This is a genomic window from Buttiauxella sp. WJP83, assembly GCF_027594725.1.
Classification (GTDB): domain Bacteria; phylum Pseudomonadota; class Gammaproteobacteria; order Enterobacterales; family Enterobacteriaceae; genus Buttiauxella; species Buttiauxella selenatireducens.
On record NZ_CP110080.1, the window covers coordinates 865,073 to 980,415 of the forward strand.

At 49.9% G+C, this 115,343-nt stretch carries 99 protein-coding genes, 8 tRNA genes and 1 pseudogene (2 of these 108 running past the window's edge); 77 read left to right on the plus strand and 31 right to left on the minus strand.

Annotation, left to right across the window (positions count from 1 at the left end; all coding sequences use genetic code 11):
- The 4 genes from OH773_RS03975 to mutH form a co-directional block, all read right to left on the minus strand.
- Positions 1 to 77, minus strand: the beginning of a protein-coding gene (locus OH773_RS03975) for an NADP(H)-dependent aldo-keto reductase (RefSeq protein WP_270143231.1). The gene continues 964 nt to the left of window position 1, outside the view; the window shows 77 of its 1,041 coding nt (coding positions 1-77); it begins with the start codon at positions 75 to 77; its stop codon lies off the left edge, out of view.
- Between the two features lie 144 nt (positions 78 to 221).
- Positions 222 to 440, minus strand: a complete 219-nt coding sequence (locus OH773_RS03980) for a YgdI/YgdR family lipoprotein (protein ID WP_064543789.1) — start codon at positions 438 to 440, stop codon at positions 222 to 224.
- A gap of 126 nt (positions 441 to 566) precedes the next feature.
- Positions 567 to 1,280, minus strand: a complete 714-nt coding sequence (locus tag OH773_RS03985) for a TerC family protein (protein WP_270143235.1) — start codon at positions 1,278 to 1,280, stop codon at positions 567 to 569.
- A 75-nt stretch (positions 1,281 to 1,355) separates the two neighbouring features.
- A complete protein-coding gene (gene mutH / locus OH773_RS03990) occupies positions 1,356 to 2,042 on the minus strand; it encodes a DNA mismatch repair endonuclease MutH (RefSeq protein ID WP_183270485.1) in 687 nt (228 codons plus the stop codon).
- Between the two features lie 687 nt (positions 2,043 to 2,729).
- Here mutH and rppH point away from each other — a divergent pair.
- From rppH to recD, 12 genes are all read left to right on the plus strand, one after another.
- Entirely contained in the window at positions 2,730 to 3,260 is a 531-nt protein-coding gene (gene rppH / locus OH773_RS04000; RefSeq protein ID WP_034498067.1) for an RNA pyrophosphohydrolase, read from the plus strand.
- 11 nt (positions 3,261 to 3,271) lie between these two features.
- A complete protein-coding gene (gene ptsP, locus OH773_RS04005; RefSeq protein WP_270143241.1) occupies positions 3,272 to 5,518 on the plus strand; it encodes a phosphoenolpyruvate--protein phosphotransferase in 2,247 nt (748 codons plus the stop codon).
- A 170-nt stretch (positions 5,519 to 5,688) separates the two neighbouring features.
- Positions 5,689 to 6,564 carry a prolipoprotein diacylglyceryl transferase gene (lgt, locus tag OH773_RS04010; RefSeq protein ID WP_270143243.1) on the plus strand — a complete coding sequence of 292 codons (876 nt, stop codon included), beginning with the start codon at positions 5,689 to 5,691 and terminating at the stop codon, positions 6,562 to 6,564.
- 6 nt (positions 6,565 to 6,570) lie between these two features.
- The gene (gene thyA / locus OH773_RS04015; RefSeq protein ID WP_183270481.1) at positions 6,571 to 7,365 is read left to right on the plus strand and encodes a thymidylate synthase; all 795 of its coding nucleotides are present in this window, start codon (positions 6,571 to 6,573) and stop codon (positions 7,363 to 7,365) included.
- Between the two features lie 184 nt (positions 7,366 to 7,549).
- Entirely contained in the window at positions 7,550 to 8,023 is a 474-nt protein-coding gene (locus OH773_RS04020) for a prepilin peptidase-dependent protein (RefSeq protein WP_270143245.1), read from the plus strand.
- Positions 8,014 to 8,574 carry a prepilin peptidase-dependent protein gene (locus OH773_RS04025; RefSeq protein WP_270143247.1) on the plus strand — a complete coding sequence of 187 codons (561 nt, stop codon included), beginning with the start codon at positions 8,014 to 8,016 and terminating at the stop codon, positions 8,572 to 8,574. Before OH773_RS04020 ends, OH773_RS04025 begins: the two co-directional genes overlap by 10 nt.
- A complete protein-coding gene (locus tag OH773_RS04030; RefSeq protein ID WP_270143249.1) occupies positions 8,571 to 9,005 on the plus strand; it encodes a DUF2509 family protein in 435 nt (144 codons plus the stop codon). Before OH773_RS04025 ends, OH773_RS04030 begins: the two co-directional genes overlap by 4 nt.
- On the plus strand, positions 8,987 to 9,328 hold the full coding sequence (locus OH773_RS04035; protein ID WP_270143251.1) for a prepilin-type N-terminal cleavage/methylation domain-containing protein: 342 nt from the start codon (positions 8,987 to 8,989) through the stop codon (positions 9,326 to 9,328). The genes OH773_RS04030 and OH773_RS04035 overlap by 19 nt, the downstream gene beginning before the upstream one ends.
- A gap of 7 nt (positions 9,329 to 9,335) precedes the next feature.
- Positions 9,336 to 12,710, plus strand: coding sequence for an exodeoxyribonuclease V subunit gamma (gene recC, locus OH773_RS04040; protein ID WP_270143254.1), 3,375 nt, complete (start codon positions 9,336 to 9,338; stop codon positions 12,708 to 12,710).
- A gap of 211 nt (positions 12,711 to 12,921) precedes the next feature.
- Positions 12,922 to 15,807: a pitrilysin gene (ptrA, locus tag OH773_RS04045; protein ID WP_270143256.1), complete on the plus strand. Its 2,886-nt coding sequence runs from the start codon at positions 12,922 to 12,924 to the stop codon at positions 15,805 to 15,807.
- Positions 15,808 to 15,919: 112 nt separating this feature from the next.
- Positions 15,920 to 19,480 carry an exodeoxyribonuclease V subunit beta gene (gene recB, locus OH773_RS04050; RefSeq protein WP_270143258.1) on the plus strand — a complete coding sequence of 1,187 codons (3,561 nt, stop codon included), beginning with the start codon at positions 15,920 to 15,922 and terminating at the stop codon, positions 19,478 to 19,480.
- Complete coding sequence (gene recD / locus OH773_RS04055) at positions 19,477 to 21,312, plus strand: exodeoxyribonuclease V subunit alpha (RefSeq protein WP_270143260.1); 1,836 nt, start codon at positions 19,477 to 19,479, stop codon at positions 21,310 to 21,312. The genes recB and recD overlap by 4 nt, the downstream gene beginning before the upstream one ends.
- A gap of 24 nt (positions 21,313 to 21,336) precedes the next feature.
- On the opposite strand, the gene argA is transcribed toward recD, so the two are convergent.
- Complete coding sequence (gene argA / locus OH773_RS04060) at positions 21,337 to 22,668, minus strand: amino-acid N-acetyltransferase (protein ID WP_270143262.1); 1,332 nt, start codon at positions 22,666 to 22,668, stop codon at positions 21,337 to 21,339.
- A gap of 235 nt (positions 22,669 to 22,903) precedes the next feature.
- Between argA and amiC the strand changes: the two genes are divergently transcribed.
- The gene (gene amiC, locus OH773_RS04065) at positions 22,904 to 24,160 is read left to right on the plus strand and encodes an N-acetylmuramoyl-L-alanine amidase AmiC (protein WP_270143264.1); all 1,257 of its coding nucleotides are present in this window, start codon (positions 22,904 to 22,906) and stop codon (positions 24,158 to 24,160) included.
- 95 nt (positions 24,161 to 24,255) lie between these two features.
- Here the strand turns inward: amiC and OH773_RS04070 are convergent.
- From OH773_RS04070 to OH773_RS04080, 3 genes are all read right to left on the minus strand, one after another.
- A tRNA-Met gene (locus OH773_RS04070) sits at positions 24,256 to 24,332 on the minus strand.
- 62 nt (positions 24,333 to 24,394) lie between these two features.
- Positions 24,395 to 24,471 (minus strand) — tRNA-Met (locus OH773_RS04075).
- A 62-nt stretch (positions 24,472 to 24,533) separates the two neighbouring features.
- Positions 24,534 to 24,610 (minus strand) — tRNA-Met (locus OH773_RS04080).
- A gap of 208 nt (positions 24,611 to 24,818) precedes the next feature.
- Between OH773_RS04080 and mltA the strand changes: the two genes are divergently transcribed.
- Together mltA and tcdA are read left to right on the plus strand one after the other, a co-directional pair.
- Entirely contained in the window at positions 24,819 to 25,919 is a 1,101-nt protein-coding gene (gene mltA / locus OH773_RS04085; protein WP_270143267.1) for a murein transglycosylase A, read from the plus strand.
- A 97-nt stretch (positions 25,920 to 26,016) separates the two neighbouring features.
- Positions 26,017 to 26,826 carry a tRNA cyclic N6-threonylcarbamoyladenosine(37) synthase TcdA gene (tcdA, locus tag OH773_RS04090; RefSeq protein ID WP_270143269.1) on the plus strand — a complete coding sequence of 270 codons (810 nt, stop codon included), beginning with the start codon at positions 26,017 to 26,019 and terminating at the stop codon, positions 26,824 to 26,826.
- Here tcdA and csdE read toward each other — a convergent pair.
- Positions 26,817 to 27,257: a cysteine desulfurase sulfur acceptor subunit CsdE gene (csdE, locus tag OH773_RS04095; RefSeq protein ID WP_270143271.1), complete on the minus strand. Its 441-nt coding sequence runs from the start codon at positions 27,255 to 27,257 to the stop codon at positions 26,817 to 26,819. The genes tcdA and csdE overlap by 10 nt on opposite strands.
- Positions 27,258 to 28,463 carry a cysteine desulfurase CsdA gene (csdA, locus tag OH773_RS04100; protein ID WP_270143272.1) on the minus strand — a complete coding sequence of 402 codons (1,206 nt, stop codon included), beginning with the start codon at positions 28,461 to 28,463 and terminating at the stop codon, positions 27,258 to 27,260.
- Between the two features lie 195 nt (positions 28,464 to 28,658).
- On the opposite strand from csdA, the gene OH773_RS04105 reads away from it, so the two are divergent.
- The 4 genes from OH773_RS04105 to rlmM all read left to right on the plus strand — a co-directional run bounded on the left by OH773_RS04105 (position 28,659) and on the right by rlmM (position 31,685).
- Positions 28,659 to 28,886 carry a YgdI/YgdR family lipoprotein gene (locus OH773_RS04105; protein ID WP_270143274.1) on the plus strand — a complete coding sequence of 76 codons (228 nt, stop codon included), beginning with the start codon at positions 28,659 to 28,661 and terminating at the stop codon, positions 28,884 to 28,886.
- 343 nt (positions 28,887 to 29,229) lie between these two features.
- Positions 29,230 to 30,147, plus strand: coding sequence for a glycine cleavage system transcriptional regulator GcvA (gcvA, locus tag OH773_RS04110; RefSeq protein WP_064543831.1), 918 nt, complete (start codon positions 29,230 to 29,232; stop codon positions 30,145 to 30,147).
- A 49-nt stretch (positions 30,148 to 30,196) separates the two neighbouring features.
- Positions 30,197 to 30,592 (plus strand): DUF423 domain-containing protein, encoded by a 396-nt coding sequence (locus OH773_RS04115; RefSeq protein WP_270143276.1) that lies wholly within the window; start codon positions 30,197 to 30,199, stop codon positions 30,590 to 30,592.
- Complete coding sequence (gene rlmM / locus OH773_RS04120; RefSeq protein ID WP_270143277.1) at positions 30,585 to 31,685, plus strand: 23S rRNA (cytidine(2498)-2'-O)-methyltransferase RlmM; 1,101 nt, start codon at positions 30,585 to 30,587, stop codon at positions 31,683 to 31,685. The genes OH773_RS04115 and rlmM overlap by 8 nt, the downstream gene beginning before the upstream one ends.
- Positions 31,686 to 31,870: 185 nt before the next feature.
- On the opposite strand, the gene xni is transcribed toward rlmM, so the two are convergent.
- Positions 31,871 to 32,626, minus strand: coding sequence for a flap endonuclease Xni (gene xni, locus OH773_RS04125; RefSeq protein ID WP_270143279.1), 756 nt, complete (start codon positions 32,624 to 32,626; stop codon positions 31,871 to 31,873).
- A 145-nt stretch (positions 32,627 to 32,771) separates the two neighbouring features.
- Here xni and OH773_RS04130 point away from each other — a divergent pair, with 145 nt between their 5' ends.
- The gene (locus tag OH773_RS04130; RefSeq protein WP_270143281.1) at positions 32,772 to 33,956 is read left to right on the plus strand and encodes an aminotransferase-like domain-containing protein; all 1,185 of its coding nucleotides are present in this window, start codon (positions 32,772 to 32,774) and stop codon (positions 33,954 to 33,956) included.
- A gap of 53 nt (positions 33,957 to 34,009) precedes the next feature.
- Here the strand turns inward: OH773_RS04130 and kdgT are convergent, their stop codons facing one another.
- Positions 34,010 to 35,005 (minus strand): 2-keto-3-deoxygluconate transporter, encoded by a 996-nt coding sequence (gene kdgT, locus OH773_RS04135; protein ID WP_270143283.1) that lies wholly within the window; start codon positions 35,003 to 35,005, stop codon positions 34,010 to 34,012.
- A 410-nt stretch (positions 35,006 to 35,415) separates the two neighbouring features.
- On the opposite strand from kdgT, the gene kduI reads away from it, so the two are divergent.
- The gene (gene kduI / locus OH773_RS04140; protein ID WP_183270461.1) at positions 35,416 to 36,252 is read left to right on the plus strand and encodes a 5-dehydro-4-deoxy-D-glucuronate isomerase; all 837 of its coding nucleotides are present in this window, start codon (positions 35,416 to 35,418) and stop codon (positions 36,250 to 36,252) included.
- Between the two features lie 56 nt (positions 36,253 to 36,308).
- On the opposite strand, the gene OH773_RS04145 is transcribed toward kduI, so the two are convergent.
- From OH773_RS04145 to queF, 4 genes are all read right to left on the minus strand, one after another.
- On the minus strand, positions 36,309 to 37,673 hold the full coding sequence (locus OH773_RS04145) for an L-serine ammonia-lyase (protein ID WP_270143286.1): 1,365 nt from the start codon (positions 37,671 to 37,673) through the stop codon (positions 36,309 to 36,311).
- Positions 37,674 to 37,742: 69 nt separating this feature from the next.
- The gene (locus OH773_RS04150) at positions 37,743 to 39,041 is read right to left on the minus strand and encodes an HAAAP family serine/threonine permease (protein ID WP_183270459.1); all 1,299 of its coding nucleotides are present in this window, start codon (positions 39,039 to 39,041) and stop codon (positions 37,743 to 37,745) included.
- A 483-nt stretch (positions 39,042 to 39,524) separates the two neighbouring features.
- Entirely contained in the window at positions 39,525 to 40,889 is a 1,365-nt protein-coding gene (ppnN, locus tag OH773_RS04155) for a nucleotide 5'-monophosphate nucleosidase PpnN (RefSeq protein WP_270143289.1), read from the minus strand.
- A 115-nt stretch (positions 40,890 to 41,004) separates the two neighbouring features.
- Positions 41,005 to 41,847, minus strand: coding sequence for an NADPH-dependent 7-cyano-7-deazaguanine reductase QueF (gene queF / locus OH773_RS04160; protein WP_270143291.1), 843 nt, complete (start codon positions 41,845 to 41,847; stop codon positions 41,005 to 41,007).
- A gap of 67 nt (positions 41,848 to 41,914) precedes the next feature.
- Between queF and syd the strand changes: the two genes are divergently transcribed.
- The 4 genes from syd to OH773_RS04180 all read left to right on the plus strand — a co-directional run bounded on the left by syd (position 41,915) and on the right by OH773_RS04180 (position 44,714).
- Entirely contained in the window at positions 41,915 to 42,463 is a 549-nt protein-coding gene (gene syd / locus OH773_RS04165) for a SecY-interacting protein (RefSeq protein WP_270143294.1), read from the plus strand.
- A 674-nt stretch (positions 42,464 to 43,137) separates the two neighbouring features.
- The gene (locus tag OH773_RS04170; protein ID WP_270143296.1) at positions 43,138 to 43,467 is read left to right on the plus strand and encodes a YqcC family protein; all 330 of its coding nucleotides are present in this window, start codon (positions 43,138 to 43,140) and stop codon (positions 43,465 to 43,467) included.
- On the plus strand, positions 43,467 to 44,237 hold the full coding sequence (truC, locus tag OH773_RS04175; RefSeq protein ID WP_270143298.1) for a tRNA pseudouridine(65) synthase TruC: 771 nt from the start codon (positions 43,467 to 43,469) through the stop codon (positions 44,235 to 44,237). Before OH773_RS04170 ends, truC begins: the two co-directional genes overlap by 1 nt.
- Positions 44,238 to 44,264: 27 nt before the next feature.
- Positions 44,265 to 44,714, plus strand: coding sequence for a flavodoxin (locus OH773_RS04180; RefSeq protein ID WP_183270453.1), 450 nt, complete (start codon positions 44,265 to 44,267; stop codon positions 44,712 to 44,714).
- 81 nt (positions 44,715 to 44,795) lie between these two features.
- Here OH773_RS04180 and msrA read toward each other — a convergent pair whose 3' ends face one another.
- The 3 genes from msrA to OH773_RS04195 form a co-directional block, all read right to left on the minus strand.
- The gene (msrA, locus tag OH773_RS04185) at positions 44,796 to 45,290 is read right to left on the minus strand and encodes a peptide-methionine (S)-S-oxide reductase MsrA (RefSeq protein WP_270143301.1); all 495 of its coding nucleotides are present in this window, start codon (positions 45,288 to 45,290) and stop codon (positions 44,796 to 44,798) included.
- On the minus strand, positions 45,280 to 45,741 hold the full coding sequence (gene msrB / locus OH773_RS04190; protein WP_270143303.1) for a peptide-methionine (R)-S-oxide reductase MsrB: 462 nt from the start codon (positions 45,739 to 45,741) through the stop codon (positions 45,280 to 45,282). Before msrB ends, msrA begins: the two co-directional genes overlap by 11 nt.
- A gap of 96 nt (positions 45,742 to 45,837) precedes the next feature.
- A complete protein-coding gene (locus OH773_RS04195) occupies positions 45,838 to 46,017 on the minus strand; it encodes a hypothetical protein (RefSeq protein WP_270143305.1) in 180 nt (59 codons plus the stop codon).
- Positions 46,018 to 46,910: 893 nt separating this feature from the next.
- Between OH773_RS04195 and OH773_RS04200 the strand changes: the two genes are divergently transcribed.
- The 4 genes from OH773_RS04200 to OH773_RS04215 all read left to right on the plus strand — a co-directional run bounded on the left by OH773_RS04200 (position 46,911) and on the right by OH773_RS04215 (position 52,360).
- Positions 46,911 to 48,266, plus strand: a complete 1,356-nt coding sequence (locus OH773_RS04200; RefSeq protein WP_270143307.1) for an MFS transporter — start codon at positions 46,911 to 46,913, stop codon at positions 48,264 to 48,266.
- 2 nt (positions 48,267 to 48,268) lie between these two features.
- Complete coding sequence (locus tag OH773_RS04205) at positions 48,269 to 49,609, plus strand: enolase C-terminal domain-like protein (RefSeq protein ID WP_270145668.1); 1,341 nt, start codon at positions 48,269 to 48,271, stop codon at positions 49,607 to 49,609.
- Between the two features lie 27 nt (positions 49,610 to 49,636).
- Positions 49,637 to 50,977: a glucarate dehydratase gene (gene gudD, locus OH773_RS04210; protein ID WP_270143309.1), complete on the plus strand. Its 1,341-nt coding sequence runs from the start codon at positions 49,637 to 49,639 to the stop codon at positions 50,975 to 50,977.
- A gap of 234 nt (positions 50,978 to 51,211) precedes the next feature.
- Positions 51,212 to 52,360, plus strand: a complete 1,149-nt coding sequence (locus tag OH773_RS04215; protein WP_270143311.1) for a glycerate kinase — start codon at positions 51,212 to 51,214, stop codon at positions 52,358 to 52,360.
- Between the two features lie 26 nt (positions 52,361 to 52,386).
- Here the strand turns inward: OH773_RS04215 and barA are convergent, their stop codons facing one another.
- Complete coding sequence (gene barA, locus OH773_RS04220) at positions 52,387 to 55,146, minus strand: two-component sensor histidine kinase BarA (RefSeq protein WP_270143313.1); 2,760 nt, start codon at positions 55,144 to 55,146, stop codon at positions 52,387 to 52,389.
- A 62-nt stretch (positions 55,147 to 55,208) separates the two neighbouring features.
- Between barA and rlmD the strand changes: the two genes are divergently transcribed.
- The 6 genes from rlmD (at position 55,209) to adhP (ending at position 64,233) form a co-directional block, all read left to right on the plus strand.
- The gene (rlmD, locus tag OH773_RS04225; RefSeq protein ID WP_270143315.1) at positions 55,209 to 56,522 is read left to right on the plus strand and encodes a 23S rRNA (uracil(1939)-C(5))-methyltransferase RlmD; all 1,314 of its coding nucleotides are present in this window, start codon (positions 55,209 to 55,211) and stop codon (positions 56,520 to 56,522) included.
- A 60-nt stretch (positions 56,523 to 56,582) separates the two neighbouring features.
- Positions 56,583 to 58,811, plus strand: a complete 2,229-nt coding sequence (gene relA / locus OH773_RS04230) for a GTP diphosphokinase (RefSeq protein ID WP_183270444.1) — start codon at positions 56,583 to 56,585, stop codon at positions 58,809 to 58,811.
- A gap of 188 nt (positions 58,812 to 58,999) precedes the next feature.
- Positions 59,000 to 59,791, plus strand: coding sequence for a nucleoside triphosphate pyrophosphohydrolase (gene mazG / locus OH773_RS04235; protein ID WP_270143316.1), 792 nt, complete (start codon positions 59,000 to 59,002; stop codon positions 59,789 to 59,791).
- A gap of 225 nt (positions 59,792 to 60,016) precedes the next feature.
- Positions 60,017 to 61,657, plus strand: coding sequence for a glutamine hydrolyzing CTP synthase (pyrG, locus tag OH773_RS04240; RefSeq protein ID WP_270143318.1), 1,641 nt, complete (start codon positions 60,017 to 60,019; stop codon positions 61,655 to 61,657).
- An 84-nt stretch (positions 61,658 to 61,741) separates the two neighbouring features.
- Positions 61,742 to 63,046 (plus strand): phosphopyruvate hydratase, encoded by a 1,305-nt coding sequence (gene eno / locus OH773_RS04245; protein ID WP_183270441.1) that lies wholly within the window; start codon positions 61,742 to 61,744, stop codon positions 63,044 to 63,046.
- A gap of 170 nt (positions 63,047 to 63,216) precedes the next feature.
- Positions 63,217 to 64,233 (plus strand): alcohol dehydrogenase AdhP, encoded by a 1,017-nt coding sequence (gene adhP / locus OH773_RS04250; RefSeq protein ID WP_270143322.1) that lies wholly within the window; start codon positions 63,217 to 63,219, stop codon positions 64,231 to 64,233.
- Between the two features lie 145 nt (positions 64,234 to 64,378).
- Here adhP and OH773_RS04255 read toward each other — a convergent pair whose 3' ends face one another.
- From OH773_RS04255 to OH773_RS04280, 6 genes and pseudogenes are all read right to left on the minus strand, one after another.
- Entirely contained in the window at positions 64,379 to 65,284 is a 906-nt protein-coding gene (locus tag OH773_RS04255) for a TPM domain-containing protein (protein ID WP_270143323.1), read from the minus strand.
- 19 nt (positions 65,285 to 65,303) lie between these two features.
- Positions 65,304 to 65,897: pseudogene (locus OH773_RS04260) on the minus strand (LemA family protein).
- A 193-nt stretch (positions 65,898 to 66,090) separates the two neighbouring features.
- Complete coding sequence (locus tag OH773_RS04265; RefSeq protein WP_270143325.1) at positions 66,091 to 67,203, minus strand: M20 family metallopeptidase; 1,113 nt, start codon at positions 67,201 to 67,203, stop codon at positions 66,091 to 66,093.
- Between the two features lie 9 nt (positions 67,204 to 67,212).
- On the minus strand, positions 67,213 to 67,674 hold the full coding sequence (locus OH773_RS04270; RefSeq protein ID WP_183270439.1) for a YjiG family protein: 462 nt from the start codon (positions 67,672 to 67,674) through the stop codon (positions 67,213 to 67,215).
- On the minus strand, positions 67,667 to 68,380 hold the full coding sequence (locus tag OH773_RS04275; protein WP_270143329.1) for a nucleoside recognition domain-containing protein: 714 nt from the start codon (positions 68,378 to 68,380) through the stop codon (positions 67,667 to 67,669). Before OH773_RS04275 ends, OH773_RS04270 begins: the two co-directional genes overlap by 8 nt.
- A 187-nt stretch (positions 68,381 to 68,567) precedes the next feature.
- Entirely contained in the window at positions 68,568 to 69,395 is an 828-nt protein-coding gene (locus tag OH773_RS04280) for a MurR/RpiR family transcriptional regulator (protein ID WP_270145670.1), read from the minus strand.
- Positions 69,396 to 69,570: 175 nt separating this feature from the next.
- Between OH773_RS04280 and OH773_RS04285 the strand changes: the two genes are divergently transcribed.
- From OH773_RS04285 to queE, 3 genes are all read left to right on the plus strand, one after another.
- Complete coding sequence (locus OH773_RS04285; RefSeq protein ID WP_270143331.1) at positions 69,571 to 71,130, plus strand: maltose/glucose-specific PTS transporter subunit IIC; 1,560 nt, start codon at positions 69,571 to 69,573, stop codon at positions 71,128 to 71,130.
- Positions 71,127 to 71,825 carry an N-acetylmannosamine-6-phosphate 2-epimerase gene (locus tag OH773_RS04290; RefSeq protein ID WP_270143333.1) on the plus strand — a complete coding sequence of 233 codons (699 nt, stop codon included), beginning with the start codon at positions 71,127 to 71,129 and terminating at the stop codon, positions 71,823 to 71,825. The genes OH773_RS04285 and OH773_RS04290 overlap by 4 nt, the downstream gene beginning before the upstream one ends.
- Positions 71,826 to 71,939: 114 nt before the next feature.
- Positions 71,940 to 72,611, plus strand: coding sequence for a 7-carboxy-7-deazaguanine synthase QueE (gene queE, locus OH773_RS04295; protein WP_270143335.1), 672 nt, complete (start codon positions 71,940 to 71,942; stop codon positions 72,609 to 72,611).
- Positions 72,612 to 72,643: 32 nt separating this feature from the next.
- Here queE and queD read toward each other — a convergent pair whose 3' ends face one another.
- Entirely contained in the window at positions 72,644 to 73,003 is a 360-nt protein-coding gene (gene queD / locus OH773_RS04300; RefSeq protein ID WP_183270434.1) for a 6-carboxytetrahydropterin synthase QueD, read from the minus strand.
- Between the two features lie 435 nt (positions 73,004 to 73,438).
- Between queD and cysJ the strand changes: the two genes are divergently transcribed.
- The 3 genes from cysJ to cysH all read left to right on the plus strand — a co-directional run bounded on the left by cysJ (position 73,439) and on the right by cysH (position 77,939).
- Complete coding sequence (cysJ, locus tag OH773_RS04305; RefSeq protein ID WP_270143337.1) at positions 73,439 to 75,244, plus strand: NADPH-dependent assimilatory sulfite reductase flavoprotein subunit; 1,806 nt, start codon at positions 73,439 to 73,441, stop codon at positions 75,242 to 75,244.
- The gene (gene cysI, locus OH773_RS04310) at positions 75,244 to 76,956 is read left to right on the plus strand and encodes an assimilatory sulfite reductase (NADPH) hemoprotein subunit (RefSeq protein ID WP_270143339.1); all 1,713 of its coding nucleotides are present in this window, start codon (positions 75,244 to 75,246) and stop codon (positions 76,954 to 76,956) included. Before cysJ ends, cysI begins: the two co-directional genes overlap by 1 nt.
- 251 nt (positions 76,957 to 77,207) lie before the next feature.
- Complete coding sequence (cysH, locus tag OH773_RS04315) at positions 77,208 to 77,939, plus strand: phosphoadenosine phosphosulfate reductase (protein ID WP_270143341.1); 732 nt, start codon at positions 77,208 to 77,210, stop codon at positions 77,937 to 77,939.
- 37 nt (positions 77,940 to 77,976) lie between these two features.
- Here the strand turns inward: cysH and OH773_RS04320 are convergent, their stop codons facing one another.
- Complete coding sequence (locus tag OH773_RS04320) at positions 77,977 to 79,017, minus strand: aminopeptidase (protein WP_270143343.1); 1,041 nt, start codon at positions 79,015 to 79,017, stop codon at positions 77,977 to 77,979.
- Positions 79,018 to 79,284: 267 nt separating this feature from the next.
- On the opposite strand from OH773_RS04320, the gene cysD reads away from it, so the two are divergent.
- The 12 genes from cysD to rpoS all read left to right on the plus strand — a co-directional run bounded on the left by cysD (position 79,285) and on the right by rpoS (position 89,270).
- Positions 79,285 to 80,193, plus strand: a complete 909-nt coding sequence (gene cysD / locus OH773_RS04325) for a sulfate adenylyltransferase subunit CysD (protein ID WP_183270429.1) — start codon at positions 79,285 to 79,287, stop codon at positions 80,191 to 80,193.
- A gap of 11 nt (positions 80,194 to 80,204) precedes the next feature.
- A complete protein-coding gene (gene cysN, locus OH773_RS04330; RefSeq protein ID WP_270143346.1) occupies positions 80,205 to 81,632 on the plus strand; it encodes a sulfate adenylyltransferase subunit CysN in 1,428 nt (475 codons plus the stop codon).
- Positions 81,632 to 82,237, plus strand: a complete 606-nt coding sequence (gene cysC, locus OH773_RS04335) for an adenylyl-sulfate kinase (protein ID WP_270143348.1) — start codon at positions 81,632 to 81,634, stop codon at positions 82,235 to 82,237. Before cysN ends, cysC begins: the two co-directional genes overlap by 1 nt.
- 51 nt (positions 82,238 to 82,288) lie before the next feature.
- Positions 82,289 to 82,612: a DUF3561 family protein gene (locus tag OH773_RS04340; protein ID WP_270143350.1), complete on the plus strand. Its 324-nt coding sequence runs from the start codon at positions 82,289 to 82,291 to the stop codon at positions 82,610 to 82,612.
- A gap of 184 nt (positions 82,613 to 82,796) precedes the next feature.
- The gene (ftsB, locus tag OH773_RS04345) at positions 82,797 to 83,114 is read left to right on the plus strand and encodes a cell division protein FtsB (protein ID WP_183270425.1); all 318 of its coding nucleotides are present in this window, start codon (positions 82,797 to 82,799) and stop codon (positions 83,112 to 83,114) included.
- Positions 83,115 to 83,131: 17 nt separating this feature from the next.
- Positions 83,132 to 83,842: a 2-C-methyl-D-erythritol 4-phosphate cytidylyltransferase gene (gene ispD / locus OH773_RS04350; RefSeq protein ID WP_270143352.1), complete on the plus strand. Its 711-nt coding sequence runs from the start codon at positions 83,132 to 83,134 to the stop codon at positions 83,840 to 83,842.
- On the plus strand, positions 83,842 to 84,321 hold the full coding sequence (ispF, locus tag OH773_RS04355) for a 2-C-methyl-D-erythritol 2,4-cyclodiphosphate synthase (RefSeq protein WP_270143353.1): 480 nt from the start codon (positions 83,842 to 83,844) through the stop codon (positions 84,319 to 84,321). The genes ispD and ispF overlap by 1 nt, the downstream gene beginning before the upstream one ends.
- Positions 84,321 to 85,367 carry a tRNA pseudouridine(13) synthase TruD gene (gene truD, locus OH773_RS04360; RefSeq protein ID WP_442865650.1) on the plus strand — a complete coding sequence of 349 codons (1,047 nt, stop codon included), beginning with the start codon at positions 84,321 to 84,323 and terminating at the stop codon, positions 85,365 to 85,367. Before ispF ends, truD begins: the two co-directional genes overlap by 1 nt.
- Positions 85,368 to 85,485: 118 nt before the next feature.
- Positions 85,486 to 86,247: a 5'/3'-nucleotidase SurE gene (gene surE, locus OH773_RS04365; protein WP_270143354.1), complete on the plus strand. Its 762-nt coding sequence runs from the start codon at positions 85,486 to 85,488 to the stop codon at positions 86,245 to 86,247.
- On the plus strand, positions 86,241 to 86,867 hold the full coding sequence (locus tag OH773_RS04370; protein ID WP_270143355.1) for a protein-L-isoaspartate(D-aspartate) O-methyltransferase: 627 nt from the start codon (positions 86,241 to 86,243) through the stop codon (positions 86,865 to 86,867). Before surE ends, OH773_RS04370 begins: the two co-directional genes overlap by 7 nt.
- A gap of 129 nt (positions 86,868 to 86,996) precedes the next feature.
- On the plus strand, positions 86,997 to 88,100 hold the full coding sequence (gene nlpD, locus OH773_RS04375) for a murein hydrolase activator NlpD (protein WP_270143357.1): 1,104 nt from the start codon (positions 86,997 to 86,999) through the stop codon (positions 88,098 to 88,100).
- A 177-nt stretch (positions 88,101 to 88,277) separates the two neighbouring features.
- On the plus strand, positions 88,278 to 89,270 hold the full coding sequence (rpoS, locus tag OH773_RS04380) for an RNA polymerase sigma factor RpoS (RefSeq protein WP_034497934.1): 993 nt from the start codon (positions 88,278 to 88,280) through the stop codon (positions 89,268 to 89,270).
- 111 nt (positions 89,271 to 89,381) lie between these two features.
- Here rpoS and mutS read toward each other — a convergent pair whose 3' ends face one another.
- Complete coding sequence (gene mutS / locus OH773_RS04385; RefSeq protein ID WP_270143360.1) at positions 89,382 to 91,943, minus strand: DNA mismatch repair protein MutS; 2,562 nt, start codon at positions 91,941 to 91,943, stop codon at positions 89,382 to 89,384.
- Positions 91,944 to 92,276: 333 nt separating this feature from the next.
- Between mutS and OH773_RS04390 the strand changes: the two genes are divergently transcribed.
- From OH773_RS04390 to luxS, 24 genes are all read left to right on the plus strand, one after another.
- Positions 92,277 to 95,003, plus strand: coding sequence for a sigma 54-interacting transcriptional regulator (locus OH773_RS04390; protein WP_270143362.1), 2,727 nt, complete (start codon positions 92,277 to 92,279; stop codon positions 95,001 to 95,003).
- 166 nt (positions 95,004 to 95,169) lie between these two features.
- Complete coding sequence (locus OH773_RS04395; RefSeq protein ID WP_183270418.1) at positions 95,170 to 95,592, plus strand: PTS sugar transporter subunit IIA; 423 nt, start codon at positions 95,170 to 95,172, stop codon at positions 95,590 to 95,592.
- 14 nt (positions 95,593 to 95,606) lie between these two features.
- Entirely contained in the window at positions 95,607 to 96,335 is a 729-nt protein-coding gene (locus OH773_RS04400; RefSeq protein ID WP_270143365.1) for a BtpA/SgcQ family protein, read from the plus strand.
- Positions 96,332 to 96,805, plus strand: coding sequence for a PTS sugar transporter subunit IIB (locus OH773_RS04405; protein WP_270143367.1), 474 nt, complete (start codon positions 96,332 to 96,334; stop codon positions 96,803 to 96,805). The genes OH773_RS04400 and OH773_RS04405 overlap by 4 nt, the downstream gene beginning before the upstream one ends.
- Positions 96,806 to 96,815: 10 nt before the next feature.
- Entirely contained in the window at positions 96,816 to 97,577 is a 762-nt protein-coding gene (locus OH773_RS04410; RefSeq protein WP_183270415.1) for a PTS mannose/fructose/sorbose/N-acetylgalactosamine transporter subunit IIC, read from the plus strand.
- Positions 97,561 to 98,379 carry a PTS system mannose/fructose/sorbose family transporter subunit IID gene (locus tag OH773_RS04415; RefSeq protein ID WP_270143373.1) on the plus strand — a complete coding sequence of 273 codons (819 nt, stop codon included), beginning with the start codon at positions 97,561 to 97,563 and terminating at the stop codon, positions 98,377 to 98,379. Before OH773_RS04410 ends, OH773_RS04415 begins: the two co-directional genes overlap by 17 nt.
- A 261-nt stretch (positions 98,380 to 98,640) precedes the next feature.
- Complete coding sequence (gene mltB / locus OH773_RS04420) at positions 98,641 to 99,714, plus strand: lytic murein transglycosylase B (RefSeq protein WP_270143375.1); 1,074 nt, start codon at positions 98,641 to 98,643, stop codon at positions 99,712 to 99,714.
- 258 nt (positions 99,715 to 99,972) lie between these two features.
- Positions 99,973 to 100,668, plus strand: coding sequence for a metal ABC transporter ATP-binding protein (locus tag OH773_RS04425; protein WP_270143377.1), 696 nt, complete (start codon positions 99,973 to 99,975; stop codon positions 100,666 to 100,668).
- Positions 100,665 to 101,549 (plus strand): metal ABC transporter permease, encoded by an 885-nt coding sequence (locus OH773_RS04430; RefSeq protein WP_183270411.1) that lies wholly within the window; start codon positions 100,665 to 100,667, stop codon positions 101,547 to 101,549. Before OH773_RS04425 ends, OH773_RS04430 begins: the two co-directional genes overlap by 4 nt.
- On the plus strand, positions 101,546 to 102,424 hold the full coding sequence (locus OH773_RS04435; RefSeq protein ID WP_270143380.1) for a metal ABC transporter substrate-binding protein: 879 nt from the start codon (positions 101,546 to 101,548) through the stop codon (positions 102,422 to 102,424). The genes OH773_RS04430 and OH773_RS04435 overlap by 4 nt, the downstream gene beginning before the upstream one ends.
- A 128-nt stretch (positions 102,425 to 102,552) precedes the next feature.
- Positions 102,553 to 103,062, plus strand: coding sequence for a nicotinamide-nucleotide amidase (gene pncC, locus OH773_RS04440; protein ID WP_270143382.1), 510 nt, complete (start codon positions 102,553 to 102,555; stop codon positions 103,060 to 103,062).
- An 83-nt stretch (positions 103,063 to 103,145) separates the two neighbouring features.
- Positions 103,146 to 104,210, plus strand: coding sequence for a recombinase RecA (recA, locus tag OH773_RS04445; RefSeq protein ID WP_183270408.1), 1,065 nt, complete (start codon positions 103,146 to 103,148; stop codon positions 104,208 to 104,210).
- Between the two features lie 92 nt (positions 104,211 to 104,302).
- On the plus strand, positions 104,303 to 104,806 hold the full coding sequence (locus OH773_RS04450) for a regulatory protein RecX (RefSeq protein ID WP_270143385.1): 504 nt from the start codon (positions 104,303 to 104,305) through the stop codon (positions 104,804 to 104,806).
- A gap of 257 nt (positions 104,807 to 105,063) precedes the next feature.
- Complete coding sequence (alaS, locus tag OH773_RS04455; protein WP_270143387.1) at positions 105,064 to 107,691, plus strand: alanine--tRNA ligase; 2,628 nt, start codon at positions 105,064 to 105,066, stop codon at positions 107,689 to 107,691.
- 249 nt (positions 107,692 to 107,940) lie between these two features.
- Complete coding sequence (gene csrA / locus OH773_RS04460) at positions 107,941 to 108,126, plus strand: carbon storage regulator CsrA (RefSeq protein ID WP_013574027.1); 186 nt, start codon at positions 107,941 to 107,943, stop codon at positions 108,124 to 108,126.
- Between the two features lie 346 nt (positions 108,127 to 108,472).
- Positions 108,473 to 108,565 (plus strand) — tRNA-Ser (locus tag OH773_RS04465).
- A gap of 4 nt (positions 108,566 to 108,569) precedes the next feature.
- Positions 108,570 to 108,646: transfer RNA gene (locus OH773_RS04470), tRNA-Arg, on the plus strand.
- Between the two features lie 64 nt (positions 108,647 to 108,710).
- Positions 108,711 to 108,787: transfer RNA gene (locus OH773_RS04475), tRNA-Arg, on the plus strand.
- 59 nt (positions 108,788 to 108,846) lie between these two features.
- Positions 108,847 to 108,923, plus strand: a tRNA-Arg gene (locus OH773_RS04480).
- A 59-nt stretch (positions 108,924 to 108,982) separates the two neighbouring features.
- Positions 108,983 to 109,059: transfer RNA gene (locus OH773_RS04485), tRNA-Arg, on the plus strand.
- Between the two features lie 162 nt (positions 109,060 to 109,221).
- Positions 109,222 to 109,788, plus strand: coding sequence for a fructose-1-phosphate/6-phosphogluconate phosphatase (yqaB, locus tag OH773_RS04490; protein WP_270143399.1), 567 nt, complete (start codon positions 109,222 to 109,224; stop codon positions 109,786 to 109,788).
- Complete coding sequence (locus OH773_RS04495) at positions 109,785 to 110,213, plus strand: YqaA family protein (RefSeq protein WP_270143401.1); 429 nt, start codon at positions 109,785 to 109,787, stop codon at positions 110,211 to 110,213. Before yqaB ends, OH773_RS04495 begins: the two co-directional genes overlap by 4 nt.
- Positions 110,214 to 110,292: 79 nt before the next feature.
- Positions 110,293 to 111,849 (plus strand): glutamate--cysteine ligase, encoded by a 1,557-nt coding sequence (gene gshA / locus OH773_RS04500; protein WP_270143403.1) that lies wholly within the window; start codon positions 110,293 to 110,295, stop codon positions 111,847 to 111,849.
- Between the two features lie 154 nt (positions 111,850 to 112,003).
- On the plus strand, positions 112,004 to 112,519 hold the full coding sequence (luxS, locus tag OH773_RS04505) for an S-ribosylhomocysteine lyase (protein ID WP_270143405.1): 516 nt from the start codon (positions 112,004 to 112,006) through the stop codon (positions 112,517 to 112,519).
- A gap of 120 nt (positions 112,520 to 112,639) precedes the next feature.
- On the opposite strand, the gene emrB is transcribed toward luxS, so the two are convergent.
- Positions 112,640 to 114,187: a multidrug efflux MFS transporter permease subunit EmrB gene (gene emrB / locus OH773_RS04510; protein WP_270143407.1), complete on the minus strand. Its 1,548-nt coding sequence runs from the start codon at positions 114,185 to 114,187 to the stop codon at positions 112,640 to 112,642.
- 15 nt (positions 114,188 to 114,202) lie between these two features.
- On the minus strand, positions 114,203 to 115,343 hold the 3' portion of the coding sequence (gene emrA, locus OH773_RS04515) for a multidrug efflux MFS transporter periplasmic adaptor subunit EmrA (protein WP_270143409.1). 32 nt of this gene lie beyond the right edge of the window; 1,141 of the gene's 1,173 nt are visible here — the last part of the coding sequence; the start codon falls outside the window, past its right edge — the gene reads right to left on this strand; the stop codon is at positions 114,203 to 114,205.

Genomic DNA, 115,343 nt, shown 5'->3' on the forward strand with positions numbered 1-115,343 from the left:
TGCTCACCAAACGTCATGGTTCCCAGCCCTAGCGTACTTATTTCAAGAGAGCTGTGGGGGATACGGTGATAGTGCATAGCCGCTTTCCTTATTATTCAGTCTGACGGTCAGGCATGCGCCCAACAAAAAATGGACTATAAACATGGCAGAGGGGAGGCAAAAGCGGAAGAGGGGAAGTGAAGAAAAGTGTTACAGGCCAGCCAGGTGCTGACCTTTATATTTTAGCGTTCAATGATTTGTGAAACATCGTCGCGATTGATCTGCATCTCGTTGCCTTGCTGATCACGGTAGCTGACTAAGCCAGTGTCGTCATCGACTTTGGGTTTACCGTCAGTCAGGATCATACGACCATCTTTGGTTGCCATCACGTAATCGCTACTACAACCAGAAACCGCAAATGCCAGACCGACAGCGGAAATAAGAACAGCCCATTTTTTCATCGTTATTCGCCTCGAGTGGTATGGAGTGACATATACAGTCTAGTAATAACTAGATTTGATGATGATGATAAGCAGCAAATTCTTAAAAGAAACAGAGGGGAAGCGTGAATGCTTCCCCTGCGTGGGTTACAGCGGGTTCTTTTTGTTACGGATAAGGTTCAGTGTTTCTACGGCGATTGAGAAGAACATCGCAAAGTAGATGTAACCTTTCGGCACGTGAATATCGAAGCCTTCAAGAATCAAGGTAAAGCCGACCAGTAACAGGAATGACAACGCCAACATTTTCACCGACGGGTGACGCTCCACAAAATCACCAATCGATTTTGCCGCGAACATCATCACCAACACGGCAATAACCACGGCTGCCATCATGATGAAAAGATGGTCGGACAGGCCGACGGCGGTAATGACTGAATCGAGGCTGAAAATAATATCCAGTAGCATGATTTGCACGATCGCGCCAAAGAAAGAGTGAACGTTGGTTTTTATGCTCTCTTCTTCCCCTTCAATGGATTCGTGGATCTCTTTGCTGGCCTTCCAGATTAAGAACAGGCCACCCAATGACAAAATAAGGTCTCGCGCAGAGAAATCATGGCCCATGATGCTAAACAGTGGATGAACCAAATGTGTCATCCAGGCGATAGACGCCAACAACGCCAGACGCATAATCATCGCGGCACCCAGACCCAAACGGCGCGCTTTGGCCTGTTGAGCTTTTGGCAGTTTCGCCACGACTAACGAGAGAAAAATGATATTGTCGATACCCAGAACGATTTCCAGAATCGTCAGAGTGCCCAGCGCCATCCACGCATTAGGATCGGTAATCCATGCAAACAACATTAAAAAATCCTGCCTGAAATTAATAAAACGCCAATTATAAACGCCAGCACTGATCCGGGTGCAAGTTAAATGAATCTACAACGAGAAATGATTAGCCAGCAGAGCGGCCGTAAAATTCTTTTTCAGATAGAAACCGCGTGGCAACGTCAGAATGGGAGCGCCATCGGCACCAATCGCATCGGTTAACGCTTTGCTGTTGGCGGCTTTTGGACGCAACTGCAACACTTCCCCATGACGAGCAGTGATACGTTCGACCTGCCCAAGCACAATTAAATCCATCAATTCTTCCCAGTCCAAACGCAACTGCCGTTCTTCTTCTGCGGAAGGTGCCCACAATAATGGCGAGCCAATATGCCTTTCAGCCAACGGAATTTGCCGCTCTCCTTCAACAGGGATCCACAGCACGCGTTTTAACTTGTGGCGCACATGGCTGGTTTCCCAAACCACACCTGTATTGCCAGTGAGCGGGGCGACACAAACAAAGGTGGTTTCCAGTGGACGTCCCATTCGATCAACCGGGATTGTTTTTAACTCGATGCCAAGCGCTGCGAAATCTTGCTCGGGTTTGCTTCCGGCACTGGCTCCTAACCACAATTCGAGTAAAACACCGATCCAACCTTTGTCGCGTTTAAGATCTTTGGGGATGGGTAAACTGGCAAGCGCCGCCAATTCGCCCAGCGTGTAGCCTGCCAGTTTCTGGGCTTGAGCCAGTAAAATCTGTTCATTTTCTGGAGGGGTAAGTAAAGGACGAAGTGCTTCCATTGTGCCTGACTGCTAAGTGGTTAAAAAATGAACGTGGTTTACCCACAACATGGAAATAGTTTAGCGTGTCGGGGATAAGAATGGCAATGCACTGATTTTGAATCATTTTTATCGCTAAAAATTATCAATTTTGAATTGTACAAAAACCTTTTCCCATTCTGGTCACTGGCAATGAACAGGATCTTACACCGGGTTATCCACAGAAAAATGGGATAACTGGTAAAAAAGCTCACTACTGGTTCGATTTACAGCCTTGACGAGGGGGTAAAACCCATTTTTTCACCAGTTTGTGACTAACTTGTTGGCACAATCTGTGGATAAAAACGTCATTGGTCGATCTTTCATCAGTGAAAGATCCTGGTATGTGATGATCATCACACTACTGAGCTGTGAACTAATTTTTAACTCACTATTACTTTGAAAGTATTGTGTATTTTTTTTATGAGCCGCGAGCCGATTTTGAAGTTATCCTAAGTTGTCCCGAGAGTATTAGGTAGTTCTTCACAGTTATATCCACAGAAAAAGTGAATAAACTCACCGCTCCAAACGGACTAATGTTTATAACTCGGTCATATTTTGTGAGTTATTCAATTGTTATTCCTTTCTGGCAACCGTTACACAGTGGTTTACCGTCTAGCGCTTGTATGAAACAATCGCCCTAATCTAAGTTTGTTTTGAGGTAGTCCGGTGATCGATGATGATGGCTACCGCCCGAATGTTGGTATCGTAATCTGTAATCGGCAGGGTCAAGTGATGTGGGCCAGGCGTTTTGGTCAACATTCCTGGCAGTTTCCGCAAGGTGGCATCAATCCTGGCGAATCCCCGGAACAGGCAATGTACCGGGAGCTTTTCGAGGAAGTGGGTTTACAGCGAAAAGATGTCCGAATACTCGCCTCGACCCGAAACTGGTTACGTTACAAGTTACCTAAACGTTTGGTGCGTTGGGACACAAAGCCGGTTTGTATCGGCCAGAAACAAAAATGGTTTCTCTTGCAGTTGATCAGTAGCGATAACGATATCAATATGCAAACCAGCAGTACCCCAGAGTTTGATGGCTGGCGCTGGGTTAGCTATTGGTATCCGGTTCGTCAGGTTGTCTCCTTTAAACGCGATGTCTATCGTCGGGTGATGAAAGAGTTTGCAAGCGTCGTAATGCCGCTGCAGGAAGTTACGCCACCACGTAATAACGCGCCTGCCTGGCGTCGTAAAAGAGGTTAAGTCACGCAAAAATGCTCACCCGTTTGCGAGAAATAGTCGAGAAGGTTGCCAGTGCTCCGCGCCTCAATGAGGCGCTGGATATTTTGGTTACAGATATCTGCCTTGCGATGGACACCGAGGTATGCTCGGTTTATCTCGCAGATCATGACCGGCGTTGCTTTTACCTGATGGCGACACGCGGCCTTAAAAAGCCGCGTGGTCGCACAATTACACTCGCATTTGATGAAGGCATTGTCGGGCTGGTCGGTCGTCTTGCAGAACCGATAAACCTTGCTGATGCGCAAAAACATCCCAGCTTTAAATATGTCCCCGCAGTAAAAGAAGAACGTTTTCGAGCCTTCCTTGGCGTACCCATCATCCAGCGACGTCAATTGCTGGGGGTGCTGGTGGTACAACAGCGCGAGCACCGTCAATATGATGAAAGCGAGGAGTCCTTCCTCGTTACGCTCGCCACACAAATGGCCGCTATCCTCTCTCAATCACAGTTAGCCGCCTTATTTGGCCAATATCGCCAGACGCGTATCCGGGCATTGCCTGCATCGCCAGGCGTTGCGATTGCTGAAGGCTGGATGGACTCAACGCTCCCGTTAATGGAGCAAGTGTCTGAAGCGTCGACACTGGATACCACGCTTGAGCGTGAGCGTCTAACCGCAGCACTTGAAGAAGCGTCTAACGAATTTCGACGTTACAGCAAACGTTTTGCGGCGGGGGCCCAGAAAGAAACTGCGGCTATCTTTGACCTCTATTCGCACCTGTTAACTGATGCCCGACTTCGTCGAGAATTATTCGAAGAAGTCGATAAAGGCTCGGTTGCAGAATGGGCGGTTAAAAAAGTTATCGAAAAGTTTGCGGAGCAATTCGCAAGTCTGACTGACGGCTACTTAAAAGAACGCGCAGGCGATCTTCGTACCTTGGGTCAACGCCTGTTATTCCATCTCGATGACACCATCCAGAGCCCAAACACCTGGCCTGAACGCTTTGTGTTGGTGGCTGATGAGTTATCCGCAACGACGCTTGCTGAGCTACCGCAAAACCGCCTGGTTGGTGTCGTTGTGCGTGATGGTGCGGCGAACTCGCACGCGGCGATCATGGTGCGTGCGTTGGGCATCCCAACCGTTATGGGGGCGGATATCCAGCCTTCGGTGCTGCATCGCCGCACTTTAGTTGTGGATGGTTATCGCGGTGAGTTGCTGGTTGACCCTGAAACGGTGCTGTTGCAGGAATATCAGCGACTCATTACCGAAGAGAACGAACTTAGCCGATTGGTTGAGGACGACGTTGATAGCCCTGCTGCGCTAAAAAGCGGTGAGCGTGTGCAGGTGATGCTGAATGCGGGTCTGAGCCCGGAGCATGAACAATTGCTTGGCAGCCGCATTGATGGCATTGGTTTGTATCGCACCGAAATCCCATTCATGCTGCAAAGTGGTTTCCCGTCGGAAGAAGAGCAGGTCGCCCAGTACCAGGGCATGTTGCAGATGTTTAACGATAAGCCCGTTACACTGCGAACACTGGATGTGGGCGCGGATAAACAACTGCCCTATATGCCAATCAGCGAAGAAAACCCATGCCTGGGTTGGCGCGGGATCCGTATCACGCTTGACCAACCTGAGATTTTCCTTGTTCAGGTGCGCGCCATGCTGCGTGCCAATGCTGCCACTGGCAACCTGAGCATTCTGCTGCCGATGATAACCAGCATCGACGAGATTGACGAAGCTCGTAGACTGATAGACCGCGCCGGGCGCGAAGTAGAAGAAGTGCTCGGCTACGAGTTACCCAAACTACGTATTGGCATCATGGTTGAAGTCCCGTCGATGGTGTTCATGCTTGGGCATCTTGCCAGCCGTGTTGATTTCATCTCTGTTGGCACTAATGACCTGACGCAGTACTTACTGGCTGTTGATCGTAACAACACTCGCGTGGCGAGCCTTTATGACAGCTTGCACCCGGCGATGCTGAGTGCGTTAAATCATATTGCGAAGGAAGCTGAACGTAACGGTATCGATCTATGTCTTTGCGGTGAAATGGCTGGCGATCCAATGTGCGTTGCACTGCTGGTTGGTATGGGCTATCGCCATTTGTCGATGAACGGCCGTTCAGTGGCGCGAGTAAAATATTTACTGCGTCACATTAGCCTGGAAGAAGTGCAATCACTGGCGCAGCGCAGCCTTGAGGCTCAGCTTGCGACAGAAGTACGTCATCAAGTTGCATCCTTCATGGAACGACGTGGCATGGGTGGTTTGATTCGCGGCGGGCGCTAGGGCGCTCGTTGTTTCCACTCCGTGCCCGGCATTACAGAACTTTTCAACTTCGCATCTAACCCTGGAACCCTTTGTGCTATGATCCGCTCCTTTCGGAGCGCGTCTGCACAGATGCGTATTTGCAACCCATCGCCGACTTTCGGTGGGGTAACAACGGCTTGTGGTGACAGATGAATAGTGGCTATCTGCATTTCCCTGAATTTGACCCGGTGATTTTTTCCATCGGGCCGGTCTCTTTGCACTGGTACGGAGTGATGTACCTGGTCGGCTTCGTGTTTGCCATGTGGCTTGCGGGCCGTCGTGCTAATAAACCAGGCAGCGGTTGGACGAAAGACGAAGTCGAAAACCTGCTGTACGCAGGCTTCCTCGGGGTGTTCCTTGGCGGGCGTTTGGGTTATGTATTCTTCTACAATCTGCCTTCTTTCCTGGCCGATCCACTGTACCTGTTTAAAGTCTGGGATGGCGGGATGTCCTTCCATGGCGGGTTGGTCGGCGTTATCTGCGTGATGATCTGGTTCGCACGTCGAACTCGTCGCTCCTTCTTCCAGGTATCGGATTTCATTGCGCCACTGATTCCATTTGGCTTGGGTGCCGGTCGTCTTGGTAATTTTATCAACGGCGAGTTGTGGGGGCGCGTTGATCCTGGCTTCCATTGGGCAATGCTGTTCCCTGGTTCGCGCAGCGAAGATATCGGCCTGTTGGCGACGCACCCTGAATGGCAGTCGTTGTTTAACACCTACGGTGTTCTGCCGCGCCATCCTTCTCAGCTTTACGAAATGGTTCTGGAAGGCATCGTCCTGTTCATTATCCTGAATCTCTATATTCGTAAGCCACGTCCGATGGGGGCTGTTTCCGGCCTGTTCCTGATTGGCTACGGTGCTTTCCGTATCATTGTTGAATTCTTCCGCCAGCCAGATGCTCAGTTTACCGGTGAGTGGGTACAGTACATCAGCATGGGACAAATCCTCTCGATTCCGATGATTGTGGCCGGTGTGATTATGATGGTTTGGGCGTATCGTCGTCGTCCGCAGCAACAGCTTTCGTGAGGAAACATGCAACAATATCTTGATTTGATGAAACATGTGCTGGAAAACGGCACACCAAAAGATGACCGTACGGGTACGGGTACGCTGTCGATTTTCGGTCATCAAATGCGCTTTAATTTGCAAGATGGTTTCCCTCTGGTTACCACTAAACGCTGCCATTTACGCTCCATCATTCATGAACTGCTGTGGTTCCTGAAAGGGGATACCAACGTCGCCTATCTGCATGAAAACAACGTCTCAATTTGGGACGAATGGGCAGATGAAAATGGCGATCTTGGTCCCGTTTATGGCAAACAGTGGCGCTCCTGGGCGACCCCTGATGGCCGCTATATTGACCAGTTAACCACTGTGATTAACCAGTTAAAAAACGACCCAGATTCTCGCCGCATCATTGTTTCGGCGTGGAATGTGGGTGAGCTGGATAAAATGGCGTTGGCTCCATGCCATGCGTTTTTCCAGTTCTACGTGGCTGACGGCAAGCTTTCTTGCCAGCTTTACCAGCGTTCATGCGACATCTTCCTTGGCCTGCCATTTAATATCGCCAGCTACGCATTGCTGGTACATATGATGGCGCAGCAATGCGATTTGGAAGTGGGTGATTTTGTCTGGACAGGTGGCGATACCCATTTGTACAGCAACCACCTTGAGCAAACGCGTTTGCAGTTAACGCGTGAACCCCGTGCTCTGCCAAAACTGGTCATCAAGCGTAAACCTGAGTCCCTGTTTGACTATCGTTTCGACGATTTCGAAATTGAAGGCTACGATCCTCATCCTGCGATCAAAGCCCCTGTCGCTATCTAACGGGTGACAGCCTGCCATAACCGGTGCCACTTGTGCGCCGGTTTTTTTTGCCCCAATTATGGTATTGCGAGCCTCCTTCCAGCACTTCTGAAACGTACAGCAACAGCAAAACTTTCCTTCGAGACATCCTCAGAATCCAATCATCTTCAGTAGCGAAGAATTGAGTGGCTGGCACACTGCTGCCATGAAAACAAAACAGCATGGCTTTAGCCTGATAGAAATGATGGTGGTGATGGTTATTGTCGGAATGCTTAGCACAGGCGGGGTGTACGGCTGGCAACAATGGCAGCAACAGCAGCGAATGTGGATAACCACCCAGCAAATTCGTCATTTGCTCGAACAACTGCGCAGCGATGCCAATTGGCATAATCGCGACCATTTGCTGACGGTGAATCGCCAGGGGGAGAGCTGGTGTCTATCCAGCAAGCTAATTGAAACAACCCAATGTTTATCTGACGGGCGCTGGAGGTTGATTAAACCTTTTACAGATGTCGATATTCTCGAGATAACGGCGGGTGTTGGATTTTATGGCCTGAGAAATACCGCCTGGCCCGGTCACATCACGTTGCAAAGCGCGGCAGGCAAATGGCGAGTGGTGCTCTCGGCCCAGGGGCGCATTCGAGTTTGTGAGGTTGTCGGGAGTAACAAATGCAGCTAAACCAGCAGGGGTTTACTTTACTTGAAACGCTCATCGCGATGGCATTAAGTAGCATTGTCCTGCTAGGTGCTGGCCGATTATTTCCGGTACTTCAACGCGCTGTATTGCAGCAGTACCAGAAAGAAACCGTGCAAGAGTCGCTATGGCAATTAGCATTTAGCTTGGGAAAGCAGCTGCAGCGGGCAGGCTATTGCCACGGAAACTGCTCAGGGCAGGGGCTGGTATTGAGCAAAGGGGGGCAATGTGTGTTGTCGCAATGGGATAGCAATAGCAACGGACGCTGGGAACCCGGTAGTCACGTGGAAGCAGAGCAGACTGGCTTTCGACTGAACGGTACTGATCTGGAAACGCTACGTGGGGCGACCCATTGTGAAGGCGGCGGTTGGGACAAGTTATCCGATCCTGCGACGCTGGCCATTCAGCGATTCACCGTCACCCGTTTGGCTCGTCGCGCCATGTCACCCTTGCTAATTATCGAGCTGGCAGGCGTCTCGAAAAGCGGTCAATACCCAGTGTCACTGCGCCACATTGTCGTGGGATATAACCTGTGAGCAGACAATTAGAGCGGGGGAATATCACCCTGAGTTTTGTACTGCTGCTATTTGCTCTCGGGATATTAATGCTCGGTGGATTGCAGCAGCAGTTAAGTCATCAACGGTTTCAGGTCGCCAGTGAAATCGATTTCCTTAAACAATATGCCGGTGCTCTTTCAGCTCAGGCTTGGGGACGACAGTTATCGTGGCAATCTCAGCAATCCTGGCAGTGCCAGCAGCACACCGGAAAAGGCTGGAGAAGCTGTGTGCGAGTTATCGACAAAAATGAAGCTGTTATGGCGGCATTCGGTATGGTATCAGGACGAAAATTGCCGCTGATTCTTTGGGAATGGGGAACATTGGTTAACGCGCAATGGTCATCAACACCCCATGGCTGGCTGGATTTCTGCCCTTTTGCTGAGGTGGCACGATGCCAATTCCCCCAATAAAATCATTGCAGCGTGGTTTTAGCCTGATTGAAGTACTTTTCGCCATGGCCTTGTTTTCTATAGTGATGTTGGCTTTACTTGGCTATCACCGGGTTTTACAGCAGGGTTTTCAATCTCAGTGGCAGTTTCGGCAACTTTGGCGGCTGGCGCTGGAAATGAGTGAGCCCGAATCCCCCTTACCGACAGATGAATGGAAAGTCAGTCGGCTGCAGACATCGTCGGCTGGATGTGTCAGCATCGATGTTACGATTAAGAGTCCGGCAGGGCGAACTGGGCAACTGTCACGGTTACATTGCCAGCAGAAAGAAACAAGTCAGGAGTAGCGATTCTATGTTGCGTGTTTACCATTCCAACCAGCTGGATGTGCTGGAAGCAATTATGGAATTTATTGTAGAACAGCAACCATTGCCGGACCCTTTCGAGCCCGAAGTGATATTGGTACAAAGTACCGGCATGGCGCAATGGCTACAAATGACGCTGGCGCAAAAATTCGGTATCGCGGCCAACATCAGCTTCCCCCTTCCGGCGAGCTTTATATGGGATATGTTTGTCCGCGTGTTGCCGAATATCCCAGAGCAAAGTGCGTTCAATAAACAAAGCATGAGCTGGAAGTTAATGACGCTCATCCCGACAATGTTTGAACAGCCTGAGTTTGCACTGCTCAGGCAATATCTTGAAGACGATGAAAATGGACGAAAACTTTCCCAACTAGCCTCAAGAATTGCTGACCTTTATGACCAATATTTAGTCTATCGTCCAGACTGGCTAAGTCAGTGGGAAAAGGGTGAACTTGTCGACAATGTGGGTGAAGCTCAATTGTGGCAGGCTCCGCTATGGGCGGCACTGGTTCGCCATACGCAAGAACTTGGTCAGCCAGAATGGCACCGTGCAAATCTCTATCAGCGTTTTATCAAAGCCCTTGAATCCAGCTCCGAATGCCCGCCTGGTTTACCGCCCCGCGTCTTTATATGTGGGATTTCCGCGTTACCACCGGTTTACCTTCAGGCGTTGCAAGCTCTGGGTAAACACATTGATGTGCATTTACTGTTTACGAACCCTTGCCGTTACTACTGGGGCGATATTAAAGATCCGTCTTATCTTGCTCGGTTAATCAGTCGCCGCCGGCGCAAACACACTCAGGAAGACATTACGCTTCCGTTATTTAAAGACAGCAATACCGCTTCTTCACTATTCAACGACGACGGTGAGCAAGATATTGGCAACCCATTACTGGCTTCATGGGGGAAATTAGGGCGTGACTACACGTTCTTGTTGGCCGAACTGCAACAATTCGAAGAAATTGACGTTTTCGTAGATATTGAACCCAATAATTTACTGCGAAATTTGCAGTACGATTTGCTTGAATTACAAAACAATGCGGTCACGGGGCTTACCCTGGAAGAGTTTGAGCACAGCCATAACAAACGCGTCCTTTCACCGGAAGATTATTCGGTCACCTTCCATGAGTGTCATAGCCCGCAACGTGAAGTAGAAGTACTGCATGACCAACTGTTAGCGATGTTGGATGCTGACCCAACGCTTACGCCGCGCGACATCATCGTGATGGTGGCCGATATCGACAGTTACAGCCCGTTTATTCAGGCTGTGTTTGGCAACGCTGTAGGTGAACGGCGGTTGCCGTTTGCGATTTCCGATCGTAGAGCAAGGCAAGCTCACCCCGCGTTACAGGCATTTATCTCCTTACTGTCACTACCCGACAGCCGTTTTGCCGCGCAGGATGTCCTTGCTTTGCTTGAAGTTCCCGCATTGGCAGCTCGCTTCTCAATTAATGAAGAAGGGCTGCGCTACCTACGCCTGTGGGTGAATGAATCAGGGATCCGGTGGGGGATTGATGACGACAACGTGCGTGAATGGGATCTTCCGGCTACCGGGCAGCACACCTGGCGCTTTGGTTTAACTCGCATGTTATTGGGCTATGCAATGGATAGCCAGGTAGGAGAGTGGCAGTCGATCCTTCCATATGATGAATCGAGCGGTTTAATTGCTGAACTCGTGGGGCAACTTGCCGAGCTGTTAATGCAGTTGAACAAATGGCGCCGCGAGCTCTCGGTTGCGCGTCCTTTGGCGGAATGGACGATGGTTTGCCGCGACATGTTAGCGAGTTTCTTCCTTCCCGATACAGAAACGGAAGGGGCGTTGGCGCTGATTGAACAACAGTGGCAGGACATCATCAAATATGGCCTTGAGTCGCGTTATCAGGAGAACATCTCCTTAATTTTATTGCGTGAGGAGCTGGCACAGCGGTTAGATCAAGAGCGCATTAGCCAGCGTTTCCTGGCAGGGCCGATCAACTTCTGTACCCTGATGCCGATGCGTTCAATTCCGTTCAAAGTGGTCTGTTTGCTTGGCATGAATGATGGCGTTTATCCACGTGCATTGGCACCGCTTGGGTTTGATCTAATGAGCCAGAAACCTCAGCGAGGTGATCGTAGCCGTCGCGATGACGATCGATACTTGTTCCTTGAAGCGCTTAACTCAGCGCAAATGCGCTTCTATATCAGTTATATCGGGCGTTCTATTCAGGACAACAGCCAGCGCTATCCTTCTGTATTGGTTGACGAACTCCTGGACTACATCGCACAAAGCCATTGCTTGCCACAGGACTCAGAACAAACCTGTGATGTTAGTAGCGAGCGTGTGAAAAAATATTTGGTTCAACAGCATTACCGTACCCCATTTGAGTCGGGGAATTTTATTCCCGGCGTAACGGCACAAAGCTATGCCAGGGAGTGGCTGCCCGCCGCAAGTGAGCAAGGCAATCCGCAGGTTCCGTTTATTCAACCCTTGCAGGAAGCTGCTTATGACGTCATCACGTTGGATCAATTGCAACGTTTCTGGCGGCATCCTGTTCGCGCCTTTTTCCAGATGCGTTTGGGCATCAATTTCCGACTTGAAGAAACCGATCTCCCGGATGCGGAACCTTTTACTTTAGATAGCCTTGAACGTTTCCAGATGAATCAGGAATTACTGAATACTCTGGTTCAGGAAGGTGACACGCAGCAGCTATTCCGCCGTTATCGGGCGGCGGGGATCTTGCCGTACGGTGCTTTTGGGGAAATTTTATGGGAAAGCCAGCTAACAGAAATGGAAGAGCTGGCGAAAAAAGTGAGAGCCGAGCGACAAAATGGCAGTAGCCTAGAAGTGTCGTTGCAAATCGACGGAACAAGTCTGGAAGGATGGCTGTCGGATGTACAGGAAGATGGCCTGCTGCGCTGGCGGCCTTCCATTCTCAATCCTGCACATGGACTGCAATTGTGGATTGAACATGTGGTTTGGTGTGCGATGGGGGGAAGAGGTGAAAGCCGCCTGTACGGGCGGGATTCGACCGAGTGGAAATTCCCTTCGCTGGATATCGAGCAGGCAAAAAACTATCTCCAGCAACTTATTGATGGTTATCGCAAAGGATTAGTTCAACCCCTTCTCCTCCTCCCAATAAGTGGTGGGGCGTGGATAAAAGCCTGTTACGAACCGGCGAATGATGCCATTTTATGGGATGAGCAAACGCAGCAGAAAGCCAAAAGCAAGTTATTGGCGGCCTGGGAAGGGAATCAGAGAGTAGAAGGTGAAGGGGCTGATATGTGGCTACAACGCCTGTATCGAACGCTGGATCCGGATTACTACGATGCCATCATCACCGAGGCTGAGCGTTACTTGCTGCCTTTGTTTCGTTTCAACAAAGCTTAAATGATCGTATAAAAATTGCACAATCCGGCGGGTTCATCTATGATGCGCAACTTGCTCAGGATTGGCGAAAAAAGCATCAACTAAAAATAACATGTTTGTTTGAAAGTTGTTAATGATGAGTGAGTTATACCCTTAGTACTTCAAATTACAGCGACTCCTGCAACTTGAAGTCCTAAGGGTATAGGAAGTTTCGTGATTATGAGGTTCGTTAATGCCTAAATGTAGCACCTGGTTAAAACCGCTTTTCTTGTTAGTCGCTCTTTGGGCACCATTAAGTCAGGCAGACACGGGTTGGCAACCTATCCAGGAAACTATCCGTAAAAGTGAGAAAGACAATCGTCAATATCAGGCCGTACGTCTTGATAATGGTATGACAGTCCTGCTGGTCTCTGATCCGCAAGCCGTTAAGTCATTGTCTGCATTAGTGGTCCCGGTTGGATCCTTAGAAGATCCCGACGACCATCTTGGCCTGGCTCACTACCTTGAACATATGACGCTGATGGGTTCTAAAAAATATCCTGAACCGGATAGCCTGTCGGAGTTTCTCAAAAAGCATGGTGGCAGCCATAACGCCAGCACCGCAACTTACCGTACCGCGTTCTACCTTGAGGTGGAAAACGATGCACTGGAAGGAGCGGTCGACCGTTTGTCTGATGCTATCGCTGAGCCAAATCTTGCTCCTGAATATGCCGAACGTGAACGCAATGCGGTGAATGCGGAACTGACCTTAGCCCGTGCCCGTGACGGTATGCGTATGGCGCAAGTCAGTGCAGAAACGATCAACCCAGCTCACCCTGGCTCACGTTTTTCGGGCGGTAATCTGGAAACATTGCGCGATAAACCGGGCAGCAAGTTGCTGGATGCGCTGGTGGCTTTCCGCGATAAATATTATTCCGCGAACCTGATGAAAGCGGTTATTTACAGCAATAAGCCATTGCCTGAATTGGCAAAGATTGCGGTGGATACCTATGGGCGGGTGCCGAATAAAAATATCGAAAGGCCGACCATTGACGTGCCCGTTGTGACTGACGCGCAAAAAGGCATAGTGATTCACTACGTGCCAGCATTGCCGCGCAAAGTGGTGCGAGTGGAATTCCGAATCGATAATAATAGCGATAAATTCCGCAGCAAAACGGATGAATTGATTGGCTATTTGATTGGCAACCGTAGCAACGATACCCTTTCTGACTGGTTACAAAAGCAAGGCCTCGCAGACAGCATTCGTGCTGATTCCGATCCCATTGTTAATGGTAATAGCGGCGTGTTTGCCATTTCAGTTTCATTAACTGATAAAGGCCTTGCCCAGCGAGATGAAGTCGTGGCGGCTATTTTCAGCTATTTGAATAAATTACGTGAAAATGGTGTCGACAAAAGTTACTTCGATGAGCTCGCCCATGTGCTGGATCTCGACTTCCGTTACCCGTCAATTAACCGCAATATGGATTACGTTGAATGGTTGGCCGACACCATGCTGCGTGTGCCGGTTGAACACACCCTGGATTTTGTAAATATTGCCGATCAATATGACCCGGCAGCTATTAAAGCGCGGTTGGATATGATGACGCCGCAAAATGCCCGCGTCTGGTATATCAGCCCGAAAGAGCCTCATAACAAAACGGCTTATTTTGTAGAAGCGCCATATCAGGTCGATAAAATTACGCTGCAAGTGTTCAACGACTGGCAGCAAAAAGCAGCGGCTATTAAGCTGGAATTGCCCCAGTTGAACCCTTACATCCCAGATGACTTTACGTTGGTCAAACCTGAAAAAACCTACGCTCATCCTGAGTTATTGGTAAAAGAGCCTGGTTTGCGCGTGCTGTATATGCCAAGCCGCTATTTTGCCAGCGAACCTAAGGCAGATGTGACGATGGTGCTGCGCAATCCGCAGGCGATGGACAGCGCGAAAAACCAGGTATTATTTGCTCTGAATGACTATCTGGCAGGTATTGCGCTGGATCAGTTAAGCAACCAGGCATCTGTCGGGGGGATTGGTTTCTCAACCAATGCTAACAGCGGTTTGATGGTGAATGCCAATGGTTACACCCAACGTTTGCCGCAATTATTTGAAGCGCTGTTGAAGGGCTATTTCTCCTATACCCCGACCCAGGAACAACTGGATCAGGCGAAGTCATGGTATGCCCAAATGATGGATTCGGCAGACAAAGGCAAAGCTTACGATCAGGCGATTATGCCAGTGCAAATGGTGTCACAGGTGCCTTATTTCCAAAGAGAAGTGCGCCGTTCACTGTTGCCAGAACTGACATTAAAAGATGTGCTTGATTACCGTGATGCGTTAAAAACCCACGCTAAACCTGAGTTTTTGGTGCTGGGTAACATGTCTCCTCAGCAGGCAAAGGATCTGGCGCATAACGTACAAAGCCAACTTGCCACCGAAGGAAACGAATGGTGCCGTAATAAGGATGTGCTGGTAGATAAACAACATTTAGCCATGTTCGAAAAAGCGGGTAGCAGTACGGATTCCGCTCTGGCAGCGGTTTACGTGCCGAAAGGTTTTGATGAAACCGTGAGTACCGCTTACAGCTCAATGTTAGGGCAAATTATTCAGCCGTGGTTCTACAACCAGTTACGTACACAAGAGCAACTGGGTTATGCGGTATTTGCCTTCCCTATGTCGGTTGGACGTCAGTGGGGGATTGGTTTCTTGCTGCAAAGCAACGACAAACAACCGGCCTATTTGTACCAACGCTTTAAAGCGTTTTACCCAACCGCTGAGCAAAAGCTTCGTAGCATGAGTGCAGAGGATTTTGCACAAATGCAGCAAGGGATCATCAGTGAAATTATGCAGGCGCCGCAAACCTTGTCGCAGGAAGCTTCTCAACTGAGCAAAGATTTCGATCGCGGAAACCTGGACTTTGATTCGCGTGATAAAGTTGTCGCTGAAATTAAAAAGCTGACGCCACAAAAACTGGCTGATTTCTTCCATCAGGCTGTGATTGAACCGCAAGGAATGGCTGTTCTTTCGCAAATTTCTGGCAACAACAATGGCAAGGCGGAATACGCTGCGCCAGATGGGTGGAAAACCTGGAAGGGAGTCAGCGGCTTGCAACAATCATTGCCGCTCGTCGATCCTAAATAGTCTGAGATACTGCCGGGCCGCAAAGGAATTAACCCATTGGCTGATTTGATTCAGTCAATGGGTGATAATGTGCAGCTAATACACCCGCAACTTGAAAGATGAAGGGTAAATAATGACCGGAACCACGCAACCTCTTGATCCCCTAAGTTTACCTTTGACAGGGGAGAGGTTGATTGAAGCCTCTGCCGGTACCGGAAAGACATTCACCATCGCAGCACTTTATTTACGCTTGCTGCTTGGCCTGGGTGGTGAAAATGCCCATCCCCGCCCACTCTCCGTTGAAGAATTACTGGTCGTAACCTTTACTCAGGCGGCGACCGAAGAACTTCGTGGTCGTATTCGTGCCAACATTCATGAATTGCGCATCGCCTGCGTTCGCAACCGAACTGATAACCCCCTGTTCCAAAATCTGTTGGCGGAGATCCCTGACCTTCACCAGGCGGCCCGAATTTTGCGTCTTGCTGAACAGCAAATGGATGATGCGGCCATTTTTACCATCCATGGCTTTTGCCAAAGGATGCTCAGCCTTAACGCGTTTGAATCGGGCATGTTGTTCGAGCAACAGCTAATAGAAGATGAATCGCTGTTACGTCGCCATGCTTGTGCTGACTTCTGGCGCCGCCATTGCTACCCACTGCCGAAGCCGATAGCGCAAGTAATGGCCGAGGAATGGGCAGGGCCTGAGGAATTGCTCAGGGATATAAATAGCTGGCTTCAGGGTGAGCAGCCGGTCCTGAAGCAGCCGCCTGCCGATGATGAAACCCTGCTCGCTCGACATCAAAAGATCATTGCCGCGATTGAGGATGTGAAAACTCAGTGGCGTAACTGTGCGGACGACATTGCTCAAATTCTCAGTGAAGCAAAAATTGATCGCCGCAGTTACAGCAGCAAAAATTTGCCTAACTGGCTGAATATTGTCGGAACCTGGGCGCAAACAGAAACCACAACCTACAAATTGCCTGAGCAGCTGGAACGCTTTTCTCAATCGATGCTGGATGAGAAAACCAAAGAAGGCCAGCCACCGCAGCATCCTGTTTTCAGGGCAATTAATTCGCTGCTGGGTGAGCCGCTGACGCTGCGTGATTTGGTCATCGCCCGCGCAATGTCTGAAATCCGCTACACCGTGCAGCAGGAAAAACGTCGTCGTGGCGAGTTAGGATTTGACGACATGCTGACTCGCCTGGATGAAGCACTGTACAAACCAGGTGGCGACGCGCTGGCTGCTGCTATCAGGGCTCGTTTCCCGGCAGCAATGATTGATGAATTCCAGGATACCGACCCGCAGCAATATCGTATTTTCAGACGCTTATATATCAATCAGTCTGATACGGCATTGTTGCTTATCGGTGACCCCAAACAGGCGATTTACGCATTCCGTGGCGCGGACATTTTTACCTATATGAAAGCGCGTCATGAGGTAAGTGCCCACTACACGCTGGATACCAACTGGCGCTCATCTCCTGGGATGATTAGCAGCGTCAATACCTTGTTCCAGCAATTGGATAATCCCTTCTTATTCCAGCAAATTCCTTTCTTAGCGGTGAAAGCTGCGGTGAAAAACAGCGGCCTGCGTTTTACGTTTAAAGGAAAAAATCAGGCGGCGATGACATTCTGGGCCCAATCGGGTGATGGCTGCGGAGTGAGTGATTACCAACAAACTATGGCCATGCAGTGCGCGCAGCAAATTCGGGATTGGTTGAGTGCCGGACAGCGCGGCGAAGCTTTGTTGTGGAAAGGCGAAGAATCGCGCCCAGTACAGTCGTCTGACATCACCATTCTGGTACGCAGCCGTGGCGAGGCGTCCATTGTGCGTGAAGCACTATCGAGCTTGAATATTCCGTCCGTGTATCTTTCAAACCGCGACTCGGTGTTCGCAACGCCGGAAGCGCGAGAAATATTGTGGATTTTGCAGGCTGTTTTGGCACCGGAAATAGAAACCGCGCTGCGCAGTGCCGTGGCGACCAGCATGTTGGGTCTTGATGCCCGCATGATTGAAGCACTTAACGAAGATGAAAATGCCTGGGATCAACTGGTCGAGGAGTTTTCAGAGTATCGCCACATTTGGCTGCGTCGGGGCGTGATGCCGATGTTGCGCGCGCTAATTGCTCGTCGCCAGATAGCCGAAAACTTGTTGGCAACGACAGGTGGTGAGCGTCGTCTGACCGATATTTTGCACATCAGCGAATTGCTCCAGGAAGAAGCCTCACAGACTGACAGTGAGCATGCTCTGGTTCGTTGGTTGGCGCAGCAGGTTGCCGAACCTGACAGCAATTCATTCAGCCAACAATTGCGTCTCGAAAGTGACAGGCATCTGGTGCAGGTTGTCACTATTCACAAATCAAAAGGGCTGGAATATCCGCTGGTTTGGCTACCGTTCATCGCTAACTATCGTGCGCAAAACAGTGGCTTATATCACGACCGCTCGACATTCTCGCCGTTGCTGGATTTGAGCGACGATGCAGAGAGCCTGAGTCTCGCTGAAGAAGAGCGTTTGGCGGAGGATTTGCGTCTGTTGTATGTCGCGCTGACACGTTCCATTTGGCATTGCAGTATTGGTGTGGCGCCGTTGTTTAAAGGCAACCGTGCCAAAAAAGGGGCCAGCGATCTGCATCTCGGGGCATTGGGTTATCTTGTGCAAAAGGGCGAAGCGAAAGATGCGGCGGGATTACAGTCTTGCTTAACGCAACTGGCGAGTGAGTCGATGAGTATCGAAGAAGCTCATTCTGATGATTACACGCCCTGGCAGCCGGTGAGTGCCGAACTCCCGCAACTGAGTGCCCGCACGATGGAACGGCAGGTTACTGATAACTGGCGTGTTACCAGTTATTCAGGTTTGCAACAGCATGGCAGCAGTCTTGCACAGGATTTATTGCCGCGGCTGGATGTGGATGCCGCAGGAGTGGCACCGGTACAAAGTGAGCCATTACTCACTCCGCACACCTTCCCACGCGGGGCTGGGCCGGGTACTTTCCTCCATAGCTTATTCGAAGGTATTGATTTTACGCAGCCGCTTGACGATGCGTGGATTGCGAAGCAACTCACGGAACAGGGGTTTAGCGAGGAGTGGCAGCCGATATTAAAGGAATGGTTGCATACCATTTTACTGGCACCGTTAAATGAAACGGGCGTCTCCCTCAGCCAGTTAACGCCTCAGGACAAACAGGTCGAGCTGGAGTTTTATCTGCCGATTGCGAGTGATTTACACGCTGCGCAGTTGGACAAGCTGGTCAGGGAATATGATCCGTTATCAGCAGGTTGCCCACCGTTAAACTTCAGACAAGTGCGCGGTATGCTGAAAGGCTTTATCGATCTGGTGTTCCGCTGGCAAGGGCGGTATTACCTGCTGGATTACAAATCAAACTGGTTAGGTGAAGACAGCAGCGCCTACACTCAGGAAGCCATGGCCCAGGCGATGCAGTCTCATCGTTATGATCTGCAATATCAGCTGTATACGTTGGCGCTGCACCGTTATTTGCGCCACCGCATTGCTGATTATGACTACCAAACTCATTTCGGGGGCGCCATCTACCTCTTCTTGCGCGGCGTTGAAAGTAACGGTTCGTCACAAGGAATATTTACCACCCGTCCTGACGAACAATTAATAGCGAAAATGGACACACTCTTTGCATTGAAAACGGATGTTGCGGAACAAACGGACGAGGTTGCGCCATGAAAATGTCTGAGTTGCTACAGCAAGCGGTTGAGCAGAAATCGCTGCGTGCTCTGGATGCCCAGTTTGCCATGATGATTGCCGGTGATGAACAACCTGCCGTTATGCTGGCGGCCGCGTTAGTCAGCCATGATGCCGGTGAAGGCCATGTGTGCCTTCCTCTTTCACGTTTAACGCCCGAATTCTGTTTTACCGGGCGGCAACCTGACCTGGCCGAACAACTGTTTGCCGGAGCCGCCGTCAAGTCCGGCTGGCGCGAAGTGTTGCTGGCATCTGATGCGGTGAGTGAGCATGAAGGTGCCACGCCATTAAAGCTGATTGGCGAACGGTTGTACCTCAACCGGATGTGGCAAAACGAACAGTTAGTTGCGCGGTTTTTTGGAGAGGAGAACCGCGCGATCTCTCTAGATGAAGAGCAGGTCATTCGCGTTCTGAGCCAGCTTTTTGAACCTATGGCAGATATCGACTGGCAAAAAGTGGCAGCAGCGGTAGCGCTGACGCGACGTATTTCGGTGATTTCTGGTGGGCCGGGAACGGGGAAAACGACCACCGTGGCGAAGTTACTCGCCGCACTGGTTCAGCTCAACACTACAGCGCCCTTGCGCATCCAACTGGCGGCACCGACTGGTAAAGCTGCCGCGCGATTAACGGAATCGCTGGGTTCAGCGTTACGTCGTTTACCGCTGGATGACACGCAGAAAGCCGCATTACCGAACGATGCTTGTACGCTGCATCGTTTATTGGGCGCACAACCCAACAGCCAACGCCTGCGTTATCACGCCGGTAATCCGTTGCATCTTGATGTGCTGGTGGTAGATGAAGCCTCGATGGTCGATTTGCCGATGATGGCGAAGTTAATTAACGCTTTGCCGCCGCACGCGCGGGTTATTTTCCTCGGCGATCGCGATCAACTTGCCTCTGTGGAAGCTGGAGCGGTGCTTGGGGATATCTGCCATTACGTTACGCATGGGTATCCACGTGAAAGAGCGGCGGAGTTAAGTCGACTGACGGGCTATTCACTGCCTGCGGGTGAGGGAAGTCAGGCGTGCGTGCTGCGCGATGGGTTATGTTTACTGCAAAAAAGCTACCGTTTTGATAGCAAGTCCGGCATCGGGCAATTGGCGTTTGCGGTCAACGCCAGCGATGTGAAGCAGGCCAGAAGGGTGTTTGCCCAAGGCTTTGGCGATATTTCGAAACAGCCGCTGCGTGAGACTGAAGATTATGCGTTGATGATTGCTGATGCAGTGGAAGGTTATCGGCCATATCTGGAGCTCATTCGCAATCATGCTGAGCCCGCCGCTATTCTTGAGTCCTTCGGTCGTTATCAATTGTTATGCGCGTTGCGCGATGGCCCGTTTGGCGTCAGCGGCCTGAATAACCGCATCGAGCAGGCGCTGGTTCAAAAGCGATGGATTGAGCGGCCAAACCCGACGGTTTCGCGCTGGTATAACGGCAGACCCATTATGATTTCCCGTAACGACAGTTCATTGGGGTTGTTCAACGGGGATATCGGTATTGCGTTGGACAGAGGTGAGGGGTTGCGCGTCTGGTTCCCGATGCCTGATGGCACCATAAAATCGGTGCAACCAAGCCGTTTGCCGGGGCATGACACAGCGTACGCCATGACGGTGCATAAATCACAGGGGTCGGAATTCGAGCACGCCGCCCTGGTTCTGCCAAATCAATACACCGCTGTGGTAACCCGTGAACTGGTCTATACCGCGATCACGCGTGCGCGCAGCAGATTGTCTTTGTATGCCGATGATCGGGTGTTGGAAAAAGCGATTGTGACGAAGACGGAACGACGCAGCGGATTGATGGAAAGTTTTAGCTAGCCCTTAGCAGGGCTAGCTAAATTGTCAGGCTAAATCTGCCATCAGCACTTTTGAACGTCGCTGATAGTTGTACATTTCTTTTTTACTTTCAGGTAGTAACTCGACATCAACGGGCATAAAGCCACGCTCCTGGAACCAGTGAATACTACGGGTTGTCAGGACAAATAGCTTGCTCAGCCCCATCTGCCGGGCTTGTGTGGCAATGCGTTGCAGCAATACTTCGCCACGTGATGAGCTGCGATAGTCAGGATGAACCGCAACACAGGCCATTTCGCCAATCCCTTCTTCCTGGAACGGATACAACGCCGCACAAGCGATGGTCAGGTTGTCGCGCTGGATAATGGTGAATTTGTCGATCTCCATTTCCAGTTGTTCACGTGAGCGACGCACCAGAATCCCTTGCTGCTCCAGTGGGCGAATGAGTTCCAGGATGCCGCCGATATCGTTAATGGTGGCGCGACGAATTTGCTCCGCACTCTCCATGACGATTTGCGTACCGATACCATCACGGGAGAACAACTCCTGCAATAGCGCACCGTCTTCTTGATAGCTGATCAAATGGCTGCGACGCACGCCGCTACGGCAGGCTTTGACTGCGCCTCGCAGAAAACGCACGGTGCCAGAATGGTAATCACCCGCTTCTTCCAGCTCTTCAATACGTTTTTGCGCATCGTTAGGAAAGAGTTCAGAAACGATATTGCCGCTATCGTCGATCACGCCCTGTGAAGAGCAGAAACCAATCATTTTTTCGGCTTTCAGTTTTACGGCCAATTGCGTGGCAATTTCTTCAGAGGTGAGATTAAAACTTTCACCTGTGACAGAAACAGCAACTGGGCCCATCAATACAATCGCCCCGTTATCAAGCTGGCGGTGAATGGCTTCTTCGTCGATACGACGAACACGACCACTGTGGCAATAATCCACACCATCATCTACGCCTAACGGCTGCGCGATAATAAAGTTACCGCTGACGACGTTGATATGCGCCCCTTGCAACGGTGTGTTGCCAAGGCTCATGGACAAACGCGCTGTAATATCCAGCTGCAATAAACCGGCGGCTTGTTTAACCAGCTCAAGGGTTTTTGCATCAGTAACACGCGTATGTTTGTGATAGACAGGTTCATGATTATGCGAAGCCAGATTGGCATCAATTTGCGGACGTGCACCATACACCACCACCAGACGAATCCCCAGGCTGTGCAACAGCCCAATATCATTGACGATACTGGAGAAGTTCTCGTGTTCAATGGCTTCGCCGCCAAGCATAATGACAAACGTTTTTCCCCGATGGGCATTTATATAGGGAACAGAATGGCGAAATCCCTGTACCAGTTCGGTTCTACGTTCCTTCACCACGGCAAGCCCTCATTGCATGATTATTCGTAATTTCTGTATTTTTATTCTTTTATTGCTCTCGGTGCAAGCAGCAATTACCGCAAAGCAGAAATTTCTGTGCCGCTGTCGCCAGGGACTTGATTGCGAATGTTTACCCTTTTATGAGTGACAGCCTAAGCCCGATTCGCTAAAGTTTTCGGCTCAAAAAAATAAAATTAGTTATTCGGTTCACGGAAACACACCGCTCAGGAGAGCTATGTCAGATTCCCGTTCATTAATTAGTCGTCGCCGCTTACTCAAGGGCGCGGGCGCTTTGTGGCTACTGAGTGTTAGCCAGGTTGGCTTTGCGGCCTCAAGCCTGGTCATTGCGGTTCGTGTCTGGCCCGCATCGTCTTACACGCGAGTCACGCTGGAATCGAACAGGGAGCTTAAATACCGACAATTTGCGTTAAGCAATCCTGATCGGGTGGTTGTTGACATAGAAGGTGTGAATTTAAATTCAGTATTGAAGGGCATCGGTTCTCAGATTCGTGGCGATGATCCTTTCATTAAGTCCGCGCGAGTGGGTCAGTTTGATCCTCAAACCGTGCGCATGGTTTTCGAACTCAAACAGAACGTAACACCGCACTTGTTTGCACTGGCTCCGGTGGCTGAATTCAAAGAACGCCTGGTGATGGATCTCTATCCGGCCAATATGAACAGCGAGCAAGATCCACTGTTGGCATTGTTGGAAGATTACAACAACGGTAAGTTGGATAAGGATTCAATGCCATCGCCGGAGCAAGGGCCGAAGCCTGGCAAGGCGGGTCGCGACAGACCGATTATTATCATGCTGGATCCTGGCCATGGTGGTGAAGATCCCGGTGCGATTGGGCCGAACAAGACGCGTGAAAAAGATGTCGTGCTGCAAATCGCTCGTCGCCTGAAAGCGCTGATTGATAAAGAAGCGAATATGAAAGCCTATATGACGCGCAACGAGGATGTGTTTATCCCGTTAAAAGTCAGGGTGGCAAAAGCGCAAAAGCAACGTGCTGATTTGTTTGTTTCTATTCATGCGGATGCATTTACCTCTGGCGCGGCGCGCGGCTCTTCAGTGTTTGCGCTCTCAACTAAAGGGGCGACCAGTACCGCAGCAAAATTCCTCGCTCAAACTCAGAACGCCGCCGACTTAATCGGTGGGGTGAATAAGAGTGGCGACCGCTATCTCGACCATACGATGTTCGATATGGTCCAGTCATTGACCATCAACGATAGCCTTAAATTCGGCAAAGAAGTGCTGACCCGATTGGGGCGTGTCAATAAACTGCATAAAAATAGCGTCGATCAGGCGGGGTTTGCAGTGCTTAAAGCACCAGATATTCCTTCCATTCTGGTGGAGACGGCATTTCTCAGTAACGTTGAAGAAGAGCGAAAGCTGCGTACAGCCACCTTCCAGCAGGAAGTTGCAGAGTCGATTTTGGCGGGGATCAGAGCGTATTTCGCGGATAGTTCACGCCTGGCACGACGCGGATAGTAAAACCTGAGTGGATTAGCGGAAGCGACACCCACTCAGCGTACGATTGGCAGATTTTAGATACAAAAAAAGCACCTGTTAAGGTGCTTTAATGTTGGTTGCGGGGGCCGGATTTGAACCGACGACCTTCGGGTTATGAGCCCGACGAGCTACCAGGCTGCTCCACCCCGCGTCCGTAAACTTCTTTAGTACCCAAATGGCTTTCACCATTGCGCGAATGTTCAGCGACTTAGTTGGTTGCGGGGGCCAGATTTGAACTGACGACCTTCGGGTTATGAGCCCGACGAGCTACCAGGCTGCTCCACCCCGCGTCCGTATAACTATTTACTGCTAATGATTTTCATCACCGCGCTACTATCAGCGACTTTTTAATTGGTTGCGGGGGCCAGATTTGAACTGACGACCTTCGGGTTATGAGCCCGACGAGCTACCAGGCTGCTCCACCCCGCGTCCGTGGAAGCGCACTATACTCTGCTCGGCTTTTGATGCAACCTTTTTTTTAATAAATGCCCGATTTGTCTCATGTAACTGATAATAATTTAATTTAAGTATAAATAGTGAGCACATCCCGCATCTATGGGCCACGACACGTTTAATTCTTGTGGTACGTTTGCTATCTTCCCGTCGGGAATAGCGGCATAAACCTGGCGAGGAAGTGATGATAGGACGTTGGACTAAGTACATTGTAACAGGAGTGATGGTTGCCATTCTGGCTGGCTGTTCCTCGAAACCGACAAATAAAGGTCAGCAATATAAGGACGGGAAATTCACCCAGCCTTTCTCCCTCGTCAACCGGCCTGATGCGGTAGGGGCCCCGATCAACGGCGGCGACTTTGCTGAGCAAGTTAACCAAATTCGTTCCGCATCTCCTCGCCTCTATAATAGCAAGAGTGATGTTTACGGTGCCGTTCAACAGTGGCTACAAGCCGGTGGCGATACCAGTAAGCTGAGCCAGTACGGCATTGACGCCTGGCAGATGGAAGGTGCTGACAACTACGGTAATGTGCAATTCACAGGCTACTACACGCCGGTGGTGCAGGCGCGTTACACCCGTCAGGGTGAATTCCAGTATCCTATCTACCGTATGCCGCCAAAACGCGGACGTTTACCTTCCCGTGCTGAAATCTACAGCGGCGCACTAAGCGACAGCTACATTATTGCTTACAGCAACTCCTTAATGGATAACTTCATTATGGATGTGCAGGGCAGCGGCTATATCGATTTTGGTGATGGCCAGCCATTAACCTTCTTTGGTTACGCGGGCAAGAACGGCCATGCTTATCGCAGTATCGGCAAAGTGCTTATCGATCGCGGTGAAGTAAAGAAAGAAGATATGTCGATGCAGGCTATTCGCCATTGGGGGGAAACTCACAGCCAGGCTGAAGTGCAAGAGTTGCTTGAGCAGAACCCATCCTTCGTATTCTTTAAACCTGCGAGCTTCGCACCGGTGAAAGGGGCGAGCGCCGTGCCGTTAATTGGCCGCGCGTCTGTGGCTTCTGACCGCTCCATTATTCCTGCGGGCACCACGATTCTGGCTGAAGTCCCGTTACTCGATAACAATGGGAAATTCAGCGGGCAGTATGAATTACGCGTCATGGTGGCGTTAGATGTTGGCGGCGCGATTAAAGGCCAGCACTTCGACATTTACCAGGGCATTGGGGCTGATGCCGGCCACCGTGCGGGTTGGTACAACCACTATGGCCGTGTTTGGGTACTGAAAAACGCCCCTGGCACGACTAACAGCGTATTTACCGGTTAATATTTCCCCCCGACGGGCTGTATAATCAGCCCGTCAACTTTATCCGCAACTGCTTATTTATCACAACACCCGCAAAGATTTTTCCGAGGAAAACGTAATGTCTGTTGTTTTGTCCGATGCCTGGCTGCAACGCTTTGGCGGCACTGCTCGTTTGTATGGTCGTGATGCTCTGCAACTGTTTGCTGATGCGCATGTATGCGTGATTGGCATTGGTGGTGTGGGCTCATGGGCTGCAGAAGCGCTGGCGCGTACCGGAATCGGCGCGATTACGCTTATCGATATGGATGATGTTTGCGTGACCAACACCAACCGCCAGATTCATGCGTTGCGCGATAACGTTGGACTGGCTAAGACCGAAGTGATGGCGGCTCGTATTCGTGAAATCAATCCGGAATGCCGTGTCACGGTAGTTGATGATTTTATTACTGCGGAAAATACGGCGCAGTTGCTTAATCAAGGTTTTAGTTACGTTATTGATGCCATTGATAGCGTCCGTCCTAAAGCGGCACTTATCGCTTATTGTCGACGCAACAAGATCCCACTGGTCACAACCGGTGGCGCGGGTGGTCAAATCGATCCCACGCAGATTCAAGTGGTTGATCTGGCGAAAACGATTCAGGATCCACTGGCAGCTAAGCTTCGCGAAAGACTAAAAAGTGATTTTGGCGTGGTGAAGAACAGTAAAGGTAAGCTCGGCGTGGACTGCGTGTTTTCCACCGAAGCGTTGGTTTACCCGCAGGCTGATGGCTCTGTGTGCGCGATGAAAAGTACTGCCGATGGCCCAAAACGCATGGATTGTGCATCCGGTTTTGGTGCGGCAACCATGGTCACCGCCAGCTTTGGTTTTGTGGCGGTGTCCCATGTATTAAAGAAAATGATGGCGAAAGCGGTGCGTACTCAGGCCTGAACTGCCGCGCGAACGGCTTGTGCTAATGCCGCAAGCCCGCTGCTGCGCGACGCACTTAATTGATTGCGCAGCCCTAAATCATCAAACAGGGCGAGCGGATCTTCGTTGAGCAACTGTTCCGCTGTTTTCCCTTCTATTGCGGTCAGTAATACCGCCAGCAAACCGCGGACAATGCGTCCTTCACTATCACCGTAGAAATGCAGCGTCCCATTTGCTTGCAGACTGTGACCCAGCCAGACGCGGTTTTCGCAGCCTGCAATTTCTATGTTGTCGCGTTTGAGATCCGCAGGAAGTGCCGGAAGCTGTTTCCCCAACAGGATCAACTGACGGTATTTATCTTCCCACTGCTGCAACGGAGCAAAAGTGCTTCGCAAGCTGTCGGCAGTGATAGCAGTCCCGAATGGGTGACCGGCCAAAAATCCACTTGTCATTTAATCCACCAGAATTTCCAGCGCGTTGTCGATAGCTTTGACCAGCGCATCAACATCACTCTGCGTATTGTACGGGGCAAAAGAAGCCCGCAATGTGCCGGCGACGCCAAGTGCTGCCAGCAAAGGTTGCGCACAATGCTGACCCGCGCGCAACGAAATGCCTGATTCAGCCAGCAGCGTGACCATGTCGTTGTGGTGAACACCTTCGAAATCAAACGCCAACAGGCTCGAGTCCTGGCAGCGGAAACTGCGAAAACCAGGACGTTTTGCCAGCTCTGCTTCTGCGAGTGTCGCAAGCCCACGGCTGTAGGCTTCAGCCTCAGTCAAATCAACCGACTCCAGCCACTCGAGTGCCGCGCTCAGGCCAATGACACCTGCAACGTTTGGCGTACCAGCTTCAAAGCGATACGGTACGGGTTGAGTTTTAAATCCTTCGAATGAGACATGCGTAATCATTTTGCCGCCGCCTAACCAGGGCGACATCTCTTCCAGCAGCTCACTTTTACCGTAGAGCGCCCCGATTCCGGTTGGGCCATACAGTTTGTGGGCTGAGAAAGCGTAAAAATCGATATCCAGCGCCTGTACGTCCGGCGGGCAATGTACAACACCTTGTGCACCGTCGACCATAACCACCGCGCCAACTTCGTGGGCAATCGTAATGGCTTTGGTGAGATCCGGGCAGCCGCCTGTGACATTAGACATTTGTCCCAGCGCCAGGATTTTGGTCCGCGCGTTAAGTAACGCAGGCAGTTTGCTGAGATCGGCAAGGAGATCTTTTCCCAGCGGCAATTTGATAATTTTCGCGCCGGTCTGCTCAGCGACCATTAGCCATGGCACGAAATTCGCGTGGTGTTCTGCTTCGCTAACAATAATTTCATCACCTGGTTGCAGGCGAGGGCGTGCGTAACATTGAGCGACCAGATTTATGGCTTCGGTCGTGCCACGCGTCCAGACAATATCTTTTCCAGAAGGGGCATTGAGCAGGGCTGCCACGCTATCGCGAGCCGCTTCATAACGCTCGGTAAGGCGCTGCGCCTCGGCAAACTGGCTGCGATGAACATTACCTGCGCTCAGGCTATAAAATTGCTGAGTCGCTTCAATAACGGCGCGAGGTTTAAGTGTGGTTGCGGCACTGTCGAGATAGACACCAGCATCAGCCAGCGCCGGAAACTGGCTGCGAAAACTGCCGGGATTAAATGTTTTCATGATTTTCCTCGTATCACTATGAGGTGATCGTGGCGCATTTGTCTTAATCACACAAGGGATCAATAACCTTCAGAATAGTCTGCTTCACCAGGCAAGCCTGGTGAAAGAGGGTTATGCTGAATACTGTTAGGTGAATGTTTCACTTTGGTTACTTTTAAGAGTATTTCAGCATTAATCGCTACTAAGGAGAAGAATATGAATAAGGCAGCCGCAGCAGTATCAGCAGGTCTAATGGTTTTTGCTCTTTCAGCCTGTTCAAGTCCGAACTACGTGATGCACACCAATGACGGACGTAGCATTATCGCCGATGGCAAGCCTCAAACCGATGATGAAACCGGGATGATTCAGTACAAAGATGCTAATGGGAATAAACAGCAGATTAACCGTACTGATGTAAAAGAGATGGTTGAGCTGGATCAGTAAATTTCAGGCAAAAAAAAGCACCGCAATTTGCGGTGCTACATTAATCACTATGGACAGACAGGGTAAATGTACAGGAAGTGAAAAAGGGGTAGCTTAGCTACCGGGGTCTGGAATGCCAGACCAATTGCAAACACAACAACACAACATCACAACCGTAAGCCAAAAGCCCTCCGAAACACGCATTTCAGATAACTTTTCGTTCCGGCTCAGGAAGTGACGCCACTATAGGTATTTGCTGGTGCATCCTCAACGGACAATTTATAATGGCTCAGATAAAAAAAACTAATAGGTTAACTAAGTTAATCTGTTTGTTAACGGACTTTAACATTTAAGCCAATCAACTATGTCCAAGCGTTTACCACCATTAAATGCCTTACGTGTATTTGACGCTGCAGCTCGTCACCTGAGTTTTACTAAAGCAGCCGAAGAATTATTCGTGACTCAGGCCGCCGTCAGCCACCAGATTAAGTCTCTGGAGGATTTTCTTGGCCTAAAATTGTTCCGCCGCCGCAACCGCTCGTTGCTGCTGACGGAAGAAGGTCAGAGTTACTATCTGGACATCAAAGAGATATTTTCGCAGTTAACTGAAGCAACGCGTAAGCTGCAGGCTCGTAGCGCCAAGGGCGCTTTAACGGTCAGTTTGTTGCCTAGTTTTGCCATTCATTGGTTAGTACCGCGGTTAACAAGCTTTAATACAGCTTATCCGGGAATCGACGTTCGTATACAGGCTGTTGACCGCCAGGAAGATAAACTTTCGGATGATGTCGACGTCGCGATTTTTTACGGACGCGGCAACTGGCCGGGCCTGCGTGTGGAAAAATTGTACGCGGAATATCTGTTACCCGTCTGTTCACCGATGCTATTAACGGGCGATAAGCCCATCAAAACCCCAGAAGATTTAGCGCATCATACTTTGCTGCACGATGCGTCTCGTCGTGACTGGCAGACATATACTCGCCAATTGGGTGTAAGCCATATCAATGTGCAGCAAGGCCCAATCTTCAGCCACAGTGCGATGGTGTTGCAGGCCGCTATCCACGGGCAAGGCATTGCTTTAGCAAACAATGTTATGGCGCAATCAGAGATTGAAGCGGGTCGTTTGGTTTGCCCGTTCAATGATGTTCTGGTGAGCAAAAATGCCTTTTATCTTGTTTGTCATGACAGCCAGGCAGAACTGGGTAAAATAGCTGCCTTCAGGCAGTGGATTTTGGCGAAAACAGCGAGCGAACAAGAAAAATTCCGTTTTCGCTACGATCAGTAAGCAAACCAGCGCGTAGGCATGCCGCTACGCCTAACTTTAGGGTTACACCATGACCAGCCGATTCATGCTGATTTTTACCGCGATTAGCGGTTTTGTTTTTGTCGCCCTTGGCGCCTTTGGGGCACACGTATTAAGTAAAACGCTTGGTGTTGTTGAGATGGGGTGGATTCAAACCGGTCTTGAATACCAGGCATTTCATACGTTAGCGATTTTTGGTCTGGCCGTTGCTATGCAGCGCCGGATCAGTATTTGGTTTTACTGGAGCAGCGTATTTATGGCGCTCGGTACAGTTCTATTCAGCGGCAGTCTTTACTGCCTGGCGCTGTCTCACTTACGCCTGTGGGCGTTTGTTACTCCCGTCGGTGGAATGAGTTTTCTTGCCGGTTGGATCTTGATGTTGATTGGTGCAATGCGCCTGAAACGTAGGGGCGCAAGCCATGAATAAAGTTATTTTGTACTGCCGACAAGGTTTTGAGAAAGAGTGTGCGGCAGAGATTACCGATAAAGCCGGCCAGCATGGCGTTTACGGTTTTGCACGGGTTAAAGAAAACAGCGGTTACGTCATTTACGAATGTTATCAGCAAGATGATGCTGACAAACTGGCGCGTGAATTGCCGTTTAAAGATCTGATCTTTGCTCGTCAAATGATCGTTGCGGGTGAACTGCTCAAAGATCTTCCACCAGAAGATCGTATTACGCCGATCACCGGAATGCTGACTGGCGTGGTAGAGAAAGGCGGCGATCTACGTGTCGAAGTCGCTGATACCAACGAAAGTAAAGAGCTGATGAAGTTCTGCCGTAAGTTGACTGTGCCTCTGCGTGCCAGCCTGCGTGAAGCCGGTATCCTGACCAACTACGAAACAACAAAACGCCCAGTGGTGCATGTGTTCTTTATTGCACCGGGATGTTGTTACACCGGTTATTCCTATACCACTAACAACTCGCCTTTCTATATGGGCATTCAGCGTCTGAAATTACCTTCTGACGCGCCAAGCCGTTCGACGTTGAAACTGGAAGAGGCCTTCCACATTTTTATTCCTGCTGATGAGTGGGATGAACGTTTAGCGAACGGTATGTACGCGATTGATTTAGGGGCTTGCCCTGGCGGTTGGACCTATCAGTTAGTGAAACGCAATATGTGGGTTTCTTCTGTCGATAACGGCCCAATGGCGCAAAGCTTGATGGATACCGGCCAGGTAACCTGGCTGCAGGAAGATGGTTTTAAATATAAGCCAACGCGAAACAATATCTCCTGGATGGTTTGCGACATGGTTGAGAAACCTGCGAAAGTCGCGAGCCTGATGGCAACCTGGCTGGTTAACGGCTGGTGCCGCGAAACCATTTTCAACCTGAAGCTGCCAATGAAGAAACGATACGAAGAAGTGTCGCAAAACCTGGCGTTGATACGTGAAAGGCTGGAAGAGAATGGTATCAGTGCGGAGATTCAGGCGCGTCAGCTGTACCACGACCGTGAAGAAGTGACCGTACACGTGCGCCGCATGTGGGCTGCTGTAGGCGGCCGTCGCGACGAACGCTAGTCTGGTTCGAGGGTGGGGAATCCACCCTCACCCCGACCCTCTCCCTGAGGGAGAGGGGGAAGGGCTGAATTATTCCTTCTCCCTGAGGGAGAGGGGGAAGAGCTGAATTATTCCTTCTCCCTGAGGGAGAGGGGGAAAAGCTGAATTATTCCCTCTCCTGGGGGAGAGGGTTAGGGTGAGGGCGTTCAACCCGGTAATCTCAGTTGCTGCAAATTCCCATCAAGTTGTAAATCCGTCTGCAGCTGAGCCACCTGGCGGCTGATAAAAGCACTTTCCCGATGCTGCTCTAACTTCTTGCGCCACTTCTCTGGTACTTCATCCAACCGTTCATACAGCGCTTCAAGCGTTGAAAACTGATTGATCAATTGTGTGGCACTTTTTGGACCGATACCTGGAACGCCGGAGATTTTGCTGCTGCTGATCCCCGCAAGCCCCCAGAAATCAGCAAGCTGCTCTGGCAACACGCCATATTCCTGGGCGATAAATGGTGCATCGAGCCAACGTTTTTGAAAATAGTCACGGATTTGAATTGTCGGGGCGAGTAACTGGCAAAACCCTTTATCGGTCGAGACAATAGTGGCGCGATGCCCACTTGCTGCTATTTTTACAGCGAGTGTTGCCGCCAGATCATCTGCTTCATTTCCCTGAGAATGCCAGCAAGCCACGCCTCTTTTGGCGAAGGCCGCTCGCAATATTGGCATTTCTTGATGTAAGGACTCTGGCATTGGCGCACGGCCAGCTTTATAGTCTGGCAAGACCTGATGTCGCCATCCTTCACGCCTGTCTTCGTCATCAAATACGGCGACAGCGTGCGTAGGTTGGCTATGTGTGATCAACGCATCAAGGGCATGCAGGCAGGTATCAACACAAGGCGAGCCCTGGACCGCATGAATACGACGTATTAAGTTCAGGGCATCAACGATAAGTAAATGAATCATCATGGGTATTTCGCTTTCGATATTCGCTTTGCACACACTAACATTTCTAAGTGTTGACCGCGAACCCGAGAAGATGAATCAGGAAAGCCGCTCGCAAAAAAGCCGTGCTTATTGATTACTATGTATATTTCAAGTCAGAGACAACAACATGAGTCATAGTTCACACCTCGCACAACGCATTCAGGCCCTACAACCTTCAGCAATCAGAGAATTGTTAAAGCACAGCAAAATGCCAGGCGTTATTTCCCTGGCCGGCGGCATTCCTTCCAGTGAGTTATTCGATAGAGAAGGTCTGAGCATTGCGACACAAAAAGTTGTCGCTGAGAACTTTAACGACGCGTTCCAGTACGGTTTGACTGAAGGCACCGTTGAACTGCGTCAACAATTGGTCGGGTTGTGCCAGGAGCGTGGAATCACCACCAGCCCAGAGCAACTCCTGATCACTTCGGGGTCACAACAGGCATTGGATTTGCTGATGCGCGCGCTGGTTAACCCTGGCGATGTTTTTGTTGTTGAGCGTCCAACTTATCTGGCGGCACTGCAAATTCTCAGCCTGAATGAGGCCGATGTGAAATCGGTGGGCAGTGATGAGCACGGGATGATTGTCGATGAGCTCGAAGCATTACTCAAAACCACGCGAATCAAAGGTGTCTACCTGGTTCCGACGTTTGGCAACCCTAGTGGCACAACCTTAAGTGCCAGTCGTCGTGAGCAGTTGGTCAAACTGGCGGAACAGTATCACTTTGTGATTGTTGAAGATGATCCGTATGGCGCAATCAGCTTCACTGAAACGCGCGAAAAGACCTTGCTGCAAGTGGCGACGGAACGCGGCAGCCAGGAAAATGTGGTTTATACCTCGACGTTTTCTAAGATTCTGGCGCCAGGGCTGCGAGTTGGCTGGATTGTGTTGCCTGAGTGGATGAAGCAAAAAGTGGCCATCATTAAACAAGCCACGGATTTGCACGCCAACTCATTTACGCAATCGCTGGTGTCTGCGTATTTGACGCTTGATCGCCTGAACCCGCAGATTGAACTGATTCGCGAAGAGTATAAGAAGAAGTGCCTGAGCCTTTCTACGTTTTTACATCAGGAACTGGATGAGCACATTTCCTTTAACCAGCCGCAGGGCGGGATGTTCTTGTGGGCGTCATTCCGTTATGAGTTTGATGCCACTCGCTGGTTACAACAGACTCTCGAAAAAGGTGTGGTGTATGTGCCGGGTGAGTTCTTCTTTAGCGACCACGCGGATAAGAAAACGCTACGTTTCTCTTACGCAACGGCCACAGAAGAGCAGCTTTATGATGCGGTACAGCGATTGAAATCCGCGCTATAAGATAAAAAAATGGAGCCGAATGGCTCCATTTTTTATGGAATTAAAGTGAAGTATTAATGTGATAACTCGACAACATCATCGTCATTGTTCTTTTTTGCAGCGACTCCACCCATGCGTTTTGAATACAGCGCAGTAATAATGGGGACCAGAATCGCGGTCACAATAACGCTTGCGGCAACCAGTGCTGTTGCTGAGGCAGCAACCGGTGCAAATGATGGGTTGATTTGCGCAATGATTACCGGGTTGGCAACCGCCGCACCGGCTGCGGAAGAGGCAGCTATACCCGCGGTTCCGTTGCCACCACCAATGTATTTATCAGCCAGAATCAATGGAATACCTGTTACAACGATAACCGCCACACCCAGCATGATGCCCAGCAGCCCAGTGTCCCAAATCACATTCAAGTTGATGGTGTTACCCAGTGCAAAGCCGAAGAATGGAATCAGTACTGGCGTAGCCTTGCTAAAGAAGGTACGGAAATCATGGTCAAGGTTACCTAATGCAAAACCAATCAGGAATGGCAGTGTTGCACCAACAAAGTGGTGTGGTTCAAATGATGCCAGGCCTGCGGAACCCAGAATAACCATCGTCATCAGTGGGCCGGACTCTAAAGACATCAGAACGAATGCGCCAGACTCTTCTTTAGTACCATATTGGTTCATCAGGCTTGCATACAGACCACCGTTGGTCATGTCCATCGCAGAAACGAGGGCCAGAACGGATAAGCCAGCAAACATACCGGTTTGAATCCCACCTTCAGGAATAAACGAAGCGGCAATCATTGCCACAACCCAAGCCACGGCAATTTTAGTCAGAACCAGCGTACCGGATTTACGCAGTACCGTACCGGTTGCACGTAAATCGATAGATGCACCGATACAGAAGAACCACACGGCCAGAATTGGAACAGTGCCTGTGATCATCCCTTTAGTAAATGAACCGAAATATGCTCCAGTGTCTGGAGAAAAAGTATTTAGCATAGCCCCAAGCAGCAGAGGGACCAGCATCATCCCACCAGGAATACGTTCTATAGTTGCTTTAATCTTCATGGTAAATCCTCTTCATTTTTTCATTTCTTATAGGTCGCGAATGAAAAAATTACGTAACAGTTTTTATGAAAAATCGTTGTTTTTCATTTGGCTATGTTCTTTTCGGGTCAGAGGTATTCTTTTGCTCTTATGGCAAATAGAGTTGACCTGGTTGGGCTGGGCTGCCGTGATTCCTGCGTTCCGCCGCCCTCCTTGCTTCAAACTATCTAACGATTGGAATTACAATTCAATCAAATTGAAACAATATTTCAATTTGGATCACATTATTTAATTGTTCAGGTGATAAACTGTCTGGGTGGTGCAGTTAAATGTAGTTTCTTTGTGAATAACTATATTTTAATTGCTAAATTATTATTAATAGTAACGGGCGTTATTTGGTTTCCGCCTGATCTTCCCAGTAAGGAAAATTAATGGACATTCGTCAAAGTATTCATAGTGATCATGCAAAAACCCTGGATACAGCCGGTTTGCGTAAAGAGTTTCTGATCGAAACCATTTTTACTGCCGATCAGTACACCATGACCTACAGCCACATCGACCGCATCATTGTGGGTGGCGTCATGCCGGTAACTCGCACTGTGAGTGTTGGCGGGGAAGTGGGCAAACAGTTGGGTGTGAGCTACTTCCTGGAGCGTCGTGAGCTGGGGGTTATTAATATCGGTGGGCAGGGCACGATTACCGTTGATGGGACATGCTATGAAATCGGCACCCGCGATGGTTTATATGTGGGTAAAGGGGCGAAGGAAGTTGTGTTTGCCAGCATTGATCCTGCGAACCCAGCGCGCTTCTATTACAACTGCGCGCCAGCGCATACCGCCTACCCAACCAAGCGTGTGACCCCTGCCGATGTGTCTCCGGTTACTCTGGGCGACAGCGTCACCAGCAACCGTCGTACAATTAACAAATACTTCGTTCCTGATGTGCTGGAAACATGCCAGTTGAGCATGGGGTTGACTGAGCTGGAACCGGGCAACCTGTGGAACACTATGCCTTGCCACACGCATGAGCGCCGTATGGAAGTTTATTTCTACTTCGGTATGGAGCAGGACAGCTGCGTATTCCACATGATGGGTCAACCACAAGAAACGCGTCACATCGTGATGCAGAACGAGCAAGCCGTCATTTCTCCAAGCTGGTCAATTCACTCAGGTGTGGGTACGCGTGCTTATACATTTATCTGGGGTATGGTGGGCGAGAATCAGGTGTTTGATGATATGGACCACGTGAAAGTGGGCGATCTACGCTAACCGATAGTGGGATCCAGAGCCAAAAAAAGCCCGCAAATTTTGCGGGCTATTTAGTTTTAATCGCAGGAGACTTTCATCGCCAGGCCACCGCGCGATGTTTCGCGGTATTTGGCGTTCATGTCCTTGCCCGTTTCGTACATTGTTTCAATGACTTTATCGAGGCAAACACGTGGTTCACTGGTACGGCGCAGGGCCATACGTGCAGCATTCACGGCTTTCACAGCGGCGATAGCATTACGTTCGATACACGGTACCTGAACTTGTCCGGCAACCGGGTCGCAAGTCAGACCGAGGTTGTGTTCCATGCCAATTTCGGCTGCGATACAAACCTGAGTTGGGCTACCGCCCAGCAACTCGGCAAGGCCCGCTGCCGCCATTGAACAGGCAACGCCCACTTCACCCTGGCAACCGACTTCTGCACCTGAAATCGATGCGTTCATTTTGTACAACGAACCAATCGCACCGGCAGCAAGGAAGTATCGTGCGCAAGAGTTAGCATTCACTTCACGGATGAATTTGTCGTAATAGGCCAGTACCGCAGGAACGATACCGCATGCACCGTTAGTCGGTGCCGTTACCACACGCCCACCGGCGGCGTTTTCTTCATTCACCGCCAGCGCAAACATGTTAATCCAGTCTACAACGGCCATTGGATCTGAGTTGTTTTTATCACTGCTGACCAACATTCTGCGTAACGCTGCGGCACGACGAGGGACACGCATTTTCCCTGGCAGCACGCCTTCGGTAGTAATACCGCGCTCAATACCACTGCGCATCACGCCCCAAACGTTGGCAAAGTGTGCGTCAATTTCAGCCTGTGGACGCATCGCACGTTCGTTATGCATCATCAAACCAGACAGCGAAAGTCCGGTTTCTTTGCAATGACGCTGTAAATCAGCCGCGTTTTTATACGGGTACGGTACGGCAACTTGTTGAGTGTCTTCCACGCCAAAATGCGCTTCATCAACGATAAAACCACCGCCGATTGAGTAATAGGTTTGGCTGTAGACCACGTCATTGCCAGCAAGCGCAGTGATGCGCATACCGTTCTCATGCAGCGAAAGATTAGCTTCGTGGAAGTTCATGCAGCTATCGACCGGGAACTCCACTTCGTGTTGACCGCTGGCTAACAGCAGACGACCGTGTGTATTCACGTCTTGAATGAAATCAGGGATAGCGTCGATATCGACGGTGTCCGGCATATTTCCTGCCAGGCCCATAATAATGGCGATATCAGTATGGTGACCTTTACCGGTCAGGGAGAGTGAACCGTAGACATCGACGACGACACGCGTGACCTTCTGCATAATCCCTTGCGCTATCAAATCGTCAGCGAATTGTTTACCGGCTTTCATCGGGCCGACGGTATGGGAACTGGATGGGCCAATACCGATTTTGAAAATATCGAATACGCTAATCATGTTGCGTCCGTTGCCTGAGTAACTTTAGAAGCGAAAAAACCGCCCGCGAGGGCAGGCGGTTTAGAGCTGTTAGATGAACAGAGAGTATAGGGAGTAAGAGATGGCGGAAATTGCGACCAGACCCATAATTACTACAAATACATTACTGATATGACCACTGTATTTGCGCATTGCAGGGACTTTCTGAATTGCATACATCGGCATCAGGAACAGAATCATCGCGATGATTGGGCCGCCGAGGGTTTCAATCATACCCAGAATGCTTGGGTTCAGAGTGGCAACAATCCATGTTGTTACCAGCATGAAGATCGCGGTAATGCGGTTCAGCTTGCTGACTTCAATGCTCTTACCTTTACCGCGCAGGGATTTGATTACCATCCCGTTGAAGCCTTCACGTGCACCTAAATAGTGGCCGAGGAAGGATTTGGTGATAGCCACAATCGCGATAATCGGTGCCATCCAGGCGATAACCGGCGCGTTAAAGTGGTTAGCCAAGTAAGACAGAATAGAGATGTTCTGTGCTTTCGCTTCAGCCAGGTTTGCTGGAGACAGGCTCAGTACGCAGCTGAATACGAAGAACATCACGGTAATGACCATCATGATGTGTGCGTATGACAGGATGCGTGAACATTTCTTCTCAGCGGCTTCGCCGTACTCATTACGTTTTGCTACTGCAAAAGCAGAAATGATAGGTGAGTGGTTGAAGGAGAACACCATTACTGGGATTGCCAGCCACAGAGTCATCCACAGGCCACTACCTGTTGCCGGAGTGCTGCTAAAAGACAGAGTCTCAAATGCGGCACTGCTCCAGTTAGGAATCAGGTACAACGCCAAAACCATCAGTGCAGCAACAAATGGGAACACCAAAATGCTCATTGCTTTAACGATCATCTGCTCACCGAAACGCACGATAGTCATCAGACCCACGATCAGGATCAGAGATAAAAGCGCGCGTGGTGGTGAAACCAGACCCAGCTGGTGAGTGATGAAGCTATCGACGGTATTGGTAATAGCGACGCTGTACACCAACAGAATTGGGTAGATAGCAAAGAAGTACAGCAAGGTAATGACTTTACCTGCACCCACACCGAAGTGTTCTTCAACAACTTCAGTAATGTCTTCACCAGGGTTTTTGCCTGAAAGCACGAAGCGAGTCAGTCCACGGTGGGCGAAGAAGGTCATCGGGAATGCGAGAATTGCCATGATGAACAGCGGAATCAAACCGCCAACACCGGCGTTAATCGGCAGGAACAATACACCAGCACCAATTGCCGTGCCGTACAGGCCCAGCATCCACATGGTATCGGACTTACGCCAGGAGCTTTTGCTCTCGGTTGAGGCAATGCTGCCTGTTTGAGTGGTTTCCATCTATTACTTCTCCAAAGGAACATGTGATTCGAAATTCGAGCCAACCGCGAAGTTCTGCCATTGGCAACTGAAACTAAATGCTGTTTCCTGGCACTTTTAGAGTAATTTTTGCCAGTGATAATCAGAGGGCGGAAAGATACAGATATGAAGCCAAATCATCAGTGATCGAGATCGCAATTGTAAGAATCCACTATTTGTGTGGTTTTTAGCAGATTATATGTCTGCGTCTTATGATTTGAGTGATATTTATACCCTAAAAAATGTCGGTAATTAGATAATAAACTGATGTTTCAATTTATTGCGGTAGTGTAATTATCTGTATAAACACAATTTTTAACGTGCTTGTACGTTAAATCATCCCTTTTCGTGAAGATGAATATGCTGATACCGGTAACATGGTTGCTGGGTAAATTAACGGAGGATTGTCAGTCAGCGCGGAAAAAAATCTGAAAAAAAAGGCGGAGTCGCTCCGCCTTCGGGGGGTTAGGTACAGATTTCGTAGCAAGGGATGTAAGCACTGCCTGGTAATTTCATGCGGTGCTGAGCAACAAAGCCCTGAAGCAGATCGTCCATGCGTCTCATCATTTGTGCGTCGCCATGGATTTTATACGGCCCGTACTGCTCAATCGCGCGGATCCCACCTTCTTTAACGTTACCTGCAACAATGCCAGAAAACGCTCTGCGTAAAGAGGCTGCCAGTTGTTCCGCCGGCTGATCCGGGTACAACTTGAGATTCGCCATGTTCTCATGGGTTGGCTCAAATGGGACTTGCAGATCGGGTGCAATACGAATCGACCAGTTGAAACTATAAGCATCACCCGTTTCGCGGCGATTCTCTTTTACTCGAGGCATCGCTTTTTTCATCTGGCGTGCAACTTCAGCCGGGTCATCAATAATGATTTGATAATGACGACGCGCCTGTTCGCCCACGGTATTGACGATAAATTCGTCCAGTACACGGAAGTAATCAGCGCTCTCTTTCGGCCCGGTCAGAATTAATGGCAATACTTGATCGTGATTGTGCGGGTTCATCAGAATGCCGAGCAGGTAAAGCAGCTCTTCTGCGGTCCCCACGCCGCCTGGGAATATGATGATGCCATGCGCGATACGAACAAACGCTTCAAGACGTTTTTCGATATCCGGCATGATAATCAACTCGTTCACCAGCGGGTTTGGTGGCTCTGCTGCAATAATTGACGGTTCCGTCATGCCAATAAAGCGGCTTTCTTTGTAACGTTGCTGAGCATGACCCACCGCAGCACCTTTCATCGGTGCTTCCATCGCACCAGGGCCGCAGCCAGTACAGATGTTGAGTTCGCGTAGACCCAATTGAGTGCCGACACGACGTGCGTAAAGATATTCGTTTTCGTTAATGGAGTGGCCGCCCCAGCAAACCACGAGACTCGGTGCTTCACCGACGTGCAGCGCACGGGCGTTACGTAAAATAGAGAACACCATATTGGTGATATTTGCAGGATCTTCCAGATCGAGATTCTGCAAGCGACCGGCGTTGGATAACTGACCATTCACGAACAAAATGTCGCGTAAAACGGCAAACAGGTTGGCTTGCAAAGAGCGAATGATGCGGCCATCAACGAAGGCCTCATCAGGTGGATTAATCAGTTCAAGTTTGACACCACGTTCGCGGCGCAACACGTTGATATCGAAGTTTTCGTAACGCGACAACAGCTCTTTACTGCTATCGGTCTGGCTTCCTGAGTTAAGTACGGCAAGTGAACAATTGCGAAACAGTTGATAAAGGTCGCTACTGGCCGTGCGTTTAAGCATATCGACTTCCAGTTGCGACAACATATCCATTGAGCCTAGTGGGCTAATATGTGTAATCAAGTTAACTCCTTACGAAGCGTAAAGTGCCGCTCCCAATGATTACAATAGCCCTGCCATGTTCAATTTAACAACCTGAAAACAAGAATCCTTCCATAGGCTGCGAGGTGTTTCGCACTTATTGACGAACCAGACGACCAAATGCCGGGTGGAAATCGGTATTTGTACGCCATGGATTAATGTCCAGGCCACCACGACGAGTATATCGAGCGTAGACGCTCAGGGTTTTAGGTTGGCAAAAATGCTGAATGTCGTTAAAGATGCGCTCAACGCATTGCTCGTGGAATTCGTTGTGCTGGCGGAAAGAAACCAGATAGCGCAGCAGCTTTTCACGATCGATACGTGGGCCACGATAGCGGATCTGAACCGAGCCCCAATCCGGCTGGTGGGTGATCAGGCAGTTGGATTTCAACAGGTGGCTGACCAGCGTTTCTTCCACAATTTCAACGCCTGCCGATTCGCTGAGGTAATTGGCGTTAAATTCATAATTATCAATAGTGATATTTTGCTCATCAATGCACTCGCCCGTGAATGCAGCGATTTCCTGACCTTCAAGTTCATGCAGGCGGAATAACACAACACTGACATCACCTTGTGCACAGGCGCTCAAATCACGCTTTAGCGTTTCCTGAACCGTTTCCCAGTCGGCAAATTTCGTCTGGTTAAAGCTGTTCAAATAGAGTTTAAAACTTTTCGATTCAACCAGATTCACGCTGTTTGCATCAAGCTGCACATGACCCACTGCGACCTGCGGTAAACCGTTGTTGTTCAGCCAGGACAGCTCATAAAGCGTCCAGATATCACCACCGCTAAACGGCAGATTATCAGCCTGTAAACCCAGCGGGTCACGATTTAGACTGCGTGGAACGGCCTGTAACAACGACGGTTGGTATTTATCCTGGTAAGCGGTTGGCTTACCCAGCGTCAGGCCGCTTAGCGCCTGGTGTTTTTCATAAGACATGTGTCACCGATAGAATGCAGGTACAATTGGTCTTTATTGTACCGCACCTTGAGAGAGTGAGAAATTGGTGGATAACGACGTACGTCAGGCGCTGGAAGATTTTACAAATCGCTTTTGTCACGCGTGGCGTGAACAGGTGGGTGGGTGGCCTGCGAGTGAAGAATTATTTGGTGTGCCGTCCCCGTGTATCGTGACGACAACCGGTAATGATGTGCGCTGGCAGCCGCAACCTTTTACTCCTGCAGGTGATCTCAGCGCCGTGGAACGGGCGATGGATATTACTCTGCAACCTGGTGCACATCAGTTTTATACCACGCAGTTTGCAGGCGACATGCCCGCGCAGTCAGGTCATCAGGCTTTAACACTATTACAAGCCTGGAGCGAAGAGGATTTTCAGCGCGTTCAGGAAAACCTGATTGGCCATCTGGTCACACAAAAGCGTTTAAAGCTTTCACCTACCCTGTTCCTCGCCACCACGCCCGACGAAATGGAAGTGGTGTCACTTTGCAATCTCACAGGCGAAGTGGTGCTGGAGAAAATCGGCACCAAACAGCGGACAATTCTCGCACCTTCACTGAGTGTATTCCTTCAGGAGCTTCAGCCGCAGGTTATTTAGCCGTTGATCGCTGCTGAGCTTGTGAGAGATCTCTTACACAAGCTGTAAGAGATCTCTAACTTTTCATTTAAGATTTTCATGGCTATTAATGAAATAGCTATTAGTTATCAATGTCTTGATGGTATTTTTTGTCACTTTTGAATGAAGGTTATCGTAAGCATAGGTTGTGAGTGCCTTGCGAGATTGAACGAATTAGTAGATTCTATGTCCGTCGACAGGAAGTCGGGAAGTGAAGGAGATGTCAGGATGATGTCACTTCATTGAAGAACGGGAAGACACCAGGAAGGTGTTACAAGGAAGGCTTCAGGATTGAAGCAAGGATCACTCAGGAAGAGTAAGGGACACCTCCAGGATGGAGAATGAGAGCCGAGCCAGGAATGTTCGGTGGGTCTGGAAGACCAAAGGATAATGCATCAGGATGATGCCGGATCACCTCAGGATGACGGTAGCAGGACGCGAGTACGACGGAATGTAGGTCAGGAGACCACAGGACATAGTTGTCACGGACGAGCAGGGAGCACCAAAAGTAGCCGGATTAGCTGCGAAACGAACCGGGAGCACTGTTTATACAGTGCTCCCTTTTTTTATGCTTTTTTTTCGCCCACAGTAAGAAATGAAGAAAGTAAGAAGTGGTATGCTTGCCGGCTTCTTTTTCACTGATGCCTGAGGTTTTCATGGAACGTCACGCGCTGGTACGCCAGCATCTACATATCATCGAGCAGGTTTTACGTGACCATCAACATTGGCAGGGCAGTGCGCCGAGCGCCGAAGCCTTTGAAAGTACCCAGCCGTTTTGTCTGGATACTCTACAACCCACAGAATGGTTGCAATGGGTTTTAATTCCACGCATGCACGCACTGATAGAAGCACGGCATCCTTTGCCTGTCGATTTCGCCATCGCGCCATATTATGAAATGGCGCTCGATGCGACCCATGCCGGACGTGAGCCTCTCTTAAAAGCGTTGCAGGAGCTTGATGCTCTGTTCGCGAGTGACAAAAACTGATGCTGGAAATTATTTATCAGGATGAATGGTTGGTGGCCGTGAACAAACCTTCGGGTTGGTTGGTGCACCGAAGCTGGCTGGACCGTCATGAAACGGTGTTCGTCATGCAAACCGTACGTGACCAAATTGGCAAGCACGTTTTTACCGTGCATCGCCTCGACAGACCCACTTCCGGAGTCTTGTTGATGGGGCTCTCCAGCGAAGTTGCACATTTGCTTTCGCAGCAGTTTGAAAATCACCAGATTCAGAAACGTTACCACGCGGTCACTCGCGGTTGGCTTGAAGATGAAGCCGTGCTGGATTATCCGCTCGTAGAAGAGTTGGATAAAATTGCGGATAAACACGCAACGCAAGACAAAACGCCGCAGCCTGCGGTCACGCATTATCGCGGTTTGGCAACGGTTGAAATGCCGGTCCCGGTTGGTCGCTATCCAACCGCGCGCTACAGCCTTGTGGAACTGGAACCGAAAACTGGGCGCAAGCACCAGCTACGTCGCCATATGTCCCATTTGCGCCATCCGATGATTGGCGATTCTAAACATGGCGACCTGCGTCAAAATCGTGCAGCGGCAGAACATTTTGGCTGCCAACGCCTGATGCTGCATGCAAGCCAGCTTTCGTTAACGCATCCTGTTACCGGTGAGCCGTTATGCTTGCGCGCAACGCTCGACGATACCTGGATGCAGATGATGTCACAGTTTGGCTGGCGTGGATTGCTGAGTGATATCGAAAAGGTTGAGTTTGTGGCAAGCAACGGCCAGGATGAATAATACAGCCGTAACGCAAGGAGTTAACTGATGGCCGAAGTGGGGATTTTTGTAGGAACGATGTATGGAAACTCGCTGTTGGTGGCGGAAGAAGCCGAAGCGATTCTAAAAAAGAAAGGTCATAAAGCCACAGTATTCGAAGATCCTGAGCTTGCAGACTGGCAGAAATATCGCGACCAATATGTGCTGATTGTCACTTCAACAACCGGCCAGGGCGATTTACCCGACAGCATCGTTCCTCTGTTTCAGGCAATTAAAGACAAAGTCGGATACCAGCCTGAATTGCGTTACGGTTTGATTGCGCTGGGCGACAGCAACTACGAACATTTTTGTGGCGGTGGTAAACAATTCGATACCTTGCTGCAAGAGCAGGGTGCAAAACGTATTGGCACCGTGTTAGCGATTGATGCCAATGATCATCCTGAGCCCGAATCTGTTTCGAACCCGTGGGTCGAGCAGTGGGAAACGCTGTTAAAGTAACAGCAAGAATCAATGGCGGAGATGCTTGGGTGTCGCCGCCAATGATATTACACCCAGCGGGCTGGGTACGAGTAATCACAACTATTCAGGGAGTTGCCAGTCTGGTCTGACAAAATGGCAGGTATAGCCATTTGGGTTATGCACGAGATAGTCCTGGTGCTCTGGCTCCGCTGACCAGAAGGGTGTCGCTTCCTTCACTTCAGTGACGACTACACCCGGCCAAATACCTGATGCGTCTATTTCCTCTATCAACTGGTTGGCCTGGTGCATCTGTTCATCCGTGAGCCAAAAGATAGCAGAACGATAGCTGGAGCCAACATCATTACCCTGCCTAAATGGTGTAGTGGGGTTGTGGATCTGAAAGAAGTATTTCAGCAAATCGCGAAAACTAATCTGCTCAGGATTAAACTCGACTTTTACCGCCTCTGCATGGCCTGGATGGTACGCATAGGTCGGATTGTCATTCTGTCCACCCGTGTAGCCAACTTCGGTGCTGATGACCCCATCAACTTTGCGAAGTAAATCCTGCACTCCCCAGAAACAACCTCCAGCAAGAATTGCGACTTCATTTTTCATGTTTATCTCCAGAATTAAACAGTGCCAGATATTCGCCATATCCTTCAGCGCTTAGATTTGCTTTAGGAATAAAACGCAGCGCGGCTGAGTTGATGCAATAACGTAGTCCGCCTTTCTCCTGGGGGCCGTCAGGGAATACATGCCCAAGATGGCTATCAGCATGAACGGAACGTACTTCAGTTCGTATCATCCCGTGGCTCAGATCTTTAGTATTACGTACATTCTCATCTACCGGGTTGCTGAAAGCAGGCCAACCACATCCTGAGTCAAACTTATCCAGTGATGAAAATAACGGTTCACCGGAAACGATATCGACATACAGTCCGTCTTCGAAATGTTTGTCATATTCACCAGTGAAAGGACGCTCAGTGGCATTATTTTGCGTTACGTTAAATTGTAGTTCAGATAAATTTGTTATTGTCTGAGTATCTTTATGATATTTATTGCTCATAGTGTCGCCTCTTGAGTGGATTAATTCCCTTGGTTAATATTTTTATGTATATGAGGGAAGCGCTTTTCACCGCAATTTACGGCGAGGAATTCGGTATCAACAGATGCCGAAATCACCTTCCTCTTTATACAAAGCCACTTCGGAAACTTTCAGCGTTATCTTCTCATCGCTTAGTTGATTTGAAGGGGTACAAATGACTTCATCACCCAGTACATCCAGAACCTTCATTTTCGGTCCGCCTTTTTTAGCCTGCACCATATCGCCTGGTTTGAACATAAAACCCTCTCTTATACGAAACAATTGATACTTCACCATAAATCAAATTGATTGCTTAGGAAAGCTCTGTCAACGATAGCGACATTTAATCTTTGCAGCGTCATAATATTCAACTATAGCAATAGTGAAATAACACTGGGTGAAGTTTTTACAAGTCGAAAAGAAATTGTGGTTGTTCATTTAATATCTAGAAAAAGAATTATAAATAAATGAAAAAGAGATGTTTTTTAATTATTTGAAAATACTTTTCAAACACGCGATTGGCCAGCGTTGAAATATATTAGCGGTGTAAAATCATGTTTGTACATTGTTCAAAACTGCAGAGGGAAAAATGAAAAAAGAGCTCTGCACAGAATGGAAGGTGACGGTGCATTTAACGCCTTCGCGGGTATTCCTGGTGCGGGTCCAGACGACATGTGGGCGAGCAAAGATGGCTACCTTTTCCAACTCCATCCAAACGCTCCGTCGCATTAAAATCATTAACATGTAATCCGTTACCTTCCTCTGCTTTATACAATAATTCCCAAATCCGTGAACCATCCCCCAGACCGTTGGACAAAAGCCATAAAGTGCTCACAAAACGTGCATCAAACTTGTGTCTTTGCACGATGAGGCGTTTTCACTCCCTTCATATACTTTCACTCGGCCAAACAATAAACCGCAGATTCAGAGTCGCAATAAATACTGTGGACCGGCCAATACCTCATTCTGATAACCCTACAAGTGCAGAATGGACTGTAGCTAAAAGCTATACCCGTCATACTTCAAGTTACATGTGCGTTGGCTGCGTTCAATCGCCCGAATCACTTACCAGTGTAAGCTCATCGGGACTCATTCTCTTGCCGCCTGCCTGTAACTTGAATTATTTAGGGTACATGATTCAGGAGTCCAACATGAATACCATTAGCCAAACGGCGAGCGTTGCTGAGAAAAGAACCAACGCTCGTTATTGGATAGTAGTAATGCTCTTCATCGTCACCTCGTTTAACTATGGCGACCGCGCCACGTTATCTATTGCCGGTTCAGAAATGGCGAAAGATATCGGCCTTGATCCGATTGGCATGGGATATGTGTTCTCCGCATTCTCCTGGGCATACGTCATCGGGCAGATCCCCGGCGGCTGGCTGCTTGACCGTTTCGGCTCAAAACGCGTTTATTTCTGGTCGATTTTTATTTGGTCGCTGTTTACCTTGCTGCAAGGTTTCGTCGATATCTTCAGTGGTTTTGGCATCATCATCGCGCTGTTTACCCTGCGCTTCCTGGTGGGACTGGCTGAAGCGCCTTCCTTCCCTGGCAACAGCCGAATAGTCGCAGCGTGGTTCCCGGCACAGGAACGCGGCACGGCGGTCTCCATCTTTAACTCCGCACAATATTTCGCGACGGTCATCTTCGCGCCAATCATGGGTTGGCTGACGCACGAAGTGGGCTGGTCGCATGTCTTCTTCTTCATGGGGGGGCTGGGCATCATCATCAGTTTCGTCTGGCTGAAAGTGATTCATGAGCCGAATAGCCATCCGGGTGTGAATAAGAAAGAGCTGGAGTACATCGAAGAAGGCGGCGCGCTGATCAATATGGATCAGAAGCAAACCAAAGAGCGGGTGCCTTTCGCGCAGAAATGGGGCCAGATCAAACAGTTGATTGGCTCGCGCATGATGATCGGGATCTATATCGGCCAGTACTGTATTAACGCCTTAACCTATTTCTTTATTACCTGGTTCCCGGTTTATCTGGTTCAGGAAAAAGGCATGTCGATTCTGAAAGCCGGTTTTGTGGCTTCGGTTCCGGCAGTCTGTGGATTTATCGGCGGTGTGCTGGGCGGGGTTATCTCTGACTGGCTGATGCGCCGCACCGGCTCGTTAAACATCGCGCGTAAAACGCCAATCGTATTGGGGATGTTGCTCTCGGTCAGCATGGTGTTCTGTAACTATGTTGAATCAGAAATGATGGTTATCGGCTTTATGGCGATGGCGTTCTTCGGTAAAGGCATCGGTGCGCTGGGCTGGGCGGTGATGGCTGATACCGCACCGAAAGAGATAAGTGGGTTGAGCGGTGGCTTGTTCAATATGTTCGGTAACGTCTCCGGTATTGTGACGCCAATTGCCATCGGTTACATCGTTGGGACATCAGGCTCGTTCAACGGCGCGCTGATTTACGTTGGGGTTCACGCCATTATTGCGGTCTTGAGCTACCTGGTGATTGTTGGCGACATCAAACGTGTTGAACTCAAACCCGCAGCCACAGGACGCTAATGATGAATACTCAGGCAAGCCCGGTTATTACCGATATGAAAGTGATTCCCGTGGCGGGGAATGACAGCATGCTGCTGAATATTGGCGGTGCGCACGGTGCTTTTTTCACTCGTAACATTGTCGTATTAACCGATAACGCCGGGCATACCGGCGTAGGTGAAGCGCCGGGTGGCGACGTGATTTATCAGACGCTGCTCGATTCCATCCCGCAGGTTGTCGGCCAGGAAATTGCACGTATGAATCGTGTGGTGCAAAACGTCCACAAAGGTAATCAGTCGGCAGATTTTGATACCTTCGGTAAAGGTGCATGGACGTTTGAATTACGTGTTAATGCGGTCGCAGCATTGGAAGCCGCACTGCTCGATTTACTCGGCAAGGCGCTAAACGTCCCGGTTTGTGAGCTGTTGGGATCGGGGAAACAGCGAGATGAAGTCACCGTGCTGGGTTATCTGTTTTATATTGGCGATCGCCAGAAAACGGATTTGCCTTACCTTGAGGGTAAAAATACCGGCCACGCCTGGTACGATTTACGCCATCAGGAAGCGCTAAGCAGCGACTCGATCGTGCGGCTAGCTGAAGCGGCACAAGATCGCTATGGCTTTAAAGATTTCAAACTCAAAGGCGGAGTTTTACCCGGTGAGCAAGAACTGGATGCGGCTCGTGCGCTGAAAAAACGCTTCCCGGATGCGCGTATCACCGTCGACCCGAACGGTGCCTGGCTGTTGGACGAAGCAGTCGCGTTGTGTAAGGGAATGGGCGATGTCCTGACCTATGCCGAAGACCCTTGCGGCGCGGAACAAGGTTATTCAGGGCGTGAAGTGATGGCTGAATTCCGACGTGCAACGGGCTTACCGGTAGCGACCAATATGATTGCTACAAACTGGCGCGAAATGAACCACGCCATCATGCTCAACGCGGTGGACATTCCGTTAGCCGATCCGCATTTTTGGACGCTCAGCGGTGCGGTTCGTGTCGCGCAAATGTGCGACGAATGGGGCCTGACGTGGGGCTGCCACTCCAACAACCATTTCGATATTTCCCTGGCGATGTTTACCCATGTAGGGGCTGCAGCTCCGGGCAAACCCACGGCTATCGACACCCACTGGATTTGGCAGGAAGGCGACCAGCGCCTGACGAAAAATCCGCTGCAAATCGTGAACGGCAAAATCGCGGTGCCGGACGCGCCAGGCTTAGGCGTAGAACTTGACTGGGAACAGGTGCAGAAAGCCCATGAAGTGTATAAATCCCTTCCGGGTGGTTCGCGCAATGATGCCACGGCCATGCAATACCTGGTGCCGGGCTGGAAATTCGATCGTAAACGTCCGGCATTTGGCCGTGGATAAAACATTCTTGCTGAAAAGGAATTAACGATGAGCACATTTACTTCTACCCCAGTAGTCACTGCGATGCAGGTTATTCCCGTTGCGGGCCATGACAGTATGCTGATGAATTTGAGTGGGGCGCACTCGCCGTTTTTCACCCGTAATATTGTGATTATCAAAGATAACTCGGGCCACACTGGCGTCGGGGAAATCCCCGGTGGTGAAAAGATTCGCCAGACACTTGAAGAAGCGGCAGCGTTGGTCATCGGCAAAACGCTGGGCGAATACAAAAACATTCTGAACCTGGTGCGAGCTGAATTTGCCGACCGGGATTCCGGCGGGCGCGGTTTGCAGACCTTTGATTTGCGTACCACCATTCATGTTGTAACCGGTATTGAATCGGCCATGCTGGATTTACTGGGTCAGCATCTGGGCGTGAACGTCGCTTCTTTGCTGGGTGATGGGCAACAGCGGAGCGAAGTCGAAATGCTCGGCTATCTGTTCTTCGTCGGCAATCGCAAACAGACTCCGCTGCCTTATCAGAGCCAGCCTGATGAGAAATGCGACTGGTATCGCATTCGCCACGACGAAGCGATGACGCCAGATTCTGTTGTGCGTCTGGCAGAAGCGGCTTACGAGAAATATGGCTTTAACGACTTCAAGCTGAAAGGCGGTGTATTAGCTGGAAGTGAAGAGGCCGAAGCGGTGACGGCACTGGCAAAACGCTTCCCGCAGGCTCGCGTTACGCTTGACCCGAACGGAGCCTGGTCGCTTGATGAAGCGATTAGCATTGGTAAGCAATTACGTGGTGTCCTGGCGTATGCCGAGGATCCGTGTGGCGCGGAACAGGGTTATTCAGGCCGTGAAATTATGGCTGAATTCCGTCGTGCGACTGGCTTGCCAACCGCGACCAATATGATTGCTACTGACTGGCGTCAGATGGGCCACACGCTTTCGCTGCAATCGGTCGATATCCCGCTCGCTGATCCGCATTTCTGGACCATGCAGGGTTCGGTGCGCGTCGCGCAAATGTGCCACGAATTTGGCCTGACGTGGGGTTCGCATTCCAACAACCACTTCGATATCTCGCTGGCGATGTTTACTCACGTTGCCGCCGCAGCGCCGGGCAAAGTCACGGCTATCGACACCCACTGGATTTGGCAGGAAGGCAATCAGCACCTGACCAAACAGCCGTTCGAAATCAAAGGCGGCATGGTGCAGGTGCCAAAAACACCAGGCCTGGGCGTGGAGTTGGATATGGATCAAGTGATGAAGGCGCACGAGCTTTACCAAAAACATGGTCTGGGCGCACGCGATGATGCGATGGCGATGCAGTATTTGATCCCAGAATGGACGTTTAATAATAAGCGCCCATGCATGGTGCGCTAATTTACCCGTCATACTTGAAGCTGCATCTGTGTTGGCTGCGTTCACTTACCCGAATCACTTACTTGAGTAAGCTCATCGGGATGCGTTCTCTTGCCGCGTTACTCGGCCTGCGGCCTCGCCCCAAGGGGCCAGCGCAAGCGCTGTTCTAAAACGCCTTTGGCGTTTTAGTGATGCAACTTCAATTATTTAGGGTAACTATTATGATGGTACCTATCACATCGCGACGGACGGCATATGAAAATTATCATCGCACCAGATTCATATAAAGAGAGCCTTAGCGCTCTCGAGGTGGCGACACAAATCGAAGCCGGTTTTCGGGAAGTGTTTCCGAATGCCTGCTATGTGAAGCTGCCCGTTGCTGATGGGGGCGAGGGAACCGTCGATGCGATGGTGGCGGCAACGGACGGTGACATTATCGAAGTGGAGGTCACCGGGCCGTTGGGTGAGCCTGTTCAGGCGTTCTACGGAATATCGGGCGACAAGCAGCAGGCCTTTATTGAAATGGCGGCGGCGAGTGGCCTGGAGCAAGTCCCGCCTGAATTACGTAACCCGTTAAAAACCACGTCGTGGGGAACGGGTGAACTGATTCGTTACGCGCTGGATAGCGGTGTAAAAAGTATCCTGATTGGCATTGGCGGCAGCGCGACCAACGACGGCGGCATCGGCATGGTGCAGGCGCTCGGTGCGCGTTTGCTGGATAGCGATGGTGAAGCGTTGGGGCTCGGCGGCGGCGAAGTCGCAAGACTGGCGTCGATTGATATTTCCGGGCTGGATGCACGGTTGAAAACGTGCCGCATTGACGTCGCGTGCGATGTCGATACCGTGCTGACCGGTAAAGAAGGGGCATCGGCGGTGTTTGGCCCACAAAAAGGTGCCACGCCGGAGATGGTCAACGAACTTGATCGTGCCCTGGAACACTACGCAAAAATGATTGCCCGCGATCTCAATATCAACGTGCTGGAGCTTTCCGGTGGCGGTGCTGCGGGTGGCATGGGGGCCGCACTTTATGCCTTCTGTGGTGCAGAACTGCGACCGGGTATTGAGATAATTACCCGCGCATTAAAACTTGATGAGCTGGTGCGCGATGCAGACCTGGTGATTACCGGAGAAGGGCGCATCGACAGCCAGTCGATTCATGGCAAAGTGCCGATTGGTGTGGCGAAAGTGGCGAAACGTTACAACATTCCGGTGATTGGTATTGCCGGAAGTTTAACGCCTGATGTGGGTGTGGTGCATGAACATGGTCTGGATGCGGTTTTCAGCGTGCTGCACCGTATCTGTACGCTAGAAGAAGCGCTGGAAAATGCCGGAGATAATCTGCGTATGGCTTCGCGCAATATTGCGGCGACAATTGCTGTCGGGTTGTTCTGTCGGGAGAAATAAGTTTCCCGACAGATAACATTTAAGCGTTAACCAAACATACGTTGCGCTTCTTTTGAGACATTATTCATCTCATCAAGCAGCTCAAAAAGTTCGGGTTCCAGATCTTCCGGCTTCACGCCATTGCGCAGTTGTTGCTCCAGCGTCAGGCACAGGTTTTTCAACCGTGGCACACCGCTATAGCTACAACTGCCGTGAAGTTTATGAATGATGTCGACCAACTTTTCCGGGTTTTCCCCGACCAATTGTTCTTCAACGGTGTTGCGAACTTCCGGTAAGAACGCCAACAGCATTTGCAGCAAATCACGCGCCAGATCAGGCTTATTAGCCGCTTGTTGGAGTGCCAGCGACCAATCCAGAGTCTGGTTTTGGTTACTGGTTTGCGTTGTCACTTCTATGTTTAATGGTTGAGCGAGTGCGGTGATGGCACCCGGCTGATACCGTAGCAGCAGGCTATACAGCTTTTTCTCTTCAATAGGTTTGGCAAGATAGTCATTCATGCCTGCACTCAGCAGCTTCTCTTTTTGCCCCGCCATGGCGTGTGCCGTTACAGCGATAACCGGAGTTTGCTGGTGGTGTGGCATCTGGCGAATAACCTCACAGGCGCGGATACCATCCATTCCAGGCATCTGAATATCCATCAGGATGATGTCTATTTGCATCTGTTTCGCCCGCTCAATAGCCTGTAAACCGCTTCCGCACAGCTCAACGTTTTGCACATGATCTTCAAGCAATGCGCCAATCAGTTTCAGGTTGGCCGGGTTGTCATCAACGGCCATAACAGTGAGCGGCAGCTTTTTGTTTTCAACGTTATCGGTCAGTGCGGGATGCGCATTGAAGATGTGTTCAGCCAGCAGTGGCAGCAGACGTGGTGCGGTGACAGGTTTCAATAAACAAGCGGCAATACCTTCTTTTTTAAGCGATTCCGCATCGATCTGGCAATGGCTTGGCAGCGCCAGAATCAGGCAATCTGTCATCGTGACAGCTTTTGCCAATTTTGGATTGGTAATGGAGAGCGTATCGCGGAACGTGACCGGCGTTCCGAGCAACATAATATCGTAGTGTGCTTCGGCGAGGGCCGTGAACGTTGGGCAATACACCACTTCAAGCGGTGTATTGGCCAAAATATTGAGCGTGCTTTGTGCAGCGGAAGCATTTTGTTCGATATACGCAATGCGCTTGCCCGCCAGATTCTCAGTCGAATAACCGTCAAGAACCGCGTTAGGATTCAGATCCAGATTGATGTAGAACCAGAAAGTTGAACCTTGATTTGGCTGGCTATGGAACGAGATATCCCCGCCCATTTCGCTGACCAATTTCTGGGTAATCACCAGCCCCAGCCCAGTGCCGCCGTGACGCCGTGAAATACTGGCATCTGCCTGACGAAATGCCTGGAACAGACGCGATTGCTCCTGCTCAGGAATGCCAATGCCGGTATCATGAATCCGCATCTCAACCTGGACTTTGTTGTTGCCTTGCGAGCGCTTCTCGACGACCAGATCAATATTGCCGCTCTCGGTGAACTTAATCGCATTCCCCACCAGATTGGTGACGACTTGCTGCAAGCGGAGTGGATCGCCAATCACGTTATCCGGCACATCATTTTTAATGTTTAACGTCAGCTCCAGGCCTTTGTCATGGGCCGAATGCGCCAGCAGTGTCACCACTTCATCGAGCGTATTGCGCAGCGGGAAGGGAATGCTTTCCAGAATCAGTTTGCCTGCTTCCAGTTTAGAGAAGTCCAGCACGTCATTGATAATGGTTAGCAGGTTATTGGCTGAACGTTCAATGGTATACAGATGATCGCGTTGCGTGGGGTTCAAATCTGTTTTCAGCGTCAGACGGGTAAAGCCAATCACCCCGTTGAGCGGTGTGCGCAGCTCGTGGGACATATTGGCGAGGAACTCAGACTTAATACGTGCCGCTTCCTGCGCGCGTTTCTTGGCGAGATCCAGCTCTACGTTCTGGATTTCCATCTGTTCAAGTGTTTCGCGCAAGTCGGACGTCGCCTGGTCAATATTATGCTGCATCTCCTCGTGATAGGCGGTCAACGACATCGCCATCGAATTGATACCGTTTTTCAGCATATCTAATTCACCGAGCATGAAACCTTCTACGCGGCTATCAAGTTGGCCGCGACGTATCCTGTCGACCGTATTCACCATATTACGGATTGGGCCAGTGACATCGCGCATCAGGCGATAGGCAAACAGCATCGCAATGCCGACACAGAACAGCATCATCAACGTTGAGATAAAAATTTCTCGGTATTGCTGCAAACGCACCGATTTTAAGTCGAGCTCAATCGCGACGTAGCCTAGCGAATTGCCCGCCGGTTTCGCATCGGTCACTTCTGACTCGTCCGGGGAGTAGCTCTCGGAGATGATGGGGGTACGCAGAATTATCGAATCGCCGTGTCGCGTAATGCTTAAACTGTGCGGTGGTTTTTCATTGTTCGCTAACCTCAGGGCCGAAGCATTGAGCTGATAATTGGAGGTGACGAACAGTTTGTTGTTCTCATCAAATACTGAAATCGCCCGCACAATATCGGAATGGCGGCGGTGTAACACGCTGACCAATTGGCGTATGGACTCACGACTGTGAAAACTCATGCCATATTCGCTGGCTACTGCCAGCGGTTCAATAATGTTGGTACCCGAGTCTTCGAGCTGACGCTGCAGGTCGTTGTAACGATGAACGACAAAAAAGATACTGAGCAATAAACCGATCATTAATGTCGGTGCCAGAATCAGGATCATCATGCGTGCACGCAGGCTGTAGTTGGTCATGGGGTTCCGATATGGGACAATTGAAGCAATAGTTAATATTTTTTGAGAGAGCACTCTGGCTCATGGCGCAATTCTACTCTGCAAAGCGACGGGTTACGACTCGTCAAATCATAACCGTGAACGTTATCGACCTTGATCCGTTTGGTCAGGGCGTCGCACGCCATAACGGTAAAGCGCTTTTTATCCAGAACGCACTGCCTGGTGAACAAGTTGATGTCACTATTACCGAGGACAAACGTAACTTCGCCCAGGCTCGAGTGAAACGACGTTTAAATGACAGCCCGCAGCGTGTGGCTCCGCGTTGTCCGCATTATGGCGTTTGCGGTGGCTGCCAACAGCAACATGCCAGTATCGAATTGCAGCAGCAAGCAAAATCCCGTGCGCTGGCTCGCATGATGGGTACGCGTGAGGCTCCTGCGGTGGTGAACGAAATCATTTCTGGTTCGCCATGGGGTTATCGTCGCCGGGCACGCTTAGGGTTGAATTACCTTCCTAAGACACAAACCTTACAGATGGGTTTTCGCAAATCTCACGACAACGAACTGGTCAATATTCACCACTGCCCGGTTCTGGTGCCCCAACTTGAGGCATTGCTGGAACCTTTGCGTGAATGTCTTTCTGATTTAAAAGCCGTTCGACGTTTAGGTCATGTTGAACTGGTACTGGCAGATAATGGTCCGCTGATGGTATTGCGCCATTTAGATGCGCTTCATGACGACGACAGGCAAAAACTGGAACGCTTTTCGCATTCTGCAGGCGTCGCGCTGTTTTTAGCCCCTGACAGTGAGACACTCACGGCAGTGGGTGACGATGAGCCCTGCTATCACTCAGACGGGCTACGCTTAACGTTCAGTCCGCGCGATTTCATTCAGGTGAATGACGGCGTGAATCAGCAAATGGTCGCGCGTGCCATTGAGTGGCTGGATATCCAGCCAACGGATCGTGTGCTGGATCTGTTCTGTGGAATGGGAAACTTTACGCTGCCACTGGCAACACGCGCTGAAAGTGTCGTTGGGGTGGAAGGCGTTGCTGCGCTGGTGGCGAAAGGCGAATATAATGCACGCTATAATTTGCTGAAAAACGTCACATTCTTTCATGAAAACCTGGAAGAAGATGTGACTCGCCAACCCTGGGCTGCCCAAGGGTTTGACAAAATATTGCTCGACCCCGCGCGAGCGGGTGCGCCGGGTGTTATGCAGCATGTGATTACGCTTGCTCCAAAGCGAGTGGTCTATGTTTCATGCAACCCGACAACGCTTGCCCGTGATAGCGAGGCATTGCTGGCTGCGGGTTACCAGATTCAGCGGCTAGCAATGCTCGATATGTTTCCCCACACTGGGCACCTGGAGTCGATGGCGCTCTTTGAGCGGAATTAAGTGGTTAGGTTAGGTTAGGTCAGGTCGCGTGACCTGATTTATAACCAACAGGAGAGAACAATGGTTGCGGTAAGAAGTGCACATCTCAATAAAGCTGGCGAATTTGCGCCCGACAGATGGATTGCAAGCCTCGGGATCACCAACCAGCAGTCATGTGAACGCTTAGCCGAAACCTGGCGGTATTGCGAGCAACAGACCAAAGGCCATCCAGACGCTGAACTGCTGTTGTGGCGCGGCGTCGAAATGGTGGAAATCCTGTCGATGCTGAGCATGGACAACGATACCCTGCGAGCCGCATTACTGTTCCCTCTTGCCGATGCGGGCGTGGTCACCGAAGAGGTGATGCGCGAAAGCATTGATAGCCAGGTCGTCACGCTGATTCACGGTGTGCGCGACATGGCAGCAATCCGCCAGCTTAAAGCCGCGCATACCGATTCTGTCTCTGCTGAACAGGTCGATAACGTTCGTCGCATGTTGTTGGCGATGGTCGATGATTTCCGCTGCGTGGTGATCAAACTTGCAGAGCGCATCGCTCATTTGCGAGAAGTGAAAGACGCGCCGGAAGACGAACGCGTTCTGGCGGCAAAAGAGTGTACCAATATCTACGCGCCGCTCGCCAACCGTCTGGGTATTGGCCAGCTAAAATGGGAGCTGGAAGATTACTGCTTCCGCTACCTGCATCCTGCTGAATACAAACGTATCGCAAAATTGCTGCACGAACGTCGTATCGATCGTGAGCATTACATCGACGAGTTTGTCAGTGCGCTGCGCAAATCGATGAAAGAAGAGGGTGTGAAGGCTGAAGTGTATGGCCGCCCGAAACACATCTATAGCATCTGGCGCAAGATGCAGAAAAAATCCCTCGCCTTTGATGAGCTGTTTGATGTGCGTGCGGTGCGCGTTGTGGCAGAACGCTTGCAGGATTGCTACGCGGCACTAGGCATCGTACACACGCATTATCGCCATATGCCTGACGAGTTTGATGATTACGTTGCCAACCCGAAACCCAACGGTTATCAGTCGATACATACCGTGGTGCTGGGGCCAAACGGCAAAACGATCGAAATTCAGATTCGTACCAAGCAGATGCACGAAGAGTCAGAACTGGGGGTCGCCGCCCACTGGAAATACAAAGAAGGCAATGCGAAGAGCGGCAGTTCAGGCCATGAAGACCGCATCGCTTGGCTGCGTAAGCTGATCGCCTGGCAAGAAGAAATGGCGGATTCTGGCGAGTTGTTGGATGAAGTTCGCAGCCAGGTGTTTGATGACCGTGTGTATGTGTTTACCCCAAAAGGCGATGTGGTGGACTTGCCGGCAGGCTCCACACCGCTGGACTTTGCTTACCACATTCACAGTGATGTTGGGCACCGCTGTATCGGCGCGAAAATCGGTGGACGTATTGTGCCGTTCACTTATCAACTGCAAATGGGCGATCAGATTGAAGTTATCACCCAGAAACAGCCGAACCCGAGCCGTGACTGGCTGAACCCAAACCTGGGTTACATCACCACAAGCCGTGGGCGCGCCAAAATCCACAACTGGTTCCGTAAACAGGACCGTGACAAGAATATTCTGGCCGGACGCCAAATCCTTGATGATGAAATTGAGCATCTGGGTATCAGCCTCAAAGAGGCTGAAAAGTCGTTGTTGCCACGTTATAACTTCAATGAAGTTGAAGAGTTACTGGCGGCAATTGGCGGCGGAGATATTCGTCTTAACCAGATGAGTAACTACCTGCAAGCGCAGTTTAACAAGCCGACGGCGGCCGAGCAGGATGAACAAGCGCTTCGCCAACTGAAGCAAAAAACGCACGCGCCGCAATCGCGCAGCAAAGACAATGGTCGCGTCGTGGTGGAAGGGGTTGGCAATCTGATGCACCACATTGCGCGGTGCTGCCAACCGATTCCTGGCGACGAGATTGTTGGTTTCATCACTCAGGGGCGTGGGATTTCTATTCACCGTGCTGACTGCGATCAGCTTGCGGAACTGCAATCACATGCGCCTGAACGTATCGTTGATGCCGTGTGGGGCGAAAGCTATTCCAGTGGCTATTCGCTGGTGGTGCGTGTGACAGCCAATGACCGTAGCGGTTTATTGCGTGACATCACCACTATTCTGGCGAACGAAAAGGTCAACGTGCTGGGGGTTGCGAGTCGTAGTGATACCAAGCAGCAGTTGGCGACGATTGATATGAATATCGAAATCTACAACCTTCAGGTGCTGGGCCGCGTGCTGGGCAAATTGAATCAGGTGCCGGATATTATCGATGCGAAGCGATTACACGGTTAGTTGATTACCCCTCACCCCGACCCTCTCCCTAAAAGGGCGAGGGGGAAAATGACGTTCACCTTGAACTCGATCAATCCCCTCACCTAAAAGAGCGAGGGGGAAAACCGAAGTTCACCTTGAACTCGATCAATCCCCTCTCCCTGTGGGAGAGGGCAAGGGTGAGGGGAAAAATTCTACAAGGATTGAATATGGACCAAATCACCCGCCTTCTGGGCATCATGAAGCGCCTGCGTGACCCGGAAACAGGTTGCCCATGGGATAAAGAGCAAACCTTCGCGACCATCGCTCCCTATACCCTGGAAGAGACTTACGAAGTGCTTGATGCCATCAACCGTGAAGATTTTGATGATTTGCGCGGTGAACTGGGAGATTTACTGTTCCAGGTCGTGTTTTACGCACAGATGGCTCAGGAAGAAGACCGCTTTAATTTCGACGATATCTGCGAAGCGATAAGCGACAAACTTGAACGTCGCCACCCGCATATCTTTGGCGATGCGACAGCTGAAAACAGCACAGAAGTACTGGCGCGTTGGGAACAAATCAAGAGCGATGAACGTGCTGAAAAAGCTCAGCATTCCGCAATTGATGATATTCCTCATGCTTTGCCTGCTTTAATGCGTGCGCACAAAATCCAGAAACGTTGTTCAGCGGTTGGTTTCGACTGGACGACGCTTGGTCCCGTGTTAGACAAAGTCTACGAAGAGATCGACGAAGTGATGTTTGAAGCTAAACAGGCCGTTGTTGATGAAGCGAAACTGGAAGAAGAAGTCGGCGATTTATTGTTCGCCACCGTTAATCTTGCACGCCATTTAGGCACGAAAGCTGAAACAGCATTACAAAAAGCTAACTTGAAATTCGAGCGCCGTTTCCGCGAAGTGGAACAAATTATTGCCGCGCAAGGGTTGAAAATGGAGCAAGCCACACTCGATCAGATGGAAAATGCCTGGCAACAAGTTAAACGCAAGGATTCTGATATCTAACGTGTTTTTTGGATCAGGTGCACGTTATGGCAATTTCAATTTAACAAGCGCTTGATTTACGTCAAAAACATTTATGCCAGACGGGCTATTTTCACTGCCCTGACAAAGAGCGAGGTCAGGGCTTTGCAGATAGAATCAAAATTTGTGGCGTCGATACTGTTCGGGTATACTACTTTCCCGTCCTGGTACTTCCATCGTCTTTAAACCTAACTCTTCAGGTTCAGCATGACAACGAACTATATTTTTGTGACCGGCGGGGTCGTTTCCTCTCTGGGTAAAGGCATTGCCGCAGCCTCCCTCGCAGCTATTCTCGAAGCCCGTGGCCTCAACGTATCCATCATGAAACTCGATCCGTACATCAACGTCGATCCGGGTACCATGAGCCCTATTCAACATGGGGAAGTGTTCGTTACAGAAGACGGCGCTGAAACCGACCTGGATTTAGGTCACTACGAGCGTTTCATTCGCAACAAAATGACGCGTCGTAACAACTTCACCACTGGCCGTATCTACTCAGAAGTTCTGCGTAAAGAACGCCGTGGCGACTATCTGGGCGCGACTGTTCAGGTTATTCCACACATCACGAACGCTATCAAAGAACGCATCCTTGAAGGTGGCGAAGGCTACGATGTCGTACTGGTAGAAATCGGCGGTACAGTAGGTGATATCGAATCCCTGCCGTTCCTCGAAGCGATTCGTCAGATGGCTGTAGAAGTGGGTCGTGAGCACACGCTGTATATGCACCTGACTCTGGTGCCATACATGGCGGCTGCCGGTGAAGTGAAAACTAAACCGACTCAACACTCCGTAAAAGAACTGCTTTCTATCGGTATTCAGCCAGATGTGCTGATCTGCCGTTCTGACCGCGTGGTTCCGGCAAACGAACGTGCAAAAATTGCATTGTTCTGTAACGTCCCGGAGAAAGCGGTTATTTCTCTAAAAGATGTCGATTCCATCTATAAAATTCCAGGTCTGTTGAAATCACAGGGGCTGGACGATTATATTTGTAAACGATTCAGCTTGAACGTTCCTGAAGCTAACTTGTCCGAATGGGAACAAGTTATTTACGAAGAAGCGAATCCGACAAGCGAAGTTACGATTGGTATGGTCGGCAAGTACATTGAACTGCCAGATGCCTACAAATCTGTGATTGAAGCGCTGAAACACGGTGGTTTGAAAAATCGTTTGACCGTTAACATCAAGCTGATTGACTCGCAGGATGTTGAAACTCGCGGTACTGAAGAAATGCTGAAGGGATTGGATGCTATCCTTATCCCTGGCGGTTTCGGTTACCGTGGTGTGGAAGGCAAAATTGCCACCGCGCGCTATGCTCGTGAGCAGAACATTCCATATCTGGGCATTTGCTTAGGTATGCAGGTTGCGCTGATCGAGTTCGCACGGAACGTTGCAGGCATGGCTAACGCCAACTCAACTGAATTTGTGCCAGACTGTAAATACCCGGTGGTCGCCTTAATCACCGAGTGGCGAGATGAAGAAGGTAACGTTGAAGTTCGTACTGAAAAGAGCGACTTAGGCGGAACTATGCGTCTTGGCGGCCAGCAGTGTCAGTTGACCGATGGTAGTCTGGTGCGCCAGATGTACGGTGAACCGACAATTACTGAACGCCATCGCCATCGTTATGAAGTCAACAACATGTTGTTGAAGCAAATTGAAACAGCAGGTCTGCGCGTTGCGGGCCGTTCCGGTGATGACCAACTGGTAGAAATCATCGAAGTGCCAAATCATCCGTGGTTTGTTGCTTGCCAGTTCCACCCGGAATTTACGTCGACCCCGCGTGATGGTCACCCACTGTTTGCAGGCTTTGTTAAAGCGGCCGGTGAGTACCAAAAGCGTCAGGCGAAGTAAGCAGAAAGTTAGAACGACAACGCGCGAATGTTTCGCGCGTTGTTTGTCTGGAGTTTTAGTTTAACTTGTACTGAGGAAAATCTAATGTCCAAAATCGTTAAAGTCATCGGTCGTGAAATCATCGACTCCCGTGGTAACCCGACTGTTGAAGCTGAAGTTCATCTGGAAGGCGGTTTCGTAGGTATGGCTGCTGCACCATCAGGTGCTTCAACTGGTTCCCGCGAAGCGCTGGAACTGCGCGATGGCGACAAATCTCGCTACCTGGGCAAAGGCGTTCTGAAAGCCGTTGCTGCAGTTAATGGCCCGATCGCTGCGGCTGTAACTGGTAAAGATGCGAAAGACCAGGCAAACATCGATAAGATCATGATCGACCTGGACGGTACCGAAAACAAATCTAACTTCGGCGCTAACGCAATCCTGGCTGTTTCTCTTGCTGCTGCTAAAGCTGCTGCTGCCTCTAAAGGCCTGCCGCTGTATGCACACATCGCTGAACTGAACGGCACTCCAGGCAAATTCTCTATGCCACTGCCTATGATGAACATCATCAACGGCGGCGAGCACGCTGACAACAACGTTGATATCCAAGAGTTCATGATTCAACCAGTTGGTGCGAAAACTCTGAAAGAAGCCATCCGTATGGGTTCTGAAGTTTTCCACACCCTGGCTAAAGTTCTGAAATCTAAAGGCATGGGTACTGCTGTTGGTGACGAAGGTGGCTATGCGCCAAACCTGGGTTCCAACGCTGAAGCACTGGCTGTAATCGCTGAAGCGGTTAAAGCTGCAGGTTACGAGCTGGGTAAAGACATTACTCTGGCTATGGACTGTGCTGCTTCTGAATTCTACAAAGACGGTAAATACGTTCTGGCTGGCGAAGGCAACAAAGCTTTCACCTCTGAAGAATTCACTGCATTCCTGGAAGATCTGACCAAACAGTACCCAATCGTTTCTATCGAAGACGGTCTGGATGAGTCTGATTGGGATGGCTTCGCGCACCAGACTAAAGTTCTGGGCGACAAAATCCAGTTGGTTGGTGACGATCTGTTCGTAACTAACACCAAAATCCTGAAACGTGGTATCGACAACGGTATCGCTAACTCCATTCTGATCAAATTCAACCAGATCGGTTCTCTGACCGAAACTCTGGCTGCGATCAAAATGGCGAAAGATGCTGGCTACACTGCAGTTATCTCTCACCGTTCAGGCGAAACTGAAGATGCTACCATCGCTGACCTGGCTGTTGGTACTGCTGCAGGCCAGATCAAAACTGGTTCTATGAGCCGTTCTGACCGTGTTGCTAAGTACAACCAGCTGATTCGTATCGAAGAAGCACTGGCTGCACAGGGCACACCAGCTCCGTTCAACGGTCTGAAAGAAGTTAAAGGTCAGTAATTCGTTACTGCTTTAAATTCTTACAAAAAACCCGCTTCGGCGGGTTTTTTTATTTCTATTTTTGTCGGTACCTGAACAATTTACGTATCCGCTAAAGGGTAGAGTTTGCAGATTCCTCCCTTGTCGACCAGGCTTACGGGGACTTTTCACTCACAGGTCAGGAGACCGACATGAAAGCAGCAGTTGTGAATAAAGACCACTCTGTAGGGATCATTGATAAACCCGTTCGCGCCCTTAAACACGGCGAAGCATTGCTGACGATGGAATGCTGTGGCGTATGCCATACCGATTTGCATGTGAAAAATGGAGATTTTGGTGACGTTACAGGCATTACGCTGGGGCATGAAGGCATCGGCGTAGTGAAGACGGTTGGCCCTGGCGTGACGTCCCTGAAAGTAGGGGATCGTGCAAGCGTTGCCTGGTTCTTCCGTGGATGCGGAAACTGTGAATACTGTAACACCGGCAACGAGACTCTGTGTCGCAGCGTCACTAACGCGGGTTATACCGCCGATGGTGGTATGGCTGAGGAGTGCATCGTTGTTGCTGATTATGCGGTAAAAGTCCCTGATGGCCTCGAGTCTGCTGCTGCCAGTAGCGTGACTTGTGCGGGCGTGACAACGTACAAAGCGGTAAAAGTCTCGCACATTAAACCGGGCCAGTGGATTGCGATTTACGGCTTGGGCGGCCTTGGCAACCTCGCATTGCAATACGCGAAAAATGTCTTTAATGCCAAAGTGATTGCCATCGACGTGAATGATGCTCAGTTGGAATTCGCCAAAGAGTGTGGGGCGGATTTAGTCATCAACTCACGCAATGAAGATGCAGCCAAAGTCATCCAGGATAAAGTGGGTGGCGCGCATGCGGCGGTCGTGACTGCCGTGGCGAAAGCGGCATTTAACTCAGCGGTAGACGCAGTGCGTGCCGGTGCACGAATTGTTGCTGTGGGTTTGCCATCTGAGTCCATGAGCCTGAATATTCCGCGTCTGGTACTTGATGGTATCGAAGTGGTGGGTTCATTAGTTGGAACGCGCCATGATTTAGCTGAAGCCTTCCAGTTTGCGGCTGAAGGGAAAGTGGTGCCTAAGGTCACAATGCGACCACTTGAAGATATCAATGCTATTTTCAAAGAAATGGAAGACGGTAAAATCAAAGGCCGCATGGTGATTGATTTTAAAACCAAGAAGTAAGCTTAGCGATTAACTAAAAATGGCCGGGATATCCCGGCCATTTGACGTTATTAACCAGAACATGAAGCCTCGAATATCGCCATGGAATCAGACTAAATCGATATAATGATAAGGGCGTTAATATCGGGCAACATAAATTAATCCCTCACCAACTGCCACTTGAGCCGCCACCACCACTTGAACCACCGCCACCACTCGAGCTACTACTACTGCTACTTGAGTTGTCACTGTCAGATGAGTAGCTTGAAGAGTTACTGTGATTGGATGACGAAGAAACATACCGTGAATGGCTTGTTCCTAATTTATCGGTGATTTTTTTGCTCATAGGAGTGAGAAATATTATAACGCTTATAAATGGGGTGGCGAAACAGATAAAAATTAGCGGCGTTATAAGCCCATCGGATACACCAGAAAATATAAGAATGAAAGATATCAGGATGCTAACACCATTCAACCAAAGCAGAGGTTTCCCGTAACCCCGCGCAAAGAGGGTTGCAATCATTGCTGCCCAGAATACCAAAAACCACGATACTGAAGAAATCCAGTCATTATTATTACTAATCTGGTTTTGTGGCAATTCTCCTTTTTCCAGAATCGATCCAATACCCTCGACACCAAGTACGAGCCCAGTATTTAATTGGTTATTCTTAAACGCTGGAACAATTAGCCGATGAATGATTTTGCTCGATTGCACATCGGTCAGAGTACCTTCCAGCCCATAGCCGACTTCAATACGCACAGTGTGATCTTGCCAGGCGACCAGTAATAGAATCCCATCATCACGCTGTGCATCGCCTAATTTCCATTGCTCAAAAACGCGAGTGGCATATTGTTCAACACTCTCTTCGCCAGTGGTGGGGACCACAAGCACTGCAACCTGGGCCTGAGTGCTCTGCATCAATGAATGCAGTGTTTGTGTCAATTGCTGCTGCTGATCTTGCGTTAAAATCCCTGACATATCCGTTAACGAGTGCCTGAATGAGGGGATTGCAACCCGGTCTGCAAGCGTCTGGAAACTACATAAAGCCAATAATAATAAAATGATACGCACGGTGAATTCCTTTCACATTTTATTTTTGCGAACTAAAGTCAACTACTGGTGCATTGCTTACCGCACTAACATTTTGTGGCAGGTAATTATTTCGTGGCTGGTAATTCATCATTTTTGCAGTCATCACAGCCGGGAATTTACGAATGGCTAGATTATATTGAGCAATGGATTCAATATACCGTCCCCGTGCAACAGTAATCCTATTTTCTGTACCTTCCAGCTGTATCATTAAATCCTGATATAACGTCTGTGCTTTTAAATCAGGATAACGCTCACTTAATATTGTTATCTGACCAACGGCTCTGGAAAGTTGTGTTTGAGACTGTTGCCATTCTGCGATTTTTTGTGAGTCATTTGGTGCCATCTTTAGCTCGTCACTGGCACGATTAGCCTGAGCTCGAGCGAGCGTCACTGTTTGTAGGACTTCTTTTTCGTGGCTGGAGTAGCCTTTCACACTGGCGACAATATTAGGAATTAAATCTGCACGGCGTTGATATTGATTAAGAACTTCTGACTAGGCTGCGTTAGCCTGCTCGTCATAACTCTGAATATCATTATAGCCACATCCAGATAACATAAAGACAATAATTAAAATGCTGAAGAGTTTTGTCATAAACAAATCCATTTGCGTCGTTTATATATCAATGAAAATATATAGATAAAATAATTATTATTTTATCCTGATAGATATACTAGCCTGGAAGTTCGTCTATAAAATAACGATATTTTTATGTGTCTGATATTGTGCTGCGGCCATTTTCTGAAAATGGCCGGGATAACTCATAGGATTTCCCGGCCATTTGCGCTTACAACGACTGAATCACCCGCTTGAGTAAGCGAATTCTTGGCTCAATGCTGTCCAGTTCCAGATACTCAGACGCACTGTGGAAACCAGCCCCTATTGGCCCAAAACCATCCAGAGAAGGGATCCCCAACGCTGCGGTATGGTTCGCATCGGAACCTCCACCAACGGACTTCCAGCGCACGTCGATACCTTCTGCAGCGCCAGCTTGTTCTACCAGTTGCATCAGTTTTTCAGTTTCGGCAGAGGGCGTCATGGCTGGTTTTTGAGACTGCAATTTAACGATGGTTTTTACATCCGGCTCGAATTCGCGCTTGCCGAATGCCTCAATTGCCGCATGGATGCGCGCATATTCATCGTTATCCTGGAAGCGGACATCAACCATCATCTCCGCATGGTCAGGCACGATATTTGGCACTACGCCTCCGGAAATGACACCCGTATTGATGGTGGTTCCTTTGGTGATATCCGCCAGATCACTGATTTCCAGAACGGCACGCGCCAATGCTTTAATAGCGGAGCGGCCTGATTCAGGGTCATTACCGGCATGTGCCGCGACACCTTTAAACGTCAGTTTATAGCCTGCAATCCCTTTACGTGCTTTCACCAAAGACCCGTCAGCCCTTGCTGCTTCACAGACCAGCACACAGCGGCTACGTTTTGCCAGTTCGCCAATCCAGTGATGAGAGTGCACCGAACCGGTTTCCTCATCAGGATTCATGGCGACTCCAATGGACAGCCGTTGCAGTGTGGCTTTATCCATTCCACGTAGCGCCCAAAGAATATTGAGCAACCCGCTTTTCATATCTGACACACCGGGACCAAAGGCCCGGTTTCCCTCAATACTGAACGGACGCTCTGCTACGGTTCCCTCTGGGAACACGGTATCCATATGGCCGACAAGCAGTACATCGTATTGAGTGGCATCCGGCTTGTTAGTGGCAAACAGGCCTGGACCGACTTTATCGCCCAGTGGAATGCTGTCACACTCCCAACCTTCGGCCTCGTACCATTGCTGAAAAATCTGGCTTACCTGAGCCACACCATCAATCGTTGCTGTTCCACAGTCGATATTTACGACCTTCTTTAGCTCTTGAAGGTACTGTTTTAATTCCATGGTTAACTCCTAAATCATAATTCGCATGATTAACATGGCACCGAAAGCATTCAGCACCGAAAGGGCAATCATTAAAGGAATGCGTTTGGCTGGGATGCCTACAACGCCGAGAATGCGTCCTGCGTATTGCACCTGTGAACCCATCAGGTAGATGGCGGGAGCGAGAATGGCCAGATGGCTACCGGTGAGAATACCTTTCTCAAACAGACTGATAGCAACACCGATTCCGCCACCCATCGACATCCAACCGCCAATGAGCACGGCTGCTGCTTCACCCGGAAGCCCAAAGACTTTCATGACCGGGCCAAATAGCCAGGCCATGCCTGCTAACGCACCGGTAAGTTCCAGCGCATAAATAATAATGAATGCCATCAGAACGTTAGGCAGAGTGCTGGTCGTTGCGATGGTCCAGCCTTTACGAGCACCGGCAACAAAGACATCGGTGATCATCGGTTTAGTGGTTTCAGCCATGTTGCACCTCGGCACTTTGCTTACGTTCAGAGAGCGTTAAAATCAGGCGCATCAGATTGGCGCCAACAATTTTCATAATGAACATCACCGCAACGCACAAGCCAATTGAGGCTGGAACGGCATGTGTCCCGTCAACGGCCAGCAAGGTGAACAGCACAGCACCTGATGAGAAAAAGTTAGTGATCATCGCACCGGCAGAAAACTGGAACATCGTGAACACGGTTTTCTCTTTTTCCGTGATTTGGCCTTCGTCAGCTAATACGCGCGTTAAGGAAGCGCCAACATCGGTACTTTGCAGGCTGCCAATCAGCGCAAGACCGGTAGAGCCAGGGATGCCGAGCAGTGGGCGTAACAGAGGGGTGAGCAGTTTGCGGGCCGCGTTCAGCGCGCCGTAATGTTCCAGCACGTTTATCATGCCCAGAGCGAACATAACGGCCGGGATAAGACCAAAAGCGAACAGAAAACCATCCATTGCGCCGTGTCCGCCTTTTCCGCGAAATGCTGATTTCGCGACTTCAACGGTATCGCCTTGCGGAGTGACATCGGTCACTACCTTGCCAAATGCGCCGTTTAGCGTGGTGAAGTCAAACACACCCCACCATTCTTTACCGCCCAATAGGCCGGAAAAGAACAGCATCGCGAAGAGCAAAGCGACATAGGCACCAGGTCCAACACGTGCATTTTTGGGATCAACAGAACCTTCCATAAATCATTTCCTTATGTCAGTGAGAGAGTGCTGCACTCTGATGCTAAAAGCGGGAAATGATTGGCAACATGACGATGATCAAGCCGAGTGGCTTACTGGCAAGGGAAGGGTGATTGTTGTGATGGTAAGCACAATAGCCTTTACAAATAACAGGTTATTGCGCTTGTCAGGATTGGGTTTTCTACAATTAGATAAGCAGTGGCAGTGTTGCACTGGCCGTTTGCTGACTGGTGGCTGCGTACCGGCTATCGTGGTTTGCCAGATCACTGACTAACACTTCCACCAGTAACATAGCGCCCACTTTGGCATCTAACGCTCCCGCACTCAGCGGACCTTCAGGTTTTGCTGCGACCAGCAATAAATCAGCGAGATCGGCAAGTGGGCTACGCAGAGTATTGCTCAGTAGCAAAACACGGGCCTGGCGTTTTTTGGCAAGCTTCACCACATGAAGCAAATCTTTGGTGGAACCCGAACTGGAAATGACCACCACAAAATCTCGCTCGCTAAGCGTAGTTGCGTTCATTGCAGCACGATGCATGTCGCTGTACAGCTGCGCATACTTGCCCATTCGCAGTAATTTGTAGTGCAAATAGTCACCGATGATAGCGCTGGCTGCGACACCATAAATTTGCACGGAAGCCGCCTCGTGCAGGGCCATTCCCGCCTGTTGCAGAACATCGCGGTTCAGGAGCTTTCCGGTATCTCTGAGCGCTTGCACCGACCCCTCCACCAGCTCGTCAATGCTGTCTTCGCTTGCGGGGGAAGGGGGTTGTTGTTGCTGAACATCCAGCGCTAAGGCCATCTTGAACTCGGTGTATCCCTTACAGCCTAAATGGCGACACAGGCGAGTGACGCTTGCTTCGCTGGTTTCGCTTTCCCGGGCAAGCTCGGTGATGGTCAGATACAGCACCTTCTGAGGTTGTGAAAGGATGTAATCCCCCAGCTTTTGCAATGTTGGGCTAAAGCCTGGCAAACCCTGGCGCAAGTGCAGTAATAAATTCCCATTCTCTGTCATCGGACTCATCTCACAACCTGATTCAAACTGCCCATAGTGTGGAGTAAAGCCCCCCTGGAGTACTAGCAGATTCGATTAATTGTGAGCTGGATCTTACTGGTGGTAATAATTTTCAGTGATTTCTTCTTGTTGTGGTAATAATTTTCACCACAACAACTCAGCAGGAAGAAAATTTATGTCAGTCTTTAGTGGAGCCTCATCAGGGGGCTGGTTTGAAAAAGCGCAACGTTTCGGAAAGTCCTTCATGCTACCCATTGCCGTACTTCCTGCTGCTGGGCTTTTGCTGGGGATCGGCGGGGCGTTATCAAATCCGAACACCGTAGCGGCTTATCCCTATTTAGATGTCGCCTGGTTACAGGGCATTTTCACGATCATGGCAAGCGCAGGTTCAATTGTTTTTGCCAACCTGGCCGTGCTGTTTGCCGTTGGGGTTTCTGTTGGCCTGGCGAAGGGTGATAAAGGGACTGCGGGGCTTGCGGCGTTACTGGCTTATCTGGTGATGAATGCCACCATCAACGCGTTACTCACCCTGAGTGGCACACTGGCTGCAACTAACCCTGGTGCCGTTGGGCAGGGGATGGCGCTGGGTATTCAGACCCTTGAAACGGGGGTATTTGGTGGCGTGGTCATCGGGATTGTCACTTCCCTTTTGCACAATCGCTATAACAAAATTGCGCTACCGCAGTTCCTCGGATTCTTTGGCGGCTCACGATTTGTGCCGATTATCAGCTCCCTGGTGGCCATTCTGGTCGGCGCCGCAATGACCATCATCTGGCCTCATTTCCAGAAACTCATTTTTGGTATGGGTGGCCTGGTGGATGCTACAGGTTATCTGGGTACCTTTATTTACGGCTTCGTCCTGCGGATGCTTGGCCCGTTCGGTCTGCATCATATTTTCTACCTGCCATTCTGGACGACAGCGCTGGGTGGTTCCGAGATTGTTGGCGGTCATCTGGTGGAAGGAACCCAGCGTATCTTCTTCGCACAACTGGCGGATCCGAACACTCAGCAGTTTTATGTCGGAACGTCACGCTTTATGTCCGGGCGCTTCATTACCATGATGTTCGGCCTGATTGGTGCGTGCCTGGCGATGTATCACACCGCTAAACCGGAAAACCGCAAACGTGTGGCAGGCTTACTGCTGTCAGCTGCGTTGACCTCATTTTTAACCGGTATTACCGAGCCCATCGAGTTCTCTTTCCTGTTTATTGCACCGGTACTGTATGTGATTCACGCGGTGTTCGATGGCCTGGCATTCATGCTGGCGCATATCCTGCACATCACCATCGGTCAGACATTCTCTGGCGGCTTTATTGATTTCATCTTGTTTGGCGTGTTGCAAGGAGAGGCAAAAACTCACTGGTTTTACGTGCCGCTGGTCGGGATCCCGTGGTTCTTCCTTTACTACTTCACGTTCCGCTTTGTGATTACTCGTTTTAATTTCAAAACGCCAGGCCGTGAGGATGCGGGTAGTGAAAGCAACGTCCAGGTTGCTGAAGGCGAACGTCCAACACAAGTCATCGTGGCACTCGGTGGCAAAGAAAACATTGTTGAGCTTGATTGCTGCGCCACACGGCTGCGCGTCACCTTGCACGACGGTGAACTCATCAACGAAGCTCTGTTGAAAGAAACAGGAGCCCGCGCCGTTATTAAACGCGGCAATGGCGTGCAGGTTATTTACGGCCCACATGTCACCATCATTAAAAACGAAGTAGAGGAACTGCTAGCCTTATGAAACCATCCATGATGTTACAAATTCAGGGAAAACTGATTGTCTCCTGCCAGGCATTGGAAAACGAGCCGCTACATAGCCCGTTTATCATGTCGAAAATGGCGCTGGCGGCAGCGCAGGGTGGGGCTGCGGCAATTCGTGCGAACAGTCTTATTGATGTACAGACCATTATGGATACCGTTGATTTACCGGTTATTGCCATCATCAAGCGTGACTATCCGGGCAGTGATGTTTACATCACTGCCACACTCAAAGAAGTGGATGAGCTGATGGTCGCAAAACCGGCGATGATTGCGATGGATGCCACAGGACATGAGCGTCCAGGTGCACATGATTTGCAAAGCCTGGTCGTCGCTATTCGCCAGAAGTATCCCGATCTTTTATTAATGGCGGATATTGCGACTGTTGATGAAGCACGAGTAGCGGCTGAACTCGGCTTTGATTGTGTCGGCACGACGCTACATGGCTATACATCAGAAACAAAAGGGCAAATTCTTGCGCACAATGACTGCCAGTTCCTCAGGGATGTTCTGGCAGCCGTTGATGTGCCAGTGATTGCTGAAGGTAATGTTGAAACGCCTGAAATGGCTGCGCATTGCCTGGCTTTGGGTGCTCATGCGGTCGTGGTGGGTGGGGCGATAACCCGTCCCCAACAAATTACGCGCCGCTTCGTAAACGCTATCGCGACCGTCAGGTAGCGGTAGCCGTAACGGGTCCAGTCTCCCCCTGATTGGACCCGTTACACCGTTACGCATGATCTCAACCGCCACATCTGCGATAATTACTTTTTAGAACAATTATCAGAGATGACTATGCAGTACCCGATTAACGAGATGTTCCAGACCCTGCAAGGGGAGGGCTATTTTACTGGTGTGCCCGCCATTTTCATTCGCCTGCAAGGCTGCCCAGTGGGCTGCGCGTGGTGCGATACTAAACACACCTGGGATAAACTCGCAGATCGTGAAGTCTCTCTGTTCAGTATTCTCGCCAAAACCAAAGAGAGCGATAAATGGGGTAATGCCAGCGCAGAAGATTTGCTGGCGATATTCCAGCGTCAGGATTACACCGCACGCCACGTGGTCATTACCGGAGGAGAACCGTGTATTCACGACCTCACACCGCTCACCGCGTTGTTTGAGCACCACGGTTATAGCTGCCAGATTGAAACCAGCGGTACGCACGAAGTACGTTGCACCGCAGATACCTGGGTAACTGTTTCCCCAAAAGTGAATATGCGCGGCGGCTACGACGTACTATCTCAAGCCCTGGAACGTGCCGACGAGATTAAGCATCCGGTAGGGCGGCTGCGTGATATTGAAGCGCTCGACGAATTGCTGGCAACGCTTGTGGATGACAAGAAACGGGTGATTGCGCTCCAGCCTATCAGCCAGAAAGAAGACGCGACGCGCCTGTGTATCGAAACCTGTATTGCCCGCAACTGGCGGCTTTCGATGCAGACGCACAAATATTTAAATATCGCTTAAAACGAGAAAGGCACCTTTACGGTGCCTTTCTTTTAACCCTTATACACGCAACCGGCGGTACAGGTTTCTTTCACCATGACTGCACTGAGCAGCGGCACAATCGGTTTCATTTCGTCCCAAATCCATTTCGCCAGTACTTCGCTGGTCGGATTCTCAAGACCTGGAATATCATTCAGATAGTAATGATCCAGTCGGTTATACGTCGGTTTAAACGCGGCTTTCAACTCAGAAAAATCCATAATCCAGCCGGTATACGGATCAACCTCGCCAGTGATTTCCAGACGCACCATAAAGGAATGCCCATGTAAGCGACCGCATTTGTGGCCTTCAGGGACATGTGGCAGGCGGTGAGCGGCTTCGAAGGTAAAATCTTTAAACAGGGTAGTGGACATGATGGAGTCTCTTTCAAAATAACGCGGCATAGTACCGGAAACGACTATACCCGTCATCATTCAAGTCGCAGGGGTGTTGGGTGCACTCACAAACCCCTGTCACTTACTTTAGTAAGCTCTTGGGGATTTGCTCCCTTGCCGCCTACCTGCAACTCGATTGATACAGGGTATGTTTTTACTGTATTTGCTAAAACAGTGAAGGACGAATTCAAATTATGATCTTCGAGAATTTTTATTTTTGTTTTTAATTTTCAATATGTTAGTTAATCGCTTTTGTCGTTATGGATAACCCGTAAAAGTGGTTAGTCGTTTTTGTTATTTGTTATTTCTATCCCTTCTTTAATTGTTATTATCCCGATGGTTAACCTTACCCTATGAATGCTTTTTACCGTTGATGTTTAAAAACGGACCTTTTGCTACTGGAACTCACAACGCATGACAACTCAGGCTCCACCGACCGCATTGCTGCCGCTAACCCCGGAGCAACTGGCACGCCTCCAGGCGGCGACAACAGATTTCTCGCAGACTCAACTGGCCTGGATATCGGGCTATTTCTGGGGAATGATCAATCAACAACCGGGCACTGTTGCTGCGGCAACGCCAACTGCGGCTGAAGTACCGGCTATCACACTGATCTCAGCTTCCCAAACCGGGAACGCACGCCGCGTCAGCGAACAGCTGCGTGATGATCTGCTGGCCGCTAAACTTAACGTCAATCTGGTGAACGCGGGCGACTATAAATTCAAACAAATAGCCCAGGAAAAACTGCTGATTGTCGTGACGTCAACGCAGGGCGAAGGTGAGCCACCAGAAGAAGCGGTTGCGTTGCACAAGTTCCTGTTCTCGAAAAAAGCCCCGAAACTTAACGGTACCGCGTTTGCTGTATTTAGCCTCGGTGATACTTCTTACGAATTCTTCTGCCAGTCCGGAAAAGATTTTGATGCAAAACTCGCGGAACTTGGTGGCGAGCGCCTGCTTGATCGCGTGGATACGGATGTTGAGTTCCAGCCCGCAGCAGCGCAATGGCGTGCAAAAATTGTCGATGTTCTGAAATCTCGTGTACCTGCAGAAACTCCGGCACAAGCAGCCGTAACCGCGACAGGCGTGGTGAACGAAGTTTTCACCAGCCCATACACCAAAGAAGCGCCGCTCATTGCGTCACTGGCGGTGAATCAGAAAATAACGGGCCGTGATTCAGAAAAAGACGTGCGCCATTTCGAAATTGATCTGGGCGATTCCGGTCTGCGTTACCAGCCTGGCGACGCACTGGGCGTCTGGTATCAAAACGATCCTGCACTGGTAAAAGAACTGGTTGAATTACTGTGGCTAAAAGGCGACGAGAGCGTCACGGTCGATGGCAAAACGCTGTCGCTGAGTGAAGCGCTGGAGTGGCACTTTGAGCTGACCATCAACACCGCCAATATCGTAGAGAAATACGCGCAGGTGACGCGCAATGCGGCGCTGCTCGATTTAGTGGGTGATAAAACCAAGCTGCAACACTTTGCGCAAAGCACACCGATTGTCGATATGGTGCGTTACGCTCCGGCAGAATTAACCGCCGAACAGCTGATTGAGTTGCTACGCCCGCTGACGCCACGTCTGTACTCCATCGCGTCTTCACAAGCTGAAGCCGAAAGCGAAGTACACATTACCGTTGGCGTGGTGCGTTATGACATCGAAGGCCGTGCCCGTACCGGTGGTGCGTCCGGCTTCCTGGCCGATCGTCTTACTGAAGACGGCGAAGTGCGCGTGTTCATTGAACACAATGACAACTTCCGCCTGCCAGCAAATCCAGAAACACCCGTGATTATGATTGGCCCAGGTACAGGTATCGCTCCGTTCCGCGCTTTCATGCAGCAGCGTGAAAACGACGGTGCAACGGGTAAAAACTGGCTGTTCTTCGGTAACCCGCACTTTACTGACGACTTCCTCTATCAGGTGGAATGGCAGCGTTACGTCAAAGATGGCCTGCTGACCAACATCGATCTTGCCTGGTCCCGCGACCAGCAACACAAAATATACGTACAAGATAAACTGCGCGAAAAAGGCGCGGAACTGTGGAACTGGATTAAAGAAGGTGCCCACATTTACGTCTGCGGCGATGCGAATCGCATGGCAAAAGACGTTGAGCATGCATTACTGGAAGTGGTAGCCGAGTTTGGTGGTATGGACACTGAAACGGCCGATGAATTTTTAAGTGAGCTGCGCGTTGAGCGCCGTTATCAGCGAGATGTCTACTAATGAGCGAAAAACACCCAGGACCATTAGTGGTCGAAGGCAAGCTGTCTGACGCCGAGCGTCTGAAACGCGAAAGCAATTATCTGCGCGGTACGATTAAAGAAGATTTGCAGGACGGGCTGACTGGCGGCTTCAGAGGCGATAACTTTTTGCTGATCCGCTTTCACGGTATGTATCAGCAAGACGATCGTGATATTCGTGCTGAACGTGCTGAACAGAAACTCGAACCGCGCCACGCCATGATGCTGCGCTGCCGTCTGCCGGGTGGGATCATCACCACTGAGCAATGGCGTGCGATTGATAAATTTGCCGAAGACAAAACCATTTACGGCAGTATTCGTCTGACTAACCGCCAGACTTTCCAGTTCCACGGCATTCTGAAAAAGAACGTGAAACCGGCTCACGAAATGCTGCACGAAGTCGGGCTGGATGCGCTGGCCACCGCCAATGACGTTAACCGCAACGTATTGTGTACGTCGAACCCGGTGGAGTCTGAACTGCACCAGGAAGCGTACGAGTGGGCGAAAAAGCTATCCGAACACCTGCTGCCACGCACCCGTGCTTACGCTGAAATTTGGTGGGATCAAGAGAAAGTCGCCACCACCGATGAAGAGCCGATCCTCGGTGAAACCTACTTGCCGCGTAAGTTTAAAACTACCGTTGTGGTGCCGCCGCAAAATGACGTCGATCTTCATGCCAATGACATGAATTTCATCGCGATCGCCAAAGACGGCAAGCTGGTGGGCTTTAACCTGCTGGTGGGCGGTGGTTTGTCTATTGAACACGGTAACAAAGCGACGTATGCACGCACCGCGAGCGAGTTTGGTTACATTCCGCTGGAACACACGCTGGCGGTCGCGGAAGCCGTTGTCACCACGCAACGCGACTGGGGCAACCGTACCGACCGTAAGAATGCAAAAACTAAATACACCCTTGAGCGCGTTGGCGTTGACGTGTTCAAAGCTGAAGTTGAGCGTCGTGCGGGTATCACCTTTGAGGCGACTCGACCGTATGAATTTACCGGACGTGGCGATCGCATTGGTTGGGTGAAAGGAATTGATGATAAATGGCACCTGACGCTGTTTATCGAGAATGGCCGTATTCTGGATTATCCGGATCGTCCGCTGAAAACCGGGCTGATGGAGATCGCGAAGATCCACAAAGGTGATTTCCGCCTTACCGCGAACCAGAACCTGATCGTCGCAGGGGTTCCTGCTTCTGAGAAAGCGGCGATTGAGAAAATTGCTAAAGAAAGCGGCTTGATGAATGCGGTGAAGCCACAACGTGAAAACTCGATGGCCTGTGTCGCCTTCCCGACTTGCCCACTGGCGATGGCGGAAGCTGAGCGTTTCCTGCCGCAGTTTGTGACTAAAGTTGAAGAAGTGCTGGAAAAACACCACGTGCCAGATGAACACATTGTGACGCGTGTAACTGGCTGCCCGAACGGCTGTGGACGCGCGATGCTGGCAGAAATCGGCTTGGTGGGTAAAGCGCCTGGGCGCTACAACCTGCATATCGGGGGCAACCGAATCGGCACACGTATTCCGCGTATGTACCGCGAAAATATTACTGAACCCGAGATTTTGGCATCGATTGATGAACTGGTTGGGCGCTGGTCGAAAGAGCGTGAAACGGATGAAGGCTTTGGTGATTTCACCATCCGTGCCGGGATTATTCGTCCGGTGCTCGATCCCGCTCGGGATTTGTGGGACTAATTTTCCCCTTCGCCCTCACCCTAACCCTCTCCCCCAGGAGAGGGGACCGTCCGGTTTTCTCCCTCCCCCAGGAGAGGGGAGCGTTCGGTTTTCTCCCTCCCCAGGAGAGGGGAGCGTTCGGTTTTCTCCCCCCCCTGGAGAGGGGAGCGTTCGGTTTTCTCCCTCCCCGTGGAGAGGGGAGTGTTCGGTTTTCTCCCTCTCCCTGAGGGAGAGGGCCGGGGTGAGGGTCAATATTAACAAGCGAGGCACGTATGTCGGTACTCGATTTAAAAGCGCTGAACGAATTGCCCAAAGTCGAACGCGTGATGGCGTTGGCCGAGGCCAACACTCAGCTTGAAAAACTCACCGCCGAACAGCGCGTAAGCTGGGCGCTGGAAAACTTGCCGGGCGAGTTTGTGCTGTCCTCAAGCTTTGGCATTCAGGCGGCGGTGAGCCTGCATTTAGTCACCCGCCAGTTTCCGGATATTCCGGTGATCCTGACTGACACCGGTTATCTGTTCCCGGAAACCTACCAGTTTATTGATGAACTGACCGACAAGCTGAAGCTGAACCTGAAAGTATTCAGTGCGAAGGAAAGTGCGGCCTGGCAGGAAGCTCGCTACGGAAAATTGTGGGAGCAAGGTGTTGAAGGCATTGAAAAATACAATGACATCAACAAAGTTGAGCCGATGAACCGGGCACTGCGTGAATTGAACGGGCAAACCTGGTTTGCGGGTTTGCGCCGTGAACAATCCGGTAGCCGGGCGAATTTACCGGTGCTGGCGATCCAACGTGAAGTGTTTAAAATCCTGCCGATCATCGACTGGGACAACCGGCAGGTTTATCAGTACCTGACCGCCAACGGGCTGAAATACCATCCTCTGTGGGATCAGGGTTACCTTTCCGTTGGCGACACCCACACCACACGTAAGTGGGAAGAAGGCATGGCGGAAGAAGAAACGCGCTTCTTTGGGTTGAAGCGCGAGTGTGGGCTGCACGAGTAATTTAATGCGATTCCCCTGACTGCGGGAATCGCCCCCTTTATTTCCCCGCTTTCGCCAACTCTTTCACCAATGGCAGCATCACGCGAACGACATCATGACTGCGTTTCTCGATGCGATGCGGCAGCCATTTATCCAGATATTGCTGGTTATCAATCAAGGCATTATGCCAACTGGTTCCATCAGGGAACGCTTTGCTTTTTGCCCGTTGCTGATAGCCATCTTTCTTACCAAGTGACCAGTTGGTAGCTTCCACCGATAGCACCGGGATCCCGGCTTTATCAAACACGTCTGCATCACTACAGCAGCCTGTACCTTTTGGATATTTGGCATTAGCGCCTGGATTGGTCGTCGCCTGAATATGCAGCTGGCGCGCCAGCGTTAATGCGCGGTCACGCGTGAGTTTACTGACGGCCGTTGGCGTCGATTTACCGCTATTGAAATAGAGTTTGTCGCCAACAATCAGATTATCGAGATTAATCACCAGCAGCGTATTTTTCTTCTCGCTGGCCGTCATGCGTTTCAGGACATCTTCCGCACCCAAGGTGCCAATTTCTTCACCGCTGGTAGCGATAAAACGGATGCCATAACGTGTCGGGATATCTTTCAGGCGGGTGGCGAGTTCCAGCATCACGCCAAGGCCTGAAGCATTGTCATCCACACCCTGTAGCGTCAAACCCCCCAGGTTGTTATTCACATCGTTATCGTTGAGCGGCGAATACGTATCGAGATGCGCCATGATAATAATTTGCTGTGGTTTAGTACCTTCCCGTGCAGCAATCACCGAGCTTGCGCTGACGTTATGCCAGCTCTGATGACCATCTTTTGTGGTGTACAGATAACGGGTGTTAAAGCGGCGAATATCACTTTGGTAGCCAAGTTGGCTAAATTGCTGATTGAGGTAATCCGCGGCCATCATTTCCGCAGGGCTGCCTGTCATTCTCCCTGGAAACATCGTGGCGATATGGCGCGTTTGTTGTCCGGCGATTTCACCTGGTGGCGAAGTGTTTGCAAATGCCGGTGAGGTACAGCAAATCCCTAACGCCAGGCTGGTAAGCGTTTGGCGCAATGCGGAAAACATAGTGGGTCCTTTTTAAATGGGAAATTTTTTGCCCGTATAGTATGAAACTGTGATGGACGTTACACAATTTCAAATCCTCTGAAACCCACGCTATCACGTTGGTTAAGCACATTTTGTAATTTACTTTCCCGCAACGTTATTCCTTTGTGGAACAACTCATTCCAATTCGTAATTTCATAACAAATAAACCACCGCCGTATAGTCTCCCCATGAATATTTAAACGGCGGGCCATGACCCACCGTACTAACCTCGGTTAAGGGATGGTTATGGACCAAAAACGACTCACACACTTACGGCAGTTGGAGGCAGAAAGCATCCATATCATCCGTGAGGTTGCCGCCGAATTTTCCAATCCGGTTATGATGTATTCCATCGGTAAAGACTCATCGGTGATGTTGCACCTGGCCCGTAAAGCCTTCTATCCAGGCACACTTCCGTTCCCTCTGCTGCATGTTGATACCGGCTGGAAATTCCGCGAAATGTACGATTTCCGTGACCGTACAGCGAAGAATTACGGCTTTGAATTGTTGGTTCATAAGAACCCTGAAGGCGTGGCGATGGGAATTAACCCATTTGTACACGGTAGCGCCAAACATACTGACATCATGAAAACCGAAGGGCTGAAACAGGCGCTGAGCAAGTACGGTTTTGACGCCGCATTTGGTGGCGCACGTCGGGATGAAGAAAAATCACGCGCCAAAGAACGTATCTATTCGTTCCGTGACCGTTTCCATCGCTGGGACCCAAAAAACCAGCGTCCTGAGCTGTGGCACAACTACAACGGCCAGATTAATAAAGGTGAAAGCATTCGCGTGTTCCCGCTTTCAAACTGGACCGAGCTGGATATTTGGCAATACATTTTCCTGGAAAATATCGACATCGTGCCGTTATATCTGGCCGCGCCGCGTCCGGTGCTGGAGCGCGATGGCATGTTATTGATGGTGGATGATGACCGTATCGATTTGCAGCCGGGTGAAGTGATTGAGCAGAAAATGGTGCGTTTCCGTACCCTGGGCTGCTGGCCGCTGACCGGTGCCGTGGAATCCGAAGCGCAAACGCTGCCGGAAATCATAGAAGAGATGCTGGTTTCGACCACCAGTGAACGTCAAGGGCGGGCAATTGACCGCGACCAGGCTGGCTCCATGGAGCTTAAAAAACGCCAGGGTTATTTCTAAGGAGCCGCCAGATGAACACCACTATTGCCCAACAAATTGCTGATGAAGGCGGCGTTGAAGCCTATCTGCACGCCCAGCAAAACAAGAGCCTGCTGCGCTTTTTGACCTGCGGCAGCGTCGATGACGGCAAAAGCACGCTGATTGGCCGTCTGCTGCATGACACGCGCCAAATTTATGAAGATCAGCTTTCATCGCTGCATACCGACAGCAAACGTCACGGTACGCAGGGTGAAAAACTGGATTTGGCTTTGCTGGTGGACGGCTTGCAAGCCGAGCGTGAACAGGGCATCACGATTGATGTGGCTTACCGCTATTTCTCTACCGAAAAACGCAAATTCATTATTGCTGATACACCGGGACATGAGCAGTACACCCGAAACATGGCCACAGGCGCATCAACCTGCGATCTGGCGATCTTACTGATCGATGCGCGCAAAAGTGTGCTGGATCAAACGCGTCGACACAGTTTTATCTCCACGCTGTTGGGGATCAAACATTTGGTGGTTGCGGTCAACAAAATGGATCTGGTGGGCTACAGCGAAGAGAGATTTGAGCAGATCAAACAAGACTACCTGACCTTTGCCGAGCAACTGCCTGCTGATCTGGATATTCGCTTTGTGCCGCTGTCGGCGCTTGAAGGCGATAACGTGGCGACCCAAAGCAGCAGTATGCCCTGGTACAGCGGCCCAACGTTGCTGGAGCTTCTGGAAACGGTTGAAGTGAAGCGTGTGGTTGAACAGCAGCCGATGCGTTTCCCTGTACAGTATGTGAATCGCCCGAATCTGGATTTCCGGGGTTATGCGGGAACGCTGGCATCCGGCCTGGTGACCGTCGGGCAACGCGTTAAAGTTCTGCCGTCGGGCGTCGAATCAGCCATTGCGAGAATTGTGACTTTTGATGGAGATTTGCAACAAGCCGCTGCGGGCGAAGCCATCACTTTAGTATTGAAAGATGAAATCGACATCAGTCGGGGTGATTTGCTGGTCGATGCCAGCGATGTGCAGCCCGCGGTACAAACGGCGAAAGTTGACGTGGTGTGGATGGCGGAACAAGCGCTGGTGCCGGGCCAAAGCTATGACATTAAAGTCGCAGGCAAGAAGACCCGTGCGCGTGTCGACAACATTCATTATCAGGTTGAAATTAATAGCCTGACGCAGCGCGTCGTCGAGAGCTTGCCGCTGAACGGTATCGGCCTCGTCGATCTCACTTTCGACGAACCTCTGGTACTGGATAAATACCAGGACAATCCAGTTACCGGTGGGCTGATTTTCATCGACCGCCTGACCAACGTGACGGTTGGTGCCGGTATGGTGCGCGAACCTCAGCAAGAGGTTTATCAAGAGCCGTCTGCCTTCAGCGCTTTTGAACTTGAACTCAATGCCCTGGTGCGTCGTCATTTCCCTCACTGGGGCGCGCGTGATTTGCTGGGAGGCAAATAATGGCTGAGCACGACGACAACGTCGTCTGGCATCCGCATCCGGTCACGGTGGAGCAACGTGAAAAGCTTCACCAGCATCGCGGCGTTGTGCTGTGGTTTACCGGGCTTTCGGGCTCGGGAAAATCCACCGTCGCGGGTGCTCTGGAAGAAGCGTTACACTCGCTTGGTGTGAGCACCTACTTACTTGATGGCGACAATGTGCGTCACGGTTTGTGTAGTGACCTTGGTTTTAGCGATGCCGATCGTAAAGAAAATATCCGTCGCGTCGGCGAAGTTGGCAACCTGATGGTGGATGCGGGATTGGTGGTACTGACCGCATTTATCTCGCCCCATCGCGCAGAGCGGCAGATGGTTCGTGACCGTGTGGGTGAAGGGCGGTTTATCGAAGTATTTGTTGATACACCACTTTCTATCTGCGAAGCGCGTGACCCAAAAGGTTTGTACAAAAAAGCCCGTGCCGGAGAGCTACGAAATTTCACCGGAATTGACTCGGTTTATGAAGTGCCAGAACGCCCGGAAATACACTTAGACGGCGAACAATTGGTAACAAATTTGATTGCCCAATTATTAGACCTGTTGCGTCGTGACGTTATTATCAAAACCTAAGACATTGCCAGGCGCCTCATGTGCCTGGCTTGCAGGGTTTACGGATTCGTTATGCGCAATGGCACCAACCTGGTTATTACATCGGCTGAAACTAGCCCCAGTACCGAAGAGACGACCTGGTCATTGACTGGGGCATTTATCGGTTTTCTGGCGTGGCTACTTGCGCTGGGTATTCCCTTCCTGATTTATGGCCCAAATACTCTCTTTTTCTTCCTGTATACGTGGCCATTCTTCCTGGCACTCTTACCCGTCGCTGTCATTGTGGGGATTGCTTTACATTCTCTGTTGCGTGGACGTTTGCTTATCAGCTGCATTGTGACCGTGTTAGCGGTGGGGCTGATGTTTGGCCTGCTTTTCCTGTGGCTGATGGGCTAACTTCTAAATAATCATCAAACCGTAACAGACTATTTATGACCGCAAGGCCGCTAACTCACCTGCAAACGCGCATGTCGTCGCAATCTGTGATAAATTCTGCCGCAAATATGAAGGCTCGCTTTGTACCCAAAGCGGAGCCCGCTAAAATTTTGTGCGATGATTGTGCCGTTTTTCAGGGGGCAGGATGGGTAAACTAACGCTACTATTGCTGGCCTTGTTGGTCTGGCTGCAGTATTCGCTGTGGTTTGGAAAAAACGGTGTGCATGACTGGACGCGAGTGAATGACGACGTTGCTGCACAGCAGGCGACGAATGCCAAACTCAAAGCGCGTAACGATCAGCTGTTTGCCGAAATTGACGATCTTAATGGCGGCCAGGAAGCTATTGAAGAGCGCGCACGTAATGAATTAAGCATGACTAAACCGGGTGAAACCTTCTACCGCCTGGTTCCCGATAGCTCTAAGCGCCTGGGCAATAATGCAGGGCAGAACAATCGACAATAACGCGTAAGTGAATCTACATGGCAGACTCCTCCCCGGACGTAATTGCCGTGGTGCCGGCAGCAGGTATCGGCAGCCGCATGCAAACGGAATGTCCTAAGCAATATCTAAAAATCGGCGATAAAACACTTCTTGAACACGCGGTGGCAAGTCTGATGGCTCATCCACGCGTGGCTCATGTCGTCATTGCTATTAGCCCTACTGATAGCTGGTTTGCCTCATTGCCTCTTGCTTCAAACCCCAATGTAACGGTTATCCAGGGCGGCGCGCAGCGTGCCGATTCGGTACTCGCTGGGTTAAATGTGGTACATAACGCGCAGTGGGTTTTGGTGCACGACGCGGCACGTCCCTGTTTGCATCTGGATGACTTGACGCGTTTGTTGGCAATTACCCAGACCAGCAAAATAGGCGGCATTCTGGCCGCTCCCGTGCGTGACACCATGAAGCGTGGCGAGCCGGGTAAAAGCCTGATTGCCCACACGGTCGACAGAGAAGATCTTTGGCATGCATTAACCCCTCAGCTATTCCCTCTGGAACTACTGCGCAGTTGTTTGCAACGCGCGCTCGATGAAGATGCCTCAATTACTGATGAAGCCTCGGCCCTTGAATATTGTGGCTTCCATCCCGAATTAATTAGCGCCCGCGCCGATAATATAAAAGTGACTCGCCCTGAAGACCTGGCGTTGGCGGAGTTTTACCTCACGCGGTTAACCCAAACGGAGAAAAAGTAATGCGTATTGGACATGGTTTTGATGTACACGCCTTTGGTGGCGAAGGCCCAATTATCATTGGCGGTGTGCGCGTACCGTTCGAACAAGGCCTGCTCGCTCACTCTGATGGCGATGTCGCTTTGCACGCATTAACTGATGCTCTGCTGGGTGCTGCCGCACTCGGGGATATTGGTAAATTATTCCCGGATACCGACCCCGCATTTAAAGGCGCAGACAGCCGCGAATTGCTGCGTGAAGCCTGGCGTCGTATCCAGGCGAAAGGTTATACGCTGGGTAACGTCGATGTGACTATCATTGCGCAGGCTCCGAAAATGGCTCCGCACATCCCGCAGATGCGCGTGTTTATTGCCGAAGATCTGGGCTGCCATATGGATGATGTGAACGTTAAAGCGACCACGACAGAAAAGCTTGGCTTTACGGGGCGTGGTGAAGGTATCGCTTGCGAAGCGGTCGCGCTGTTACATAAGGCACCTAAATAATGGACATGCATAATCTGACCTGGCTGCATGGTAAGCCGCAGGGCACAGGTTTAATCAAAGCCAATCCAGAAGACTTCGTGGTCATTGAAGACCTGGGTTTTGGGCCGGATGGTGAAGGCGAACATTTGCTGTTGCGCATCCTGAAAAATGGCTGCAACACCCGCTTTGTGGCCGACGCACTGGCTAAGTTTTTGAAAGTGCATGCCCGCGAAGTCAGCTTTGCCGGTCAGAAAGACAAGCATGCGGTGACTGAACAGTGGTTTTGCGTGCGTCTTCCGGGCAAAGAAATGCCGGATATGAGTGCGTTTCAACTTGAAGGCTGCCAGATTCTGGAATACGCGCGCCATAAACGTAAATTGCGTTTGGGTGCGCTGAAGGGAAACAGTTTCACGCTGGTGCTGCGCGATGTCAGCGACCGTGCTGAGATGGAACAACGGCTTAATGCCATTCTTCATCATGGTGTGCCGAATTACTTTGGCAGCCAACGTTTCGGGTTGGGCGGCAATAACCTGCATCAGGCCGTGCGTTGGGCGCAAAGCAATGCACCCATTCGTGACCGCAATAAGCGTAGCTTTTATCTTTCAGCAGCACGTAGCGCGATGTTTAACCAGGTCGTGAGCGAGCGACTGAAGAAGCCGGAGTTTAACCAGGTTATCGAGGGTGATGCATTACAGTTAGCCGGGCGGGGCAGTTGGTTTGTTGCAACGCTAGAAGAGCTACCTGGTCTGCAAAAGCGTGTTGATGACGGTGAGCTATTGATTACTGCGCCACTCCCCGGTGATGGCCCTTGGGGCACGCAAAATGCGGCTCTGGAGTTTGAACAGCAATGCGTTGCCGGGCAAACCGATTTGCAGTCACTGTTGGTGCGCGAGCGAGTCGAAGCGGCGCGTCGAGCCATGTTGCTGATGCCTAAAGACCTCACCTGGAACTGGTGGGACGACATCACTGTTGAGCTGACTTTCTGGCTGCCTGCTGGGAGTTTTGCGACAAGTGTGGTGCGCGAATTGATGAACGCACCGGGCAATTACGCCGATATTGCAGACTAACTGCGGTCTGGACATGCTGTTGTGGTGGATGTTACAAAAACTGCAACAATTTCATGACAGCTGCACTAAAATCAGCACAATGGAATAAAACAACAAAAAGAAGCTTAGTAAATCCAATATGAGAATACTTTTGAGTAACGATGACGGTGTCAATGCGCCAGGCATTCAGGTGCTGGCTGCTCGACTTAGGGAATTTGCTGATGTGCAGGTGGTTGCCCCTGACCGTAATCGCAGTGGGGCATCAAACTCACTGACGCTCGAATCTTCATTGCGTACTTTCACGCTTCCAAACGGCGATATTTCCGTACAAATGGGCACGCCAACGGATTGTGTCTATCTTGGTGTTAACGCACTGATGCGCCCAGCCCCGGATGTTGTGGTTTCTGGTATTAATGCCGGTCCGAACTTGGGCGATGATGTCATCTATTCCGGCACCGTTGCTGCAGCGATGGAAGGGCGGCACTTAGGCATTCCGGCACTGGCTGTTTCGTTAAACGGCTACGAACATTACGAAACCGCGGCCGCAGTGACCTGTTCGATTTTGCGCGCTTTATTGCGTGAACCGCTACGCACCGGGCGTATCTTAAATATTAACGTACCGGATTTGCCGCTTGAGCAAATCAAGGGCATTCGTGTTACGCGCTGCGGTAGCCGCCATCCGTCAGACAAAGTTATTCCACAAGAAGATCCACGCGGGAATACGCTGTACTGGATTGGGCCGCCAGGCGACAAATTTGATGCAGGCCCTGATACCGATTTTGCGGCCGTCGATGAAGGCTATGTTTCGGTAACACCATTGCATGTTGACCTTACTGCTCACAGCGCGCGTGAGGTGGTCAGTCACTGGTTGAGCAAATCAGGAGTGGATGAGCAATGGTAAGCAAACGCGTAGAAGCCCTTATCACACAACTGCGCGCTCAAGGCATCAAGGACGAGAAGGTTCTTGATGCGATTGCGCAGGTGCCACGGGAAAAATTTGTCGATGAGGCGTTTGAGCACAAAGCCTGGGAAAACACAGCATTGCCCATTGGCTCAGGCCAAACTATCTCGCAACCTTATATGGTCGCAAGAATGACCGAGTTGCTTGAGTTGACGCCCGAATCTCGCGTGTTGGAAATCGGCACCGGCTCGGGTTATCAAACCGCCATCCTGGCGCATTTGGTACATCATGTTTGTTCAGTTGAACGCATCAAAGGCCTGCAATGGCACGCAAGGCGACGTTTAAAACAGCTCGATCTGCACAATATATCAACCCGTCATGGTGATGGTTGGCAGGGCTGGCATGCGCGCAGTCCATTTGACGCTATTATTGTTACGGCAGCACCACCGGAGATCCCCAGCGCATTATTGTCGCAGCTGGACGAAGGTGGAATTTTAGTCCTCCCGGTTGGCGAAGATCGGCAGTATCTGAAGCGCGTTCGTCGACTGAGTGGGGAATTTGTCATTGATACGGTAGAAGCCGTTCGTTTTGTACCCTTAGTTAAGGGTGAATTGGCATAACCTGGAACTATCTTGTTTTTTTCTAAGAGTTTTGGCGTAACGTTACGCGCAACGAGATTTTGACATCTGGCCGTAAGCGCCAGTTCTGCCGTATTTTCATAAGCATATGATTGTTTTTTTGGGGGATAAATGAGCGCGGGAAGCCCAACTTTTACTTTACGCCGTATAGCAGCTTTGTCGCTGGTGAGCCTGTGGTTAGCGGGATGTACCAGCAATAACACCCAGGCGCCTATCAGTTCGGTGGGCGGTAACGGCAATGCCAACAGCAATTCTTCCGGTGGCATGTTGGTGACTCCACCACCGAAAATGTCCACCCAAAACCAGACTCCACAAATTCAGCCAGTGCAAACGCAGCCGGTCGTTTCCGAACCGGTACAGACTGAAAATGGGCGCATTGTTTATAACCGCAAATATGGCGCTATTCCGAAAGGTAGCTATACCGGCGGAAGCACTTACATCGTTAAACGCGGCGATACTCTTTTCTATATTGCGTGGATCACCGGAAACGATTTCCGTGACTTAGCCCAGCGCAACAATATCCCCGAGCCGTATGGCTTGAACGTGGGTCAAACCCTGCAAATTGGTAATGCTTCAGGCGCGCCAATTACGGGTGGAAATGCTGTGACAGCGGCTGATGCGAGTGCGCAAGGCGTGACGCCTACCGCTGCGCAAAAAACCGCCGTAGTGGTTGCTTCTAAACCAGTAATTACGTATTCTGAGGATTCAGGTGAACAGAGTGCTAACAAAATGTTGCCGAATAATAAAGGGACTGCGACAACCGTCACAGCACCGGTTACGGCACCTGTGGTTAGCTCTACGACTACTGTACCCACTGCCAGCAGCACGTCCGATAGCGCGCCAATTTCGACCTGGCGCTGGCCGACTGAAGGCAAGGTTATTGAGAACTTCTCTGCTACTGAAGGTGGCAATAAAGGGATCGATATCGCAGGCAGCAAAGGCCAGGCTGTTGTTGCTACCGCCTCTGGGCGAGTGGTGTATGCCGGTAACGCGCTGCGAGGTTACGGTAATCTAATCATCATCAAACATAATGATGATTACCTGAGTGCCTACGCCCATAACGATACAATGCTGGTCCGGGAACAAGAAGAAATCAAGGCGGGGCAGAAGATAGCTACCATGGGTAGCACCGGAACCAGTTCAACACGTTTGCATTTTGAAATTCGTTACAAGGGGAAATCCGTCAACCCGCTGCGTTACTTACCGCAGCGATAAGCCGGCAAAGTACGCTAGCGCGAAATCATTCTCGCGGTATCAAGGCGGCAACTGAGTGAATCCCCAGGAGCTTACATCAGTAAGTGACTGGGGTGAACGAAGGAAGCCAACGCCGAGACCACGAGAAAGATGAAGCGAAAGGTGCTTTGCCCAGGGATCACGGGTAGGAGCCACCTTATGAGTCAGAATACGCTGAAAGTTAACGAGTTAAATGAAGACGCGGAATATGATGAGAATGGAGTTGAGGTCTTTGACGAGAAAGCCCTCGTAGAAGAGGAACCCAGTGATAACGACATAGCCGAAGAGGAGTTGTTGTCGCAGGGGGCCACGCAGCGTGTGCTTGACGCAACTCAGCTTTATCTTGGGGAGATTGGTTACTCTCCACTATTAACAGCCGAGGAAGAGGTGTATTTTGCCCGCCGCGCTCTGCGTGGTGATATCGCTTCCCGCCGCCGCATGATTGAAAGTAACTTGCGTCTGGTGGTAAAGATTGCCCGTCGTTATAGCAATCGTGGTCTGGCTCTGCTGGACTTGATTGAAGAGGGGAATCTTGGGCTGATTCGTGCCGTTGAGAAGTTTGACCCAGAACGTGGGTTCCGTTTTTCAACGTATGCTACATGGTGGATTCGTCAAACCATCGAACGGGCAATCATGAACCAAACCCGTACGATTCGTTTACCGATTCATATCGTGAAAGAGCTGAACGTTTATCTGCGTACGGCGCGTGAACTCTCCCATAAGCTCGACCATGAGCCGAGTGCGGAAGAGATTGCCGAACAACTGGATAAACCGGTTGATGATGTTAGCCGTATGCTGCGTCTCAACGAGCGCATTACCTCGGTCGACACCCCGTTGGGTGGCGATTCTGAAAAAGCGCTGCTGGATATTCTGGCTGACGAAAAAGACAACGGCCCGGAAGACACCACACAAGACGACGATATGAAGCAAAGTATCGTTAAGTGGTTGTTTGAACTGAACGCTAAACAGCGTGAAGTGCTGGCTCGTCGTTTTGGTCTGTTAGGCTATGAAGCTGCAACACTGGAAGATGTGGGTCGTGAAATCGGCCTGACTCGTGAACGTGTTCGTCAGATTCAGGTTGAAGGTCTACGTCGTCTGCGTGAGATTTTGCAGACTCAAGGGCTGAATATCGAAGCTCTGTTCCGCGAGTAATCGATTCTTCAAATAAAAAGCGGTGACTTGGATTCAGGTCGCCGCTTTTTTTTCTGCTGTTTTCCCTCTCCTGGGGGAGAGGGCCAGGGTGAGGGCGTCCGATGCTGAAACCTAAACCAAACTCTTCAGCCGGTAAATCCACTCCAATGCCTGACGTGGTGACAGAGAGTCGGGATCTAATGCTTCCAGCGCCTCTACCGCAGGTGAAGTTTCCTCCGCAACAGACAGCAACGACATCTGAGTACCATCGACCTGAGTGGCGGCGGTATTATTCGAAACCGTCTCAAGCTCACGCAGTTTCTGACGCGCACGCTTAATGACTTCTTTTGGCACGCCAGCCAGCGCTGCGACGGCCAGGCCGTAACTTTTGCTCGCTGCTCCGTCCTGCACGCTGTGCATAAACGCGATAGTGTCACCGTGTTCAATGGCGTCCAAATGCACGTTCGCCACACCTTCCATTTTTTCTGGAAGGGTCGTCAATTCAAAATAGTGCGTGGCGAAAAGCGTTAGCGCTTTGATACGGTTTGCCAGGCTTTCGGCACAGGCCCAGGCGAGCGACAGTCCATCGTAGGTGGAAGTCCCACGGCCAATTTCATCCATCAGCACCAGGCTGTGTTCAGTGGCGTTATGTAGAATATTTGCCGTTTCGGTCATTTCCACCATGAAGGTTGAACGCCCGGAAGCCAGATCATCTGCCGCACCGACGCGGGTGAATATACGGTCGATCGGGCCGATTTCAGCCTGCTGTGCCGGAACAAAGCTGCCGATGTAAGCCAGCAGCACTATCAGCGCAGACTGACGCATATAGGTACTTTTACCGCCCATGTTCGGCCCGGTAATAATTAACATACGCCGTTGAGGCGAAAGCGCTAACGGGTTGGCGATAAAGGGTTCGCTAAGCACCTGCTCAACAACCGGATGACGACCACCAACTACCTTAATACCCGGTTTATCTGTCAATTGTGGGCATGTGTAATTCAGGCTATAAGCGCGTTCAGCCAGGTTCACCAGCACATCAAGCTCAGCGAGGGCGGTAGCACTTTGCTGCAATGCCTCAAGATGGGGTAACAACGCATCGAACAACTGATCGTAGAGCTGCTTTTCCAATGCCAGCGCTTTCCCTTTTGAGGTCAGCACTTTGTCTTCGTACTCTTTCAGCTCTGGAATGATATAGCGTTCGGCGTTTTTTAACGTCTGGCGGCGAACATAATGAATCGGGGCGTGATGGCTTTGGCTGCGACTAATCTGGATGTAATAACCATGTACGCCATTGAAACCCACCTTCAGCGTATCCAGACCGAGTTTTTCACGTTCGCGAATTTCCAGCCTGTCGAGATAATCCGTTGCACCATCAGCCAGTGCTCGCCATTCGTCTAGCTCTTCGTTATAGCCTGGTGCGATAACACCGCCATCACGTACCAGCACGGGTGGCGCTTCCACCACGGCGCGTTCGAGTAGTTCACGTAACTCGGTGAACTCGCCCATGTTCTCACGCAGCGTCTGGACATATTCGGTTGGTACATCGCTCAGCAGTTCGCGCAGTTCAGGTAAGTGCTGGAAGGCGTAACGCATACGGGCTAAATCACGTGGGCGTGCTGTACGCAATGCCAGACGTGCCAGAATACGCTCCAGATCGCCTACCTGACGCAACACCGGTTGGATTTCAGCGGTTCTGTCTTGTAGCGCGGCAATGGTCTGCTGGCGTTTTTGCAGGACATCGACATTTCGTATAGGCATATGCAGCCAGCGTTTTAGCATGCGGCTGCCCATCGGTGTAACCGTGCAGTCCAACACCGAAGCCAACGTATTTTCAAAGCCGCCAGAAAGGTTCTGGGTAATTTCCAGGTTACGTCGCGTTGCCGCATCCATGATAATGCTGTCTTGCTGGCGATCCATGGTTACGGAGCGAATATGCGGCAAAGATGTGCGCTGCGTATCTTTAACGTATTGCAGCAAGCAACCGGCAGCGCACAACGCATGATGGGCGTTTTCGACACCAAAACCGGTCAGGTCACGAGTGCCAAATTGCATATTCAGCTGCTGGCGAGCGGTTGAAATTTCAAATTCCCACAATGGGCGACGACGCAAACCACGACGACCTTCAATTAAGCGCGTTTCTGCAAAATCTTCCGCATACAGCAGTTCGGCCGGATTGGTGCGTTGAAGTTCTGCCGCCATCGTTTCGACATCTTCCGGCTCTGACAGACGAAAACGACCTGAACTAATGTCGAGTGTGGCATAGCCAAAACCTTTACCGTCTTGCCAAATAGCTGCGAGCAGATTGTCCTGGCGCTCTTGTAACAGAGCCTCATCGCTGATGGTGCCGGGGGTGACAATGCGTACCACTTTACGCTCAACCGGCCCCTTACTGGTGGCGGGATCGCCAATCTGTTCGCAGATGGCAGCCGACTCACCCAGGTTCACAAGCTTAGCTAAATAGTTTTCGACGGCGTGATGTGGCACACCTGCCATTGGAATGGGTTCCCCAGCGGATGCTCCACGTTTGGTCAGGGATATGTCGAGCAGCTGCGACGCGCGTTTCGCATCGTCATAAAAAAGCTCGTAAAAGTCACCCATACGATAGAACAGCAGGATTTCAGGATGCTGCGCTTTCAGGCGCAGGTACTGCTGCATCATGGGGGTGTGGCCGTCAAAATTGTCCGTAGTGCTCATAATGTTTTTCTATCTAATCCGTTGAATTAAAAGTTATTTGTGATTTTATTTTTCTCGTTAAGTATCACTTTAAGGGTTACAGGCAAAACTACCTTTTCTGCCGCTATATTATCCCAGTGCCCAATCAGCTGTCACAGCTAAAATCTGGAAACGCCTCGCAAACCTGGTTTGCAATCACAGGTATGACGTTGCAGTCATCAAAATTCGGTTTGAGAAAAAATAAAATAATTACATATCAATATGTTGAATTGATGCTTTGCGGTTCGCTTACGACTCCATGTATCATGCAAACTGAATCCTGAAATGAGTGTGAGCTAACTTAAAGGCCTTGTTGTGTTAAAACATGATATCTGTGCGTTTTTGGCTGAAGAAACCCGAAATTTTGCTTTTAGTATGTTGGATGAATTTCATACTTCTCAATCAATGTCGCAGCACTTCAATGTAAAACGCAACACTATAAGCCACTACTTAAATCAATTAGTGGAAGAAAATCAGCTAATTAAAATCAACACCCGCCCCGTTTATTTCTTACATAAATCCGTGTTTGAAGCGCGTTTTTTTGCCGTTAGCCAGGTTGTGTTTTCTAGCCTGCAGGAGCTCCAGGACCATCAACATGCAAAACAGGATATTTTTGCCGAGTTGATTGGTGCACAAACCAGTTTAAAACCGGTAATAGAGAAGCTAAATACTGCGATTTGCTATCCGCCACACGGGCTATCGGTAATGTTGTATGGCCCTACGGGCAGTGGTAAAAGCATGTTTGCACAATTGGCCTGGCAGCAGGCTGTAAGCCGCAATATCCTGCCCGCTGATGCTCCGTTCGTGACTTTTAACTGTGCGCAATATGCGAATAACCCTGAATTATTATCCAGTAATTTATTTGGTTATGTGAAAGGAGCATTCACTGGTGCGGATAAAACCACTGACGGTATGCTACAAAAAGCAGATGGTGGCGTGTTATTTCTTGATGAAGTTCATCGGCTTCCTGCAGAAAATCAGGAAAAATTGTTCACTTTTATGGATACAGGCCGGTTTTGTCGGATGGGGGAAAGCGGTCGGGAATTAAGTGCTCAGGTTCGTCTGGTTTTTGCCACCACAGCCACCCCTAAAGCGCATTTTCTGGATACTTTCATGCGTCGTATCCCGTTGAGTATTGCTATCCCGTCACTGGACGAGCGAGGAATTGCTGAAAAGCGGAATTTTATCTTCGCTTTTTTTATGCATGAAGCAAAATTATTACAGCGAGAAATTACGCTTTCCTCTCAAGTACTGGAAGTACTGGTCCGTCATACTTATTCTGGTAATATTGGCGAGTTAAAAAATACTATCACCTGCCTGACAGCTGGAATATATTCAAAATTTTCTTCTGACCGTTCAATATCGGTGCATTTAAAAGATCTGCCAGAGAATTTTTTTGCGCAAGGTGTTTTATCTGAATATGTCACACAGGAAAAGTCGGTTACTATTACTCCTGCGACAACCCTGGCGCAATTAGTTCAAACGCCTTTGCCCCTGGCAAGGGCGATTAATGAATTTTGGCATAAAATACTGACTGTGTTTCATATGCAAGATGCTGATTTGTTTTTGCCAGAAGCATTCAGGGAAATTGAGTTATTATTTGATAAGATCATTTTTAGCCAGACAACAAAAAATAATCATCCCATTGTTCATTTTAATCTAAGTATTATAAAAGATATTATTCAACAGATTGAGAGTAGATACTCTGTACAATTTAATGGTAACTGCGAGCATGGCTTAGCGTGGTATCTATTTTTTAAAAATCAGCAAGGTAGTGAGCTCATTTCGGAGCAAAAGCATGTGCTGGAGAAATTACACCATTATATTATTCATAATATGGTGGAAGAAAATCTGATTGCGCGAAAACTATCCGTTTTGATCGAGCATCGGCTGGATGTTAGTATCAGCATGGAAGATGAGATCTTTTTCTCACTATATCTAAAAAGCATGAAAATGGTGCTGTGTTCTCCGAGAACCAAAGCTGTTATTCTGGCACACGGTTATGCTACAGCAAGCAGCATCTCCAATGTTGTCAATCGATTGCTGGGTGAGAATATTTTCTCTTCTTTCGACATGCCTATCGATACCTCTATTAAAGATATTGCCAATAATATTCTTCAGTATATCAGTGACAATGATATGTCCAGAGGGTTGGTTATTTTAGTGGATATGGGGTCATTAACGGATATTTATACTGAGTTTAATAAAAATATTCATTTCCCTGTCGCTATCATTAATAATGTTTCTACTGCTATGGCATTACATGTCGGAGAGTTTTTGCTAAACAATACATCTTTAGAAGAGATTGTTGAGGCGGTAACAGTTTATCAAAAGAATGATAGCAAAATTATCTATTCTGAACAGATCAAACGACCAACTATTATTACCAGTTGCTACACAGGAATGGGGACGGCGCACCATTTGCAGACTCTTCTCGAAGAAAGTATTCCTAAGGAAGCGGGGGTAGATGTTATTGCTTATGATTACTCCCTGTTACTTTCAGAATCGTCACGCCATTCGCTGTTTCAGTTTTACGATATTATTGCTATCGTCGGAACCGCAGATCCCTGTATTCCTTTTATTCCCTACATTTCGTTAGAGGATTTAATCAGTGGACGAGGAGATATCCGGCTGGATACGGTATTCCGTGGGTTAGCCGATGCTGCAATGATACAGACTATCAACGATCGGTTAGTGCATAATTTCTCGTTGAAACGCGTGATTGCTCAATTGACTATTCTCGATACAGGGAAAATCCTTGAACATCTGGATAGCTGTATTGGTACGTTGGAGATCCTGCTGAAAAAGCGTCTTGAGAATCAGAAGAAAATCAATTTGTACGTGCATGTCAGTTGCATGTTGGAGCGGTTGATTCGCCAGGTCCCTATCGAAAGTTATCCCGAGCAAGGGTTGCTGGAAGAGTGTCAAAAAGAAATACTGTGTATGATTCAAAATGCTTTTAGTGTCATAGAAGATATCTATAGTGTCACAATACCGCTCAGTGAAATCGGTTATATCTACGATATTGTCACGGCTGAGTGATTTCATAACTATTTGTATTTAAATTAATTTAATCAATATTTATCACCATCCCCTTCTGTGCTGCCACTCGTTTGACACTAAGTGGCATGATTCCTGCTTTCTATCATCCAGACCAACCATTAAACGACGGTGATACAGCCACTAACAATAAGGAGAGTGAGCCTAGATGCGTAAGTTTTTATTTGCCAGCCATGGCCGGTTTGCTGATGGAATCAGAGACTCGTTAGAAATGGTCGTTGGGAAAAATGAACATATTTCTACTCTATGTGCTTACACCGATGATGTGCCGGATTTAAAGCTCGGGGTGCAACAATATTTCGCTAGTTTGGGTTGTCACGATGAGGTTGTTGTTATCACTGACATTTCCAAAGGCAGTGTAAATAATGAATTTATCACCTATTTAAATGATCCTCGTTTGCACTTAGTTACCGGACTTAATTTGCCACTGCTGATTTCATTGATTCTCGAAAGTCCGGATATTAATGATACTGCTGAATTGATAAGAATTGCACTTCAGGATGCGAAGGAAACTATTCAATATTATAACGATACGATGTTGAATAATAACCAGAAAGTAGATGATTTCTAGAACAGGAGGGTGTTATGAACAATAAAATACAGACCATGTTTGGTGATGAAAAATTAATCCTCGCAATGCTGCATTTGAAAGGTGATAACGATCAGGAAGTTTTTGAACGAGCCCTTCGCGAAATTGAAATCTACCGTGAAAATGGTGTAAATGCCGTTATTGTTGAGAATTATTTCGGTTCGCCAGAGCAAGTTGAACGTGTATTACAATATCTCGACAGTCATGCGGTAGATATTATTTATGGTGTTAATTTACTGGATGATGACCGTCAAGGGTTCGAACTGGCAAAAAAATACCATGCCAGTTTTATTCAACTTGACTCAGTCGCCGGGCATTTAACACCGGAAGATGATGTCGCGTTTGCCGAATTTATAGCCGAGAATCGCAAAAATTCCGATATCGCTGTATTTGGTGGTGTGCGCTTCAAATATCAGCCTTATAAATCTGGCCGCAGCCTCGAAGAAGACTTGCAGTTGGGAATGCAACGTTGCGATGCAATAGTCGTCACCGGTGATGCCACAGGACAAGAAACAGACGAAAGTAAAATAGAGGCATTCCGCGCCATTATGGGAGATTTCCCGTTGATTATTGGTGCCGGCGTAACGGCGGATAACTGCCAGCAAAAGCTCAAATTAAGTTCTGGTGCTGTGGTGGGTAGCTACTTTAAAGATACTTTTAAAGATAGCGGGGATGTATGCGCAGAACATGTAAAACAAATTATGATGAAGGTTAAACAAGCATGATTAAATTATTACGAGTCGATCATCGTTTATTACACGGTCAGGTGGCTTTTGCCTGGACAGCCTCTTTGCAAGCTGATTGTATCTTAATTGCCAATGACGAAATCATCAGCGATGAATTAAAAATGACCGCGATGAAATTGGCTCGGCCCAATAACGTGAAACTGGTGATAAAAAACATTCAGGACTCTATTACCGCACTAAACAGTGGGGTGACCGAGAAATATAACCTGTTTATCGTTGTGGCTTCTATTCATGATGCTTATCGTCTGGCAATGGCGAGTGACAAGGTAACCAGTATTAATCTGGGAGGAATTAAGTCTATTCCGGGAGCGCGTCAGATATCTAAAGCAATATTTGTGACTGAAACAGATGTGGCTGAATTAAGAACTCTGGATCAAAAAAATGTTGAGCTGGAAATTCGGCAAGTGCCGAATGATGCCAGGTTAAAAGCAATTACCTTACTGGGATGAGATAACGTATATGAGTCTTTTGATGCAGTCTTTCTTGCTCGGAGGGTTGTCATGCGTGGGTTACCTGGATTCGATTTTTGGTACGGCGATGCTCAGGCGACCAATAGTCATGGGGCCTTTAGTCGGTCTGATTATGGGGGATGTGACTAAAGGGATCATGATTGGTGCGGCAATTGAGCTGGTGCTACTGGGTGCTTTCCAGATTGGTGCTTCCAATCCGCCTGATGTCACCTCGGGTGGTATTTTGGGTACGGCATTTGCTATTGCCTCGGGGCAAAATGTAGCCACTGCCGTGGCGTTAGCGGTGCCAATCGCCACTTTGGTACTGGTATTACAAAATGCGGTGTATATCTTTGTGCTGCCTATATTTTGTCGTCAGGCAGACAAACATGCATTGCAAGCCAATATTAGTGGCGTAGTCAGGATGCATATTTATTCGACGCTTGCCTGTTCGGTTCCTTTTGCCATTCTCGTCGGATTTGCTTTTTATGTCGGCACGCCGGTAGTCAGCGCAATACTGGACGCGATCCCAGAAACCATTTTGACGGGGATGACCATTGCCACGGGTATTCTTCCGGCTCTGGGCTTTGCCATGCTGGCCAGAATGATCATCAATAAAAAAGTGTTCCCATTCTTTTTCTTTGGTTTCTTGTTGGCTGCATATTTAAAGCTGCCTCTGGTGGGCATTGCGCTGTTTGGTTTATTCCTCGCGATTGTACTCGTTAATAGTTCATCCAAAAAACAGGAGATCGTCGATGACAACGAATTCTGATAGCACCATAACTAAAAAAGATTTGTGGAAAGTCTATTTCCGTTCATTGACCATGGAATCCTCCTGGAATTACGAACGCATGATGCACATGGGATATACCTTTGCCATGGTGCCCATTATTCGTAAAACGTGCAAAACGGATAAAGAGATCTCTGATGCATTGGTCAGACATTTGGAATTCTTTAATACCACGCCACATCTGTCTACGCTGCCTTTGGGAATATCTTCAGCGATGGAAGAAAGGCGTATGCTTGACGATGATTTCGATGCTAACTCCATCAATGCTGTAAAAGCTTCGCTGATGGGGCCATTGGCAGGCATTGGTGACTCTTTCTTCTGGGGAACGCTGCGAATCATTGCTGCTGGATTAGGCATTTCGTTGGCTTCATCAGGTAATATTCTTGGGCCTTTACTTTTTTTACTGGTGTTTAACGTTCCTCATTATTTCATTCGCTATTTCTGCCTGATCGGAGGATATCGGCTGGGGGCTGATTTCTTCAAAAAAGTAGAAGAAACCGGAATGATGCAAAAAATTACTTATGGAGCAGCCATTTTAGGCTTGATGGTCATTGGAGGAATGACGGCCACAATGGTTTCATTGAAGGTTCCGTTTGTTATCGGCGAGGGAGAATATGCCGTTCCTTTGCAAAATATCCTGAATGATATTATGCCTTGTCTGCTACCAATGGCTGCTTTCGGTGTTATGTATTATTTGCTGGGCAAGAATATGCGAATCTCGCGGATCCTTATCGGCATTATTGTCGTTTCAATTATCAGTGCATATTTTAATATATTTGGCTAACTAACATGCCGGCCTCCGTTTGTGGCCGGTATGCAGAAACCTGTCGCGATAGCATTTTGGGAGGGGGAAACGCCGCCATCATCGGCAAACCCTCCATTTTTAATCATAGATTTAATGGCTTGCGTTTATGGCTGCCTTGCCAGTCTTTGTCATCACATGCACAGATAACCTTCCGCAGAACAGACTTCTTTTTCAGAAGCACAAATTTGATTTACCATAAGGAATACTCATTCGTCGTCAGTCATATGGACATCCCAACACATGCGTTACTCCGCCGCGTTACTTCCACTTGTTGTTTTACTTGCCGCGTGTAGCAGTAAGCCGAAAACTGAAACTCAGCAACAGCAGACAGGCACGCCTTCGGGTGGTTTCTTGTTGCAGCCACAGCATGATGTGTTTATGCAGACGGGGGATTTTGCCAATAATCCTGAAGCTGAGAAATTCATCAATAAAATGGTGAGTGAGCATGGTTTTGACCGTCAACAATTGCATGAGGTGCTGTCTCAAGCCAAAAGGTTGGATTATGTGCTGCGTTTAATGGACCAACAGGCACCGACTACTGCGCCGCCTCCGGGCCCGAATGGCGCATGGTTACGCTATCGTGGCAAATTTATCACGCCAGATAATGTGCAAAATGGTGTCGCGTTCTGGAACCAATATGATGATGCGTTGAAACGTGCTTTCCAGGTTTACGGCGTTCCTCCAGAAATCATTGTTGGGATTATTGGCGTGGAAACTCGCTGGGGTCGCGTAATGGGCAAAACACGCATCATCGATGCCCTGGCGACATTATCCTTCGCATATCCGCGCCGTGCTCAATACTTCTCTGGCGAACTGGAAACCTTCCTGCTGATGGCGCGCAAAGAAGGTGACGATCCGCTGGCGCTGAAAGGATCTTTTGCTGGGGCTATGGGTTACGGTCAGTTTATGCCTACGGCATTCAAGGAATACGCGGTTGATTTCAACGGCGACGGTCATGTGAATTTGTGGGATCCCGAAGACGCGATTGGCAGCGTGGCAAATTATTTCAAAGGCCATGGTTGGGTGAAAGGTGATTTGGTTGCTGTGCCTGCTAACGGCCAGGTGCCGGGATTAGCAAACGGCTTTAAGACTAAGTACTCTGTTTCCGCGCTGGCGGAATCAGGCTTAAGCCCGACCGCTTCTCTGGGGAACCATCAGGAAGCCAGTTTGCTGCGCCTGGATATGGGCGATCGTTATCAATACTGGTACGGTTTACCGAACTTTTACACCATTACCCGTTACAACCACAGCACGCATTATGCGATGGCGGTCTGGCAGTTAGGTCAGGCGGTAGCGCTGGCACGCGTACAGTAGTCTTTTCCCCGCCTTGTTCTGAGGCGGGGTTTGCTTTCCTCTGCAATTCTCATGAAGGTTTTTCCTGATCGTCGATCAGGAATTTACATCGTCTTCATTTTAATTTATGTTATGTTATAACAAATCATATTAAAGGTTTTCCCCCGCAATGCTCCCTTTACGGACACTTTTAACGGTGGCTGCGCCCGTTCGGTTTTGCGCCGTCTTAATCCTGCTCGCCGGTTTATGGCTGGCCATTCGTTGGGCGATTGCACTGGCATGATTACGCTAAATCAATTGGTGTTGGGATATCAGGGAAGGGCGGTGACACCGGCCCTGACAGGCCAGATTACGAAAGGCAGTATGACCGCCGTTATTGGCGCGAACGGTACAGGGAAGTCGACGTTACTCAAAACGCTGCTGAAATTACAGGCACCGGTGTCGGGGCAATTGCGGTTTACCGACGGTAACGTCCCGCGTATTGCCTGGTTGCCACAACTTGCTGAAATGGAAAGACAGTTTCCTGCCACTGTTTACGATGTGGTGTGTATGGGGGCGTGGCCGGCCCGCAATCTGTTTTCAGCCTTGAATCGTCAAAACCGCCTGCGGATAGCTGATGCCATCGAACGAGTGGGTTTGAGCGCCTACAGTAAACAGCCTATTGAAATGCTTTCTGGTGGCCAGTTTCAGAGAATGCTGTTCGCACGTTTACTGGTGCAAAACGCGCCGTTAGTTCTACTTGATGAGCCCTTTACCGGAGTCGACTCGCAAACCAGCAATTTCCTGATGTCGCTAATCTGCCAAATGCATCAGACAGGCCAAACGGTCCTGGCAGTGCTGCATGATAACGAGCGCGTCAGCAGGCATTTCCCACAGGTGTTATTGCTCGCGAAAGATCATTTCCATTGGGGAAAGACTACTGAAGTGTTACCTCGCTATTCGCAATTTGGTACTCATCTGGTGTTATCTGCATGATTTATCACTTCTTCTTTGAGCCGTTTATCAATTACGGTTTTATGCGCCGTGCGCTTGTCGCATGCCTGGCACTCTCACTGAGTACCGCTCCGCTGGGGATCTTTTTGCTGCTAAGACGTATGAGCCTGGTTGGCGATGCGCTTTCCCACGCAATCCTACCTGGCGTGGCAGTGGGCTATTTATTGGCGGGAATGTCGCTGGTTGCGATGGGTATCGGCGGCTTTGTCGCGGGTGTGCTGGTTGCGTTAATTTCCGGACTGGTGAGCTCTCGGACCCAACTTAAAGAAGATGCCAGTTTCGCGGGATTTTATCTTGGCTCGCTGGCGTTAGGCGTCACGCTCATTTCGCTCCGTGGTTCCAGTGTTGACCTGCTGCACCTTTTATTTGGCTCAATCCTGGCTGTCGATGGTCAGGCAACGATCTTTGTCGGCGTGATTGCCAGCGTGACGTTACTCATTCTGGCGGCTTTTTATCGCGGACTGGTGATGGAAACCTTCGACCGCAGCTTTTTGCAGGTCAATAACCGCTTCGCTCCACACCTTATTCACGGCGTGTTTCTCGCGCTGCTGGTGCTTAACCTTGTCGCTGGATTTCAAATTCTTGGTACGTTGATGTCTGTCGGACTGATGATGTTACCGGCGGTGTCAGCGCGCTGCTGGGCGAAAACGCTGCCCGGCGCGATATTCATCGCGGTTGCCTGTGGTTTGTTGTCGGCATGGGTTGGGCTGGCATGGTCCTTTGCAGCCGCGCTACCCGCAGGGCCTGCTATTGTTCTGACGGCGAGCGTTGGCTTCTTTATCTCAATAATTTTCGGTTCGCGCAGCGGGCTGGCTCGAAGCCTTTGTCGAGGCTGGATAACAACAAGCAAGGGGATTAAATGAAACGTTTTGGGATGATGATGTCATTGGTGCTGGCTTGTTCCAGCCAGGCGGCATTAGCGAAGAACCTCAATGTGGTGACAAGTTTCACGGTGCTCGCCGATATGGCCAAACAAGTCGGCGGTGAGCATGTCACGGTAAAAAGCCTGGTGGGGCCAAACGGCGATCCACATAGCTTCGAGCCATCGCCGCAAGACAGCGTGGCTTTAAGTCAGGCTGATGTGGTTATCGTCAGCGGGTTGGGAATGGAAGGGTGGATGGACCGACTGGTCAGTGCATCAGGCTATAAAGGCAAAATTATTGTTGCCTCTGAGGGTATCTCCACGCGCAGCATGCTCGAAGAGGGGAAACAAATTACTGACCCGCATGCCTGGAACAGTGCTGAAAATGGTGCGGTCTACGCGAACAACATCATGAAAGCGCTGATGGCTGCTGACCCACAAGATGCTACGGCAATCAGCGAAAGTGGCACCGAATATGCCACGCGCCTGAAATTATTGGATAGCTGGGCAAAAACACGTTTTGAATCTATTCCCAAATCGCATCGTAAAGTGCTTACCAGCCATGATGCATTTGGTTATTTCGGCCAACAATATGGTGTGACTTTCCTGGCGCCTGTGGGTTTCTCGACGGAAGCTGAAGCGAATGCCAGCGATGTTGCAGGGCTCATTAAACAGCTCAAAAATCAGCACATCAAAACTTACTTCATTGAGAACCAGACAGACCCTCGGCTGGTAAAACAAATCGCGACAGCCAGTGGCGCACAACCGGGTGGGGAGTTGTACCCAGAGGCGCTATCCGACGCGAATGGCCCGGCCAGCACCTACGAAATGGCTTTTAAACATAATGTGGAAGCTATCGCCAACAGCATGAAATGATCTTGCCGGCCAGCATTCGCTGGCCGTTCAATTCTCTGGAACCGCCTCGCGTTATCTAATGTAATCCTCTGAAAGTGTCGTTAAGTGCTATCGTGTCACCCTGCGATATGTCTACAATCGGAGCCAATATGACAGAGAAAACATTGCGTCAATTAAGCCACCAGATAGGTGAAGCGCTTGGGCAGCTTGGTGCCACCGTCACGACGGCGGAATCTTGCACCGGTGGCTGGATTGCAAAGGTGATTACGGATATTTCAGGTAGCTCCGCCTGGTTTGAACGCGGCTTTGTTACCTACAGTAATGAGGCTAAGCACCAAATGATTGGTGTTGATAGCGGCACGCTAGAAACCTACGGTGCGGTGAGTGAAGCCGTCGTGCGTGAAATGGCGCAAGGTGCGTTACATGCGGCTTCTGCAGATTACGCGATTGCGGTGAGTGGTATCGCGGGGCCAAATGGCGGCAGTGAAGAAAAACCGGTTGGCACCGTGTGGTTTGGATTCAGTTATAAGCTTGAAGGCACTGTCGTTCGCCATCAGCTTTTTGCCGGTGACCGTGATGCTGTACGCCGTCAGGCCACTGAATATGCGCTGCACACCCTGTGGGAAGAATTTCTCAAAAATAAGCTTGATACTGTATGACCATACAGTATAATTGGCACAACAAAACAGCATAGTAAGCAGCGTGGCGCACTCGTGTATCACCCTGCATGACAGGAGTAAAAATGGCTATCGACGAAAACAAACAGAAGGCGTTAGCGGCAGCACTTGGCCAAATTGAAAAACAATTCGGTAAAGGCTCCATCATGCGTCTGGGTGAAGACCGTACCATGGATGTGGAAACGATCTCTACCGGTTCACTTTCACTGGATATTGCTCTGGGAGCCGGCGGCTTACCAATGGGGCGTATCGTTGAAATCTACGGACCAGAATCTTCTGGTAAAACGACGCTGACTTTGCAAGTTATCGCCGCCGCTCAACGTGAAGGTAAAACATGTGCGTTTATCGATGCCGAGCATGCTCTGGATCCGATTTACGCTAAAAAATTGGGCGTCGATATCGACAACCTGCTGTGTTCCCAGCCTGATACTGGCGAGCAAGCTCTGGAAATCTGTGATGCGCTGGCACGTTCTGGTGCCGTTGACGTTATCGTGGTTGACTCCGTTGCCGCTCTGACACCGAAAGCTGAAATTGAAGGCGAAATCGGTGACTCTCATATGGGCCTTGCGGCACGTATGATGAGCCAGGCAATGCGTAAACTGGCAGGTAACCTCAAGCAGTCGAACACGCTGTTGATCTTCATTAACCAGATTCGTATGAAAATTGGTGTGATGTTCGGTAACCCGGAAACCACTACTGGTGGTAACGCACTGAAGTTCTACGCTTCTGTCCGCCTTGATATCCGCCGTATCGGTGCGGTTAAAGATGGCGACAACGTGGTGGGTAGTGAAACCCGCGTTAAAGTGGTCAAAAACAAAATTGCTGCACCGTTTAAACAAGCTGAATTCCAGATTATGTACGGCGAAGGTATCAACTTCTACGGTGAGCTGGTTGATTTGGGCGTGAAACACAAGCTGATTGAAAAAGCGGGTGCCTGGTACAGTTACAACGGTGAGAAGATTGGTCAGGGCAAATCAAATGCCAGTAACTTCCTGAAAGAGAACAAGCCAATGTCCGTGGAAATCGAGAAGAAACTCCGCGAGATGCTGCTGAACAATCAGGACGGTACACCAGATTTCGTCGTTGACGACCACGACAAAGACGTCGCAGAAACCAACGAAGACTTCTAAATCCCAACAAGGGCTGCCACGGCAGCCCTTGTTTATATTGTTTGTACGTATATCTGCGCTACCCCATTTTTCTTTCAAACAGGTTATCTGCTATGCCTGATTCTACTCCTCGTCGCAGTCCTTACTCCCGCTTGTTAGACAAAGCCACGCGTATACTCGCGATGCGCGATCACAGCGAACAAGAACTCCGTCGGAAACTTGTGGCTCAGCCTGCTTTCCCAGGAAAAGCCAAAGTTGATGAAGAGCCTTTTACGGCAGAAGACATCGAAAAAGTTATTGCCTGGTGTTATGAACACAACTGGCTGGACGATGCTCAGTTTGCATCACGCTTCATTGCAAGCCGTGCCCGTAAAGGATATGGCCCACAGCGTATCCGCCAGGAATTACAGAGCAAAGGTATTGCTCGCGATACGTGTGAAACCGCAATGTTCAATTGTGAAATAGACTGGCAAGAGATGGCTCGAGAAATCGCCGAGCGTAAATTTGGCGAGCAACTTCCTACGGAATGGAAAGAACGAGCCAAAGTGCAACGTTTCCTGCTGTATCGTGGGTTCTTTATGGAAGATATCCAAAGCGTTTATACCCGTCATACTTGAAGCTGCCTCTGCGTTGGGGCGAGCGCAAGCGCTGTTCTAAAACACCTTTGGCGTTTTAGTGATGCAACTCCAGTTATTTAGGGTATATACGGGGCAACCCCTGAAATTTTACCGATTAGGCACAAGAGAAATTTTACTTCCCTGATAAGAAAACTTATCTTATTCCCACTTTTTCCAGGTAAACAGGTCAAGGCCAAAGTATCAAAATTGGCTATGTCAGGTTTGCAACTCCTCGTTAGCTTGATTTCAGGATAATTATGAGCAAGAGCACCGCTGAGATCCGTCAGGCGTTTCTCGATTTTTTCCATAGTAAAGGTCACCAGGTTGTAGCGAGCAGCTCCCTGGTTCCGAATAACGATCCTACTTTGCTGTTTACCAATGCCGGGATGAACCAATTCAAGGATGTATTCCTTGGTCTCGACAAGCGTAACTATTCCCGTGCAACAACGTCTCAACGTTGTGTCCGCGCCGGTGGTAAACACAACGATCTGGAGAACGTCGGTTACACTGCACGTCACCACACTTTCTTTGAAATGCTGGGTAACTTCAGCTTCGGTGACTATTTCAAACACGATGCCATCAACTTCGCATGGGAATTATTGACCGGCGAACAGTGGTTTAACCTGCCAAAAGATCGTTTGTGGGTCACGGTTTACGAGACTGACGACGAAGCGTTTGAAATCTGGGAAAAAGAAGTTGGTGTCCCGCGCGAACGTATTATTCGCATCGGTGATAACAAAGGTGCAGCTTACGCATCTGATAACTTCTGGCAGATGGGTGACACTGGCCCATGCGGCCCATGCACCGAAATATTCTTCGATCATGGCGACCATATTTGGGGCGGCCCTCCGGGTAGCGCTGAAGAAGATGGTGACCGTTATATCGAAATCTGGAATATCGTATTCATGCAGTTCAACCGTCAGCAAGATGGCACCATGTTGCCATTGCCTAAGCCGTCTGTTGATACTGGTATGGGTCTGGAGCGCATTGCAGCGGTTCTGCAGCACGTTAACTCCAACTACGAAATCGATCTGTTCAGCCAACTGATTAAGTCTGTTGCCAAAGTAACTGGCGCAACCGATCTGACCAGCAAATCGCTGCGTGTCATCGCTGACCATATTCGTTCTTGCGCATTCCTGGTTGCTGATGGCGTTACACCGTCCAATGAAGGTCGTGGCTACGTGCTGCGCCGTATCATTCGTCGTGCAATTCGCCATGGCAATATGCTGGGTGCGAAAGAAACCTTCTTCTACAAACTTGTTGGCCCATTGGTAGAAGTCATGGGTGCGGCGGGTGAAGAGCTGCAACGTCAGCAAGCACTGGTTGAACAGGTTCTGAAAACTGAAGAAGAACAGTTTGCTCGCACGCTGGAGCGTGGTTTAGCTCTGTTGGATGAAGAACTTGCGAAACTGAAGGGCGATACGCTGGACGGCGAAACGGCTTTCCGTCTGTACGACACTTACGGTTTCCCGGTTGATCTGACTGCTGATGTTTGCCGTGAGCGCAACCTGAAAGTAGACGAGTCTGGTTTTGAAGCTGCGATGGAAGAACAACGCCGTCGTGCACGTGAGTCCAGCGGTTTTGGCGCTGACTACAACAGCATGATCCGAGTAGACTCAGCTACCGCTTTCAAAGGTTATGATCACACTGATTTGAACGCCAAAGTCACCGCACTGTTTGTTGATGGTAAAGCCGTTGAGCAAGTGGCTGCGGGCCAGGACGCTGTTGTGGTGCTCAATGAAACACCATTCTATGCAGAATCCGGTGGCCAGGTTGGTGACAAAGGCGCAATCAAAGGTAACGGTGTGGACTTTGCCGTGAGCGATACGCAGAAATATGGCCAGGCAATCGGTCATCTGGGCAAAGTCGTCTCGGGTGTTGTGAAAGTGGGCGACAGCGTAAAAGCTGAAGTTGATGAAGCGCGTCGTTCACGCATTCGTCTGAACCACTCCGCCACTCACTTGCTGCATGCCGCACTGCGCCAGGTTCTGGGTACGCATGTTGCGCAGAAAGGCTCTCTGGTTAACGACAAAGGCCTGCGTTTCGACTTCTCGCATTTTGAAGGCATGAAACCGACTGAAATTCGCGCAGTTGAAGATATCGTCAACGCCCAGATTCGTCGCAATTTGCCTATCGAAACCAATGTAATGGATTTGGAATCGGCTAAAGCTAAAGGCGCAATGGCGCTGTTTGGTGAGAAATATGATGACCACGTGCGAGTTCTGAGCATGGGTGATTTCTCTACCGAATTGTGTGGTGGTATCCACGCGAGCCGCACTGGCGATATCGGCCTGTTCCGTATCGTTGCAGAATCCGGTACAGCTGCGGGTGTGCGTCGTATTGAAGCCGTTACTGGCGAAGGTGCGCTGGCAAATCTGCATGCTCAGAGTGAACAGCTTCAGGATATTGCTCAACTGCTCAAAGGCGACAGCCAGAATCTGAATGAGAAAGTGCGTTCGGTTCTGGAACGTACTCGTCAGCTCGAAAAAGAGTTGCAGCAGTTGAAAGAACAGCAGGCAGTGCAGGAGAGTGCAAACCTTTCCAGCAAAGCTGTCGATGTGAAAGGCGTTAAACTCCTCGTGAGTGAACTCGCCAACGTTGAACCGAAGATGCTGCGTACTATGGTCGATGACCTGAAAAATCAGCTCGGTTCGGCAATTATCGTTCTGGCGACTGTATCAGAAGGTAAGGTTTCTCTGATTGCAGGTGTCTCTAAAGATGTGACCGACCGCGTGAAGGCGGGAGAACTGATTGGTGTTATCGCTCAGCAAGTCGGTGGCAAAGGAGGCGGTCGTCCAGATATGGCTCAGGCGGGTGGTACGGATGCTGCAGCATTGCCGGGCGCACTGGCCGGTATTGAAGCTTGGGTCTCGGCTAAGCTCTAAGTAAAAAAATAAAGTGCAGATAGGCGCTATAACGCATTCAGGTTAGGGCGCCTTGTTAATCTGCACACACTCAATAATGATAAAGTCAGGTTAAAGTTGCGTATATCGGCTAGACTTATTCATAACAGAATGTAATGTTGTGGTTAGTGACACTTTATGTGTTTGTAGCTACTTACTTTTTGTCGTATATGATGGAGAACGCCGGGATACAGAGAGACCCGACTCTTTTAATCTTTCAAGGAGCAAAGAATGCTGATTCTAACTCGTCGAGTTGGTGAGACCCTCATGATTGGGGATGAGGTGACCGTGACAGTACTTGGGGTAAAAGGTAACCAAGTTCGTATTGGTGTTAACGCCCCGAAGGAAGTTTCTGTACACCGTGAAGAGATCTACCAACGTATCCAGGCTGAAAAATCGCAACAAACGAGTTACTAAAGTTACTGCGTCTCGCTATCTACTAGCGAGACGCTTCCTTTAGCGCACCATTTTCTTCGCTTTACCTCGCAATACCTCCCTTATCTTCTGTCAATACCTCCCTTATCTTCTGTCAAAACCGTCATTTCTTATTCAGCCGTAATGCTTACTTATCCGTATGAGCCCTATCTTGTCTGTTGATAAAACACTCTTTTTGCGGTCAATTCGCCCGAATTGTGCGTGAAGTGTGCAATTGGAAATTAGTTGGGAAAAATTGTTTGACTTATAAGTGCCAGAAAGTAATATGTGCGCCACGCAGCGACGAGAAGCTCTAACGAGTAACTTGAAGCACTCGAAAGAGGCGTGTGGTGAGGTGGCCGAGAGGCTGAAGGCGCTCCCCTGCTAAGGGAGTATGCGGTCAAAAGCTGCATCCGGGGTTCGAATCCCCGCCTCACCGCCATTTTGCATCCGTAGCTCAGCTGGATAGAGTACTCGGCTACGAACCGAGCGGTCGGAGGTTCGAATCCTCCCGGATGCACCATCTTAATTAATGTTGCGGTCTAGTTGAGTGACATTAAATCAGCAGTAAAAGCAGTACACCCGATGCATCCGTAGCTCAGCTGGATAGAGTACTCGGCTACGAACCGAGCGGTCGGAGGTTCGAATCCTCCCGGATGCACCATATTTTCTCTGATTATCTTATCGATATTCAAGAGAACCGCAGTAAAGCAATATCCCGATGCATCCGTAGCTCAGCTGGATAGAGTACTCGGCTACGAACCGAGCGGTCGGAGGTTCGAATCCTCCCGGATGCACCATACTTTCTCTGATTGTCTTAACGATATTCACGAGAACCGCAGTAAAGCAATATCCCGATGCACCCATAGCTCAGCTGGATAGAGTACTCGGCTACGAACCGAGCGGTCGGAAGTTCGAATCTTCCTGGGTGCACCATCTTCTTCCCCAATGTATTCTCCCTAAAGCAACACTTAAACTCTCCTGTAACACCCTACATACCAATAAATCACCTTCTTAACTATCTCGATTACAATAAGCGACAATATTATTGGTTTACGCTAAAGTAACCCCTCAATATTGAGCGATGTGAGGGATGAGATGTACGAACGTTACGACGGTCTGATTTTCGATATGGACGGAACCATCCTCGATACCGAACCAACACATCGTAAGGCGTGGCGTGAGACGCTGGCGGGTTATGGCATGCAGTTCGACGAAAATGCAATGGTTGCGTTGAATGGCTCCCCCACCTGGCGGATTGCGCAGGCGATTATCGAACTCAATCATGCAGACCTGGACCCTCACCATCTGGCGAAGGAAAAGACGCAGGCCGTAAGGGCTATGCTTCTTGATACTGTGCGTCCTCTTCCTCTCATTGAAGTCGTTAAGTCCTGGCATGGGCGTCGTCCTATGGCTGTAGGTACCGGCAGTGAAAGCGATATCGCCGAAGCGCTGCTCAACCACCTGGGATTGCGCCAGTATTTTTCAGCCGTTGTCGCGGCTGATCATGTTAAAAACCACAAACCTGCTCCCGACACATTTTTGCTGTGCGCCGAATTAATGGGTGTGGCAGCGAATAAATGTGTGGTGTTTGAAGATGCAGATTTTGGCTTGGAAGCCGCTCGTGCAGCTGGAATGGATGGTGTGGATGTGCGTTTGCTGTGAGTGAAACGCTATCATTCTTATCACTGTTTACGAGTAGTTTTCTTAGCGCAACTTTGCTCCCGGGAAGTTCAGAAGCAGTCCTGGTTGCGCTATTAGTTGCAGGTTCCGGGCCAACCTGGTTACTCATTTTAATAGCAACAATGGGTAATAGCCTTGGTGGCTTAACTAACGTTATTCTGGGACGTTTTTTTCCACTGCGAGAACAATCGCGTTGGCAAGGAAAAGCAACTGCCTGGCTGGTTCGTTTCGGCCCGGCAACATTATTACTCAGTTGGATGCCTTTAATTGGCGATCTGCTGTGCCTGTTAGCCGGCTTATTACGCATGAGCTGGGGACCGGTAATCTTTTTTTTATGCCTTGGTAAAGCGCTACGCTATATCGTTGTCGCGACTGCAACGGTACAAGGCATGGCGTGGTGGCACTAATTGAGTAGAGTGATAATCATCATCCCTACCTAAAACAATTATGCTTAATAAAAATGAATTCGACAGGCGGGAGGTCAATTTGATCCCGAACGTATCACAGGCGCTAGCCTGGCTGGAACAGCATCCTCAGGCAGTAAAAGGTATTCGTCGTGGTCTTGAGCGTGAAACGCTACGAGTCACGCCAGATGGTCAGTTGGCGACAACAGGTCATCCTGAACACCTTGGTTCAGCGTTGGCACACAAGTGGATAACAACTGATTTCGCTGAAGCGTTGCTTGAGTTTATCACTCCGGTTGATGGCGACATTGACCACATGCTGACATTCATGCGCGATATCCATCGCCATGTTGCCCGTAATTTGGGTGAAGAGCGCATGTGGCCTCTAAGCATGCCGTGTTATATCGACGATGGTCAGAATATTGAGTTGGCGCAGTACGGTTCATCCAACAACGGGCGTTTTAAAACGCTATACCGTGAAGGATTGAAAAATCGCTACGGCGCGTTGATGCAAACCATTTCTGGCGTGCACTACAACTTTTCGCTGCCGCTGGAGTTTTGGCAGGCGCGTCTGGGTGTTGAAGATGCACTGAGCGGTAAAGAAGCGATTTCTGCGGGTTACTTCCGTCTTATTCGTAACTATTACCGATTTGGCTGGGTTATCCCGTATTTGTTCGGTGCTTCACCAGCTATCTGCTCATCTTTCCTGCAAGGGAAAGAAAGCACGCTGCCGTTCGAAAAAACCGAATGCGGTATGAATTACCTGCCATACGCAACTTCATTGCGTCTGAGTGACTTGGGTTACACCAATAAATCCCAGAGCAATCTAGGCATTACGTTTAACGATCTGGAAACTTACGTCGCCGGATTAAAACGTGCCATTAAAACGCCATCGGAAGAGTATGCGAAGATGGGTGTTGAGAAAGACGGTAAGCGTCTGCAAATCAACACCAACGTGCTGCAAATTGAAAATGAACTCTACGCCCCGATTCGTCCTAAACGCGTCACAGCGGAAGGGGAGTCGCCTTCTGATGCCCTGATGCGCGGTGGGATTGAATATATCGAAGTGCGTTCACTCGATATCAATCCGTTCTCACCGGTCGGTGTTGATGAGCAGCAAGTCCGTTTCCTCGACCTGTTCATGATTTGGTGTGTGCTTGCTGACGCTCCTGAAATGAGCAGTGATGAATTGCTTTGCACCCGCAAAAACTGGAATCGTGTGATTCTGGAAGGGCGTAAGCCAGGCCTGACGCTGGGTATGGGTTGTGAGACGGCGCAGTACCCGTTAGCAAAAGTGGGGAAAGATTTGTTCACTGATTTGCGTCGTGTTGCTGAAACGCTGGATGGCATTGCAGGAAATACCGATTATCAGGATGTGTGTGACCAATTGGTCGCCAGTTTCGACAATCCGGAATTAACGTACTCAGCGCGAATTCTTCGGTCTATGATTGATAATGGCATTGGCGGTACAGGGCTTGCGTTAGCAGAGAAATATCGTCAGATGCTGATACAAGAGCCGTTAGAGATTTTGACCGAAGATGACTTGCAGAAGGAGCATGATGCTTCGTGGCAACGTCAGCGGGAAATCGAAGCTATAGACACTGAGCCGTTCGACGTTTGGCTCGCAAGCCACTCTTAGCACAAAAGAAAAAGGCCACAATCAATGTGGCCAAAATATACATCTCTGAATCAGGGATGATGATAATAAATGCGCGTCTTTCATATACTCAGAGTCGCCCAGGAAAGAATGGTTCATTTTATTTTTAAAAAAATCACTTATCGGAGGTGATCAGATGCCGTTGTTGGATAGCTTTACAGTTGACCATACCCGCATGGGCGCGCCAGCAGTGCGTGTGGCCAAAACAATGCATACGCCCCATGGCGATACTATCACTGTATTTGATCTGCGTTTTTGCATCCCGAACAAGGAAGTGATGCCAGAAAAAGGGATTCATACACTTGAACACCTGTTTGCTGGTTTTATGCGCGATCACCTGAATGGGAATGGCGTAGAGATAATCGATATTTCACCGATGGGTTGTCGCACAGGTTTCTACATGAGCCTGATTGGCGAGCCAGAAGAGTCTCGTGTTGCTGATGCATGGAAAGCGGCAATGGAAGATGTGTTGAAGGTGAAAGAGCAAAATCAGATCCCTGAGTTGAACGTTTACCAATGTGGGACTTACCACATGCACTCGCTGCAAGAAGCGCAGGATATCGCGCGCCACATCCTTGAGCATGGTGTTAGCGTTAACAGCAATGAAGAATTGGCGCTGCCGAAAGAGAAGCTTCAGGAACTGCACATCTAGCTGTGACTATTCCGTGATTGATTTGGAGGGCCAATATTGATTGGCCCTTTTTATTTGATCGGACAGCTGACGGGAAAAGCCAAGAAAAAGGGGCCAATCGGCCCCTTTTGTCTTCCTGACTTAGTGCGCTCCACCGCCGCCACCACCGGCACCAAACGGTGGTTTGGCAAACCAAACCAGCCCCAGAAGCAGAATAAATATTCCCGCTGAAATCCAGAAAATCTCATTGGCTGAAATAATCAGTCCCTGATTGGTAATCTGCTGTGCAATATAGCCTGAGGCTTGTTGCGGCGACATTCCCAGATTTTCCAGTTGCGAATACATCTGTTGTGCGTTCGGGTTAAATGGCGAAACGGACTCCGTTAGCTGTGAATGGTGCATGGCTTCGCGGTTAGTCCAAAGCGTCGTGGTGATTGACGTACCAATCGAACCTGCAAGGGTTCGCGTGAAGTTCGACAAACTCGACGCGGCCGCCATACGTTCTGGTGGAAGCCCGGAAAGCGTAATGGTCGTCAGTGGCATAAAGAAGCATGCCACGGCGAAGCCCTGAATAAACTGCGGCCAGGCCGATGCGCCAAAATCCATTCCCGGTTCGAAGGTATATGCGCGCCAGTAGAAGCACACCGCATACATAATAAAGCTGAACGTCACTAACCGTCGCATATCGAGCTTATGAGCAAAGCGCCCGATAATCGGCGATAACAATACCGGAATGACCCCTACTGGTGCGGATGCCAGGCCCGCCCAGGTTGCCGTATAGCCATATACCTCCTGCAATAGCTGCGGTAGCAAAACAATTGCGCCGAAGTAGAGCATGTAGGCAAGACTGATACACAGACAGCCGATGGTAAAGTTTCGCGACTTAAACAACGACAGATCAACGATGGGGTTATCGTCGGTTAGCTCCCACACAATCAAGAAGCTAATCGCCACCACCGCGACGATGGTCAAAACGATGACTTCCGTTGAGTTAAACCAATCCAGCTCTTTACCTCGGTCGAGCATGATCTGCAGGCTACCAATCCCGACAACCAGCAAGGCAAGCCCGATGGCGTCGATACGGCGGTTCTCGGTTCTGGTCTCACGGCCACGCAGCGTTTGCAGTGTCAGCAACACCACCACTGCACCGATTGGCACGTTGATAAAGAAGATCCAGCCCCAGTGATAGTTATCACTGATATAGCCGCCGAGAATAGGCCCGCAGATGGGCGCCACAATAACCGTCATAGACCACAGCGCCAGCGCAATACTTCGCTTCGCAGGGGGGTAGTTATTGAGCAGTAGACTCTGTGAGAGTGGGATCAGAGGTCCGGCGACGATCCCCTGGATAACGCGGAAGAAAATCAGCATCTCCAGGCTTTTAGAGACGCCGCAAGCCCATGAAGCCAGTACGAACAGAATCGTCGACCACATGAACAACTTCACTTCACCAAGGCGCTTTGCCAGCCACCCGGTGATTGGAATTGAGATGGCATTTGCCACCCCAAACGACGTAATCACCCATGTCCCCTGGCTCAGTGATGAGCCAAGGTTCCCGGCGATCGTCGGTATTGCCACGTTGGCAATGGTGGAGTCCAGCACCTGCATAAAGGTCGCCAATGACAAGGCGATGGTCATGATGACCAGTGGCGCACCTTCAAGCGGCGTCAGCGGTTTTTGCTGTTTCATACAAGCTCCGCTTTGTTAACCCGCATTGGCCTGGATGATGTTATTGATAAGCGCGTTGGCGGGCGCAAGATTCAGCTCGCGCGCGTTGCTTTCATACACTGGAGAGCTACGCGTTTCATTTGCCAACATACTGCCATCACGGTTACTGGTATCTACCGTCACTAACGTGGACAGCCCAATACGCAGCGGATGTTGTTCAAGCTGCTTAGCATCCAGTTCAATACGTACCGGCAAGCGCTGAACAACTTTGATCCAGTTACCCGTCGCGTTTTGTGCAGGCAGCAGTGAGAACGCGCTCCCTGTACCCATATCGAGGCCCACAACTTTACCGGTGTATTCAACTTTGTCGCCGTAGATATCACTGACGACCGTCGCCGGTTGGCCAATACGCATATGGGCAAGCTGCGTCTCTTTGAAGTTCGCATCAACCCACAAGCCATTTGCAGGCACGATAGCCATCAGCGGAGTCGTTGGGCTAATCTGCGCACCCACTTGCACCACACGGCGTGAAACATAGCCGGTCATTGGGCTGACAATCTTAGTCCGTTGCAGTGCCATCCAGGCGTTACGCAACTCGGCAGCCGCTTGTTTTACACTTGGCTGCTCTTCGAGTTTTGTTCCGAGGATCATGGCCTGGTTGGCATTATATTGTTGAATGGCAACATCCAGTTGCGCTTGAGCCGATGCGACGGCATCTCGGGCATGTTGCAATTCTTCGCGGCCAATCAGGTTAGCATTACCCAACGGCACGCGGCGATTAAGGTCACTTTGAGCCTGAGCAAGAGAGGTCTTTTGCAGCTCAATATTGGCCTGATATTGCTTACTGTTAATCATTAACTGACGCGTCTGGCGTACGCTTGAAGCCAGCACCGTTTGTGCTTGTTCAAAAGCTTGCTCAGCGTCAGCCTGGTCCAGAGTGACCAAAACATCGCCCTGTTTAACGAAGTCGGTATTATCTGCCCAAACCTTGGTTACGCTTCCGGAAACCTGGGCCATTATCTGCACCTGATTACCGGCCACATACGCATCATCCGTATTTTCGTAGTGACGTAACACTAGAAACCAATAAATCCCATATGCCACAGCAATAATTACAAACAACAGGGTCAATATAAGCAAGGCACCTTTACGTTTGCCTTTTTTATTGCCCGGTTGT

Bases quoted from the DNA above. Each gene is read 5' to 3' on its own strand.
- OH773_RS03980 (WP_064543789.1), bottom strand. From the start codon at position 440: ATGAAAAAATGGGCTGTTCTTATTTCCGCTGTCGGTCTGGCATTTGCG.
- OH773_RS03985 (WP_270143235.1), bottom strand. From the start codon at position 1,280: ATGTTGTTTGCATGGATTACCGATCCTAATGCGTGGATGGCGCTGGGC.
- mutH (WP_183270485.1), bottom strand. From the start codon at position 2,042: ATGGAAGCACTTCGTCCTTTACTTACCCCTCCAGAAAATGAACAGATT.
- ptsP (WP_270143241.1), top strand. From the start codon at position 3,272: ATGCTCACCCGTTTGCGAGAAATAGTCGAGAAGGTTGCCAGTGCTCCG.
- lgt (WP_270143243.1), top strand. From the start codon at position 5,689: ATGAATAGTGGCTATCTGCATTTCCCTGAATTTGACCCGGTGATTTTT.
- thyA (WP_183270481.1), top strand. From the start codon at position 6,571: ATGCAACAATATCTTGATTTGATGAAACATGTGCTGGAAAACGGCACA.
- OH773_RS04020 (WP_270143245.1), top strand. From the start codon at position 7,550: ATGAAAACAAAACAGCATGGCTTTAGCCTGATAGAAATGATGGTGGTG.
- OH773_RS04025 (WP_270143247.1), top strand. From the start codon at position 8,014: ATGCAGCTAAACCAGCAGGGGTTTACTTTACTTGAAACGCTCATCGCG.
- OH773_RS04035 (WP_270143251.1), top strand. From the start codon at position 8,987: ATGCCAATTCCCCCAATAAAATCATTGCAGCGTGGTTTTAGCCTGATT.
- recC (WP_270143254.1), top strand. From the start codon at position 9,336: ATGTTGCGTGTTTACCATTCCAACCAGCTGGATGTGCTGGAAGCAATT.
- ptrA (WP_270143256.1), top strand. From the start codon at position 12,922: ATGCCTAAATGTAGCACCTGGTTAAAACCGCTTTTCTTGTTAGTCGCT.
- recB (WP_270143258.1), top strand. From the start codon at position 15,920: ATGACCGGAACCACGCAACCTCTTGATCCCCTAAGTTTACCTTTGACA.
- recD (WP_270143260.1), top strand. From the start codon at position 19,477: ATGAAAATGTCTGAGTTGCTACAGCAAGCGGTTGAGCAGAAATCGCTG.
- amiC (WP_270143264.1), top strand. From the start codon at position 22,904: ATGTCAGATTCCCGTTCATTAATTAGTCGTCGCCGCTTACTCAAGGGC.
- mltA (WP_270143267.1), top strand. From the start codon at position 24,819: ATGATAGGACGTTGGACTAAGTACATTGTAACAGGAGTGATGGTTGCC.
- tcdA (WP_270143269.1), top strand. From the start codon at position 26,017: ATGTCTGTTGTTTTGTCCGATGCCTGGCTGCAACGCTTTGGCGGCACT.
- csdE (WP_270143271.1), bottom strand. From the start codon at position 27,257: ATGACAAGTGGATTTTTGGCCGGTCACCCATTCGGGACTGCTATCACT.
- csdA (WP_270143272.1), bottom strand. From the start codon at position 28,463: ATGAAAACATTTAATCCCGGCAGTTTTCGCAGCCAGTTTCCGGCGCTG.
- OH773_RS04105 (WP_270143274.1), top strand. From the start codon at position 28,659: ATGAATAAGGCAGCCGCAGCAGTATCAGCAGGTCTAATGGTTTTTGCT.
- gcvA (WP_064543831.1), top strand. From the start codon at position 29,230: ATGTCCAAGCGTTTACCACCATTAAATGCCTTACGTGTATTTGACGCT.
- OH773_RS04115 (WP_270143276.1), top strand. From the start codon at position 30,197: ATGACCAGCCGATTCATGCTGATTTTTACCGCGATTAGCGGTTTTGTT.
- rlmM (WP_270143277.1), top strand. From the start codon at position 30,585: ATGAATAAAGTTATTTTGTACTGCCGACAAGGTTTTGAGAAAGAGTGT.
- xni (WP_270143279.1), bottom strand. From the start codon at position 32,626: ATGATGATTCATTTACTTATCGTTGATGCCCTGAACTTAATACGTCGT.
- OH773_RS04130 (WP_270143281.1), top strand. From the start codon at position 32,772: ATGAGTCATAGTTCACACCTCGCACAACGCATTCAGGCCCTACAACCT.
- kdgT (WP_270143283.1), bottom strand. From the start codon at position 35,005: ATGAAGATTAAAGCAACTATAGAACGTATTCCTGGTGGGATGATGCTG.
- kduI (WP_183270461.1), top strand. From the start codon at position 35,416: ATGGACATTCGTCAAAGTATTCATAGTGATCATGCAAAAACCCTGGAT.
- OH773_RS04145 (WP_270143286.1), bottom strand. From the start codon at position 37,673: ATGATTAGCGTATTCGATATTTTCAAAATCGGTATTGGCCCATCCAGT.
- OH773_RS04150 (WP_183270459.1), bottom strand. From the start codon at position 39,041: ATGGAAACCACTCAAACAGGCAGCATTGCCTCAACCGAGAGCAAAAGC.
- queF (WP_270143291.1), bottom strand. From the start codon at position 41,847: ATGTCTTATGAAAAACACCAGGCGCTAAGCGGCCTGACGCTGGGTAAG.
- OH773_RS04170 (WP_270143296.1), top strand. From the start codon at position 43,138: ATGGAACGTCACGCGCTGGTACGCCAGCATCTACATATCATCGAGCAG.
- truC (WP_270143298.1), top strand. From the start codon at position 43,467: ATGCTGGAAATTATTTATCAGGATGAATGGTTGGTGGCCGTGAACAAA.
- OH773_RS04180 (WP_183270453.1), top strand. From the start codon at position 44,265: ATGGCCGAAGTGGGGATTTTTGTAGGAACGATGTATGGAAACTCGCTG.
- msrA (WP_270143301.1), bottom strand. From the start codon at position 45,290: ATGAAAAATGAAGTCGCAATTCTTGCTGGAGGTTGTTTCTGGGGAGTG.
- msrB (WP_270143303.1), bottom strand. From the start codon at position 45,741: ATGAGCAATAAATATCATAAAGATACTCAGACAATAACAAATTTATCT.
- OH773_RS04195 (WP_270143305.1), bottom strand. From the start codon at position 46,017: ATGTTCAAACCAGGCGATATGGTGCAGGCTAAAAAAGGCGGACCGAAA.
- OH773_RS04200 (WP_270143307.1), top strand. From the start codon at position 46,911: ATGAATACCATTAGCCAAACGGCGAGCGTTGCTGAGAAAAGAACCAAC.
- OH773_RS04205 (WP_270145668.1), top strand. From the start codon at position 48,269: ATGAATACTCAGGCAAGCCCGGTTATTACCGATATGAAAGTGATTCCC.
- gudD (WP_270143309.1), top strand. From the start codon at position 49,637: ATGAGCACATTTACTTCTACCCCAGTAGTCACTGCGATGCAGGTTATT.
- OH773_RS04215 (WP_270143311.1), top strand. From the start codon at position 51,212: ATGAAAATTATCATCGCACCAGATTCATATAAAGAGAGCCTTAGCGCT.
- barA (WP_270143313.1), bottom strand. From the start codon at position 55,146: ATGACCAACTACAGCCTGCGTGCACGCATGATGATCCTGATTCTGGCA.
- rlmD (WP_270143315.1), top strand. From the start codon at position 55,209: ATGGCGCAATTCTACTCTGCAAAGCGACGGGTTACGACTCGTCAAATC.
- relA (WP_183270444.1), top strand. From the start codon at position 56,583: ATGGTTGCGGTAAGAAGTGCACATCTCAATAAAGCTGGCGAATTTGCG.
- mazG (WP_270143316.1), top strand. From the start codon at position 59,000: ATGGACCAAATCACCCGCCTTCTGGGCATCATGAAGCGCCTGCGTGAC.
- pyrG (WP_270143318.1), top strand. From the start codon at position 60,017: ATGACAACGAACTATATTTTTGTGACCGGCGGGGTCGTTTCCTCTCTG.
- eno (WP_183270441.1), top strand. From the start codon at position 61,742: ATGTCCAAAATCGTTAAAGTCATCGGTCGTGAAATCATCGACTCCCGT.
- adhP (WP_270143322.1), top strand. From the start codon at position 63,217: ATGAAAGCAGCAGTTGTGAATAAAGACCACTCTGTAGGGATCATTGAT.
- OH773_RS04265 (WP_270143325.1), bottom strand. From the start codon at position 67,203: ATGGAATTAAAACAGTACCTTCAAGAGCTAAAGAAGGTCGTAAATATC.
- OH773_RS04270 (WP_183270439.1), bottom strand. From the start codon at position 67,674: ATGGCTGAAACCACTAAACCGATGATCACCGATGTCTTTGTTGCCGGT.
- OH773_RS04275 (WP_270143329.1), bottom strand. From the start codon at position 68,380: ATGGAAGGTTCTGTTGATCCCAAAAATGCACGTGTTGGACCTGGTGCC.
- OH773_RS04280 (WP_270145670.1), bottom strand. From the start codon at position 69,395: ATGACAGAGAATGGGAATTTATTACTGCACTTGCGCCAGGGTTTGCCA.
- OH773_RS04285 (WP_270143331.1), top strand. From the start codon at position 69,571: ATGTCAGTCTTTAGTGGAGCCTCATCAGGGGGCTGGTTTGAAAAAGCG.
- OH773_RS04290 (WP_270143333.1), top strand. From the start codon at position 71,127: ATGAAACCATCCATGATGTTACAAATTCAGGGAAAACTGATTGTCTCC.
- queE (WP_270143335.1), top strand. From the start codon at position 71,940: ATGCAGTACCCGATTAACGAGATGTTCCAGACCCTGCAAGGGGAGGGC.
- queD (WP_183270434.1), bottom strand. From the start codon at position 73,003: ATGTCCACTACCCTGTTTAAAGATTTTACCTTCGAAGCCGCTCACCGC.
- cysJ (WP_270143337.1), top strand. From the start codon at position 73,439: ATGACAACTCAGGCTCCACCGACCGCATTGCTGCCGCTAACCCCGGAG.
- cysI (WP_270143339.1), top strand. From the start codon at position 75,244: ATGAGCGAAAAACACCCAGGACCATTAGTGGTCGAAGGCAAGCTGTCT.
- cysH (WP_270143341.1), top strand. From the start codon at position 77,208: ATGTCGGTACTCGATTTAAAAGCGCTGAACGAATTGCCCAAAGTCGAA.
- OH773_RS04320 (WP_270143343.1), bottom strand. From the start codon at position 79,017: ATGTTTTCCGCATTGCGCCAAACGCTTACCAGCCTGGCGTTAGGGATT.
- cysD (WP_183270429.1), top strand. From the start codon at position 79,285: ATGGACCAAAAACGACTCACACACTTACGGCAGTTGGAGGCAGAAAGC.
- cysN (WP_270143346.1), top strand. From the start codon at position 80,205: ATGAACACCACTATTGCCCAACAAATTGCTGATGAAGGCGGCGTTGAA.
- cysC (WP_270143348.1), top strand. From the start codon at position 81,632: ATGGCTGAGCACGACGACAACGTCGTCTGGCATCCGCATCCGGTCACG.
- OH773_RS04340 (WP_270143350.1), top strand. From the start codon at position 82,289: ATGCGCAATGGCACCAACCTGGTTATTACATCGGCTGAAACTAGCCCC.
- ftsB (WP_183270425.1), top strand. From the start codon at position 82,797: ATGGGTAAACTAACGCTACTATTGCTGGCCTTGTTGGTCTGGCTGCAG.
- ispD (WP_270143352.1), top strand. From the start codon at position 83,132: ATGGCAGACTCCTCCCCGGACGTAATTGCCGTGGTGCCGGCAGCAGGT.
- ispF (WP_270143353.1), top strand. From the start codon at position 83,842: ATGCGTATTGGACATGGTTTTGATGTACACGCCTTTGGTGGCGAAGGC.
- truD (WP_442865650.1), top strand. From the start codon at position 84,321: ATGGACATGCATAATCTGACCTGGCTGCATGGTAAGCCGCAGGGCACA.
- surE (WP_270143354.1), top strand. From the start codon at position 85,486: ATGAGAATACTTTTGAGTAACGATGACGGTGTCAATGCGCCAGGCATT.
- OH773_RS04370 (WP_270143355.1), top strand. From the start codon at position 86,241: ATGGTAAGCAAACGCGTAGAAGCCCTTATCACACAACTGCGCGCTCAA.
- nlpD (WP_270143357.1), top strand. From the start codon at position 86,997: ATGAGCGCGGGAAGCCCAACTTTTACTTTACGCCGTATAGCAGCTTTG.
- rpoS (WP_034497934.1), top strand. From the start codon at position 88,278: ATGAGTCAGAATACGCTGAAAGTTAACGAGTTAAATGAAGACGCGGAA.
- mutS (WP_270143360.1), bottom strand. From the start codon at position 91,943: ATGAGCACTACGGACAATTTTGACGGCCACACCCCCATGATGCAGCAG.
- OH773_RS04395 (WP_183270418.1), top strand. From the start codon at position 95,170: ATGCGTAAGTTTTTATTTGCCAGCCATGGCCGGTTTGCTGATGGAATC.
- OH773_RS04400 (WP_270143365.1), top strand. From the start codon at position 95,607: ATGAACAATAAAATACAGACCATGTTTGGTGATGAAAAATTAATCCTC.
- OH773_RS04405 (WP_270143367.1), top strand. From the start codon at position 96,332: ATGATTAAATTATTACGAGTCGATCATCGTTTATTACACGGTCAGGTG.
- OH773_RS04410 (WP_183270415.1), top strand. From the start codon at position 96,816: ATGAGTCTTTTGATGCAGTCTTTCTTGCTCGGAGGGTTGTCATGCGTG.
- OH773_RS04415 (WP_270143373.1), top strand. From the start codon at position 97,561: ATGACAACGAATTCTGATAGCACCATAACTAAAAAAGATTTGTGGAAA.
- mltB (WP_270143375.1), top strand. From the start codon at position 98,641: ATGCGTTACTCCGCCGCGTTACTTCCACTTGTTGTTTTACTTGCCGCG.
- OH773_RS04425 (WP_270143377.1), top strand. From the start codon at position 99,973: ATGATTACGCTAAATCAATTGGTGTTGGGATATCAGGGAAGGGCGGTG.
- OH773_RS04430 (WP_183270411.1), top strand. From the start codon at position 100,665: ATGATTTATCACTTCTTCTTTGAGCCGTTTATCAATTACGGTTTTATG.
- OH773_RS04435 (WP_270143380.1), top strand. From the start codon at position 101,546: ATGAAACGTTTTGGGATGATGATGTCATTGGTGCTGGCTTGTTCCAGC.
- pncC (WP_270143382.1), top strand. From the start codon at position 102,553: ATGACAGAGAAAACATTGCGTCAATTAAGCCACCAGATAGGTGAAGCG.
- recA (WP_183270408.1), top strand. From the start codon at position 103,146: ATGGCTATCGACGAAAACAAACAGAAGGCGTTAGCGGCAGCACTTGGC.
- OH773_RS04450 (WP_270143385.1), top strand. From the start codon at position 104,303: ATGCCTGATTCTACTCCTCGTCGCAGTCCTTACTCCCGCTTGTTAGAC.
- alaS (WP_270143387.1), top strand. From the start codon at position 105,064: ATGAGCAAGAGCACCGCTGAGATCCGTCAGGCGTTTCTCGATTTTTTC.
- csrA (WP_013574027.1), top strand. From the start codon at position 107,941: ATGCTGATTCTAACTCGTCGAGTTGGTGAGACCCTCATGATTGGGGAT.
- yqaB (WP_270143399.1), top strand. From the start codon at position 109,222: ATGTACGAACGTTACGACGGTCTGATTTTCGATATGGACGGAACCATC.
- luxS (WP_270143405.1), top strand. From the start codon at position 112,004: ATGCCGTTGTTGGATAGCTTTACAGTTGACCATACCCGCATGGGCGCG.
- emrB (WP_270143407.1), bottom strand. From the start codon at position 114,187: ATGAAACAGCAAAAACCGCTGACGCCGCTTGAAGGTGCGCCACTGGTC.